We start from the raw sequence: 113369 nt of genomic DNA, 5'->3' as shown, positions 1-113369 counted from the left end.
CGATGGCAACTCTTCCGGTACTTCCCCTGACCGACGCCGTGCTGCTGCCCGGGATGGTCATCCCGGTGACCCTCGACCCCACCACCCAGGCCGCTATCGACGCGGCGCGTGCGACCGGCGACCGCAAGCTGCTGGCCGTGCCGCGCATCGACGGCGAATACGGCCCGGTAGGCGTGGTCGCCACCATCGAGAAGGTCGGCCGGCTGCCCGAGGGTGAGCCCGCCGCCGTCATCCGTGGCCTGTCCCGGGCCCGGATCGGCTCCGGCGTGCCCGGTCCCGGCGCCGCTCTCTGGGTCGAGGCGACCGAACTCGACGAACCCGCCCACGCCGGTCGGGCCCGGGAACTCGCCCGCGAGTACCGCGCCCTGGTGACCTCAGTGCTCCAACAGCGGGGCGCCTGGCAGGTCATCGACGCCGTGGAGCGGATGACCGACCTCTCCGAGCTGGCCGACTCGGCCGGTTACGCGCCCTGGCTGACGCTGGAGCAGAAGACCGAGCTGCTCGCCGCGCCGGACGTCACCGCCCGGCTGGAGCTGCTGGTCGGCTGGGTGAAGGACTACCTGGCCGAGCAGGAGGTCACCGAGCAGATCAACAGTGACGTCCGCGAGGGGCTGGAGAAGTCCCAGCGCGAGTTCCTGCTGCGCCAGCAACTCGCCGCGATCCGCAAGGAGCTGGGCGAGGACGAGCCGGACGGCTCCGCCGACTACCGGTCCCGCGTCGAGTCCGCCGAGCTGCCGGAGAAGGTGCGCGAGGCGGCCATGCGCGAGGTCGGCAAGCTGGAGCGGGCCAGCGACGCCTCCCCGGAGGCGGGCTGGATCCGTACCTGGCTGGACACCGTGCTCGAGATGCCGTGGGGCACGCGTACCGAGGACAACACCGACCTGGCCGCGGCTCGGGCGGTGCTCGACGCCGACCACGCCGGCCTGTCCGACGTCAAGGACCGCATCCTGGAGTACCTGGCGGTGCGCAACCGGCGAGCCGAGCGCAACCTCGGTGTGGTCGGCGGTCGCGGCTCCGGCGCGGTGCTCGCCCTCGCCGGTCCTCCCGGGGTGGGTAAGACCAGCCTCGGCGAATCCGTGGCGCGGGCGCTCGGGCGCAACTTCGTCCGGGTCTCCCTCGGCGGCGTCCGCGACGAGGCGGAGATCCGCGGGCACCGGCGCACCTACGTGGGGGCGCTGCCCGGTCGGATCGTCCGCGCGTTGCGCGAGGCCGGTTCGATGAACCCGGTCGTGCTCCTCGACGAGGTGGACAAGCTGGCCGCCGGCTACGCCGGTGACCCGGCCGCTGCCCTGCTGGAGGTGCTCGACCCGGCCCAGAACCACACCTTCCGGGATCACTACCTGGAAGTCGACCTCGACCTGTCCGACGTGCTCTTCCTGGCCACCGCCAACGTGGTGGAGTCCATCCCCGGCCCCCTGCTGGACCGGATGGAGCTGGTCACGCTCGACGGGTACACCGAGGACGAGAAGGTCGCCATCGCCCGCGACCACCTGCTGCCCCGGCAGCGGGAGCGGGCCGGGCTGACCGTCGACGAGGTCAGCGTCGCCGACGAGGCTCTCGCGCTGATCGCGGGGGAGTACACCCGGGAGGCCGGCGTCCGGCAGCTCGAGCGGGCCCTGGCCAAGATCCTGCGCAAGGTGGCGGTGACGCTGGCGACGGACCCGACCCCGGCACGCGTGGGCACCGACAACCTCACCGGTTACCTGGGTCGGCCGAAGTTCACACCGGAATCGGCCGAGCGTACCGCCGTGCCCGGCGTGGCCACCGGTCTGGCCGTCACGGGCGCCGGTGGGGACGTGCTCTTCATCGAGGCGACCAGCATGGAGGGCGAGCCGGGGCTGACCCTGACCGGCCAGCTCGGTGACGTGATGAAGGAGTCGGCGCAGATCGCGCTCTCCTACCTGCGCTCCAACGGGCGGCGGTTCGGCATCGACCCGAACGCTCTCGCGGGACGCCGGATCCACGTCCACTTCCCGGCGGGCGCGGTGCCCAAGGACGGTCCGAGCGCCGGCATCACCATGGTCACGGCCCTGGCGTCGCTGGTCACCGGTCGCCCGGTCCGCCCCGAGTTCGGGATGACCGGTGAGGTGACGCTCTCCGGTCGGGTGCTGCCGATCGGTGGGGTGAAGCAGAAGCTGCTCGCGGCGCACCGGGCCGGCCTCACCGAGGTGATCATCCCGGCGCGCAACGAGCCCGACCTGGACGACCTGCCGACCGAGGTGCGCGAGGCACTGACAGTGCACACCCTGGCCGACGTGGCCGACGTGCTCGCCCTGGCGTTGCGCCCGGCCGACGTGAAGACGCTGGACGGTCCGGCGCTCTTCGCGGTCTGACGCTCCGACCAATTGGGCCCCCGCCGTCTTCCGACGGCGGGGGCCCTTTCGGTACGCCGGGCAGGTCTACTGTCTCGTCTGCACCGTCAACCACCTCTCCGCCGCGAGGCGGCCCCCTGGAGGAACCCCCGTGAACGTGGTGCTCTGGATCATTCAGATCCTGCTCGCCGCCGTCTTCGCCGGCGTCGGGCTGGCCAAGCTGAGCCAGCCCAAGGACAAGCTGCGCGACGTGATGCGGTGGGTGGACCCGGTGCCGCCGTCACAGGTCAAGTCGCTCGGCGCGGTCGAGCTGCTGGCCGCCGCCGGGCTCGTACTGCCCGCTGCCACCGGCATCGCCACAGTGCTCACCCCACTCGCCGCCGTCGGGCTGGTCATCGTCATGATCGGCGGCATGCTGGTGCACCTGCGCGCCCGCAAACAGCAGGCCACCCAGGAGGGGCGTCGCACCGAGATCCAGGGCGCGGTCGCCTGCGCTGTGCTGCTCGTCCTCGCCGCCGTGGTGGCCTGGGGCCGTTTCGGCCCGTACGCCCTCTGATCCGTGCCGGCCGGCGCGCGACAATGCACAGTGGAGTCCGCCCGCCGCTCGAGGTGGCACTCAACGGGGGAGAGGCATGGAACCGATCGTGAGCGCACCTGATGCGGGACCGCCGGCAGTGCCACAACGGTCAGGTCCACCGGGCCGACGGTTGGGCCGGCGCTTGCTCTTCGCCGGCGGCGCGGGCGCCGCGGTGGCCACGACGGTGGCCACCCTCGCCGCTGCTGAACACGGCGGATCACCGCCCGTCACGACCGTGCGGGAGGCCCCGCTCAGCCTCCGGGACCCCAGGGTCGGCTGCCGGCTCGACGGCAGTGACGAGTCGGACAAGGTCACCACCGCGCTGAACCTGCTACCGGCCGGTGGTGGGGAGATCTTCCAACCGGTGGGCACCCTCGGTCTCGGGTCGGAGGTCCGCTTCCCGACGAGCGTGACCTGGACCGGCGAGAACATCGGCGCGGCGATCATCCAGCCGGCTCCGGGCTACACCGGTCGTCTGGTCTCGAGCGGCAAGTACAACCAAATCTCCAACGTGCACTTCTACGGCATGCGGACCTCCAACGTGCTGTTGACAGTCCGCGGCCCCCGGTCGACCTTCCACCACCTGCACTTCGGCAACTCGGGCAGCCACGCCATCGAGTTCCTCGGCACTGACGCCGACACCAGCGCCCACGCCAACAAGATCACCGATATCAACATCGAGGACTGCCTCGGCGTCGGCATCCTCGTGAACAAGGTCGCGTACGACAACGAGTTCCTCAACGTCTGGGTCGGTGAGTGCCAGACCGGGATGCGGCTGCTGGACAGCGCCTGCTTCTTCGACAACCTGCATGTCTGGGGTTGTCGGGGCAACGGCGTAGAGCTGCGCGAATCCGCCCATCGAAACATCTTCCAGAACGTCTACCTGGAGTCGAACGGCACCAGTGGCACCGGCAGCGGCGCGGACCTGCGGCGGGTCTGGGGGACCCAGTTCATCGGCGGCCGGCTGTGGCGCAACGCCACCAACGGCATCGAGGTCTCCTCATCCGCACGTACCCGGATCATGGGGCTCGACATCCACGACAACGGCGCCAACGGGATCCTGGGCCGTGACGCCGGCCTGTGCCAGGTGATCGGCAACCAGTTCTACGACGACGCGACACCCCGCCGCCAGGACCGACCGATCGTCACTGTCGGCACCAGCAACAACTGGATCGTCACCAACAACGTGATGCGGGCGTACGACCACCGGTCCGGTGGCGCGTCGCTGGCCGGCGCCAACAACGTGGTCGACGGAAACATCGACTAGCACCGGTGGGGCGGCGACTGCTCACGGTTCTCCCGCCGCCTCGCCGGACCTGTCGTCGGCGACCGTCGTGCTCCGGCGGTCGCCGACGTCGTGCTCAGCGCTCGTCACCGCCGCGGTCGCGGCGCACTGTGGCCTTGCGGCCCTTGATCGTGCTGGAGCGCAACCCGGAGATGACCTCGTCGGCCACCCCCTGCGGCACCTCCACCAGTGAGAACCGGTCGGCGATCTCGATCGAGCCGATGTCCCGGCCGCGGATGCCGGTCTCCCCGGTGATCGCGCCGACCAGATCCTGCGGGCGTACCCCGGCGCGTCGACCCAGGCCGACGAAGACCTGGACGGTGTTGCCGCCGCCGGAGCGTGGCCGGCCCCCGCCCCGCCGGTCGCCGCCCCGGCCGCCGGCCTCCGGTCGACCCTCGCGCGGCCCACGGACCGGAACCTGCGGGATCTCCTCCTCGTCGTCGGAGCCCGGCGACGTCACCTCGTGGGCCAGCTTCACGGCAGCGAGGGCGACCTCCATCAGGTCGAACTCGTCGGTCAGCGTCTCCACGATCACCCGGAACGGGTCGAGGTCGTCCTCGAGGAGGCTCTCCCGCAGGGCCGCCTGGGTCAGTTCCAGCCGCCGGGTACGCATGTCGGCCACGGTGGGGATCTTGTCGATGGTGATCCGCTGGCCGGTCACCCGCTCGATGGTCTTGAGCATCCGGTGCTCACGCGGCTCGGCGAGGGTGATCGCCACGCCCTCGCGGCCAGCCCGACCGACCCGACCGATCCGGTGCACGTACGACTCCGGGGCGGACGGCACGTCGTAGTTGACCACGTGGGTCAGCTGCTCGACGTCCAGCCCACGGGCCGCCACATCGGTGGCCACCAGCAGGTCGGCGGTGCCCGCCCGCAGCCTGCCCATCACCCGGTCGCGCTGCTCCTGGCTCATGCCACCGTGCAGCGCCTCGGAGCGGTAGCCCCGACCGTTCATCGTCTCGGTCAACCGGTCGACCTCTTCCCGGCTGCGGCAGAACACGATCGCCGCGGTCGGGGACTCCACGTCCAACACCCGACCCAGCGCGGCCGGCTTGTGCGCCCGGGTCACGATGTACGCGCTCTGCCGCACCCGGGGCGCCTCACCCGCTACCTGCTGCTCCCGGCCGATCTCGATCCGCACCGGTTCGCGCAAGTGCTGGCGGGCCATCCCGTCGATGCGCGACGGCATGGTGGCCGAGAAGAGCACCGTCTGACGCTGCGCCGGAGCGTGCTCCAGGATCGCCTCGATGTCCTCGGCGAAGCCCATGTCGAGCATCTCGTCGGCCTCGTCCAGCACCACCGTGGCGAGCCCACCCAGGCGCAGGGTGCCCCGGGCGATGTGATCGAGAGCCCGGCCCGGGGTGGCCACCACCACGTCGACGCCGCTGTCCAATGCCCGCAACTGCCGCCCGATCGGCTGCCCACCGTAGATCGGCAGGACCCGGGCGCCCAGGTCCTTGCCGTAGCGGTGGAACGCCTCGGAGACCTGTACCGCAAGTTCCCGGGTCGGCACCAGCACCAGCGCCACCGGGTCGCCGCCCTGGCGGTGTGCCGCCATGAGGTTCAGCAGCGGCAGCGCGAACGCGGCCGTCTTGCCGGTGCCGGTCGCCGCCTGACCCAGCAGGTCCCGACCCTCCAGCAGCGGTGGGATAGCCTCCCGTTGGATGGGGGTCGGCTCCTCGTACCCGAGGGCGGCGAGGGCGCCCAGCAGCTCGGCGCGTAGCCCGAGCTCGGTGAAGGCGCTCACCTCGTCGGTGCCGTCGGGGGTGGCGTCGATCGGTGCGTCGTGCTGTGCAGGTGCGGAACTCATGTGCCAAGCCTTTCATCACGCCGTCCGGGCCGTTGCGGCGACCGCCACAAGAGCTGTCTTCGGGCTCGTGCTGCGGCTGTTCCACGATCCCGGCGGCGGCTTGGGTCAGGCGTCGGTGGTCAGGATGGCCAGCACCATCACCGCGGCGAGGGCCACGTCGAGCACCACGCAGAACTCGGCGTAGCCGCGCGGCACCACCCGGCGGTTGCGGTGGTGCACCACGTCCCAACCGGCGTGCGCCAACCACCCGAACGCCACCAGCCAGTCGGCGGTCCGCCCGCCGGCCAGCACCGCGACCAGCGTCAGGGTGACCCAGACGGCCAGACCGGCGAGTTGGGTGGCGAGCACGCCCCGCCCGCCCAGCGTGCGGCGAACCATGCCGATCAGCAGGTAGCCGCCGGGCAACACCAGCATCGTCCACGGGCTGAGCACACCGGGGTCGACCCACATGTCAACGGTCAGCAGCAGCGCCAACCCGGTCGGCCAGTGGCGAGCGAGCGCCACCACGACCCGGTGTCGGCGTACCGGCGCCGACGCCTCGTGTCGGTGTCGGACCGCCACCAGCACCATCGCGGGCATCATCAGCAGATGACCGCCGAGCAGCAGCGCGTCGGCGTCGATAAGGCCGGCCCAGAACGGCACGAGCAGCAGCAGGAACGGGACGTACATCGCGGCGGCCATCTCGCCGACCGCGTGCCAGCGGTGCGCCCGGTAGCGCATCCCCACCGTCATCCCGACGGTCATGTTCGTGGCCATCACCAGTGCGGCGACCTCAGGCCGGGCCAGTGCGTCGCCGACGCCCAGAGCGGCGCCGGCCAGCTCCCACAACGGTGCCAGCAGCAGCATCCCGGCGACCATCGCCACTGCCATCTCACCCAGATGCCACAGCAGCCGGCGCCTGCTGCTGGCCGGTGCCGCGGCGGTCGGTGCCGGCGTGGGGGCCGAGGGGGTCGGCTCGTCGGTGGGCAGGGGCGCGGGCGACGGTACGGCGGTGAGGCTGTCCGCGTACATCCGGGTGTTTTCCATGCCTCGACCCTGCCGGTGCCCCCGGTGTGGCCGGCAGACCCGTTCGTCACGGGAAAACCGTGCGGGCCGCACGGCACGACCGTGACAGTTCGCACGGGTGGACAGTGCGCCGGGCGGTCCTAGGATCGGTGCGTGGCGAGCGAGGCGGTGACTCCCCGGGCGGACCGCCGGCTGCGCCGCGCCCGGCGGGCGACGCTGGTGTCACTGGCCACCGGCGTCTGGGCGAGCGTCCTGCTACCGGCGGTCGGCCTGACCCGCGAGCCCGACCCCGGCCGGGTGACTGTCGGCGCGGTCGGCATCCTCGCCTTCGTGATCGCCCAGACCGTCGTCCTGTACGCGGCCGTGACGCCGTGGCTCGACCCGCGCTGGCGGCGTCGGGCCGAGCTGAGCCTGGTCGGGGTGGCCGTGCCGACCGTTCCGCTGGTAGGCCCGGTGGCGGCCGGCAGCTGGCCGACGTGGGCCTGGCTCGGTGCGGCGCTGATCGGCATGACGCCGCTGCTGGTGCGGTGGCGCGCCGCGCTGGCGGTCGCGGTCGGCGTCCTGGCGGTGTCGGTGACGGTGGCCTTGTGGACCGGCGGTTCCGTTCCGCGCCACCTCGCCGTGACCGGTGGGATCGGCGCGGCGGTGGCCGCCGTCAACGGGCTCCAGGTCTGGTTCTGGGACCTGCTCGTGGAGGCCCGGCAGGGCCAGGCCGCCCAGGCCCGGCTGGCCGCCGCCGAGGAGCGGCTGCGCTTCGCCCGCGACGTTCACGACGTCCTGGGGCACCGCCTCACGGTGATCGCGTTGAAGGCCGAACTCGCCGCCCGGCTCGCCCCGGCGGACCCGGAACGGGCCGCGCGGGAGGCCGCCGAGGTGCAACGGTTGGCCGCCTCCGCGCTGAGCGAGGTACGGGAGACCGTGCACGGCTATCGGGCCGTCGATCTCGACGAACAGCTCACCGCGGTGGTGGGGGTGCTGCGCTCCTGCGGGGTGCGGTGCACGGTTCTGCCACTGCCGGTGGACCTGCCGCAGCCCGCCGCCATCGAGCTGGCGGCGGTGCTGCGCGAGGCGAGCACCAACGTGCTGCGGCACAGTCGGGCCGACTGGTGCCGGATCCGCATCGAACGGGAGGATGACGTGGCCAGGATGACGGTGGCCAACGACGGCGCCGACGACCGCGGCCCGGACGCGCACAGCCACGGCCTGCGCGGGCTGGCCGACCGGCTCGCCGCTGCCGGGGGCGAGTTGCGGGTACGCCGGGAGGACGCGATCTTCACCCTCGAAGCCACAGTGCCGGCGACGTCGTGATCCGCGTCCTGCTCGCCGACGACGAGGACCTGATCCGGGTCGCCGTCGCCGCGCTGCTCGCCCTGGAACCGGACATCGAGGTGGTGGCACACGCCGCTGACGGGTCCACAGCCGTCACCGCGGCGTTGGCGCACCGCCCGGACGTGGCAGTGGTGGACCTGGAGATGCCCGGCCTGGACGGCATCGCGGTAGCCGCCGAGCTGACCCGGGTCCGACCCGACTGCGCGGTGGTCGTGCTGACCGGGCACGGCCGCCCCGGGCACCTGCGCCAGGCGTTGACCGCCGGCGCCCGAGGGTTTCTGCCCAAGGGCTCGCCGGGTGGGGCGCTCGCCGACGTGATCCGCCGGGTGCACGCCGGAGGGCGTTACGTCGACCCGTCGCTGGCCGCCGACGCGTTGACCCTGCCCCCGTGCCCGCTGACCCCTCGGGAACTGGAGACGCTGCGGCTGGTGGAGGTCGGTGCCCCGGTCGCGGTGATCGCCCGTCGGGTGCACCTGTCCACCGGCACCGTGCGCAACCACCTCTCCGCCGCCGTGCAGAAGCTCGGCGCCGCCGACCGGGCCGAGGCCGTCCGTACCGCCCGGGACAACGGCTGGCTCTGACTTCGGTTGGCGTCCGCCGAGCAGGAGGGTCGCCGGCTAGCGTAGGCGCGTGCGTACGGTGGAACTGGTCTGCTCGCCCGGCCTGGAGGTCGCGGTCCGGGCGGTCTGGGGCCGGCTGGCCGCCGCCGGGTTGCCCAGCCTGGCCCGCAACATCCACCCGACCAACCGGCCGCACCTCACCCTCGCCGCAGTGGACGAGTTCCCGCCGGGGGTCGAGCACCGTCTGGCCGAGCTGTTCGACGCCGCGCTGCCGGTGCCGGTGACGCTCGACCGGGTCGTCGTCCTCGACGGCAGCGCCCCACTGGTCTGGCTCGTCCGACCCACTCCGGCGCTGACCGCGCTGCACGCCGCCGTCTGGGACGTTCTCGCCGAGGCCGACGGACACCGCCCGTGGCATGCGCCCGACACGTGGGTGCCGCACCTGAGCCTGGCCCTGCGGTTCCGCAACGCGGACCTGCGGTTGGCTCGTGCCGTCGCCGGTGGGCAGCGCCCGACGGGCGACTTCGACGCCGCTCGCAGCTACGACGGCACGGACCGCTCGGTGACCCCGCTGACCGGCCGCGGCTGAGGTCGTCTCGCGTCGTCCGGAGCCTCAGTTGCTGCCCCCACCGCCGCCTCCACCGTCGCCCCCGCCACTGAATTCGCCACCACCGCCGCCACCCGCACCGCCGGCGTGGCCGTGACGGCCGTCGAGGAAGGGCAGGTCGCCGCGAATGCCGGGTGGTTTGGGCCGCTTGCCCGGCCCCGCGAGGTGTTGCAGGCAGACCCGGCCGGAAACCGGGAAGCATTCGCCGCGACCTCCGCAGTCGGCCAGGTAGCGGTTGCCATCCTGGATGTCCAGTTCCTGGTCCACCCGGAAGAGCAGCGGAAGGCCGGTCGGGCCACAACCCTCGTCCCGGCGGCCGTAGCTCAGCGTCGCGAGCAGGAGAGGTCCACGATTGGCGGTGGTCGTGTCGCCGCTTGTCGCAGCCCTCGGCTGGGGGTGCGGAGGGCGCCCGAACGCGGCGTCGCAGAAGGTCGCGTAGTCCCGCGCGTGGAGGGTCAGCTCCTGCCACAGATCGTCCACGACCACCGACGGCAGCGACAGCTTCGCGTCGGGCTGGCGGGCGATGATCCGGAACCACTGCCGGGTCGCGGTTTCGACGAGAACGATGTCGTCGTCGCTGAGATGGGGATACCGGTTCCTGAGATGTTGACGTCCGCTGGCAGGAAACCGCAGGTCGGACACGGCACGGAGTCGGCGAGGGGTGCGGTCGCTTCTGAACTTCGTCCAGATCATCCGGTTACTTCTATCCGCCCGTGGTGCAGGCGCTAGGGCCCCGACTTGCCGAAGTGGCGCCGCGGCTCCTTCAGAGTAGGGCAGTGGGCAAGGAGGCCGGCCTGCCGTTTTCCTAGACTGGGGCGATGAGCGTTGGCACCGACGGTCGGGGGATGGCCGAGTTGGCCGCTCTGCTGGCCGACGGCACCCGGGCCAGCATCTGTGTCGCGCTGCTCGACGGGCGGGCGTGGACCGCCGGTGAGCTGGCCCGGCGCGCCGGTGTCGCCCCGTCGACGGCCAGCGACCACCTCACCCGACTCGTCCGCGGTGGCCTGCTCGTCGAGGAACGGCAGGGCCGCCACCGTTACCTGCGACTGGCCGGGCCGTCGGTGGCCCAACTGATCGAGGACCTGGCCGGGCACGCCCCGGCCACGCCCACACCGACCGGGTCGCTGCGCGCGGCGACCGCCACCGCCTCCCTGGCGTACGCCCGGACCTGCTACGACCACCTGGCCGGGCGGCTGGGGGTGCTGATGTACGACGCGCTGCTGGCCGAGCGCCGACTCGACCGGTCCAGCGGGTTGGCGCTCACGCCCGACGGGTGGGCCTGGGTGGCCGGGTTGGGCGTACCCGTCGACATGCTGCGCGCCGCGCGCCGCCCGGTGGTCCGCGACTGCCTGGACTGGACCGAACGCCGCCCGCACCTGGCCGGGGCGCTCGGCGCGGCGCTCTGCCGCCGCCTCACCGACCTTGGCTGGATCAGCCAGGGCGGCGGCCGCGCCGTCCGTCTCACTACCGCCGGCCGCCCCGGCCTGGCCGCGGCCCTGGCCATCCCCGAACACACCCTCGACGCGCCGGTGGGTTCGCCACCCACGAGCGGCCGCGCCTGACCGGCGAGCGGCGGGTGACCGCACCGGGATCGTTCGGTGTGGGGCGAACGGTTCGCGCTCTACGGTCGGGCGGTGACTGACGACTGGCCGCATATCGCGCCCGCTCCGGGAACACCGGCGTGTGGGCCACCCTCGTTCCAACCGGAGAGCGGCTGGTGGATGACCCGGCACGCCGACGTACGCGCGGCGCTGACCGACAGGGCGTTCCAGGTGCCAGCCGTCGACACCGGTCCGCCCGGCACCCTCGCCTGGCTGCGCGCCACTGTCAGCCGGTTCAGTCCACCGCGACGGCACGCCGACCGTCGAGCGGTAGCGGTGAGCGCACTGGCCCCGCTCGATCCGGACGACCTGCGACTGGATGCGGCGCGGCTGACAGTGGCCGTCCTCGACCGCGCCGACGACCGCGTCGACGTGATGCGGGAACTGGCCCGGCCGGTGCCGCTGCGGACGTTGGCCGATCGCCTCGGTTTCGCTGATCCGGCAGCCGCCGGGACGGCGGTCGTTGTCGTCGCGGCGGCGTACCACCCGGGGGTGGACCCGGCCTTGACCGCGCGGGCCGACCGGGCGGTGACGGCCCTGCTGGCCCTCGCGCCGCAGGGTCCGCCGGAGGTACTGGCGAACCTGATCGGTCTGCTGGTCCAGGCGTGCGACGCGACAGCCGGCCTGATCGGCGCCGCCGCCCATCACCTGCTGAACCCGGCGGTTCCGCGAGCGGCGGGCACGGTACCGACCGCCGACCTGCTGGCCGAGGTGCTGCGCCTCGATCCACCGGTTCGGGCCACCCGACGGGTCACCGTCGACGGGGTACGGGTGGGCGGGCAGGATCTGCCGGCGGGCAGTCCGGTGCTGCTGCGCTTCGACGCGGCCAACCGTGACCCGCAGGCGTTCACCGAGCCCGCGACGTTCCGGCCCGGTCGGCCCGGTGCCGGGCTGTTGACCTTCGGGACGGGGGAGCGGGGTTGCCCCGGCGACCGGCACGCCCTGGCGCTGGCCAGCGGGGTGCTCGACGTGCTGCGGGAGAGGTGCCGGCGCAGCCCGACCCTGGTGCGCCACGAACCGCACCCGACCCTGCGGGTGCCGACAACTCTGGAGGTGAGCGTCCGATGATCGAACGTTGTGCCGCGTTCCACGCCCTGCACCACGCCGGCCACCCCCTGCTGTTGCCCAACGCCTGGGACCACGCCTCGGCGGCGGCGCTCGCCACGCGTGGACATCCGGCCGTCGGCACCACCAGCCTCGGGGTTGCCGCGACCGCCGGCCTTCCCGACGGCACCGCGGCCACCGCGGGGGAGACCCTCGCCCTGGCCCGCCGGCTGGCTCGGCTGCCGGTGCTGCTCAGCGTGGACGTGGAGGCCGGGTTCAGCGACGACCCGGTCGAGGTCGCCGAGTACGTGGCGGAGTTGGCCGGGCTCGGCGTGGTCGGGATCAACCTGGAGGACGGGCGTGCCGATGGCAGCCTCGCCGACACCGAGGTCGCCGCTGCGAAGATCGTGGCAGTGAAGGCGGCGGTGCCGGAGCTGTTCGTCAACGCCCGCACCGACACCTGGTGGCTCGGGGTGGACGACCCGTTGCCGCGGACCCTCGCCCGTGCTCGTGCCTACCGGATGGCCGGTGCCGACGGGATCTTCGTGCCCGGGACTGTCGACCTGGAAACCCTGCGCGTCCTCACCGAGCGGATCGACGCTCCGGTGAACGCGCTGTACCAGCCCGGCGGCCCAGGGTTGGCTGAGTTGGGCGGCGCCGGGGTGGCCCGGGTCAGCACCGGCTCGCTGCTGTTCCGGGCCGCGCTGGGCGCCGCGCTCGCCGCCGCCGACGCCGTCCGCGACGGCGGGCCCACCACACCGGTGGGACTTCCGTCGTACGCCGAGGTGCAGGCTCTGGTGCCGACGGATGGCGACTGACGGTGGCTGCCGGCGGGCGGCGGTGGGTGGTGTGTTGGTTGGTGCCTTTGGAGCTGAATCGTTTGTGACATCACGGGCCTGACCGGGGCATCACGGCCCGCTCGCGAAGCCGGCGGCGTTGATTCGTTGACGACATCAGCTCCAGAGCGCCAAACCCAAGGATCACCTGGGGTACGTCGTCCACGCTCCGTTAGGGGGGAGATAGGAGGAATGTTCGGTCCGTTCCGGTCCCGATGATTACGGTGTGTTTCAGGGCGATCCACCCAGTGCCGTGACCGGAGAGAGGGACCCGTCATGCGAGTGCCCAGCCGTAGCCCGGGACAGCAGCCCGGCTCGCCTCCGTCGCCCACCGCTCCGGCCCGCCGTCGACCCTCCGGTGCGACCCCGCGCCGCGTTCCCGCTCCTGCCCCCGACCTGCCCGCTTACCGGGCCGCCGTCGCCGAACTGCTGATCGAGGTCGGCGCCCTGGCCGACGCGGCGAGCACCCGGGCCCGGCAGGTGCTCATCGACGAACGGCTGCGGGAGCCGGCACTCGCCGCGGTCCTCGACGCCACGCCCCAGGGGCTGATCGGCGCGCGCGAGACGTTGCTGCTGGAGATGGCCCGCTACCAACCGAACGACCGCACCTCGGCTACCGACCTCAGCGCGCTGGTCCGGATCTACCTGCTCTCCCGCATCGACGTGCTGTGGTGGCAGGACGCGCCGACCTTCGTCACCGACGACCAGGTCAACGGCAGCCCCGAGTTGGTCGACCTGGAGTGGTTGCGCCGCCGCGACCTACTGCGCTTCCGCTACCAGGAGCAGCCCACCACGATGATGGGCCGGGCCGCCCGCGGGCTGCGTCGCCGGCTGCGACCCGACGCCACCCCGCGCACCGCCGGCCTGCTGTTCCGGCGCGCCCGGCGCGAGGTGGTGGCGCTGCTCAACGACATCGGACGGCAGTTCAGCGCCGTCGCGCCGCCGGCCACCCCGCCGCTCTGGGTGACCAGCCTGGTCCGCAGCGCCGAGCACCAGTACCGGCTGCGCCGCCTGGGCTACGCGGCGATGCTGCCCAGCGGGCACTGCCTCGGCTACTCGGCCGACGTCGAGCTGGCCTGGTTCGAGCGTTTCGGCGCGCGCGACGCCCTGGCGGAGCTGCTGCTGAGCCGGCAGGAGGCCGGTGAGCTGAACGTGATCGACGAGGGTCAGGCTTGGCACCTGTGCCTCGCGCCCACCGCCCGGCGTCGTCTCCGCCGGGCGTACGAGGCTGAGATGGGGGTCTGAGCCGGTGTGCGGCATCGCGTTGAGCATCGGCCCGGAGGCCGACCCGGCCACCTTCCGGCGGATGCTCGCCGTCCTGGCCCCGCGCGGTGAGGTCACCGAGACCCGGTCCGAGAGTGGGCTGCTCGCCGGCACCCGGCGGCTGCGGGTCGTCGACCGGGACCGGGCGGTGCAGCCCTGGACGTCGACCGACGAGCGTTGGCTGCTCTGCTTCAACGGCGAGATCTTCAACTACCGGGAGTTGCGGGCGCAGCTGACCCGCCTGGGGCAGGCCTTCCGCACCGAGAGCGACACCGAGGTGCTGCTCGCCGCGTTCCAGCAGTGGGGCGAGGCGGCGGTGACCCGGCTCCGCGGTGAGTACGCCTTCGCTGTCGTCGAACGGACCACCGGCCGGGCGTACCTGGCCCGCGACCCGCTCGGGGTCAAGCCGCTGTACTGGTCCCGTCGACCCGGCTGCCTGCACCTCGCCTCCGAGGTCAAGGCGCTCGTCGGGCACGGCGCCCCGATCGCCGAGGTGCCGCCGGGGCACCACGGCTGGGCGGAGGCGGACGGGCACGTGCGACTGAGCCCGTACGTCGACCTGCTCACCATCGGCGACGGCCTGCCGGTCATCGACGACCCGGACGAGGCCGCGCTGCTGGTCCGCGCCGCGCTCAGCGACGCGATCCGGATGCGGGTGGAGACCGACCTGACCGTCGGGGTGGTGCTCTCCGGTGGGCTGGACAGCTCGTTGACCCTGCGGCAGGTGCGCGACATCCACCCGGACTGCGTCGCGGTGACCGTCGGCGTCGCCGACAGCCCCGACGTGGCGTACGCCCGGCGGCTCGCCGCCGACCTCGACGTGCCGCACGTGGTGGTCGAGCTGAAGCCGCGTGACATCCGGCTCGCCGACGTCCGCGAGGCCATCCGCATCTCCGAACTGACCGAGTACGGCGACATCATCAACGCGGTCGTCTCGGTGCCGATCTTCCGGCGGCTCCGCGACCTCGGCATCAAGGTGGTGCTGACCGGTGACGGCTCCGACGAACTGTTCGGCGGGTACCCGATGTACCGCCAGGTCGCCCCGGCGGCGGCCCGCCGATTATTTCTGCACCGGATCCGCAACCTGTGCCGCACCGAGTTGCAGCGCGTCGACCGCGCCGCCATGGCATACGGCGTGGAGGCCCGGGTGCCGTTCCTCGACCTCAGCGTGGTGGAGCTGGCGATGCGGTTGCCGGTGGACCTGAAGCTGCGCCACGGGCAGGAGAAGTGGATCGTCAGGCGGGCGTTCGCCGACGTGCTGCCCGACTACATCCTCCGCCGTCCGAAGAACCCGATGTCGTACTCGTCGGGGTTGCACGAGCGGGTCCGGCTGTACAAGCCGCTCTTCGCCCGGTTGCACCGCTCCTTCGGCTACGACCTGCAGGAGCCGGTCCGTCGGGACTTCGACACCGTACTGAGCCGCTGCGGGAACGATCTGGACCGGGCCATCGCCGACGGGCTGACCCGACCCGACTACACGGTCCTGGAGCACGCCCGCGACCTGGTCGGCGCGGCCAAGTGGAACGCCGCTCCGATGGTCCGCCGGCTGGTCGGCCCGCGCCCCGCACGCCACTGACGGCCGTCCCGCACGCCACGCTTGACTCTGACACGGTGTCAGGGACGAGTGTGAGGGGACCATGTTCACCATCGGAGACTTCGCCAGACTCGGCCGGGTGTCGGTGCGGATGCTGCGCCACTACGACAGCATCGGCCTGCTGCCCCCCGCCAGCGTCGACCCGCACACCGGCTACCGCTTCTACCGCGCCGACCAGCTGCGCCGGCTCAACCGGGTGATCGCCCTCAAGGAGTTGGGCCTCACCCTCGAACAGGTGCGAGCGATCGTCGACGACGCGGTCGACGTGGCCGAGCTGCGCGGCATGCTGCGGCTGCGCCGGAGCCAGCTGGCGGAACAGTTGGCCGCCGACACGGCCCGGCTCACGGCTGTCGAGGCGCGGCTCCGAATGATCGAGTCGGAGGGTCGGATGACCACCCAGGACGTCGTCCTCAAGGAGATCGCGCCGGTTCGCGTCGCGGAGCTGACCGCCGTCGCGCCCAGCTACCAGGGCGAGGACATCGGCCCGGTGATCCAGCCGCTCTACCCGGAGTTGTTCCGTCGACTGGACGCCGCCGGAATCACGCCGACGGGTCCGGGCATCGCCTGGTACGAGCCCGCCGACTCGGGCGGCGACGCTGTCGTCGTACACGCCGGTGTGCTCGTCGACGCCGAGCCGTCCGCGGCGTCCGACGTCACGGTGCGCGACCTGCCGGAGCTGCGCAACGCGGCGACGATCATCCATCACGGTGCGATGGACGACGTCGAGCCGAGCATGCAGGCGCTCGCCCGGTGGATCGAGGAGAACGGCTACCGCACCGACGGCTTCGCCCGGGAGGTCTACCTCGACTACTGCCCGGACACCCCGGAGAAGGGCGTGACCGAACTTCAGGTCGCCGTGTACCGCGACTGAGCCCTCAGCTCACCAGCAGCAGCGCGCCGACCGCGGCGAGCGTCGCGGTGAGCGCGAGCAGGGTGCTGGTCAGCACGAACCGGGCCACCGGCACCGCCACCCCGGCCGCTCGGCAGCGCTCGAACCACAACAGGGTGGCCAGTGAGGCCCAGGGGGCGGCCAGCGGGCCGACGTTGGTGCCGATCAGCAGGGCCAGTAGGCGGGTGTGGTCACCGGTCGGCAGCACCGACTCGCCGGCCAGGTAGGCGGGCAGGTTGTTCACCGCGTTGGCGAGCAGCGCTCCGGTGCCACCGGCGCGCAGGGCGCCCAGCGCGCCACCGTCGGTGCCGACCAGGGTGCCGACCAGGTCGTCCAGCCCGTGCCGGCCGAGGGTCTGCACCACCAGGAACAGGCCGGTGACGAAGAACAGCAGGCGTACCGGGACCAGCCCCGGGCGCAGCGTGGCGGGGGAGCGGACCAGGAACCCGAGCAGCACCAGGGCGAGCCCGACGGTGGAGGCGATCTCGATCTCCACGCCGGCGAGGATGCCGGCGACGAAGATCAGGCAACCGGCGAGCGCCGTACGGTGCAGCACCGGGTCGGCCGGCACGTGCCGGGTCGGCGGGACGAAACGCCCGCCGGCGGGCCGCTCCCGGCGCCACCACCCGAACCAGAGCAGGGCCATGGTGACCGTCACGGCGGCGAGCTGCGGCAATGCCATCCGAGCCGCGTACGCCAGGGGCGCCAGCCCGACCCGGTCGGCGGCGAGCAGGTTGGTCAGGTTGGACACCGGCAGCAGCAGGCTCGCGGTGTTCGCCAGCCAGACCGTGGTGACGGCGAGCGGGGCGGCGGGGATCCGCAGGTTCCGGGCCAGCGCGAGCAGCACGGGGGTGAGCAGCACGGCGGTGGTGTCGAGGTTGAGCACGAGAGTGGTCAGCGTGGCGAGAGCACCGCAGAGCAGGAACAGCAGGGCCCACCTGCCCCGGGACGCGATAGCCAGTCGGCTGGCCAGCACGTCGAAGACACCGGCCACGGCGGTCAGCTCGGCGAGCACGATCACGGTGCCGAGGAACAACAGCAGCGGCAGGATCCGGTGCAGGGTGGCGGTGGTCTCCGCGCGGGGGAGCAGCCCGCTCAGTGCGCAGGCCGCCCCGACCACGGCGAGGACGGCCGCCACCAGGTCCAGCGGGTGGGGCCGCCGACGCGTGGTCGGTTCGGGCGGGGCGGCAACTGTCACGTCTGTTCACGTTGGCACAGCGTTTGGCCAGCCGGTTCGCAACCCCCGTCCTGGTGACGGGCCCCACCGTGCCCGCCCCCGACGAGTCTGGCGTGCAACGGTGCCGGGCCCGGCCTCCGACGATCGGAGACCGGGCCCGGTGTGGTGCGTGGCGCCTACCAGCCCAGGTAGCTGGGCTGGGTCTGCACGTTGAGCTCCTGGTAGCGGGTCAGCTTGGCCGACCAGGTACGCCAGTCGTTCAGCTCCAGGACGTCCAGGCCCTTCACCATGTCGTTGGAGTAGATGTGGCCGTTGTAGTAGTACGCGGACCAGGTGCCGCCGCCGACGAACGTGTCGGCCGAGAGCGGGCCGCGCTCCCAGAAGGCGATCTCCTTCGGGTTGGCCGAGTCGGTGAAGTCGAACACCGAGATGCCGCCCTGGTACCACGCCTGGACCATGATGTCCTTGCCGAGCACCGGGATGAGCGAGCCGTTGTGGGCCACGCAGTTCTCGGTGTCGGCGTTCGCCCGGGGGATCTTGTAGTAGCTGCGGAAGGTCATCGTCCGGGCGTTGCCGCGGCCGGCGATGTCGTAGATGGCGTCCGCGCCGCGGTTCGGGCCGACGGTCTCGTTGCAGGTCGCCGCCCCGCCGCCACCCAGCTCGTCGGTGAAGATCACCTTGGTGCCGGAGTTGTTGAAGGTGGCCGAGTGCCAGAACGCGAAGTTGACCTCGTCCCGAACCCGGTTGATGACCCGGGGAGCCTCGCGGTTCTTGATGTCGAGCAGGATGCCGTCACCCATGCAGGCGCCGGCGGCCAGGTCCTTCGACGGGTAGGCGGTGATGTCGTGGCAACCGGTGGTGGCCGAGCCGGTCTGGCTGCCGGGGAAGCCGCCGTCCGGGAAGAGGTTCGGCGTCGCGACCACTGCCGCGTCGGTCGGCTTCTTCACCGGCACCTTGATGATGGAGATGGAGTCGTGCGGCGGCTGGCAGTCCGGGAATTCGGCCCGCGGGCTGTACGACGACACGTACAGGTAGATGGCCTTGCGGTCCTTGCCCGGCACCAGGGTGTGGGTGTGGGAGCCGCAGGCCGTCTCGACGGACTTGATGTAGCGCGGGTTGGCCTTGTCCTTGATGTCGAAGACCTTGATGCCCTCCCACGAGCCCTTCACGTCCGCTCCCTGCGTGGTGCTGTTGCAGGAGTCGTCGCTGCGCGACGAGTCGGTGGAGAGGAACAGCAGGTCACCGTGGACGGAGATGTCGTTCTGCGACCCCGGGCAGAGCACCCGGGCCTTGACCGTCGGCGCGCTGGGCCGCGAGATGTCGTAGATGACGAAGCCGTTGTAGTTGCCGGCGAACGCGTACTTGCCCTGGAAGGCGATGTCGCTGTTTGTCGCGTCCAGCGGGGCGACCTTCGGCACGTTGGCGATCTGGCGCAGGTTGGGGCTGCTCACGATCTCGTCGACGCCGGGGATCGTGTTGGTGAGCGCGGGGGCCGGGGCCGCCTGCGACACGGTCTGGGCGTTGCTGGCCGGAGCGACGAGGGCGCTGGCGACGAGGAGGCCGGTCGTGGCGAGAGCCACGACACGCAGTTGTCGTAACCGTGGCTTGTGGAATCTGATCATCGGCGGGGGCCCTTCGCAAGGGGGAGACGATGGTTGACACGTTACCGTTCGACGAAGAACGTCGATGTGAGCTGGATCACATGAAAGCGGGTTCTTCAATGGATAGCATCGCGGTGACCTCGACTGCAGGGAGTGGCCCATGACCAACCGGCGCGCACGCATCCTGGCGGTCGTCACACTGGCTCTCGTGTTGCCGCTCGTGGTGTTCATGGTGATCCGCCTCGACGGCGACACCGGTACGAGCGCACCGCGGCCGGTCTCCGCGCCCGCCACCTCCGCCGCGTCGCCGCCGGCCAGCCCCGTCCCCACCGATCTGACCGTCATCGCGCCCGGCCGTCCGGGCGAGACGGCGGCTACCCGCCCGGCGCACGAGGTCCGCGACGCCGGTCCCGCCCCGCACAACTCGCTGGACGTCTGGTTCGTCCGGATGATGATCCCGCACCACGCGCAGGCCCTGGCGATGGCGGAGCTCGCCCCCGACCGGGCCGCCGACCCCGACGTCCGGGCTATCGCCGAGCGCATCCGGGCCAGCCAGGGGCCGGAGATGGGCATGATGCGCGGCTGGCTGCAGACCCGTGGCCTCCCGGCGGAGGTGCAGGGCCACGACCACGGCACCATGCGCGGCATGCAGTCGCCAGAGGCGATGCGGCAGCTCGCCGCGGCCCGTGGCGCGGACTTCGACAGGCTCTTCGTCCGGATGATGTCCGAGCACCACCAGGGCGCCATCGAGATGGCCACCAACCTGCTCACTGTCGGCTCCGACCTGACGCTCAACGAGTTCGCCAACGCCGTCGCCACCGAGCAGACCGTCGAGATCGACCGCATGCGCGAGGTCCTCGGCGGCTGAGCCCGGGCGCGGGGCACGAGGGCCGAGCGTCGCGGCACGTACGCTGGGTGACCGTGAGACGCACAGTGTTCGGTCGCCCGCTGCGCGGCGTCGCCTTCGACGTGGCCGTCGCCGCAATGGTGGTGCTCGTCTCCCTGGCCGCGGCGGTGAGCCAGCCGGGCGGTTGGGCGGCCACTGCTGTCGGCCTGGGGATGGCGGTGGCGTTGCTGTTCCGCCGCACCCATCCGAGCGCGGTGACGGTGGCGGTCGCGGCGCTCGCCCTGGTCCAGGTGATCGCCCGCTGGGGTCCGCTCATCTACGACGTGGCCGTCCTGATCGCGCTCTACAGCGTGGTGAAGTACGGCCGGCGGCTTCGCGACGGCGTACTGGCCGGAGCGGTCGCGGCCGTCGGCGTGCTGCTGGCCGCCGCGCAGACGCCCAACGTCATCCAGTGGTGGGTGACAGCGCTCTGGTATGCGCTGGTCACCGGGGCGGTGTGGCTGGTCGCGCTGAACGTGCGGACCCGCCGGCTCTACGTGCTCAGCCTCGAGGAGCGGGCCACCACCCTGGAACGCGAGCGGGAGGCCGAGTCCCGGGCGGCAGTTGCCGAGGAGCGCACCCGGATCGCCCGTGAGCTGCACGACGTGGTGGCCCACAGCATGGCCGTGATGATCGTCCAGGCGGACGGGGCCCGGTTCATGCTCGACCGGGACCCCGCCCAGGCGCGCACCGCCGTGAAGGTGGTCGCCGACACCGGCCGGCAGGCGCTGGAGGAGATGCGCCGCCTGGTCGGCGTTCTGCGCGACGCCGGTCCTGCCGGCGCCGACGGTGCCGACGGGCTGGCTGTGGCGGCCGATCCCGAGCACCGGCGCCTCGCGCTGGCCGAGCTGCCCGACCTGCTGGCCCGGTTCGACGACGCCGGTCTGCACGTGCGCAGCACCGTCACCGGTGCGCCACCGGCGCTGCCGCCGGGCCTGGAGCTGACGGTCTACCGGGTGGTGCAGGAGGCGCTGACCAACGCGCTCAAGCACGCGGGCGTCGGCGCCGGTGTGGAGGTCGTCCTGTCGTACACCGCCGAGGCCGTGGCGGTCCGGGTGGTCGACGACGGTCGCGGCCGCCCGCTGGTCAGCCCGGCGCCGTCCGGCGGTCACGGCCTGCTCGGCATGCGGGAGCGGGTGACCGTGTACGACGGCAGCCTCACCGCCGGTCCCCGACTGACCGGGGGCTGGCAGGTCGAGGTTCGGCTGCCGCTACCGTCTGAGCCGGCAACGGAGGTGATCGCGGCATGACGGTCCGGGTAGTGATCGTGGACGACCAGGCGCTGGTCCGCGCCGGGTTCCGGATGGTGCTGGAATCCCAGCCCGACCTGGAGGTCGTGGGGGAGGCGATCGACGGCGCGGACGCCCTGCGGGTGCTCGCCCGCACCGAGGCCGACGTGGTCGTGATGGACATCCGGATGCCCACCATGGACGGGGTGGAGGCGACCCGTCGACTCTGCGCCGAGCGGCCCGAGGGTGGCCCTCGGGTGCTGGTGCTGACCACCTTCGACACCGAGGCGGACGCGTTCGCGGCGCTGCAGGCCGGGGCGAGTGGCTTCCTGCTCAAGAACGTCCCGCCGGAGGAGCTGCTGGCTGCGATCCGGGTGGTGGCCCAGGGCGACTCGGTGGTGGCTCCGTCGATCACCCGGCGCCTGCTGGACCGGTTCGCCGGGCAGCTCGGCGCGGCCCCGAGCGCGGACCCTCGACTCGCGCAGCTCACCGAACGGGAACGGGAGGTGCTGCTGCTGGTCGCGCAGGGGCTGTCCAACGCGGAGATCGCCGCCCGGGTGCACGTGGCCGAGGCGACGGTGAAGACCCACGTCGGGCGGATCCTGGCGAAGCTCCAGCTGCGCGACCGGGTCCAGGCGGTGGTCCTGGCGTACGAGAGCGGGCTGGTCACGCCCGGCGGATGACACCGCGTACGACCTGGGTCGTAGCGACCGGCGGGCGCACCGCGACCCGGGGCGCACGCAGGTCGAGCGCGCAGGTGGAGATCGACAGACCGGTGCCGGCCATAGCGTCGGAGGGGTCCGATCCGCCACCTGCACCGGGAGCCCCGCATGATCCGCCTGACCCTGCGTTCGCTGCGCGCCGAGGCGCTGCGCATGCTGCTCTCGGCGCTCGCCGTCGTGCTCGGCGTCGCGTTCGTCGCCGGCACGATGATCTTCGTCGACGGGATGCGGACCGGGGCGTACGAGCGGGCCGGCACCTTCGACCGCCACACCGACCTGGGGGTCTACTCGGCCGGCCGGGAGGTGTTGCCCCCGGCACTGGTCGACCGGGTGCGGGCGGTCGACGGGGTGGCCGCCGCCGCCGGTGAGCTGACCAACACCGCCGGCATCGTCGGCGCCGACGGTCGGCCGGTGCTCGGCTTCACCATGCTCGTCGCCATCCCCACCGAGGACGCGCTGCGCTCGTACGACGTGGTGGCCGGCCGGTTGCCCGACCGGGCCGGGGAGGTGGTGCTCGACGCGCCGACGGCGGCCGAGCAGGGCTTCGGGCTCGGCACGGCGGTCCGGATCGGCGCCACCGGTGGGGCGGCCCGCCCGTACACCCTGGTGGGCACCGTCGACGTGGCCGGCACCGCCCGCGACGTCGGCGGTCCGTTCGTCGGCCTGGTCGGTCCGGACGCCCTGGCCCTCACCGGCGAGCGGGGCTACGGCCGGATCATGGTGGCGGCCCGACCGGGCGCCGACGTCGCGGCGCTGACCGAGAAGGTACGCGCCGTGTCCGGCGCCGAAGCCACTGTGAAGAGTCGCCAGCAGATCCTCGACGAGGCGGTGGAGGACGCGGTGCGCAACGTGGACCAGTTCCGCATGCTGCTGCTGATCTTCGTAGGGGTCGCGATCGTGGTGGCCGGCTTCGTGATCGCCAACACTTTCGCGATCGTGCTGGCCCAGCGCACCCGACGGACCGCGCTGCTGCGCCTGATCGGCGCCACCCGGGGACAGGTCTTCCGGTCCACAGTCCTGGAGTCGGCGGTGCTGGGGCTGGTCGCCTCCGCGCTCGGCGTGCTGCTCGGGGTGGCCCTCGCCGGCGGGTTGCGGCTGCTGCTGTCCCAACTGGACGTGCCGGTCACCGGAGGGCTGACAGTGACCGGTTCGACGGTGTTCACCGGACTCCTGCTCGGCACCGGGCTCACCGTGTGCGCCGCCCTGCTGCCCGCCTGGCGGGGGACGCGGATCGCCCCGGTGGCCGCGCTCACCGACGCCGCGGTGCAGCCCAGCCGGAGTGCTGGTCGGGTTCGGCTGAGCATCGGCGCGGTGGTCCTCGCGGTCGGGGTGGCAGCGCTGGCCGGCGCCGCTGGCGCCGGTCAGCTGCTCCTGGTGGCGCTCGGTGGGGTGCTCACCTTCTTCGGGATCGTGCTGTTCGGGCCGGTGCTCGTCCCCGCGCTGGCCCGGGTGTTCGGATGGCCGGTCCGTCGAGTGCTCGGCACCATCGGTGAACTGGCTGTCAACAACACGGTGCGCAATCCACGGCGGGTCGCCGCGACGGCCACCGCGCTGGTGATCGGTATCGGACTGGTCTCGGCGTTCATGGTCGGCGCGCGCAGCACCAAGGACGGTATCGAACGCAGCGTGGACGCCCAGATCGGGACGGACTTCGTGGTCAGCGGAATCGGTCAGGACCTGCCGGCCGCGCTCGTCGGTGAACTCGCCTCCCGTCCCGAACTGGGTGTGGTGCACGAGCAGCGCAGCACTGTCGTCGACGACGTCGAGATCCGCGCGGCGCACCCGGCGCTGATCGGCCGGACGCTGAGCGGGGTGCTGGCCGGCGACGCCGAGCGGGTCGGGCCGGGGCAGGTGCTGGTGCACAACGAGTTGGCGCGGGCCCGCGGCTGGCAGGTCGGCTCCCCGGTGACCGTCAGGGGGAAAGCGTTCCGGGTGGCCGCCGTGGTCACCGACGACACGCCCGGCGATGAGGTGCCCGCGGGTCACGTCATCGACCTGTCCGACCAGGACTTCGCCGCGCTCTTCCCCACCCAGCGCGGCTACCTGGCCGAGATCGACCCCGCCTCCGGGGTGAGCCCCGAGCGGGCCCGCGACGCGATCACCGCGGTGCTGGGCCGCTACCCGACGGTGAACCTGATGGACCAGGGCGCCTACAAGAAGATGCTCACCGGCACCGTGGACATGCTTCTCGCCTTCGTCACCGCGCTGCTCGGTCTGGCCGTGGTGATCGCCCTGGTCGGCGTGGCGAACACCCTGAGCCTGTCGGTGGTCGAACGGACCAGGGAGAACGCCGTCCTGCGGGCGGTCGGGCTCACCAGAGGGCGGATGCGGGCCGTGCTCGCCGTCGAGGCGGTGTTGATGGCGTTGGTCGGCGCGGTTCTCGGGGTCGGACTCGGCACCGCAGTCAGCGCGTCCACGATGGCCCTGCTGGACCGCCTCGGCGGGGACTTCCACGTGGTGCTGCCGCTCGGTCAGCTCGGGCTGATCCTCGGTGTCGCGGTGCTCGCCGCCCTGCTCGCCTCGGTGCTGCCGGCGCGCCGGGCGCTGTCCCGCCCGGTCGTCGAGGCGCTCGCCGACCAGTGAACCGGTCGCGGTCCGGACCGGCCGGGTCCAACCCTCGGCCACCGGACGGACATCCGCCGGCCGGTCCCGCCATCTTCCCCGGCGGCGGGACCGGCCAGCGGTGCCGGGTCTACAGGCGCTCGACCATCGGGCCGACGCACCGGTTGCGGGTGTCGAAGATGTAGCGGGCGTGCCTGACCACGAGGTCGTAGTCGAAGGTGTCATGGTCGGTGACCACCACCACCGCGTCGGCCGCCCGCACCTCGCGCTCGCTGAGCCCGACCACTGTGATCCCGGCGGGAATCTGGTGCGCCTCGGCGTACGGCTCGACGGCGTGAACCTCGGCGCCGAGGGCCTGCAACCGACGGGCCACGTCCACGGCGGGGGAGTCACGCATGTCGCCGGTGTTCTTCTTGTAGGCCAGACCGAGCAGCAACAGTCGGGCGCCGCTGACAGCCCGGCCGTCCCGGTTCAGCCCTCCCATGATCCGCTGCGCGACGTGTTCGGGCATCTCGTGGTTGACGTCATTGGCCAGCTCGATGAACCGGAACTGTCGCCCGAGGCGGCGCTTGACCTGCCAGGACAGGTAGCACGGGTCGATCGGCAGGCAGTGCCCGCCGACGCCGGGGCCGGGCCGGAACGGCATGAAGCCGAACGGTTTGGTCGAGGCGGCGTCGATCGCCTGCCAGACGTCGATGTCGAGGTGGTGCGAGAGCATGGTAAGCTCGTTGATCAGTGCGATGTTGACCTGGCGGAAGGTGTTCTCGATCAGCTTGGTCAGCTCGGCGACGCGCGTCGAGTCCACCGCTACGGTGCGTTCCACGAGGCGCTGGTAGAACTCGTCAACGCGGGCCAGCGCCGCCGGGTCCACACCGGAGACCACCTTCGGGGTGTTCTCCAGTCGCCAGGTCGGGTTGCCCGGGTCGATCCGCTCAGGGCTGTAGCCGAGGTGAAAGTCACCGGGGCTGGTCAGGCCGCTGGCCGACTCCAACAGCGGGCGCAGCAGCTCTTCGGTGGTGCCCGGGTAGGTGGTCGATTCCAGGATCACCGTGCAGCCCGGGCGTACGTACGGGCCGATACCGATGCCGGCCTGCTCGACGTAGCTCAGGTCCGGCGTCCCGTCACGCAGCGGGGTCGGCACCGTGATGACGCAGATGTCGAACCCGTCAGCGTCGGTGTACTCCGTGCTGGGGTGGTAACGGCCGCTGCCCAACGCGCGGCCCAGCCGGTCGGCCGGAATGTCCTCGACGAACGACTCGCCGGAGGCGAGCCGCTTCACCCGGTCGGCATCGACGTCGAGACCGACCACGTCGAGGCCCGCCTCGACGGCCCGCATGGCCAGCGGCAGTCCGACGTACCCCTGACCGATCACGACCAGCTTTTCAGCGCTCACCCAGGCTCCCGCGGCAGATGGTGTAAATAGCCTGCTGAGAGCCTAGAGGCGTCTTCGGCGTCGTAAGTCCGTTTTGGGGATATCGGTGCTGGTGGGACTGACCGGGGTCGGCGACAGCGGTCGGCTCAACCGCCCGCCGGCACCTCCGGATCGAGCGGCGGGCTGGAGGTGGCGGGTGGATCAGGAGGCGCGCTGGTCGGCGGCGGCGCGGCCGTCGTGGGCGCCGCGCTGGTCGGCGGTGCCGTGGTGACGCCCGCCGTCGGCGTCGGCGAGTTGGCGGTATCACTCGGCTGCACACTCGGTGTGGCGGAGACCGAGGCCGACGGGGAGTTGCCAGGGACGCGCGGCCGGTCCGGCCGGCCCGGCTCGACGCTGGTGATCTGCTCGTTCGCCGCGGGCAGGTCGACGGGACCGCTCGGCGCCACCGTCGGCGAGGTGGCCGGCAGATTGACCGCCGGGTTCTCACCGACGTGACGCGTCGCGGCCAGCGCCGCGCCGAGCCCGACCAACGCGACCAGCATGGCCGCCGCCGCGCCGACGAGCGGACCCCGCCGTCGCTGGCGCCCACGCGCCACCGCCGCGCCGGCCGGCACGTCCGTGCGGGTGCCCGGTCCGGCGTCGCGCAGCGCGACCGGCCCGACCATCGCCGTCGGCGGCTCGCCGCCGGTGACCGCCGTCCGAGCGGCCTCGGCCATCGCCGCTCCGCTGGTGAACCGCTCCAGCGGATCCTTGGCCAGGGCCCGCGACACCAGGGCGCGGACCGCCTCCGGTATGTCGTGCGACAGCTCCGGCGGCTCATCGTCCAGGTGCCGCACGGCGACCTGGAGCGGATTGTCGCCGGTGAACGGCGGACTGCCGGTCAGGCAGCAGTAGGTGACCGCGCCCAGGGCGTAGATGTCGGTGGCACCGCTGACCGGCCGGCCGGCGGCCTGCTCGGGGGCCATGTAGAGGGCGGTGCCCGGCACCGCGTTGGTGCTGGTGATGCTGGTGATGTCGGTGGAGCGGGCCACGCCGAAGTCCACCAGGACGACAGTGCCGTCCTCCTGCACCAGCAGGTTGCTGGGCTTGACGTCGCGGTGCACGATGCCGCCGCGATGCGCCGCGTTGAGCGCTGCGGCCGCCTGGGCCACGATCGACATCGTCTCGGCCACGTCGAGCCGCCCGGCCGCCTCGATCCGCTTGGACAACGGCTCGCCGTCGACGAACTCCATGACGAGGTAGTCCGCCCGCCCGCCGTCGGGGAGGTCGTCCGCACCGCAGTCGAAGACCTGCACGATGCCGGGGTGCCGCAGCGCCGCCATGATCCGGGCCTCGGCGCGGAACCGGGCGATGAAATCGGGATCGGAGACCAGCGCCGGCAGGAGAACCTTGACCGCGACCTGCCGGCCGAGGATCAGGTCGGAGGCACGCCAAACGTCGCCCATGCCGCCCGTGGCGACACGTTCGTCCAAGCGGTAGCGACCGCTGAGCACGACCTCCGATGACAACACCGCATTACCGTACCCAGAGTGGCGCGGGGCGGCGCGCCGTGGCAGGGCCGCCGGGCGGCTGGTTCAGACTGGCTGATCCGGCCTGACCTGTGTGGACGCTCGCCCTTCGTGACGCTGTGGATGTGTGCTGTCACAAAAAGCGACTATTTCCGTCGCTCGGGTCGTCCATGGTGGCAAGAAACCGCCTCCAGGCCTGGTTGGCGTCTGTTGCGTACTGGCCGTTACGACGACGCGCCGTCGAGCCGGGTTGATAATTGTCACTCTTCCGTGACACGACGCCGACTTGTCGCGTCGTGAGCCCCCTCTTAGCGTTAGCCCGGCTCGGGCCCTCCCGGCTACCTCGGCGCGTAGCGCGCCGATCGACCACCCTGGCGTTGGCCCCGGACACGCCGCCCCGACAATCGTTGTCGCGGGCAGAATCAGAGCGGTGGAGGGCGGTGCGGTGCTGGTGCTGATCGGGCGGACGACTCGTGCCGCGTGGTGTGCGCCAGCCCGGCTGGTCGGGCCGACACGCCTCGGACGATGCGTGGGCCGCGCATGACCGCCGACCTGTCGGAGGTGGTGACCGCCGCGCAGGCTGGGGACGAGGAGGCGTTCCGCTTCCTCTACCGCAGCCTCCAGCCCGGGCTACTGCGGTACCTGACCGCGCTCGTCGGGGCCGACGCCGAGGACGTCGCCTCCGAGACGTGGCTCCAGATCTCCCGTGACCTGCCCGGCTTCACCGGGGGCGAGTTCCGGGCCTGGGCGGTCACCATCGCCCGCAACCGCGCGATGGACCACCTGCGCCGGATGCGCCGCCGCCCCTCGCTCCCGGTCCCGGTGCAGGCGCTCGTCGAGCTCGCCAGCGACGCGGACACCGCCGAGCGGGCCAGCGAGACGATCGGTACCGAGACCGCCCTCGCGCTGATCTCCACCCTTCCGCCCCGCGAGGCCGAAGCAGTCCTGCTGCGGGCCGTGATCGGGCTGGACGCGGGCTCCGCCGGCCGGGTGCTGGGCCGACGGGCCGGCGCCGTGCGGACCGCCGCTCACCGTGGCCTACGCCGGCTCGCGGTCCTGCTGGAGCGGCAGAGCCCGGCCGAGTCCTCGTTCGGGACCGAGGGGGTGTCACCGCCGCGTGCGGGGAACGGCCCCGCAGTGCGGGCATCGCACGTCGAACCGGCGGACGGCTGACGTGAGGGGACTCCCGATGAACCCGTTCCGGCGGGCCGATCAGGCCGACACCGAGCGGCTGCTCGACGCGGCCCCTGCCCGGGTGGACGCCACGCTGGATCAGGCCCCCTCCGCCACGCCCACAGACGTGGACGCGCACTCACCTGAGGCGCGCCTGGGCGCCCGGAGCGAACCCCCGGCCGAGCCGGTGGCCGCGTTGCTCGCCGCGGCGGCCGGCCCCGTCCGTCCGGGCGAGTTGGCCGGGGAGGACGCCGCGGTGGCCGCGTTCCGGGCCGCCCGGGCCAACCCGTCGCCGGCCGTGCCGCAGCGGCCACGCCGTCGCCGGATGACCACCGGCGCGGTGGCCTGGATCGGCGCGGTGGCAGCTACCGCCACCGCGGGAGCCGCCTTCGCCGCGGTCACCCGGGATCGAGGGCCAGACCCGGTCGCACCCGCACCGTCGCGCCCGTCACCCTCGCCGCACCAGGGCGCATCCCGGTCGGCCGAGCCCGGCCGGTCGGTAGGCGCCGGCGTCCCGTCGTCTCCGGGTGCGCCGCCGTCCGTCACCGCCACGCCGCCGGCAAGTCCCACTGCCGTCGGCCAGGTGCACGGACTGTGCCGCGCGTGGCGGGCGAAGAAGCCCGAGCAGCGGGAGAAGGCGCTCCGCACGCCGGCCTTCCAGAAGCTGGTGACCGCCGCCGGCGGCCCGGCCGAGGTCGAGGCGTACTGCCAGCGGCTGGTTCCCGAGACGAAGCCGTCCGAGCCGGCGAAGGTCACGCCCTCCGAGTCGGCGAAGGGCAAGCCGTCCCCATCGGGGAAGGCCCCGCCGTCACCGCCGCGACCGGGCCACCCCGCCGACGGCTAACCGGTCGGTGGTGGGAGCGGTTTGGTTCCGCCCTGCTTCGGAAATTCGTCTGTTAGACAGAGGTTGGTGGCACCGTGCACGCCCCCGACGGTGTCGGTGGGTGGGTTTACGGTGGCACAGTGTGCCGGACCCGGCACACGGAGAGGGGGCCCGACCCTTGGTGACGTCATCCGACCTGGACCGCAGCGCCATCCTGCGCGAGTCCGCAGCCGCAGTCCGACACCTCGCCCGGATCTGCTTCAAGACCGGCCCACCCACTCACACCGGCGTCGAACTGGAATGGACCGTGCACGACGCCGCCGATCCCGCCCACCCCGTCGACGCGGCGCGGCTGCGGGCGGCGCTGGGGCGGCACAGCCCCGCCACGCTGGATGCCACCAGCCCAGCCGAGCCGCTGCGACATGGCGGCATGGTCACCCTGGAGCCGGGTGGCCAGTTGGAGATCTCCACCCCGCCCCGCCCCTCGGTCGCCGCGTTGATCCGCGCCACCGAAGCCGACATTGCCCAGGTCACCGACCTGCTGGCCGCCGCCGGGCTGATCCTCGGCAGCAGCGGCATCGACCCCCACCGACGGCCCCGCCCGGTGGTGGAAACCCCCCGTTACCGCGCGATGCGCGGAGCCTTCGACCGCCACGGCCCGGCCGGCCGCACGATGATGTACAGCACCGCCGGCCTGCAGATCTGCCTCGACGCCGGTGAGCCGGACCAGGTCGCCGACCGCTGGGCCGCGGCCCACGCGGTCGGGCCCCCACTGCTCGCGGCGTTCGCCTCCGCCGCTCGACACGCCGGGAGGCGCACCGGTTGGGCGTCCGCCCGAATGGCCGCCTGGCTGGCCATCGACCCGGCTCGGACCCGTCCGGTCTGGTCGCCCTCCCGGGCCGGGGACGATCCGACCGACACCTGGATCAGCTACGTGCTCGCCGCGCCGCTGCTCTGTCTGCGCCGGCGCGGCGCCGACTGGGCCGCGCCGCCCGGGGTGACCTTCGCCGACTGGCTCGACGGCGCGCTGCCACAACCGCCCACCACCGATGACCTCGACTACCACGTCAGCACCCTCTTTCCGCCGGTGCGGCCGCGCGGCTACCTGGAGCTGCGCTACCTGGACGCCCAACCCGGTCGCCGCTGGCGGCTGCCACTGGCGGTGCTGACCGCCCTGTTCGGTGACCCGGGCACCGTGCGCGAGGCGTACACGATCGCCACGCCGGTCGCGCACCGCTGGTCGGCCGCCGCTCGGCACGGCCTGGCCGACCCGGCGCTGGCCGCCGCCGCGGCGGCCCTGCTCGACCTGGCCTTGAGCACCATGCCCCGACTGGACTTGCCGGCCAGCACTCACGACGAGATCCGGCGAGGGATACGCCAGCGGCTGGCCGCCGCAGAGAGGAGAGACCAGTGAGCGCGAGGAGTGAGCCGGGGTTGCGAGCCTCGCAGTCGCGAACGGAGGACGGCCCAGTGAGCGCGAGGAGTGAGCCGGGGTTGCGAGCCTCGCAGTCGCGAACCGAGGACGGCCCAGTGAGCGCGAGGAGTGAGCCGGGGTTGCGAGCCTCGCAGTCGCGAACCGAGGACGGCCCAGTGAGCGCGAGGAGTGAGCCGGTTCGGCGAGCCTCGCGGGCGGGCCGGGTCGACGGCGAGCGGTTGCGCGACCACATCGCTGTGGAGTTGGCGCGGGCGCGCGCCCGTACCGCGTTGCTGACCGAGGTGGTCGACGACGTCGACCTGACGCGCCAGCACTCACCGCTGATGTCGCCGCTGGTCTGGGACCTTGCCCATGTCGGTAACCAGGAGGAGCTCTGGTTGGTGCGGGACGTCGGGGGCCGGGAACCGGTCCGGTGTGACATCGACGAGTTGTACGACGCGTTCAAGCAGCCGCGCCGGGACCGCCCCGCGTTGCCTCTGTTGCCGCCCGCGGAGGCGCGCGCCTACCTGGCCACCGTTCGGGACAAGGTGCACGACCTGCTCGACGCGGTGACTTTCACCGAGCGACCGCTGGTCGCCGACGGGTTCGCCTTCGGCATGATCGTGCAGCACGAGCAGCAGCACGACGAGACCATGCTCGCCACCCACCAGCTGCGCTCGGGGCCGGCGGTGCTGCACGCCCCGGCGCCGCCCGAGCCGTCGGTCCGGGTCGGCGCGGAGGTGCTGGTGCCGGCCGGCGAGTTCACCATGGGCACCGACACCGATCCGTGGGCGTTGGACAACGAACGTCCGGCGCACCGGGTCGACCTCCCGGCGTACGTCATCGATGCCGCCCCGGTGACCAACGGCCAGTACGCGGCCTTCATCGCCGACGGCGGCTACACCGAGCAGCGCTGGTGGAGCCCGGTCGGCTGGGAGCACCGGGTTCGGGAGCAGCTCAGCGCCCCGATGCATTGGCGTTCCGACGGCGACGACTGGTCGTATCGGCGCTTCGGTCAGTGGACGCGGGTCCGCGCCGACGAGCCTGTGGTGCACGTGTGCTGGTACGAGGCGCAGGCGTACGCGGCGTGGGCCGGCAAGCGGCTGCCGACCGAGGCGGAGTGGGAGAAGGCGGCCCGGTGGGATCCGACGACCGGGCGGTCGCGCCGTTACCCCTGGGGGGACGACGACCCGACCGAGGCGCATGCCAACCTCGACCAGCGCCATCTGCGTCCGGCGCCGGTGGGCGCGTATCCGGCCGGCGCGTCGCCGTTGGGTGTGCACCAGCTCATCGGCGACGTCTGGGAGTGGACCTCGACCGCGTTCGACGGGCATCCGGGGTTCGCCGCGTTCCCCTATCGCGAATACTCGGAGGTCTTCTTCGGCGGCGACTACCGGGTGCTGCGCGGTGGCTCGTTCGGCACCGACCGCTCCGCCTGCCGGGGCACCTTCCGTAACTGGGACTATCCGATCCGCCGGCAGATCTTCAGTGGTTTCCGCTGCGCCAGGGACGCGCGACCGGACGAGTCGTACCGGTGAGTCGCCGCACGACCGGCGGCCCGGCGGCGGGCCGGGGGCGCTGATGTGTCGCCACCTGGCCTACCTGGGGCCGCCGGTCACCCTGGCCGAGCTGTTGTTCGATCCTCCGCACTCGCTGGTGCGGCAGTCCTGGGCGCCCCGTGACATGCGTGGCGGCGGCACGATCAACGCTGACGGGTTCGGTGTCGGCTGGTACCCGGGTGAGGGTGAGCCGGTGCGGTACCGGCGGGCGCAGCCGATCTGGAGCGACCCGACCATCGCCCAACTGGCGGCGGTGACCCGCAGCGCGGCGGTGGTGGCGGCGGTGCGCTCGGCCACTGTCGGAATGGCGGTGCTCGACGGCGCGGCGGCGCCCTTCGCCGAGGGGCGGTGGCTGTTCAGCCACAACGGTGTGGTCCGCGGCTGGCCGGACGCCGTGGTGCCCCTCGCCGCCGGTCTGCCGGTGCGTGACCTGCTCACTCTGGACGCCACCACCGACTCGGCGCTGCTCTGGGCGCTGGTGCGGCATCGGTTGCGCGCCGGTGCCGATGCGGTCGAGGCGGTCGGGCGGACGGTGACGGACGTCGTCGCCGCAGCCCCCGGGTCGCGGCTCAACCTGCTGCTCACCGACGGGCACCACGTGGTGGCGAGCGTGGCGGGGCACGCGTTGTCGGTCCGCCAGACGCCGGGTTCGGTGCTGCTCGCCTCCGAGCCACACGACGACGATCCCGGGTGGCGGTCGGTGCCGGAGGGGCACCTCGTCGTCGCCACCGCGGGTGAGGTGCTGGTACGTCCACTGCCGACCCCGGTGAGCCGCGCCGGGCAGGCACGCAATGGTTGATCGAACAGAGGAGCGAACCGATGACCGCAGAACCCCTGGAGATCTACCTCGAACAGGGTGACCTGGAGCGTGGCCTGCGCGACGACGTCCGGGCCGGGTTGAGCGCCGGGCAGAAGTGGCTGCCGCCGAAGTGGTTCTACGACGCTCGGGGCAGCGAACTCTTCGAGGAGATCACCCGACTGCCCGAGTACTACCCGACCCGGGCCGAGCGGGAGGTGCTGGCCGCGCACGCTCCCGACATCGCGACGTTGACCGGGGCCAAGACGCTCATCGAGTTGGGTTCCGGCTCGTCGGAGAAGACCCGGCTGCTGCTGGACGCCTTCACCCGCCGCGGTGGGCTGGGCACGTTCGTCCCTCTCGACGTGTCGGTCAGTGCGCTGCGTGGTTCCACCGCCCAGATCGCGGCCGACTATCCCCGCCTGCGGGTGCGGGGCATCGTGGGGGACTTCACCCGACAACTGGACCGGCTGCCCACCGGCGGTCGGCGGTTGGTGGTGTTCCTCGGCGGCACCATCGGCAACCTGTTGCCCGCCGAGCGGGCCGAGTTCCTGACGGCGATGCGCGCCGCGCTGGAGGTCGGCGACTGGTTGTTGCTCGGCACGGACCTGGTGAAGGACCCGTCGGTGATCGTGCCGGCGTACGACGACGCCGCCGGGGTCACTGCCGAGTTCAACCGCAACGTGCTGCACGTGATCAATCGGGAGTTGGGCGCCGATTTCGACCCGGCCGCGTTCGAGCATGTCGCCGTGTGGGATCCGGACCACGAGTGGATCGAGATGCGGTTGCGGGCGACCCGGCCGATGAGCGTGCGGGTGCTGGGGCTGACAGTCGATTTCGCGGCGGGGGAGGAGCTGCGTACCGAGGTCTCGGCGAAGTTCCACCGGGAGGGGATCGCCGCGGAGCTGGCTGCGGCCAGCTTCGCCACCGCGGAGTTCTGGACCGACCCGGACGCGCTGTTCGGCGTCACGCTGGCGCGGGCGCGGTGAGCCTGTTCACCCGGCTCGGCCGGGCCGGACGGTGATCCGATAGGCTGATCACGCGAAGGGGAGTAGCCCCCAATGTCGTGGTCGACATACTGGTGTGTTCCGCACCCGGCCACGCGGCCCCGGTTCTTCTCGGGGCGGGCGAGACCTTCGACTCAGGCTGTTGCAGCCGGGTCGAGGGCGCCCCTGTACCTCCTCCCGGCGTGAACGGGAAGGACGTCATGGAGGGATTTTTCGCCGCGCTGGTCGTCAGCTTCGGCGTCATCTTCGTCGCCGAGCTGGGGGACAAGTCCCAGCTGATGGCGCTGACCTTCGCCACGCGGTTCAAACCGATTCCGGTGCTGATCGGCATCACTGTCGCCACCGCGGTGGTGCATCTGGCGTCGGTCGCCATCGGCGCGGGCCTCGGGGCGGTGCTGCCGACCGAGTGGATCTCCCTGGTCGCCGGCGTGGCGTTCCTCGGGTTCGGTGCGTGGACGTTACGCGGGGACAAGCTCACCGAGGAGGAGAAGCGCAAGGCGGAGAAGACCAACAGGACCGTGCTGGTGGCGGTGTCGGTGGCGTTCTTCCTCGCCGAGTTGGGTGACAAGACGATGCTCGCCACGATCACGCTCGCCACCAAGTACGGCTGGTTCGGCACCTGGCTCGGCTCCACCCTCGGCATGGTGGCCGCGGACGCGCTGGCCATCCTGGTCGGCCGGATGCTCGGCCGGCGGCTGCCGGAGAAGACCATCAAGTACGGTGCCGCGATCCTCTTCGCCATCTCCGGTCTCTGGCTGATCCTGGAAGCGGTGAACGAGCTGACCTGAGCGCCGACTAGCTGCTCGGAGGGCGGGTAACGGCCCGGGGTGGAGCCGGCCGAGTTGTTGCGCCAGGGCGACCAGGTGCTGGTTGCCGTGGTCGAGGTGGCCGGCGCGCTGGTGATCTTCGTTGGCGCGGTGTGGGCGGCGGTGCGGTTCGTGGTCGAAGGGCTGCGACACCGCAGCGCCGCCCGCTTCACGCCGATCCGGCTCTCGCTCGGCCGCTTTCTGACCCTCGGCCTGGAATTCCAGCTGGCGGCCGACGTGCTGCGCACGGCGGTGTCCCCGTCCTTCACGCAGATCGGCCAACTGGCCGCCATCGCGACGATCCGAACGGCGTTGAACTACTTCCTGGGCCGCGAGATCCGCCAGGAGCAGCGTCAGGTGGCCGAGGGGGAGCGCCAATCGTGACCGGCATCCTGGTCACGGTGGTCACCGCCCTGGCGCTGGTCGCCGGGGTGCTCACCACACTCACCACCGGGGCGCTGCGCAGCGGGGTCCGGGTACTGCTGGATCTGCTCAGCGCGGCCGGCCTGCTCCGGCTCGCCGGCGAACCGGGTTGGAACGGCCTGGCCGGCGCGGTGGCGATCATCGCCCTGCGTCAGCTGCTCGGGGCGGCGCTCAGCCACCCACCCCCATGGTCCGGCCGACAATCCCCGGCGCGCTGCGCCGAGGACGATCACCACCTACCGTTGGCCTCGACAGGTGAAACGGGAAAAGCGGGAGGATGACCACATGAGCCGGCACGACGAACCGAACGAGTACGGCTACGCCGGCGGTGCCACCGCCCCGGAGCCGCCGCCTGGCGGGAAGCCCGACGAGCAGGATCGCGTCGAGGCGGTGGCGGTGCCGGGCGACGACCTCACCGCGCCGACGGCCGAGGCGCTGGTCGAGGAGACCGAGGACCTGCCGCCCGCCGACCGTCGCCACTGAGCGCAAACCCGCGCCAGTGGTGCGGTGGCGCGGCACGACGGCGAACCCGCGCTCGCCGCGCCGCGCCACCCCTCGACGCTTCGCGTCAACCCCGGCGCGTCGGCGCGTTCAGCGGGCGTCGGGGTGCTGGTAGACGTCGGGTACGCCATCCCCGTCAGCGTCCAGCCGCTCCTTCTCCGCCACCCTCCGGTACGCCGCGTTGCGGCGGCTGAGCACCGCGGCGGCCAACCCGGCGGAGATCACCGAGCCGAGCAGCACGGCCGCCTTGACCCGGTCGTCGATTGTGCTACCCGCCCCGAACGCCAGGTCGCCGATGAGCAGCGAGACGGTGAAGCCGACGCCGGCCAGCAGGGCGATCCCGAGCAGGTCGGCCCAGGTGATGTCCTCGTCCAGTTCGGCGCGGGTGAACCGGGCCAGCAGGTACGTCGAGCCGAAGATGCCGATGCTCTTGCCGAACACCAGGGCGGCGACGATGGCGATCACGATCGGGTCGCTCAGCAGGGCGCCCAGGTCGGCGCCGCGCAGGGTGACCCCGGCGGCGAAGAGGGCGAAGATGGGCACCGCGAAGCCGGCCGACACCGGCCGCCAGCGGTGTTCCAGGCGGGCGGCGAGCCCACCCTCGCCCGCCTCCGCGCTCGCGGTGGCCGGCTGGCCAGCCGGCCGACGGGCGAGCACCGGGACCGTGAAGCCGAGCAGGACACCGGCGACAGTGGCGTGCACGCCCGAGGCGTGCATCAGTGTCCAGGCGGCGATCGCGAGCGGGATCAGCGCCCACCACCAGGTGCGTCCCCGCTGCACCAGCACCGCGAAGAGCGCGATCGGCGCGAACGCGGCGAGTAGCGGCACGGGGTGGAAATCGGCGGTGTAGAAGATCGCGATGATGGTGATCGCGAACAGGTCGTCGACCACCGCGAGGGTGAGCAGGAATGCGCGGAGGCCCTGGGGCAGATGTGAGCTGACCACAGCGAGCACGGCGAGCGCGAATGCGATGTCGGTGGCGGTCGGAATGGCCCACCCGCGCAGGCCCTCCCCGCCCCCGCTCAGCACCACCGCCACGTAGATCAGCGCCGGCAGCAGCATCCCGCCGAGCGCGGCAGCTATCGGCAGCGCGGCTCGGCGCGGGTCGCGGAGGTCACCGGCGACGAACTCCCGTTTGAGCTCCAGGCCCACCACGAAGAAGAAGATGGCCAGCAGGCCGTCCGCCGCCCAGGTGGCCAGATTCAGGTCGAGGTGCCAGGGCGCGCCGGGCCAGGGCACCACCTCACCGAGGCGGGCGTACGAGTCGGACCACGGGGAGTTTGCCCAGACCAGCGCGATCACGGCACCTGACAGCAGCAGCGCGCCACCGACGGTCTCGGTGCGCAGCACGTCGGCCAGGTGCCGGGCCTGTGGCCAGGACGATCGGGAGAACAGCCGGGTCTTCGGCGGACGCGGGCCGGACGGCGGGGTGGGGATGGTCAACTTCGGGCTCACCTACAGGAGTCGGGACGGCAGGAATCCACTCGCCGACCAGACTTCCCGGCACACCGCTGTCGACCCTATCCGGCGGCGCGGTCGGCGGCGACCGCTGGGCCGATCGGACGCTGTCCGATCGGTCTTCGACTTTTCCCCGTTGTCGCCGCTGCCGATTGGACGTTTGTCGGGTTGGTCATGCGGGCGCACATCTCGCCGCCGGAATATAGGTAACTCCGGACATAAGCCGTATGAACGGCTTTAATGGTTTCACGAGTTTAGAGACGACCTTGGGGGTTTTCGTGAAGTTCTTTGCCGTAACCGGACCGGCACGGGGGCGCTCCTGATGGACCTGCTCCGCCAATTGCGCCACGTGCGTCGGCACTGGTGGGTCGCGCTGGTCACGGTCATGGTGGCTCTCGGCGTCTCGGCGTTCCTGACCGTACGGGCCCAACCCCGGTACGTCGCCTCGGTGACCTTCTTCGTCACCACCCCCAACACCGGCGTCACCGACGCCTACCAGGGCGGGCTCTTCCTCCAGCAGCGTGTCAAGTCGTACGCCGACCTGCTCAGCAGCGACCGGCTGGCGCAGAGCGTGGTGGCCGAGACCCCGGTTGGCCTCACCGCGGACGAGGTGCAGCGCCGGGTGAGCACCTCCACCGAGACCGGCACCGTTCTGCTGCGGGCATCGGTCACCGACACCGACCAGACTCGCGCGTTGCGCGTGACGGAGAGCCTCGCCAACAAGTTCGTCGAACTCGTACAGAAGGTGGAGACGACGCCGGAGGGCAAGGCGCCCATCAAGATCGAGGTGGTCAGTGGCCCGCGGGTCAGCGCCAACCCCGTCTCGCCGCAGCCGGTCCGCAACCTCACCCTCGGTGGGCTGGTCGGTCTGCTCCTCGGCATCGGCCTGGCGATCCTGCGCGGCGTCGCCGACGTCCGACTGCGCGACGCCGCCGGCCTGCAACGCGCCACCGGCAGCCCGCTGCTCGGTGAGATTCCGTTCGAGGCCAACGCGCGCAGCGCTCCGCTCATCGTGGGCGACGCCGCGACCTCGGCGCGCGCCGAGGCGGTGCGCAAGCTGCGGACCAACCTGCGCTTCGTGGACGTCCATGAGCCGGCCCGGGTCATCGCGGTGACCAGCGCCCTGCAGGGCGAGGGCAAGACCACGCTCTCCTGCAACCTGGCCATCGCGTTGGCCGAGGCGGGCTGGCGGGTGCTTCTTGTCGACGCCGATCTGCGCCGCCCGAAGGTCGACGACTACCTGGGCCTGGACGCCGGCGTCGGCCTCACCGACGTGCTGGTCGGCGACGTGAAGGTGGGCGACGTCGTACAGCGCTGGGGCGACAAGTCGCTGCTGGTGCTGCCCAGCGGGTCGGCCCCGCCGAACCCGAGTGAGCTGCTCGGCTCCAAGGCCATGTCGGACCTGCTGCTGGCGCTGCGCGAGTCGGCGGACATCGTGATCATCGACACCGCCCCGCTGCTCGCGGTGACCGACGGGGTGGTGGTGGCAGTGCAGGCTGACGGCGCGCTGCTGGTGACCCAGCAGGGCCGTACCTCGCGGACCCAGGTCGCCGCGGCGGCCCGGTCACTGCACTCGGTCTCGGTCCGGCTGCTCGGCTGCGTGCTGAACATGGCCAAGGTGGCCAAGGCCGAGGCGTACCAGTACGAGGCCTACCGGGTGGTGGCCTCGACGGCCGAGACGTCGGTGCCGGCCGACCGGGCCGCGTCCGGCCGGCACAGCGCGACCGCCGACGGGGTCAACGGCGTCCCCGACCACACCCAGGAACTCACCCGGCTGCCCCGATGAGCGCGGCGAGGGGTCGCAGCGAGCGTTCGATCTCCTCGGCGCAGCGTCGGAAGTCGGCCGCGGTACCGCCGATCGGGTCCCGAAGGTCGTCTTCGTCAGGGGCGGCGGGTTGCAGCCGTCCCCGTGCCTGGGCGGCGGCGGCGATCGCCGCCCGCAGCGGGTCGTCGGCCGAGTCGGCGGGCGGCTCGGCCGCCGCGGCCAGCCGGCCGAACTGGCGCAGCGTGAACGTCCGGTGCAGCGCTCCCGGTGCCAACGCGGTGCAGACCGAGCGTTGGCGTCGGGTAGCGGTGAGCACGAGCGTCGCGTCGACCAGATACTCGGGGCGCAATCCCCGGGTCCGGAACGCCGCCGGGTCCGTGCCGCTCTCGGTCACGACCTCCAGCGCGTACGGGTGCATGGCCAACCCGTCGATCGCGTCGGTGCCGGCGCTGACCACCTCGACGGGTCGGTCGGCCAGCAGCCGGCGGGCCAGGTACTCGGCCATCGGTGACCGGCACAGGTTGGCGTGGCAGACGAACAACACGCGATCAGCCATCGGTGCCCCTCTCATCGGTACGGACACCGAAGCGCGCACCGCGGGGGCGGTGCGTCGACGCCGGTGGCCGCGCGGGGAGGGGTTGTCGGCATCGTACGCGCGCCGTACGCCGGCCGGTCGTGGTGCCGCGCCGATCGTCGGCGATCCCTGTGGGACGGGGGCGCACCGGTGAAGATCGGCATCCTGTCGTACCACTTTCCGCCCGAGCCGGCGTTCATCCCGGGGAGTCTCGCCGAGGAGCTGGCCGCGCGTGGGCACGAGGTACGGGTTCTCACCGGCTTTCCGGACTACCCCGGCGGCCACGTCTATCCCGGCTGGCGACAGCGGTGGCACCACGAGACGCACAGCCAACGGCTGAGTGTGCGACGGGTGCCCCGGTACCCCGGGGGTGCCGCGTCCGTCGGCGGCCGAATGGCCAGCTACCTCTCCTTCGCCGGCAGCGCGGGGCTGGTCGCCCGCCGGTTCCTGGGCGACGTGGACGCGCTCTACGTCTTTCAACTGCCGGCGACGACGTTCGCCGCCGCCGGGGTGCTCCGGTTGCTCGGGCGGGTGCCGGCGGTCCTGCACGTGCAGGACGTCTGGACCAGCGACGGCGCGGACGAGGGGGGCGAGGGGCGCTGGGCGGCGCGGATGGGCAGCACGATGACCCGGATCTACCGGACCGCGGCGCGAATCGCGGTCGCGGCGCCGTCGATGCGGGACCTGGTGGTCGCCGCCGGCGCCGACCCGACCCGGGTCCGGCTGGTGCTGAACTGGACCGACGAGCGGATCTTCTACCCGGCGACGCCAGGCGCGGCGGCCCGCCAGCTGGTCCGTCGCGACGGTCGGTGCGTGGTGATGCACGCCGGGACCATCGGGGCGCGACAGGGGCTGGAGACCGCGGTCCGTGCGGCCGCGGCACTGGACCGGACGATGGATCTCGTCCTGGTCGGTTCGGGCGCGGCGGAGCGGCGGGTGCGGGGGCTCGCCGCCGAGCTGGGCGCGGAGAACGTCCGTTTCCTGGAGCGGCGGTCGCCGGTCGACATGCCCGAGCTGTACGCCGCCGCCGACTATCAGCTGGTCATGTCGCGCGACCTTCCGGAGCTGCGCGGCACGGTACCCGGCAAACTCCAGGCCGCGCTGTCCTGCGCCGCGCCGGTGATCGCCTCCGCCGGTGGGGACACGGCCGAGTTGGTCGAACGGGTTCGGGCTGGTTTGTCCTGCCCGCCCGAGGACTGGGCGGCGTTGGCCGACAGGTTCTGGTTGGCAGCCACTATTCCGCCGCCGAGCCGCACCGAGATGGGTCGCCGGGGGCGGGCCGCGTACCTGCGCGAGATGTCGCTGCCCGCGGGCGTGGACCAGATCGAACGGCTGCTGCACGAGGCGGCCGGGCGGGTCGCAGAGCCGGCCACGTAACTGCGAAGGAAACTCGCTTAAAGGACCAGAAATGCAATAACGGTACGAACTTCCCTCAGGCGTGTTAAGAACGTCAGGGAATCGACCTTCTGTCCGGTTCCGCGAATGGGAGTTAGGTGTGACGGTGAGCGAACGTCCGATCCGGCGGCGGAGCCGTTCCCGGCGTCGTCGGAGGGCCCGACTGCGACGGGCGCTCCTTGGCGCCCTGGTGGTCGGCTCGCTGCTACTGGCGACCGCCGGGTGGATCGGCTTCCGCGGCTGGCAGGCGCGCACTCACCTGCTCAACGCCGCTGGCCTGGCCCGAGAGTTGAGCGCCCAGATCGTCGGTGGGGACACCGACCGTGCCCTGCGGACGCTCGCCGCCCTCCAGGAGCAGGCCGGCGCGGCCCGTTCGGCAACGGCCGACCCCAGTTGGCAGCTCGGACGGCGTACGCCGATCGCCGGCGACGACCTCGACGCCGTCGCGCAGATCGCCGTCGCCATCGACGACCTGGCCCGGCACGCGTTCCCGACCCTGCTCCGGACGGACCTGGCCAGCCTGGTGCCGACCGGCGGCGGGGTGGACCTCGCCCGGCTCGCCGCCGTCTCCACGGAGCTGACCGGGGTGCACGAGTCCGTGCAACGGACCCGCCAGAACCTGGCGGCGGTGCCAGCCGACAGCCTGGTCAGCCAGATCCGGCAGGCGCTGAGCGACCTGCGCGACGAGATCGACCGGCTGGCCAGCCTCACCACGGCTGCCGACCAGGGCGCCCGCCTCCTCCCGCCGCTGCTCGGCGCGAACGGCCCTCGCCGCTACCTGCTCGTCTCGCAGAACCTCGCCGAGCTGCGCGCCACCGGCGGCATGTTCGGCGCGTACGCGATGATCGAGGCGGAGAACGGCAAGGTCAAGATGGGCAAGCAGGGCAGCACGTCCTCGCTCGGTCAGTTCACCCCGGCGCTGAAGGTGCCCGCCGAGACCCGGGCCCTCTGGACGGACCTGCCCGGCATCTACCCCGCCGACGTCAATCTGTCCCCGCACTTCCCGACCGCCGCCACGCTGTACCGCGAAATGTTCCGGCGCAAGACCGGCGCCACTGTCGACGGCGTGCTCGCCGTCGATCCGGTGGTGCTGTCCTACCTGCTCAAGGCGACCGGTCCGGTGCTGGTGCCCGGCGGTGTCCCGCTCGCCAGCGAGAAGGTAGTGCAGACCCTGCTCAACGACAGCTACCAGCGCCTCGACGTCAAACAGCAGGACGAGTTCTTCGCGGCGTCGGCGTCGGCGGTGTTTGACGCCTTCTTCAAGAAGAATGTCAACCCGCGGGTGTTGTTGTCCGCATTTGACCGTGCTATCACTGAACGCCGGATATTGTTCTGGAGTGCCCGACCTGAGGAACAGCGGACATTCGGCGAGAGCCGGATGGCCGGGACGCTTCCGGAACAGGACACCGTGCCGACCGTCGGCGTGTTCCTCAACGACGGCAGCGGCGCGAAGCTCGGCTACTACCTGCGGCCGACGGCGAACCTGATGGTCGGCGAATGCCGGTCGGACGGTCGCCGTGAGCTTCGGCTACGGGTGACCCTGCGCTCAACGGCGCCGAAGTCCGGACTTAGCAAATCCGTGCTCGGCCTCGGCCTGGCCGGCGATCCGTACACCGCCCGCACGTTGGTGTCGATCTTCAGCCCGGCTGGTGGAGCGGTGCTGGAGGCCCGATTGGACGGGGCCGAGACGGCGCTTGGCAGCGGCACGGAACGCCGCCGCCAGGTGGCCACGGCCAGCGTCGACGTCGGGCCCGGCGCCGAGAGGGCGCTGGAGGTCACCGTGCTGACGGCCAAGACCGGCGTCGGACAGGCCGAGCTGTGGCTGACCCCCACCGCCAGCCCCTGGACCACCCAAGTTCATTCCGCACCAAGCTGTGATCAGTAGGAGGGAACCAATCATGCGGCTATCCCGCATCATCATGGCGCTCACGGTCGGCCTGGCCGTGGTGGCCGTGCCGACGGCAGCGGGGGCGGCACAGCCGCAGCCGCAGCCCACCGCGACCACCGATCCGCCGCAACCACCGCCGTACCCGCCGACCGCCGCGTCGCTGACCGTCAACCGCCCGACGATCTACCTCGGCGAGACGGTGGTGCTGACCGGCACCAACTTCGGCCCGAACGAGACCGTCGACATCAACGTGACCGTCACTCCGCAGGCCGCTCCGGCCGGCGGTGCGGCTCCGGCTCGCCGCAGCGACGGCAGCACCGTGGCCATGGCTCCGGTTGCCTACCAGGCGAGCGCGCCCCTGCACTTCACGGCGTACACCAACGGCCAGGGCCGCTTCACCAAGAGCTACAAGCCGTCGGTGACGGGTCTGCTGACCTTCACCGCCACGGGCCGGGAGTCCGGCCGTACCGCCACCACCGAGCTGCGGGTGCTGCACAAGAAGCAGCCGCTGCCCGTCACGGGTGACAGCCTCGGCACGCCCATGAAGCTCGGTGGCGGCCTGGTCGGCGCCGGAGCCGTGATGCTGCTGCTGACCCTGGCCTGGCGTCGCCGCCAGCGCTTCGGTGGCGCGGCGCACTAATCCACACCACCGGGCTGCGCCCGGACAGCACTCAAGCTGGCGCCCGTCGGAACACTCCGACGGGCGCCAGCCTGTTCAGAGAGAGGGCGGCCCGCCAACGCCGTTCATCGGGCCATGATCGGTACGGCCATGCCCGCCGATGTCGACGTCGACACACCTGGGTACGGCCGACGCGTCGAGACTCAGCCCGGCCCGCGCCTCTTCACCGGCGACAGTCTCTTCCCGGGTGGGGTGGGTGACACCGGCGGACGGCCTTCAAGGCGGTCACGGTGAGGGCCCCAGCCCAGGGCATGGTGTCCGTCTTTCGGCCTTTGCGTGCTCGGCCCGGTCGTGGTCGGCTCGGGTTTGCGGCCGTCGGGGTGTGCTGGGTGTCCGGGATGGCCCGACTTCAGTGAACCCGAGCGGGTCACGTAGGTGAGGGTCGGTTCGGCGCTGTCGGCCCGGTGGGTGTGTGTGGTTTGTCCGTTCGTGGGTGGTGACTGGGCGCACCCTCAGGCCGGAATCATGGCCGGGCCGGGGTCGTTACATACCCTGACGATCGCAGTACCACCGACCTGCAGCCCGACCCCTGAGGGCAAGTCGGAATGACCCCGGCCCTCCGGTCGTTACAACCCCCACGAACGACCGTCGGGCACCGCCTCGACGAGGGTGCCGGCAGGTGGGCCACCCCGGAATGACCGCGGCCCTCGGGTCGTTACAGAGGGTCCCGGCGCCACGAGCCCCCCGCGCTCGGCAGGTCGCCGACCCGACGCCCCAGCGTCACCCCCAAGACTTTTTTGTTTGTTGCAGCGCCGGACGAGGTGCTCACACCCGTCACCGCCGTTCCCCCGATCGGTGTGTGTGGGTGTTCTACCCCCGAAGGAGCTACCCCCATGAACACGGTCTTCCGTAAGAGCATGTTGTCTGTTGCTGGTCTCGCGTTCGCCGGTGGTGTGTTCGCCGGCCCGATCGCCGCCCACGCCAACCCGGTGGATGCCAAGCCGGTCGCGGTGGCTGTGCAGTCGGCGGCGCCGAAGCCGCAGGGCGACCAGTCGCGTATCAGCCTGAATGACGAGCAGACCGCGAACGTGAAGGCGATCATCGCCGCTACGAAGAAGGCTGGTCTCCCGGAGCGGGCCGCGGTCATCTCGATCGCGACGAGCCTGCAGGAGTCGAAGCTGGAGAACCTGGGTCACCTGGGTGACCTGAACGACCACGACTCGCTGGGCCTGTTCCAGCAGCGCCCGTCCAGTGGTTGGGGTACGCCGGAGCAGATCACCGACCCTGAGTACTCCACCACCGCGTTCCTCAAGGGCCTGAAGCAGGTCGACGGATGGCAGGACATGGCCTTGACCGACGCCGCCCAGACCGTACAGGTCTCGGCCTACCCGGACGCCTACGCCCAGTGGGAGCAGCAGGCCACCGACCTCGTCGCCCAGCACTGGAACAGCTGACCCACACCACAACACAAGCACCCAGCACCACCGCACCGCACGACAACACCACAGCACGACACCGACCGCTGGCCGGCACCCGCAACCCCGGGTGCCGGCCAGCGGCGTACCCCGATCAGGTTTTGTGGTTGTGGCTCCGCCAGATGTCGATCAGCGCGGTGATCAGCGCGAGCGCGATGATGCCGGTGGCGAGCATGAGGGACTGTTCGAAGGCGTTGGTCCAGTCCCCGCGGCTGTCGGCCAGCGTGGAGAAGAACAGCGAGCCGACGGCGGCGATGCCGGCGGCGGCGCCGATCCGCTGGCCGGTCTGGAGCATGCCGGCGCCGCTGCCCGCCTGCCCGACCGGCACCTCGGAGAGGGTGATCGTCTGGTTGGGGGCGATCACCAGCCCGCTGCCGATGCCGGCGACGAGCAGCGGGCCGGCGGTGACCCAGGGTGCCGGGGCGTCCGGGAAGAGGTGCAGTGCGATCACCGTGGCGGCCAGTCCGACCACCACGGTGAGCAGTCCGATGGCGACCAGTGGTCGGCCGAAGCGGTTGACGATGCGGCCGCCGAGCACGGCGGCGGCGGCGGAGCCCAGGGCGAAGGGGGTGATGGCCAGGCCGGCGACGAGGGCGCTGTAGCCGAGGCCCATCTGTAGGAACAGGGTGAAGATGAAGAAGATCGCGGTGAAGCCGCCGAAGTAGACGAGCGCCAGGATCGACCCCAGGGTGTACGACTGGAAGCTGAACAGCCGGAGGTCGAACAGGGGTTGGTGGTGGCGTGCGTACCGTCGCTCCCAGAGCCCGAAGGCGACCAACACCGCCAGGCCGACCGGGATGAGCGCCCACTTCCAGGGGGTCTGCCACTGCTGCTCCTGTACCAGTGGCAGCAGGACCAGGACCACTCCGACGCCGAGCAGCAGGACGCCGACGGGGTCGAGTCGATGCCAGCCGGCTTGGCCGCTGGGGCGGCCGGGCAGCAGCCGCCAGCCGAGGATCACCGCGAGGACACCGACGGGCACGTTGACGAAGAACACCCAGCGCCAGCCGTGTTCCTCGCCGCCGATGGCGATGAGCAGTCCGCCGAGCAGCGGCCCGACGGCGGTGGAGATGCCGATGGTGGCGCCGAGCAGCCCGAACGGGCGGGCGCGTTCGGGCCCGCGGAACAGTTGCTGGATCAGCCCGATGACCTGCGGGTTGACGATGCCGGCGGCGGCGCCCTGCAGAAGTCGGGCGAGGACCAGCCAGGTCGGGGAGGTGGCGAGCCCGGCGAGCGCGCTGGTGATGGTGAACAGCGCGATGCCGAAGACGAACGCGTTGCGCCGGCCGCGGGCGTCGCCGAAGCGGCCGGCGGGCACCAGCGCCAGTCCGAAGGTGAGCGCGTACCCGGAGAGGATCCACTGCAGGTCGCTCGACGACGCGTGCAGTGCCCGGTCGATGGAGGGCACGGCCACGTTGACGATGCTCACGTCGAGCAGCGTCATGAAGGCGGCGACGAGTCCGACGCCGACCGCCTGCCAGCGTCGTCGGTTCTCGGCCGCTGTCACCGGCTGCGGCGTCTGCGCCGCGCTCACCGCGCCCCCCGTCGACCCTCGGTCATGCATGGTTGACCGCTACCCGGGTCGTCGGGGGGCGAACCGTGCCGGCTGGTTCCGTCGGTCACGCCATCTGGCGGGCGCAGAACCGGGGACCGAAGTCGAGGCCGGCCATCGGTGAGTCCTCGCGATGCAGCAGGCCCTTCTCGGTGAGCAGGTGCAGGGGGCTGCCCACCTGCTCCGCGGTCAGCCCGGATTCCTCGGCGATCAGGTCCGGGTAGGGCACCTGCCCGCGTGCCTCGAGGGTGGTGACCGCCTGGTACACCCGTTGCTCGGCCTCCGACAGTTGCACCTGCTGCATGGTTCCTCCTTGTGCTCGTCCGCCACTGCGGTGGCGGTTGCCGTGCGCCGGTTACCCCCTCGGTGCCCGAAGATGCACACCCGATCGGGCGGTCGCGACGGCGGGCGGGTCCGGCGGTCGGGCGAGGAAGGTGCCCTAGGCTGCTTCCGTGATCGTTTGGGATCTCGTCGTTGTCGGCGCTGGCCCCGCGGGGCTGTCCGCGGCGCACGCCGCTGCCCGTGCTGGCGTCTCCACCCTTGTCGTCGAGCGAGCCGTGCACCCGCGGTACAAGACCTGCGGTGGTGGACTGATCGGCACTTCGCTGGCGGCCGTTCAGGATCGGATCGAGGTGCCCGCGCACGACCGGGTGGACCGGGTGACGTTCACCCGCGACGGCCGTCGGGAGTTCACCCGCCGCAACGGCAGTCCGGTGGTGACGATGGTGCGCCGTGAGGAGTTCGACGACCGGCTGCGCGAGGCGGCGGTCGCCGCCGGCGCGCAACTGCGGGAGCGGGTCGCGGTCCGCGCGATCGAGCAGGACCCCGAGGGGGTACGCCTGCGGCTGGCCGACGGTACGACGATCGCGGCTCGTGCCGTGATCGGGGCGGACGGCTCGTCGGGGGTGACCGGGCGGCACGTCGGAGTGCGGTACCGGCAGGTGGATCTGGGTCTGGAGTTGGAGATTCCGGTGCCGCCCGCCGAGCAGGAGCGGTGGCGGGGCCGGCTGTTGTTGGACTGGGGCGACATGCCGGGCTCGTACGCCTGGGTCTTTCCCAAGGGCGACCGGCTGACCGTCGGCGTGATCGCCGCGCGGGGTGCGGGGGAGGGGACCCGCGACTACCTGCGGAGGTTCGTCGACCGGTTGGGTCTGACCGGGTTGCCGGCGGAGCACGACTCCGGTCACCTGACCCGTTGCCGCGCGGAGGATTCACCGTTGCGCAACGGCCGGGTGCTGGTCGTGGGGGACGCGGCGGGGTTGCTGGAGCCGTGGAGCCGGGAGGGCATCAGCTTCGCGTTGCGCTCCGGCGAGTTGGCCGGCGCTGCGGCCGCGGGTGGTGACCTGGCCGGGTACGAGCGGGCGGTGGCCGAGCGTCTGCTGCCGGAGATGCGGGCGGGGTTCCGGCTGCTCGACGTGTTCACCCGTCGCCCGGACGTGTTCCACGCCCTGTTGGCGACCCCGCCGGGCTGGCGGATGTTCGTGCAGTTCTGCCAGGGGCGGGCGAGCTTCGACGAGATGCTGGGCCGCCGCCCGATCCGGGCGGCGCTCGCGGTGCTCGACCGGTTGTCCCATCCGTCGCGCCAGGCCACCACCGCTCACCCAGGATCCTAGGATGCCTTAGAGGGTGTGCGTCCGGCTACTGGTGTCGACCGGCGCGATCGCCGGACAATCACAACGGGAGCAGGGGAGGTGCTGATGACCGAGCAGCCGTTCACCGACGACGAGTACGAGTTTCTGCGTCACGCGCGGTTCGGGGAGTTGCCGCCCGCCGTCCGGCCCGACGAGCGGGTGGCCCTGACCGAGACCGATCCCGGGCGCGACCGGCCGGAGGAGTCCGAGGACCCGATCCGCTGGAACGTGCAGGGCTGAGAAACGCGAAACGGGCCGCGGGTGTCGCCACCCACGGCCCGTTCGTGAAGCGCTGCGGTCAGAAGACCGGCACGCCCTCGCGTACGAGACGCCAGTTGGGCTGGAAGAAGTCGGCCGGGTCGATCGTCCCCTTGGCCTGCGCCCAGTCGATGAGCAGCTGACGGATCTCCTGCTGCGCGTTGTAGACCTGGGTCTTCACGATGCCGGGGAAGTTGCCGCCGCCGCTGCGCCGGTAGTTGTTCACCGCCACCACGAACTGCGCGTTGTCCGCCACCGGAGTGTCGGTGCCGGCCAGCACCAGGCGGGTGATCCGCTGCCCGACCGGCTTGGAGATGTCGATGTCGTAGTCCAGGCCGGAGAAGACGTCGTAGTTGTAGTCCGGCACCGCCGGGTCGCTGATCTGCTCCGGGTCGACCGGGGCGCCCGGCGCGAACGTACGGAAGTACTTCGCCGAGTACTCCAGGTAGGCGCGCACCTCGGCGCCGCTGAGCACTACCGCCTCGAGGGTGTTGTCGTACACGTACAGGCCGGCCACGTCGCGAATCTTCACGTCGCCGGCCGGGAAGACGGCGGTCCGGCTGAACGGCGCCGCGATCGACAGCACCGGCAGGTCCGCGTACGCCGTGCCGGCCAGCGCCGCGCCGACCACCTCGGTCTGCACGTGGTTGATGAAGTCCAGGATCGGCGTGTCCTCGTAGCGCGACGCCGCCGCCGACAGTTCCACAGTGGACTGCGCGACCACCTGGTTGACGTACGCGATGGTCTTCTGGTGCTGGGCCCGCACGGCGGCGAGCACCTTCGGGTCCTCGACCACAGTGTTGGTGTTCAGCATGGTGGCGGCCTTCTTGGTGATCGCCCACCGTCCGCGCTCACGGGTGAGGGTGAAGTCCATCCGGGTGAGCCGCTGGCCCCACTTCGACGGCTCGGAGAGCAGCACCTGCGTGCCGGTGCGCTCGTTGGTCACGAACCGCTCGACCACCTCGTTGTGCGCGTGACCGAAGAGGATCGCGTCGATCCCCGGCACCTGCTGGGCGATCAGCGTCACCGGGTTCTCGTTTGGCAGCTCGGGGCCGTAGCTGGAGGTGCCGCTGTCGCCGCCGTGCGCCGAGATCAGGACGAGGTCCGCGCCGCGGGCCCGCATGATCGGCACCCACTTCGCGGCGGTCGCGATCATGTCGTCGAAGCGTAGCTTGCCCTCGACGTTGCCCTTGTCCCAAATGGCCACACCGGGATTGGTCAACCCCAGGATGCCGACCCGCAGCGTCGGCGCGGCGAAACCGAGGGAGACCTTCTTGATGACGTACGGCAGGAAGGCCGGCTTGCCGGTCCTCGCGTTGACGGCGTTCGCGGCGAGCGCCGGGAAGCCGAGCTGACGGATCCACAGGTCCAGCAACGGCAGACCGTAGTTGAACTCGTGGTTGCCCAGCGTCACCGCGTCGTAGTCGATGACGTTCATGGCCCGTGCCATCGGGTGCTTCTCCCCGGTGGCGGTTATCGGCTCCTGCTTGGCGTAGTACGTGGCCAGCGGCGTGCCCTGGATCGTGTCGCCGGCGTCGAGCACCAGCGTCGCCTTGCCGCGCCGCTCCCGACGAATCTGATTGATCAGGGTCGCCAGCTTCGCCACGCCGATGTCGTTCTGCTTGCTGTCGTCGTACTCGGCGTCGCGGTAGTAGTCCCAGTTGTAGACGTTGCCGTGCGTGTCCGACGTGCCCAGGAGGGTGAGGTCCCAGGTGCGCGGCCGGGCCGCGCCGGCCGCCTGCGCGGGCGCGGCGGCGATCAGCGGGGTGGTCGCCGCGGCCGCGGCGGCAACGAGCACCTGGCGGCGCGACGGGCCGGAGGGAGAGGTCATGACGTGCCTTTCCATGGGGTGGACGCGCCTCGTGAGCGCCTTGCGCACCATAACCAGCACCCGGCACTCCCGCCACGGCAGCCCCGATCGATGCAGCGGTTTCCGCAGGCCGACGCAGGGTAGGGCCGTCAGGGACGGCATTCGCGGGAAAGCCCCGCTTCCCGCGCGCAGCGAGGAGAGTTTCAGTGAGCGAGGACCAGCACACCCAGCAGGACCCGACCAGCCAGTACGGCCAGCAGTCCGGTCAACCCGCACAGCAGCAGTCAGCGCCCGGCTCGACGAGGGAGATGACCCCCAAGCCCGACCACGGGGAGGAGTCGTACCGGGGCAGCGGCAAGCTCGACGGCAAGCGGGCGCTGATCACCGGCGGTGACTCGGGGATCGGCCGGGCGGTCGCGATCGCCTTCGCCCGGGAGGGCGCGGACGTGCTCATCTCCTACCTCGGTGAGGAGGAGGACGCCGACGCCCGGGAGACCATCCGGCTGGTCGAGTCCGCCGGCCGGCGGGGCGTCGCGGTACGCGGTGACATCACCGACGAGGCGCACTGCCAGGAACTGGTCGACCGGGCGGTGCGCGACCTGGGCGGCCTCGACATCCTGGTGAACAACGCGGCGTACCAGATGTCGCAGGACAAGGGGATCCTCGGCATCAGCAGCGAGCAGTTCGACCGGGTGTTCAAGACCAACCTGTACGCGATGTTCTGGCTCTGCAAGGCCGCCATTCCGCACCTGGCCGAAGGGTCGGCGATCATCAACACGTCGTCGATCCAGGCGTTCGACCCGTCGCCGCAGCTGCTGGACTACGCCACCACCAAGGCGGGGATCGCCAACTTCACCAAGGCCCTCGCCGCCGACCTGGCCGAGCAGGGAATCCGCGTCAACGCTGTCGCACCGGGGCCGGTGTGGACGCCGCTGATCCCGTCGACCATGCCGGAGGAGAAGGTGAAGCAGTTCGGCACCGACACCCCGGAGGGGCGTCCCGGGCAGCCGGCTGAGCTTGCGCCCGCGTACGTCTTCTTCGCCTCGCAGGAGTCCAGCTACGTGACGGGCGAGATCCTGGGGGTCACGGGCGGTCGACCGACCAAGTGACAGGCCGGCGGGTGGGCGTCCGCTCGGGATGCCCACCCGGTCAGCGTGGCCAGGCGGCGAAGCGTTGCCGGATCTCGGCGACGTCGGCGCCGCCCAGGCCGTAGCGGCCGAAACGCTGGTCGGAGAGTCGGTCCAGGTAGCGGCCGGCGGCGCGGACGTCGTCCGGGTCCAGCGCCGGGTCGACCTGCCGTGCCAGCACCAACAGCTCGGTCACGTCGTAGTGGTCGAGAGCTGCGGCCACGTCGATGAAGTCGCGAACCTCCCGACGGTTGACCAACGCCGCGATCTTGTTCGCCACCAGGTCACGAACGTCCATCACCGGACCCAGGTCCATCACCACCGGGCTCTGCTGGCGGTCCAACCGGGCGAGGCTGAGCCGGATCTGCCGTCCGTCGCGGCTCACCACGAAATCCTTCATGTCCTGCTCGTACCCGTCGAACAGTTCGGCCAGCTCGCTGTCCGGGTCGGCGTCGCTGACGATGAACCCGGCCCGCTCCAGGGCCACCCGCACCCCGGCGGACGCGGCCGCCGCGGCACCCTCCACGTCCGCGAAGAGGTCCACGTCCTCCGTCGGTCGGGCGACCAGCCCGTGCGCCGCCCAGGCCACCCCACCACCCAGCACGAACCGGTACGGCCCGGCGGCGGCAAGCGCCACCCGGGCCACCTCCCGGTAGAACTCGTGCAGATGAGGTTCGATCACGCCGCGCGCAGGCCGCGGTGCCGGCTCTCCCACGCCTGGCGTACGCCCCGAGGCAGGTTGAGCAGTCGCCACACCCGACGCAGTGTCCGCCCGTTGATCAGAGCGCGCAGATCCTCGGCCCGAGTGGTCTCGCGAAGCACGTTCTCGTACATCCAGAGCAGCTGGTCCGGGTCGCCGAGGTCGAAGGTGCGCTCGGCGTTCCACATCAGCCGTACCGGCAGCTCCACCACACCTCGGGTGGGGCCGGCAAGCTCGGCGAGCGTCCGCGCCACCACAGCGGGGCGACCCGGGCGGGCCAGAAAGGCCACGCCGGTCGCGGTGGGGGAGACGGCCTGCATGGTGTCAGGGTAACGCCCACCAGAGCCGGTGTCGCTCAGGTCGATCCCAACCCGCTGCGCCAGGCGCGCCGACATGGCCCTGCTCAGCCGCGAAGTCTGTCCGGTTTGTGTGTGCTTCGCGTGCTCGGCCCGGTCGTGATCGACTTGTGTTTGCGGCCGTCGGGGTGTGCTGGGTGTCCGGGATGGCCCGACTTGAGTGAACCTGAGTGGATCCCGTAGGTGAGGGTCGGTTCGGCGCTGTCGGCCCGGTGGTTGTGGGTGGTTTGTCCGTTCGTGGGTGGTGACTGGGCGCACCCTCAGGCCGGAATGATGGCCGGGCCGGGGTCGTTACATACCCTGACGATCGCAGTACCACCGGCCCGCGGCCCGACCCTGAGGGCTGGTCGCGCAGGTTGGAATGCCAGCCTCCACCCGGTCGTTGCAGTCCCCACGAACGACCGTCGGGCGCCGCCTCGATGAGGGTGCCGGTAGGTGGGCCGACCCCGGAATGACCGCGGCCCCCGGGTCGTTGCACAGGGTCCCGGCGCCACGAGCCCCCCGGCTCGGCAGGTCGCCGACCCGACGCCCCACAGGGTGTCACCCCCCAAGACTTTTTCCCCGTTTGATGCAGCGCCGGACGAGGTGCTCACACCCGTCACTGCCGTTCCCCCTTTTTGGCGGTGTGGGTGTTCTACCCCCGAAGGAGCTACCCCCATGAACACGATCTTCCGTAAGAGCATGCTGTCTGTTGCTGGTCTCGCGTTCGCCGGCGGTGTCTTCGCCGGCCCGATCGCCGCCCACGCCAACCCGGTGGATGCCAAGCCGGTCGCGGTGGCCGTGCAGTCGGCGGCGCAGAAGCCGCAGGGCGACCAGTCGCGCATCAGCCTCAACGACGAGCAGACCGCGAACGTGAAGGCGATCATCGCCGCCACGAAGAAGGCCGGTCTGCCGGAGCGGGCCGCGGTCATCTCGATCGCGACGAGCCTGCAGGAGTCGAAGCTGGAGAACCTGGGTCACCTGGGCGACCTGAACGACCACGACTCGCTGGGCCTGTTCCAGCAGCGCCCGAGCTCGGGTTGGGGTACGCCGGAGCAGATCACCGACCCCGCCTACTCCACGACCGCGTTCCTCAAGGGCCTGAAGCAGGTCGACGGGTGGCAGGACATGGCCCTGACCGACGCCGCGCAGACCGTACAGGTGTCGGCGTACCCGGACGCCTACGCCCAGTGGGAGCAGCAGGCCACCGACCTCGTCGCCCAGCACTGGAACAGCTGACCAGCACCACAACGCCACACCACAAGCACCCAGCACAAGCACCCAGCACCGCACCACGGCATGGCACGGCACGGCAGGACACCGACCGCTGGCCGGCACCCGCAAACCCGGGTGCCGGCCAGCGGCACTTCCGTCTCCGTGTGCGGCAGACACATAGTCGCTGGTCGCGGATCGCCGCGCCGCCGGGTGCCGCCGGAAGCGGATGCCGCGCTGCCAGAAGCGGATGGCGCGGTCCGGTCGGGGGCCACCAGCAGATCTTGGACAGTTTCCGTTCTGCCGTAACGGAAACTGTCCAAGATCTCGTGGGTTCTACCCGAAGGGTGGCGCGTTGGCGGGTGTTGTGGTCGTGAGGCGACCGCTGTCCAGCGATGGGACCCGGCGGCGGGGCGGCCCGACAGCGATGGGCCCGGCAGCGATGGGACCCGGCGGCGGAGCGACCCGGCGGGGCAGTGTTACCGCCACGCGGTGGGACGGCCGGGCGAGGATCGGATGGGTGGAGCCGGGGAACAACGCGGGGTGCGGGCTGGTTGTGGAGGGTGTCGGTGTGACTCAGTGTCCCCGGGCCTCACCTAATATCGCCTTCGCGGAATACCGTTCGGCTGGAGCCGCGTCGTGCCACTCGCCGAGAGGCGACCTGCACACCGACACCAGCGCCGCCCCCGGCCCACCGGCCGGGGGCGCGCTGTCGTGCGTCCTCGGTTCGCGAACCTGTCTCAGTTGACCTATCTTCAGAGGGTCGCTCGTGCGGGAGGGGGTGTCGGCGTTGGGGTTACGGACCTTCATCGAGGGCTGGCCGGTCTATCGCCAGCTCACCGGCACCGACCCGCTGGGCCGGGGTGCGGCGGCGAAGTCCGACGGGTCCCGCGCGCTCACCGCCCGCACCGATACCGCCGACAGCGTGGCTCGTTCGGTCTGCCCGTACTGCGCTGTGGGGTGTGGTCAGCGGGTGTTCGTGAAGGACGGGCAGGTCAGTCAGATCGAGGGTGATCCGGACAGCCCGATCTCGCGGGGTCGGCTCTGTCCGAAGGGTTCGGCGAGCAAGAGCCTGGTGACCAGCCCGCTGCGGCAGACCACGGTCCGCTACCGCCGGCCATACTCGACCCAGTGGGAGGATCTGGAGCTCGACACCGCGCTCGACATGATCGCCGACCGGATCCTCGCCGCCCGCGAGCAGACCTGGGAGGACGTCGACACGCAGGGCCGGCCGCTCAACCGGACGCTGGGTATCTCCAGTCTGGGTGGGGCGACGCTGGACAACGAGGAGAACTACCTCATCAAGAAGTTGTTCACCGCGATGGGGGCGCTCCAGATCGAGAACCAGGCCCGTATTTGACACTCCGCCACCGTCCCCGGTCTGGGGGCCAGCTTCGGTCGTGGCGGTGCGACGGATTTCCAGCAGGACATCGCCAACGCTGACGTGATCGTCATCCAGGGTTCGAACATGGCTGAGGCGCACCCGGTGGGTTTCCAGTGGGTGATGGAAGCCAAGCGCAAGGGTGCGAAGGTCTTCCACGTCGATCCACGGTTCACCAGGACGAGTGCGGTCGCGGATGAGTACCTGTCGATCCGGGCGGGCACCGACATCGCGCTGCTCGGCGGGGTGGTGCGCTACATCCTGGACAACGAGTTGGACTTCCGGGAGTACGTGCTCGCTTACACCAACGCGGCGACGATCGTCAGCGAAGAGTTCAGCGACACCGAGGACGGCGACGGCTTCTTCTCCGGCTTCGACCCGGAGACCGGCACCTACGTGCAGGACAGCTGGCAGTACGAGGGGCACGAGGGTTCGTCGGGCAGTGGGCACACCGCCCAGGAGCGGGACAGCGCCGCGGGGTTGACGCACGAGTCGCACGGCGCGCCGGTGGGCGGGCAGACCCGGCGCGACGAGACGTTGCAGCATCCGCGCTGCGTCTATCAGATCCTCAAGCGACACTTCGCCCGTTACACCCCGGAGATGGTGGAGCGGGTCTGTGGTATTTCGCAGGCCCAGTTCCTGGAGTTGGCGCGGGCGTGGACGGCGAACTCCGGCCGGGACCGCACCGGCATGCTGATCTACTCTGTCGGCTGGACGCAGCACAGTGTGGGTGTGCAGTACATCCGCACCGGCGCGATCATCCAGCTCCTGCTGGGCAACATGGGTCGCCCGGGTGGCGGGGTCATGGCGCTTCGTGGCCACGCCAGCATTCAGGGCTCGACCGACATTCCGACGTTGTTCAACCTGCTACCCGGTTATCTGCCGATGCCGCACCACGCCGAACACCCGAGCTTCGACGAGTGGGTGGACAGCATTCGCCATCCGGGGCAGAAGGGGTTCTGGGGTAACGCGCGGTCCTTCGCCGCCAGCCTGCTCAAGGCGTACTGGGGTGACGCGGCGACACCGGAGAACGACTTCTGCTACGGCTACCTTCCTCGGCTGACCGGTGATCACGGCACCTACCAGCAGGTGCTCAACATGATCGACGGGAAGATCAAGGGATACTTCCTGCTCGGGCAGAACCCGGCGGTCGGCTCCGCGCACGGTCGTGCGCAGCGGCTCGGGATGGCCAACCTCGACTGGTTGGTGGTCCGGGACCTCTTCATGATCGAGAGCGCGACGTTCTGGCAGAACGGCCCGGAGGTCGCCACCGGGGAGATCGTGCCGGAGGAGTGCCGCACTGAGGTGTTCTTCCTGCCCGCCGCGTCGCATGTGGAGAAGGAGGGCACGTTCACCCAGACGCAGCGGTTGTTGCAGTGGCGGGAGAAGGCCGTCGAGCCGCCGGGCGACGCCCGCTCCGAGCTGTGGTTCTTCTATCACCTGGGCCGCAAACTGCGGGAGAAGCTGGCCGACTCGCCGCTGCCGCGCGACCGCGCGTTGCTCGACCTCACCTGGGACTACCCCACGCACGGTCCGTACGCGGAGCCGAGCGCCGAGGCGGTGCTGCGCGAGATCAACGGGTACGACGTGGCGACCGGCAGCCCGCTGTCCGGTTTCGCCGAGGCCCGCGCTGACGGCTCCACAGCGATCGGTTGTTGGATCTACAGCGGGGTGTACGCCGACGGGGTGAACCAGGCGGCTCGGCGCAAGTCCCGGCACGAGCAGGACTGGGTGGCCGCCGAGTGGGGTTGGGCGTGGCCGGCGAACCGGCGCATCCTCTACAACCGTGCGTCCGCCGACCCGGACGGCAACCCGTGGTCCGAGCGCAAGCGGTACGTGTGGTGGGACGCGGAGAAGTCCGAGTGGACCGGTTACGACGTGCCGGACTTCGAGAAGACCAAGCCACCGTCGTACCGGCCGCCGGCCGGCGCGTCCGGGCCGGAGGGCATCGCGGGCGACGACCCGTTCGTCATGCAGGGCGACGGCAAGGGCTGGCTGTACGCGCCCAGCGGTGTCCTGGACGGGCCGCTGCCGACGCACTACGAGCCGGTGGAGTCGCCGGTGCGTAACCCGCTCTACGGTCAGCAGGCCAACCCGACCCGCAAGATGTACGCGCACCCGGTGAACTCGGTGAACCCGAGCCCGCCGCAGGAGCACGGCCAGGTGTTCCCGTACGTGTTCACTGTCAGCCGGCTCACCGAGCACCACACCGCCGGTGCGATGAGTCGGACGGTGTCACCGCTGGCCGAGCTGCAACCGGAGATGTTCGTCGAGGTGTCCCCGGCCCTGGCCGGCGAGGTCGGGCTGACGCATCTGGGCTGGGCGCATCTGGTCAGCGGCCGTGCGGTGATCGAGGCGAAGGTGCTGGTGACCGACCGGCTCACCCCGCTGCGGGTGGACGGTCGGATCATCCACCAGGTGTGGTTGCCGTACCACTTCGGTTTCGAGGGTCTGGTCACCGGCGACTCGGCCAACGACCTGTTCGGCATCAGCCTGGACCCGAACGTGCTGATCCAGGAGAGCAAGGTCGGCACCTGCGACGTGCGGCCGGGCCGTCGTCCCACCGGCCCGGCGTTGCTCGACCTGGTGGCCGACTACCAGCGGCGCGCCGGGATCGTCCCCGGCCAGCACGCGCCGGCAGTGACCACCGACGACGAGGGGAAGGAGCACGGTGCTTCCTGACCCGAACAGCCTGTACGGCCCGCTGGACCCGGCGCCCGAGGCAGGTTATGAGAACGCGCCGCCCCGGATGGGGTTCTTCACCGACACCAGCGTCTGCATCGGCTGCAAGGCCTGTGAGGTCGCCTGCAAGGAGTGGAACGGCGTCCCGGAGAGCGGCCTGGACCTGCTCGGCATGTCGTACGACAACACCGGCGCGTTGACCGCGAACTCGTGGCGACACGTCGCGTTCATCGAGCAGCCCCGCCCGGCCGGGCATGGCGCCGCACCGGCGGACGTCCTCGGCGCGCCGGTCGCCGCCGGCCCTGCCCAGCCGGTCGGCGGGGGGCCGCAGTTCCTGGGTATGCCGGGGGTCCAGCCTCCGGGCCGGGGCACTGGCGTCGAGGAGCGCACGGATTTCCGCTGGTTGATGATGTCGGACGTCTGCAAGCACTGCACGCATGCGGCCTGCCTGGACGTGTGTCCGACGGGTTCGTTGTTCCGCACCGAGTTCGGCACGGTGGTGGTGCAGGAGGACATCTGCAACGGGTGTGGGTACTGCATCTCGGCGTGTCCGTACGGGGTGATCGATCAGCGCAAGGACGACGGTCGGGCGTGGAAGTGCACGCTGTGCTACGACCGGTTGGGCGCGGGGATGACTCCGGCGTGCGCGCAGGCGTGTCCGACCGAGTCGATCCAGTACGGGCCCCTGGAGGAGCTGCGTGAACACGCCGCCGTGCGGGTGGCGACGCTGCACGACCGGGGGGTCCCCGAGGCCCGCCTGTACGGGCACGACCCGAACGACGGCGTGGGCGGTGACGGGGCGTTCTTCCTGCTCCTGGACGAACCCGAGGTGTACGGGCTGCCGCCCGACCCGGTCGTGACCACGCGTGACCTGCCGAAGATGTGGAAGCGCGCCGGCCTCGCCGCTCTCGCCATGGCGGCGGCGACCGTCGCCGCGTTCGTCGGAGGTTCCTCATGACCCCACCCGGCCCCGTGGGCGACCGGTTCCGTCGTTTCCGGGAGCGCCTCGCCGCCGAGGGCGGCGACCGCCCACGGGTGAGCGACGACCGCCCCCGCACCGCGAGCGGCGCGGCGGCCACGAGCGGTGGCGACCATCCGGACGACACGGGCACCGCCGCCAGCAGCAGCCGGGGCGACCTGACGCCGCGGCGAAGCACCGAAGCCGGGGGCCGGCAGGGCCGGCAGGGCCGGCGGGGCAGGCGGCGCGGCGGCGGTGAGGAACTGCGGGTGCCGGAGGCCGAGTTCACGTCCTACTACGGTCGGCCCGTTCTGAAGGGGCCGGTCTGGAAGTGGGACATCGCCGCGTACCTGTTCACCGGCGGGTTGGCAGCCGGCTCGTCGCTGCTGGCAGCGGGCGGGCAGCTCACCGGCCGGCCCGCGTTGCGGCGCGCCGGTCGGGTCACCGCGTTGGCCGCCGTCAGCGCCAGCGCCGTCTTCCTGGTGAAGGACCTGGGCCGGCCGGCGCGGTTCCACCACATGCTGCGGGTGGCCAAGCCGACCTCGCCGATGTCGATGGGTACCTGGATTCTCACCGCGTACGGGCCGGCGGCGGGCCTCGCCGCGATCGCCGAGGCGGCCGGTGTGCTGCCCCGGCACGGTCTGCTCGGGCTGGCCGGCCGGGCGTTGCCGCCGATCGGGCACGCCGCTGGGCTGCTCGCCGCCGGCACCGCGCCGGCGCTGGCCACGTACACCGGGGTGTTGCTGGCCGACACGGCGGTGCCGTCCTGGCATGAGGCGTACCCCGAGCTGCCGGTGATCTTCGCGGGCAGCGCGTTGGCCAGCGGCGCCGGCGTGGGTCTGCTCGCCGCGCCGCCGGCCCAGGCCGGGCCGGCCCGCCGGATGGCGGTGGCCGGCGCGGCCCTGGAGCTGTACGGCGCGCATCGGGTGGAGACCCGCCTCGGCCTGCTCAGCGAGCCCTACCGGTTGGGCCGGCCGGGTCGGTTGCTGCGTGCGGGGCGGCTGCTGACTGTCGGCGGGGTGACGGGTGCTCTGCTGGGCCGGCGCAGTCGGGTGGTCGGGGCGCTCTCGGGGACCGCGCTGCTGGCCGCGTCGGTGCTGACCCGGTTCGGCATCTTCTACGGTGGCGTCGCCTCGGCCCGCGACCCCCAGTACACGGTGGTGCCGCAGCGCGAACGGGTCGAGGCACGGCGAAACGGCATGGATCTTCCAGCTGACCGGGCGGTCCCGCCCGCGGTGTGATCGAATGTCCGGTGGAGGCGTTCAGGCGGCTGGTGCCCCTCCCGGTCTTCAAAACCGGAGTGGTCCGGGACCCGGGCCAGGCGGGTTCGATTCCCGTCCGTCTCCGCCACACCGCTCGCAGGAGATGACGTGATGGGCGACGGCCCGGTGGACCCGCGACGTCGGGTGCCCCGTACGGACACGCTGCTCGCCGACCCGGTGCTGGCCGCCGCCACCGTGACCCTCGGCCGGGAGCGGGTCAAGGCGATCGTCTCCCACGCGCAGGGCCGCGCCCGCCGCGGTGAGCTCAACCCCGACGAGGTACGCGACGCGGCGGTCGCCGCGTTGCCCCCGCCCGGCCCCCGGGTGGTGCTCAACGCCACCGGTGTCGTGCTGCACACCAACCTGGGTCGGGCGCCGTTGTCGTCCGCCGCTGTCGCCGCGGTGGTGGCCGCCGCCGGACACACCGACGTCGAGTTGGACCTGGCCACCGGCCGGCGGGCCCGCCGGGGCCGGGGCGCGCTCGACGCGCTGGCCGCCGCGGTGCCCGACGCGGGCGCCGTGCACGTGGTGAACAACGGCGCGGCCGCGTTGGTGCTGGCCGCCACCGCGTTGGCCGCCGGCCGGGAGATCGTGGTCAGCCGCGGCGAACTGGTCGAGATCGGCGACGGTTTCCGCCTGCCCGACCTGCTGGAGAGCACCGGCGCGCGGCTGCGCGAGGTGGGCACCACCAACCGCACCACCCTCGCCGACTACGCCGCCGCGCTCGGCCCGCAGACCGGCTTCGTGCTCAAGGTGCACCCGTCGAACTTCCGGGTCACCGGCTTCACCTCCGCCGTCGGGGTACGGCAACTGGCCACACTCGGGGTGCCGGTGGTCGCGGACATCGGCTCCGGGCTGCTCGCCGCCGACCCGCTGTTGCCCGACGAACCGGACGCGGCCAGCACCCTGCGCGCGGGCGCCGCGCTGGTCACCGCCAGCGGCGACAAGTTGCTCGGTGGGCCGCAGGCGGGGCTGCTGCTGGGTGACGTCGAGGTGATCGAGCGGTTGCGTCGCCACCCACTGGCGCGGGCGCTGCGGGTGGACAAGCTCACCCTGGCCGCGCTGGCCGCCACAGTGCACCAACCGGCCACCCCGACCCAGGTGGCGCTGCACGCCGACCCGGGTGCCCTGCGGGAACGGGTCGAGCGGCTGCGGGACCGGCTCGGCGCGGACGGCCGCAAGGCGGAGGTGGTGCCGGCCGTCGCGGTGGTCGGCGGGGGCGGCGCCCCGGGGGTGGAGTTGGACTCGTGGGCGTTGAGCCTGCCCGAGCGGTACGCGGCACCCCTGCGCACCGGAGACCCGCCGGTCCTCGGTCGGGTGGTGCGCGGCCGGCTCCTGCTCGACCTGCGCTGTGTGCCCGCCGACGCGGACGAGGCCGTCCGTGAGGCCGTGCTGCGCGTACCCGGGGAGGACTGAGCGTGTTCGTCGTCGCGACCGCCGGGCACGTCGACCACGGCAAGTCGACACTGGTCCGGGCGTTGACCGGGATGGAACCCGACCGGTGGGCCGAGGAACGGCGCCGGGGGATGACAATCGACCTGGGTTTCGCCTGGACGACGCTGCCGTCCGGCGGCACCGTCGCCTTCGTCGACGTACCCGGGCACGAGCGGTTCGTGCCGAACATGCTCGCCGGGGTCGGCCCGGTTCCGGCGGCGCTGATCGTGGTGGCCGCCGACGAGGGCTGGATGCCGCAGTCCGCCGAGCACCTGGCCGCGCTCGACGCGCTCGGCGTCGCGTACGGACTGCTCGCGGTGACCCGCGCGGACCTTGCCGACCCGGGGCCGGCGACGGCCCGCGCCCGCGCCGAGATCGCCGAGACCAGCCTCGGCGCGGTGCCGGCGGTGGCGGTCAGTGGCCTGACCGGCGCCGGCCTGCCGCAGCTGCGGGCGGCCCTGGACCAGCTCGCCGCCCAACTGCCCGCGCCGGTGGTGGACGACCCGGTTCGGCTGTGGGTGGACCGTAGCTTCACAGTGCGGGGCAGCGGCACCGTCGTCACCGGCACCCTCGGCGCCGGCCGCCTGCGGGTGGGCGACGAACTGGAGCTGGCCGGCGCCGACGAACCCGTCCGGGTCCGTGGCCTGCACTCGCTGGGCGAGGCCCGACCGGAGGCGGCGGCGGTCGCCCGGGTGGCGGTCAACCTGCGCGGTACGCCCCGCGACCGGCTCGGCCGGGGCGACGCGTTGCTCACCCCGGGCCGGTTTCACCACACCGACCTGGTCGACGTCCGGCTCGCCGGCGACCCGGCCGCCGACCTGCCGGCCACCCTCACCCTGCACGTCGGGTCGGCGGCGGTGCCGGTACGGGTACGTCCACTCGGCCCGGACACCGTCCGGCTGCGGCTGGCCCGCCCACTGCCGTTGCTGGTGGGTGACCGGGCGCTGCTGCGGGACCCGGGCCGCCACCACGTCAGCGGCGGGGTACGGGTGCTGGACGTGGCACCTCCACCGCTGGGCCGACGGGGTGCGGCCGCCGCCCGCGCCCAGGTCCTCGCCGAGTTGGACGGTCGACCCGACCTGGCGGGGGAGCTGCGCCGTCGCCGGCTGATCCGGGCCGGCGCGTTGATCCGCATGGGTGTGCCGGTGCAAGACCTGCCGGTGCACGCCGAGCCGATGCGAGACGGGCCGGTATACGCCGAGCCGGTGGCCGGTGACTGGTTGGCCGACCCCGCACACTGGCGGCGGCTCGGTGAGCAGTTGACCGAGGAGGTCGCCCGGCACGCGCGGGAACACCCGTTGGAGGCCGGGATGCCAGTGGACGCGCTGCGTCAACGCCTCGCCCTGCCCGACCGGGTGCTGGTCGAGGCGCTGGTCCGGCCGCCGTTGCGGATTCACGCCGGTCGGGTCGGGGCGGCGAGCGCCAACGCGCTGCCTGAACCGGTGGCCCTGGCCGTGCAACGGGTCCGCGCCGAGTACGGCGACCGGCCGTTCCGCGCCCCCGAAGCGGACCGCCTCGTCGACCTCGGCTTGGGCCCCCGGGAGATCGGCGCCGCGGTGCGGGCCGGTGCCCTGCTGCGGCTGGCCGACAACGTGGTGCTGCTGCCCGACGTGCTCGACGACGCGGTCCGCGTGTTGGCCGGGTTGCCGCAGCCGTTCACGCTGTCCGCGGCCCGGCAGGCGTTGGACACCACCCGCAGGGTGGCGGTGCCCCTGCTGGAGTTGCTGGACCGGCGGGGCGCGACCCGTCGGCTGCCCGACGACGCCCGCATCGTCGTCACCTGAGCGCGTACGCCTTCCGGGGCTGACAGGGTTGCGCTGAGGTGCGACCGTGGCGGAATGCTCGAGGTGTCCCCGTCCCCGTCGCGGCGTCTCGGTGGTGGGTGGCGTGCGGTCGTCCCGGTGGTGCTGCGCTGGGCGCTGCCGGTGCTGTGGGTGCTGTGGGCACCTCTGGCGTGGTGGGTCGAGCCCCGCGAGTCGACCGAGGCCCAGCTCGACCGGGATCTGGCGACTGGCCAGGTGGTGGCATTCCAGCGGGCGTCCGGCTGGGCGGACGACGGCGCGCACTGGGGGAGCCGGTCCCGACCGCAGTATGCGACGAACGGCGGAATGCTCGTCTGGACCGTGCCGAACGGCCAGAGCCGGTACACCTTCGGCGCACCGCCTGCCGGGGATTCGTACCTCGCCGATCCAGACCCGTCGGTGGGCGCCGCGCCGAGCTGGCGGGACGCCCAGCTCGCCACGATCTCCGCCGCGGGCAGCGTGGACGGGGGCCCCGGGCAGCGGATCGGGAACGCTGCGGCTCTGCTCGCCGGTGTGCTGACCGTGCTGTGGCTGGGCCGGTTGATCGGTGGCGCGCCGCCGCTGGCGGGCACCCGGTGGTTCTGGTTCTGGGTGGGTCTGCTGCCGTTCGGGGTGGGTGTGCTGGCCTGGACGTACCGGGAGCTGTGGCGACCGCCGCCGGTGCCGGTGCCCGGCCGGGGCTCGGGGTGGCGTGGCGTCGGCTGGCTGATCCTCGCCGCGGTCGGCATCAGCCTTCTGGTGTCCGTCGCCCGCATCGTGTTCGGGACGACTGTGGTGCCGGGCTGAGCCGGTGCCGGGCCAACCGGCCCCGAGGTCGACGTCGGTCACCTACGGTGACGCCATGGACCCTTCAGCGGTCTGGCGGGACCGGCAGCACCGGTGGCGGATCGAGGCGTACCGCGCGCCGGACCTGCGCTTCGCCATCTACGCCACCAACGGCCCCACCGAGTCGGTGCCGCTGTGGCTGTTCGGGATGTCGGCGCTGGCCCGGTGGCTGATGACCCACGCCATCTCGCTGGACGACCTGGAGGTCGACTGAGCGGGGGCGCGGTCGCAAACCGGGCCCGCGCCGCGCCCCGCTGCGGTTGAGTGACCTCAGGCGGCGGACGGGGGTACGCGATGGGCGGTCAGCTCGGGCAGTTGGCGTTGGTGGCCGTGCTGGTGCTGGTCAACGCCGCGCTCTCCGGCAGCGAGATGGCACTGGTGACCCTGCGGGAGGGGCAGTTGAGGCGGCTGGGTCGGCGCAGCCGCGCCGGCGACCGGTTGGTGCAGCTCTCCCGGGACCCGAACCGTTACCTGGCCACCATTCAGCTCGGCATCACCCTGGCGGGGTTCCTGGCCTCGGCGGCGGCCGCGGTGTCGTTGGCCTCTCCGCTGGTCGGGCCGTTGGGTTTCCTCGGCGGGGCGGCGCGTCCCGCCGCGGTGCTGCTGGTGACAGTGCTCCTGACGTTCGTCACGCTGGTGCTCGGGGAGTTGGCCCCGAAACGGCTGGCCATGCAGCGGGCCGAGCGTTGGGCGCTGCTGAGCGCCGGCCCGCTGGATCTGCTGGCTCGGGTGTCCCGGCCGGCGGTGTGGCTGCTCAGTCGGGCCACCGACACTGTCGTGCGACTCGCAGGTGGTGACCCGCGGGCCAACCGGGAGGAGATGACCGAGGAGGAGCTGCGGGAGATGCTGGCCAGCCAGCGCGGCCTGTCGGCCCAGCAGCGGGAGATCCTGACCGGCGCCTTCGACATCGCCGGCCGGACGCTGCGGGAGATCCTGGTGGCCCGGCGGGAGGTGACGACGCTGCCGGCCGCTCTGGCCGCCGATGAGGGGGTCCGACAGCTCGCCGCTGCCGGGCGGTCCCGCGCTCCCGTCACCGGGCCCGGCGGCCTGGACGAGGTGCTCGGGGTGGTGCACATCCGCGACCTGGTGCGGGCCGGCACCGCCCCGGTGGGTGAGCGGGTCCGGGCGCCGCTGCTGCTGCCGGTGACCCTGCCGGTCGCCGACGCGATGCGTCAGCTGCGCCAGGAGCATCAGCAACTGGCCCTGGTGGTTGACGAGCACGGGGGCATCGACGGCATGGTCACCATGGAGGATCTGCTGGCCGAGGTGGTCGGCGAGTTGTACGACGAGACCGACCGGGACGTGCGCGGGGTCGTCCGGGAACCGGACGGGTCGCTGCTGGTGCCCGGTGACTTCCCGCTGCACGACCTGCCCGACCTGGGGGTACGGCTGAGCTTTCCGTTGTCCCGGGACTACACGACGGTGGCTGGTCTGGTGCTGGCCCGACTGCGGCACCTGCCCGATGCCCCTGGTGAGACGGTGCGCCTGCCCGGGCTGACCCTGCAGGTGGTGGAGGTCGCCGACCGGGCGGTGCGCCGGGTGCGGCTCTGCGGGTTCGTCACCGAGCGCTGAGCGGTCACCCCAGAAGGCTGACTGCTGAGCGGTCACCCAGAAGGTTGACAAAAGACCTAAATCGACGAAGCGGGGAACGCGGTACGCCTACGGTGCCAGACGTGAAGGACCGAGGGTTGCGTACGTTCGTCACGGTGCTGGCCGGCCTCGCGGTGATCTACTTCGGCAGCGCCGGCCGAAGCCCCGAGGAGGGCCGTGGCATCTCCGGCGGGGTGGTGGTCTTGGCGTTGCTCGCCGCTCTGCTGGTGTGGCACCTGACCCGTCCGGGGGACAAGACGGTCAAGTGAGCGCCTCAGCGGGCGGCGACGCGGGTGACCTCACCGGCGGACTCCTCGCCCAGCGCCACCCGTACCAGCGCTGACGCGAGCCGGCCGAAGTCCGGTTCGTCGACGAGACCGGCAAGCCGATCCGGGGACCCCGGCAGACCCAGCCGCTTCGCCCCGGCCAAGGTCCGACGGTCGGCGTACGGGCGCACGTCCGACCAGACCGTCTGTGCCTCGCGCAGGTAGATGTCCGCGCCGGTGGGGCCGATGCCGGGAAACTCGGTGAGCCGTCGCCGCAGCCCGGCCGGGTCGCCCTGCGCCTCCCGGTGCAGGCGTCGCAGGTCACCGTGCCAGCGGTCCAGGCACAGTCGGGCGCCGGTGCCGAGCATGGTGGCGGTCCGCTCGTCGTAGCGGCGGTAGTGGCCCCGGCCCAGCGCGTCGACGCGCTCCTGCCAACTGGCCGCCTCCATGGCCTGTGGGGTGCGGTAGCCGGCGGCGAACAGCTCTCGCGCGGCGTCCACCGCTATGCACGCGCGGATCCGGGTGCTCAGCAGCGTGGTCAGCACCAGCAGCTGATACAGCGGTCCCGGCCGGTCGGCGAGCCGGATGCCGGCTTCCTCCGCGTACGTGCGGCCACGCCGGTCGAGCAGCACCCGCACCACACGTCGGTCATTGCCCACCCCGTCGGGTTACCCACTTGAGGACCCGCTAGCCGTCGTGCCGCTGACCGTGGCCGGAATGCCGTCGGGGCGGGCGGGTATGCCGAGGCGTGGAGGCGGTCGAATCCGCCCCCCGTACCCGGAAGGGAGACACCCGTGGTCAATCCGCAGCAGGAAGAGTTCCGCCGCAACGCCAAGGGCGCCACCAGCCAGGACAGCAAGGGGCCCACGCCGACTGGACACCCGCTCAACAGTGGGTCCTCGCGCGGGGACGCCGGTCGACCGGTGCCCAAGGGGCAGGTGTCGCCGTACGGCCCGGCCGGAGAGCCGGTGGCCGAGGACGACAGCGACACCCGCTGACCGTTGGGTTAGCGACCGCGGACTGGCGGCCGCCGCAACCTGTTCCAGGTGGCGGCGGCCGCCAGTCCGTACGCGAGGTGCGGGATGATGTCGGAGATCCAGTCGGAGCGCCTCCACGTACGCGGGTCGCTGATCCCGAGCGCTGTGATCGACCCGTCGGTCATGGTCATCACGCCCGCGCCGAGCAGGCCGGTGGCCACCGGCAACGGCTGACGTCGACCACCGGCGTAGAGCGCGAACCCGACTCCCGCGGCGACGCCCAGGCCGTAACCGATCAGCGGCCCGAGGCCAGAGCGGCGGTTGGCCGCCCGGCCGTCGGACCCAAGGCTGACGTGCGCGATCCCGGCCAGCCGGTCGACGGTCTCCTGGGGGACGTCGCTCTCCGGACGTCCCCGTAGCGCCATGTCGAGAAAGCTGACCACGTTCAACGCGGTACTGCCGACGGCGCCAGCGATGGCGCCGTCGGCCACGTCGACAGTCCTCACTTCGGGTCGCCCGGTTCGCGCTCGCTCTTCGGGCCGTACGTCCGCTCACCGCGCACCACGCCCCGTTGACCGCGATCCTCCTGGAGGATCCGGTTCGCGACCTGGTTGGCCTTGCCGTCGGGTACTCGGCGCCCGGAGTCGTCGATCGCGTTGCGCAACCGCGCGCGCTGCTTGTCGTACGCGTTACTGCCCGGCCGTGGTCCTGGCATCTGTGCCTCCTTCGTCGGTCTGGGCACCTGGTGCTGCCCACCGTCCGCTGGGCGTACCGCGGCCGTCTACCCGTCTGGCGGCGGACCAACCCCGGCACGCTACTGGGGAGCGCGGACGACGACCACCGGGCACTGCGCGTGGTGCAGCATCGACTGGCTCACCGACCCCAGCAGCAACCCGGTCACCTCGCCGCGCCCGCGCCCACCAACGACCGCCAGTTGGGCGGAGCGGGACGCCTCGGCGAGCACAGTGCCGGGTCGGCCATGCACCACCTGGCAGGTCAACCGCAGACCCCGGTGGTCGTCGGTGAGCCCGGTCAGCCACCCGCCGAGCATCCGCTCCTGTTCGCCGCGCAGCGTCGCCTCGTCGTACACCAGGGGTTGCATGTCGCCCGGGCCGCTGCTGCCGGGGTGTCGGTAGGCGTGCACCGCCACCAGCGGCACGCCGAGCGACACGGCGGTCTCGGCGGCGAAGTCCGCCGCCCGCCGGGAGGCGTCCGAGCCGTCCACCGCGACCAGGACCGGCTCGTCGGGTCGTCGCGTTCCGCGCGCGACCAGCACCGGGCAGTCGGCGTACGCGGCGACCTGCACCGCGACCGAGCCGACCAGCAGCGCGGAGAACCCACCCAGCCCGCGATCGCCGAGCACTATGAGCGCGGCCGTGGGGGACTCGCCCACCAGCACCGCGGCTGCCTCACCGTCGATGATCTCGCCGGAGATCGACAACCCGGGCACCGTCGCCTCGGCCTCGCCCACCGCGGCCTCGACGAGTTCCTCGGCCCGGTGGCGCAGCCCACCGCCGGGCGGCGCGTCCGGGGCGGGGGAGACCGGTACGTGCAGCAGCGGCCAGATGAAACCGTGCACGACCCGCAGCGGTCGGTGCCGGCGCGCCGCCTCGGCGGCGGCGAGGCGCACGGCGCGCAGCGCCGACTCCGAACCGTCGACGCCGACCACCACCGCCGCGTTGTTCGCCGAGTTCACCGCCCACCTCCGCTCGCGGCCAGTATCGCGGTCCCGGACGCCCTCGCGCCGCGATACCGCTGAGCGCGTCCCGGTCGGTACGCTGGCGACGACCGGGGAGGGAGCGCCGCCGATGGGTGAACCAGACCAGCCGAGCACCGCTCGCATGATCGACTTTTGGCTCGGCGGGCACCATCACTTCCCCGTGGACGTGGCCGCCGCGAACGCGTTCGAGCAGGCGTACGGGCCGTGCGCGCCGGTGTTCCGTGAGCTGCGGGCGTTCCTGGGCCGGGCGGTGCGGGCGATGGCCGCCCACGGCGTGGACGGGTTCCTGGTGTTCGGCGCCGGGGTGCCGACGATGGGCAACGTGCACGAGGTCGCCACCGACGCGACTGTGCTCTACACCGACGTCGACCCGGTCACCATCCGACTGGGACAGGGCATCCTCGCCGGCAGCGACCGGGCCGGCTACGGCTTCGGCGACGCGACCGACATCGGCACCATCGACCCGGCGCAGCTGCACCGTTTCGTGCCGGGCTGGGGTCGGCGGCCGGTCGGGGTGGTCTTCCTGGGGTTGGCCGCGTTCCTCGACGACGCCACACTGATCCACACCCTCGACGAGCTGTACACCGCCGCGGCGCCGGGCAGCCTGCTCGCTGTGGACTTCGACACCGAGGAACTCGCCGGCCACCCGCAGGCGCTGGCCATGATGGGTCCGCAGTTCCGGATGCGTCCACCGGCGGCGTTCGCGCCCCTGCTGGGTCGGTGGGCGCCGACGGCGGACGGGATCGTCCCGGTCGCCGAGTGGCGGCCGGACGGCCCGCCGGCACGGGTGCCCGACGCGTTCCATGGTGTGCTCGCGACCCGCGCGGCTGACTGACCGCGCCGATCACCCGTCCGGGGGCGTCCGTATGATGCTTGCCCTATAGCAAGCTTCTGGGGAGGACGACGAATGGTAGACGCGCCGGACGTGGTGTCGCGCGCGTTGCGCGAGGCTCCGCCGGACCAGTTGGCGGAGGCGGCGGACCGGGCGATCCGGTCCGCGATGGGCGCGCTGCGCACCGACGTCTTCGTCGCCGACTACCGGATCAGCGGCCTCTGGCCGGTGCTGGACCCGGACCTGCCGGCGGGCGGCTTCCTGGCCTGCCACACCATGGCGCAGCGTTGCTTCAGCAGCCAGCAACCGGTCCGCGACGGTGAAGGCCCCTGCCGGCTCTACCTGCCCTTGACGGTGTGGGGGGAACGGCTGGGTGTGCTGCTGATCGAGCTTCCGACCGCACCGAACGCGACGGTCACCGGTCGGGCGACGGACATCGCCGGCACCCTGGCCGTGGCGATGCGCGCGGCGGACCGGGAGACCGACCGTTACCGGCGGGCCCGCCGTCGGGAGCGACTGACGATGGCCGCCGAGATGCAGTGGGACCTGCTGCCCGGTCGTGGTGTGTCCCACCACGCGTTCGATCTGGCCGGCCAGCTCGAACCGGCGTACACCGTCGGCGGCGACCACTTCGACTGGTCGTTGGACGGCGAGCGTCTCACCGTGACGGTGCTCAACGGCGAGGGCAGTGGGCTGGCGGCGTCCCTGTTGACCGCCGTCACCGTCAACGCGATGCGCAACGCGCGTCGCTCCGGTGGCGGCCTGGTGGAGCAGGCCGAGCTGGCCTCGGACACGGTCTTCTACCAACACCGGGGCGCCCGGTACGTGGCCACCCTGCTGCTGGAGGTGGACACCAGCCTCGGCATGGTGCGGGCGGTCGACGCGGGCTCTCCCCATCTGTTGCGGATGCGCGGGTCCACTGTCGAGCCGGTGAAGCTGGATCAGCAGCTGCCGCTGGGCATGTTCGCCGAGACCCGCTACGAGCTTCAGGAGGTGCAACTCGCCCCGGGTGACCGGCTCTTCGTGGTCAGTGACGGGGTGTGGGCCGCCGAGCCGCCGGGTCAGGAGCCGTACGGGCAGCGGATGATGGCTCGGTCCATGCGCGCCACGCGCCTGCAGCCGCCGGCCGAGGCGGTTGGTACGGTGATGCGCGAACTGCACGCCTATCACGCGGATTCCGATCTGCACGACGACGCCGTCGTGGTCTGTCTGGACTGGCACGGTCCGCGCGAACGGGGCACGGGGTGAGGTTTGCCGCCGCGTTGCCGGGCGGGCACCAGCGCGACGACGGCAGGGGACATCAGGTGGAGCGACCTGCGGATCTCGCCGCGGCGATCGACGCGGCCGCCGGGACGCTGATCGCCGTGCTGGAGTCGGCCGCGTCGCGGCATCAGGTGCCGCCCACCCAGCTGAGGGTGCTCACGCTGATCTGCGGTCGTCCGGAGACGAACGTCAACGGGTTGGCGGAGCTACTGGACGTGGGGCCCTCGTCGGCGAGCCGCCTGTGTGACCGGTTGGAGGCGACCGGGCTGTTGCGTCGGGTGGCCGATCCGCGTGACCGGCGTGAGGTGCGGTTGGTGCCGACCGCCGCGGCGCTGACCCTGTTGGGGGAGTTGGCCGAGCGGCGGCAGCGCGCGGTGCAGGCGGTGTTGGACCGAATGCCGGCGCGGAAGCAGCACGAGCTGTTGTTGGCGCTGGCCGGGTTCGCTCGGGCGGCGACCTCGGCGCCCGAGCAGCACATCGATCCCGCCGTCCAGACGGCCTGATCGCCGCCCCCTCTTCCACCAGTATCCTAGGACGCCTTACGCGTGGTGATCCACGCCACAGTGCGGCACAGCCGCGCCGACAGCCCGCAGCGGCGCCCGGCCACGGAGAGGGAGCCCGATATAGTGGCAGCGCACCTACCCGGCCCGCGATCATCGAGATCGCGGGCCGCATCAGGGGAGGGGGCCCCGCCCGGGGCCGCAGGGGAGAGCCGGCGCTGGTCGGCCCGACAGCGCGTACGACCCTCAGCCGCGCCCGCCGCCGGCCGGGGGCCCGCGTGCCGTGGAGGAGGATCGGTGTCGCGTCGGCAGGCTCGGGCAGAGCAACCGCGGGACACCGGTGACGAGACTCCCGGCAACCAGGTGCTCACCCTGCCCAACCTGATCAGCTTCGGCCGGCTGCTGGGCGTGCCGCTCTTCCTCTACCTGTTCCTGGTGGCGCGGGCCGACGTGGCGGCGGTCGTGGTGCTGGCCATCGGCGGCACCACCGACTGGGTCGATGGCTGGATCGCCCGCCGCCTGCACCAGGTCAGCCGCCTGGGCGAGCTGCTCGACCCGCTCGCCGACCGGCTCTACATCCTCGCCACCCTGGTCGCCTTCACCGCGCGGGAGGTGGTGCCGTGGCAGTTCACCGCGGCGCTGCTGGCCCGTGAGGTCCTCCTGCTGGCCTCGCTGGCGGTGCTGCGTCGCTACGGGTACGGGCCGCCGCCGGTGCACTACGTGGGCAAGACCGCCACGTTCCTGCTGCTCGCGGCGTTCCCGGTGCTGTTGTTGGCGAGCGCGGCGAGCGACGTGGCGACGGCGGCGAGCGCCATCGGTTGGGCGTTGGCCTGGTGGGGGCTGGTCCTGTACTGGGTGGCCGGCGGGATGTACGTCGTGCAGGCGGCTCGGCTGGTGCGCGCGGCGCGGGGCCCGGGAGCGGCGGCGTGAGCGCGCCTCGGCTGGGAAAGCCCGGCCAGGACCGGGTGTACGCGCCGGATTTCCTCACCGAACTGTTTCGCAACCCGCTGGATCCGGGGTACGCGGACGCGGCTGCCGCCCGTCGACGCTCGGTGGAGTCGGCTCCGGCGCGCGGGTGGCGGGCCTTGCCGGCCCGGTCGGTGAGCCTGGTCGTGGTGGTGATGCTCGGTTTCCTGTTCGCTGTCGCGTACCGGCAGACGATGGCGGACGAGCCGGGGCGGAGCCAGGCCCGTTCGGGTCTGGTGGCGCAGATCAAGGAGCGGGAGAGCCAGACCGATCGGTTGTCCACGCAGGCGGACCAGCTGCGCGAGGAGGTCAGTCGGCAGCGGGACGCGGCGTTGAGCGGGTCGGCCGCCGCCCGGTTGCGCAACCTGGAGGCGAGCACCGGGCTGGGTCGGGTGCGCGGTGATGGTGTGGTGGTGCGGTTGGCGGATGCGCCGGACAAGGCGGATGCGGTCACCGGTGCCGGCGCTGGGCCGCCGCGGGTGCTCTACAGCGACCTGCAGGGTGTGGCGAACGCGTTGTGGAGTGCTGGCGCGGAGGCGATCGCCATCAACGGGCAGCGGTTGACGTCGACGTCGACGATCCGGTCGGCGGGTGAGGCGATGCTGGTGGATTTCCGGCCGGTGACCGGGCCGTACGAGGTGTCGGCGATCGGGCCGGGTTCGATGCGGCGCAAGTTCGAGGACAGCCGCAACGCGGCGCTGATGCGGAAGGTCGCGCAGGGGACGGGGTTGTCGTTCGGTGTGCGAGAGGCGGATGACCTCACCCTGCCGGCGGCGCCGGAGCCGCAGCTACGCTACGCCAAGCCGTCGGTCAGTCCGAGCCCTTCCGCGTCGGGTGTCCGTTCCGGCAGTCCCGGGTCGTCCGGTCCGGGGACGACTGTGAGCCCCTCCGGAGGTGGCCGATGATCGCGGTGTTGGCGTTGCTCGCCGGTGTGGTGCTGGGCGTGTGGCTTGATCCCACGGTGCCGGCGGCGTTGCAGCCGTACCTGCCGATCGCGGTGGTGGCCGCGTTGGACGCGGTGTTCGGTGGGGTGCGGGCGCGGTTGGACCGCATCTTCGACGACAAGCAGTTCGTGGTGTCGTTCATTTCCAACGTGCTGGTGGCTGGTCTGATCGTGTATCTGGGTGACCAGTTGGGGGTGGGTGGGCAGTTGTCCACGGGTGTGGTCGTTGTGTTGGGTGTGCGTATCTTCGGCAACGTGGCGGCGATCCGTCGGCACCTGTTCCGGGCGTAGGTTGGGTTGCGATGAGTGACGAGCAGACCGACACGGGGACCGGGTGGCCGCAGCCGGCGGGTCCGGTGCGGCCGGGTGGGCCGGCGGGTGAGCCGGATCCGCGGCCGGATGCGCCGGATCCGGATGAGTTGAGTCCGTTGGCGCCGCAGGGGCCGGCGCAGCCGTCGGATGACGAGCCGGTGGCGGTGCCGGGTGTGGAGCCGGTCGACGATGGTGCGACGGTGGACCTGAACGCGGTGTCGCGGTCGGGGGAGCGGCCGGTCGCGGGTTCTGACGGGTTGGCGGAGCCGGTGCAGGAGTCGGCGGCGCCGGTGGTGGCTGGTCGGTCCCGGTGGAGTGCGGCCGGGGTGATGATCGCCGCGCTGTTGGCGTTGCTGGGGTTCACGTTGGTCGTGCAGTTGAAGACGACGTCGACGGATCCGACGCTGGGGGCGACCCGGCAGGAGGACCTGGTCCGGATCCTGTCGGATCTGGATGCGCGGGAGAACCGCCTGCAGCAGGACATCCGGGCTCTGGAGGACAGTCAGCGGCAGTTGCGTTCGGGTGAGCAGGGTCGTCAGGCGGCGTTGGACGAGGCGACGCGGCGGGCGGACGAGTTGGGCATCCTGGCGGGGACGTTGCCGGCGGTGGGTCCCGGGTTGACTGTGCAGTTCGAGGCGGGTGTGGAGGCGATCTCGGCGAACCGGGTGTTGGACGCGGTGCAGGAGCTGCGTGGTGCGGGCGCCGAGGCGATGCAGATTTCCGGTGGGGATCGGGCGACGGTGCGGATCATCGCGTCGACGTACTTCCTCGATGACAACGGGTCGTTGATGGTGGAGGGGCGTCGGTTGTCGGGGCCGTACACGATCACGGTGATCGGTGATCCGGCGACGATGCGTACGGCGTTGAACATTCCTGGTGGGGTGGTGGCGTCGGTCCGGGGTGCCGGCGGTAACGTGACGTTTGGGGAGCGTGAGGTTGCCGAGGTTTCGGCGCTGCACGTGCCGATCAAGTTGGAACACGCCCGTCCGGTCTCCTGACCGGCGCGGCCGCGCCGGACCCGGGTGGTCCGGGGCACCGATGGATGAAGGACGCGTCTGGTGATTCCCGAGGATCTGCGATACACCGCTGAGCATGAGTGGGTGGCGGGTGACGGCACGGCTTCGGTCCGGGTCGGCATCACCCACTTCGCGCAGGACGCGCTCGGTGACATCGTGTACGTGCAGTTGCCCGAGGCGGGTGCGGTGGTCGCGGCCGGTGACTCGTTGGGTGAGATCGAGTCGACCAAGAGTGTGTCGGAGATCTACGCGCCGGTGGCCGGTACGGTGGCGGCGCGCAACGACGCGTTGGCTGACACTCCTGAGCTGATCAATACTGATCCGTACGGTGAGGGTTGGTTGGTGGAGATCACGCCGAATGATCCGACTGCGACTGATGGGTTGCTGACGGCGGCCGCGTATCAGAAGATCACCGAAGGCTGAGTGTGCTTGATCCGGTGCGTGGGATGTCTGCGCGCGTCCGGTTGCCCTGCATTTCGGCGCTGGCTAGGCTCGCCCAGTCGACCGAGAACCCAATAGTTGAGCGTTGCGGAATTGCCTTCCCGGGCACGGGGAGCCAGCCGCCGGGTGTTCAAGTGCCCGGCGGCCAGACCCGCCATTACCCGACGCCGACCGAACAGATCCGTGAGGTGGTCCCATGACGCGGCCAGACGACGAGTTCCCCCCACTCGACGTCACTTCGACGCTCAATCTCGGTTCGCTCGACGAAGTGCTGGAGGGGCCGGATACCGATGTGGTGCCGAGCCGGATGTCCGGTTCGTTGCCGCCGGGTATGGCGCTGCTGGTGGTTCGTCGAGGTCCGAATGCGGGCGCCCGGTTCTTGTTGGACCACGATGTGACGACCAGTGGCCGGCACCCGGACAGTGACATCTTCCTGGATGACGTGACGGTGTCGCGTCGGCATGCGGAGTTCCACCGTGATGGTGGGACGTTCACGGTGCGGGACGTGGGCAGCCTGAATGGCACGTACGTCAATCGTGAGCGGGTTGAGGCGGCCACGTTGAGCAATGGTGACGAGGTCCAGATCGGTAAGTTCCGGGTGGTGTTCATCGCCGGTCCGCGCCCGGAGGAGGAGGCCGGCCGGGGGTGAACGAGCCTGCGGCCTCCATGTCACCCGGGGCGGCTCGGTCTGAGCCGCTGATGAGCATCGGTGAGGTGCTTGGGCAGTTGCGGGTGGATTTTCCGGATACCACGATTTCGAAGCTGCGGTTTCTTGAGGCCGAGGGTTTGGTCGAGCCGCAGCGGACGGCGGCGGGTTACCGGAAGTACAGCTGGGACGATGTGGCGCGGTTGCGGTTCGTGTTGACCGCGCAGCGGGACAAGTACCTGCCGTTGCGGGTGATCCGGGAGCAGTTGGCCCAGTGGGATTCGTCCGGTGAGCAGCCGGGGCGGTCGCGGCCGGCGTTGGTGGCGGTTGGTCCCGATGGTGCGGTGCCGGGTCGTGAGTTGGCGGAGCCGGCCGAGTCGTCGCAGGTGCGGCTCGGCCGGGCGGATCTGGTGGCGCGCAGTGGGGTTGACGAGTCGACGTTGGTGGAGTTGGAGCGGCTCGGTGTGCTGGTGTCGGATCCGCCGGGTTGGTATGACGCGGATGCTCTGATCATCGCGTCGGCGGTGGCGGGGTTGGCGGCGTACGGGTTGGAGCCGCGGCACCTGCGGGGTTACCGGACGGCGGCGGACCGGGAGGTCGGTTTGTTCGCGCAGTTGGTGGCCCCGTTGGCGCGGCAGAGTGATCCGGCGGCGCGGGCGCGGGCGGCGGAGACGGCGCGGGAGTTGGTGGCGTTGTCGGAGCAGTTGCACGCGGCGTTGGTGCGGGTGGGGCTGCGGTCGACGTTGGGTCGGTGAGGGTGCCCGGTGGGTGGTGGCTGAGCGGAAAGATCTCTTCCGGGAAGCGTGCCGTAGGCTTGCCGGGGTAACCCCTTTTCGGCGCGGGCGTGGTGCTGTAGCGCATGGGACGGCCGTGTTGCGGTCCGTGTACCGTGCAGGGAAGGGCGCGGTGCGGCGTAGGTGACAACGACACGGAGGCGGCGGTGCGCGAGCTGAGCGTGGTCGGAGTTCGGGTGGAGCTGCCCAGCAACCAGCCGATCGTCCTGCTCAGGGAGGTCGAGGGGGACCGGTATCTGCCGATCTGGATCGGCGCGGTCGAGGCGACGGCTATCGCTTATGAGCAGCAGGGGGTCAAGCCGGCCCGGCCGTTGACGCATGATCTTCTGCGGGATGTGTTGGCGGCGTTGAAGGCGCCCTTGCAGGCGGTGGAGATCACCGAGCTGAAGGAGAACGTCTTCTACGCGGATCTGTTGATCGGTGATGGGGTGCGGGTGTCGGCGCGGCCGAGCGATTCGATCGCGTTGGCGTTGCGGGTTGGTGCGCCGATTCGTTGTGCGGAGCAGGTCCTCAGCGAGGCGGGGATCGTTATCCCTGATGAGCAGGAGGACGAGGTGGAGAAGTTCCGCGAGTTCCTGGAGCAGGTGCGTCCGGAGGATTTCGCGGGCTGAGGTGTGCCTGGGCTCGGTTGGTGATCTTTCTCGGTGGCTGCGCGGCGTGTCGCGTCGGTTCCTCCGTGGTAACCCCTGACGGTGGCGATAGGGTTTCCATGTCGAGGGGTGCGCGTCCCGGAAACGATGCGTCGCCACACTGACGGGGAGGTTGTCCGGATGCACGAGCCGCGGGATTCCGATCCGGGTGCAGAGTTCGACGAGTCGGGTGCCTCGTCGCCAGGTGTGGCGGCTGAGGGTGACGGTTCGGTTGGCTACCGGGGTGTGACGGCCTGCCACGCGGTGGGCATCAGTTACCGGCAGTTGGATTACTGGGCGCGGACGACGCTTGTGGTGCCGAGCGTTCGTGACGCTTCGGGTTCGGGGACGCAGCGGTTGTATTCGTTCCGGGACTTGGTGGTGTTGAAGGTCGTGAAGCGGTTGTTGGATGCGGGGGTGTCCCTGCAGAACATCCGTAAGGCGATCGAGGCGTTGCGGTCGCGTGGTGTGGAGGATCTGGCGGGGATCACCTTGATCTCGGATGGGACGACGGTGTACGAGTGCCGGTCTCCGGAGGAGGTGGTCGACCTGTTGCAGGGTGGCCAGGGGGTCTTCGGGATCGCGATCGGTGGGGCTTTCAAGGAGATCCAGGGGTCGTTGTCGCATCTGCCGGCGGAGCCGGCGACGAGTGGCCCGGTGGAGCCGTCGGTGGTGTCGGGCCCGGATCCGGTGGGTGACGAGTTGGCGGCGCGGCGAGCGCGTCGGCGCGCCGGCTGACGGTTCGGTCTTTCGGTTTTTTTCCGGTTGTTTTCTCGCGACCGTCGGTGACGGTGGCGGGGGTCTGTCGGCCGTGTCGGTCCATTGTGGATACCGTGGGTGTCGTGTCGGTGGCCCATTGTGGAGATACCCATCGGTAGTGGTGACGCACCGTGTCGGCGTGTTGTCGGGAATCCGATAAGGGGGCGCTGACCGGGGGCGGTTGACACGCTATGGTCCCTCACGGTTCTGGACCCTTCACCCCCCGGAAGGAACGACCGTGACGGTTACGGAAGAGACTGCTCCCGCCTCGCACTACGACCGCATTGGCGGTGCCAGTTCGGTCAAGGCGGCGGTTGAGCTGTTCTATGACAAGGTGCTCGCGGACCCGGAGTTGGCGGGCTATTTCGTCGGCGTGGACATGGCGGGTCAGCGGCGGCATCTGGCGTTGATGTTGACGGTGGTGCTGGGTGGCCCGAACGAGTACACGGGTCGTGGGTTGGCCGAGGCGCACCAGCCGTTGAACATCACTGTGGGGCACTTCGCGAAGGTGGGCGAGCACCTGACGGTGACGCTGACCGAGCTGGGGGTGCCGGCGGACATCATCGCCGAGGTGCAGACAGTGTTGGGGCAGGTGCAGGACCAGGTGGTGGCTGCCGGGAACAGGTCGGGCGTCTGAGCGTGGACGCGGCTCGCCTCAAGCAGAGCTGGTCGGTGGTCGCCGGTCACGGCGACCAGGTGCCGCTCTACTTCTACTCGACGTTGTTCCTCGCCCATCCCGAGACGCGGCAGATGTTCCCCACGAACATGGCTGGTCAGCGGGACCGCCTCGTGACCGCGTTGGGTCACATCGTGTCCAACGTGGACCAGGTGGATCGGTTGGTGGGTTTCCTGCAGGATCTCGGCGCGGATCACCGCAAGTTCGCGGTCCGCGCGGAGCACTATCCGGCGGTCGGTGAGGCGCTGGTGGCGACGTTGCAGCATTTCCTCGCCGAGCAGTGGACCGACGAGTTGGCTGCGGACTGGACGGCCGCGTACGGGTTGGTCGCCCAGGTGATGATGGAGGCCGCGCAGGCCGCTGAGTCGGTCAATCCGCCGTGGTGGGTGGCGGAGATCGTGGCGCATGAGCGGCGGGCGTTCGACGTGGCGGTGGTGACGGTGCGTCCGCAGTATCTGTTGCCGTTCACGCCGGGTCAGTCGATCGGGGTGTCGCACCCGTCGGTGCGGTCGTGGCGGTACTACTCGCCGGCGAACGCGCCGCGGGCGGACGGCACGTTGGAGTTGCATGTGCGGGCCGCGCCGGGTGGCGCGGTGTCGTCGCGGCTGGTGTACGGGTCGGCGGTGGGGGATCGGATCCACCTGGCGGCGCCGGTGGGGGACCGGTTGGGGTTGTGGTCGGCGGGCTCCAGTGACCTGTTGCTGTTGGTGTCGGGTACCGGCTGGGCGCCGGTGAAGGCGTTGGTGGAGCAGGTGGCCGCGGAGGGTTCTCGTCGGCGGGTGGACCTGTACGTGGGGGCCCGGTCCCGTAGCGAGTTCTACGACAGCGATGCGATTGACAAGTTGGCGTCGTCGTGTCCGTGGTTGACGGTGACGTACGTGGTCGGTGCCGACGTGCACCGGCCGGGGGAGTTCGTGCAGGCGGTGGACCGGGCGTTGGCCGACGGTGACTGGCGGTCCCGGCACGTGTTCGTGTGTGGGTCGGACGAGATGGTGTCGCACGCGGTGCGGACGTTGGTGCAGGCGGGTTACCACGAGGGTCAGGTGCACCACGAGGGCCTGGGCGCGCAGTGGTACGGCCCGGCGTGGCGGACGGCGGTGCAGCAGTCGGCTGCGGGTGACACCTCGGGAGGTGGGCACAGGTGAGTGCGACGCCGATCAGTCGGTATGACGGGATGCAGGTTTCCGGCGGTGTGCAGGTGCGGATGACCGCCGATCGGGTTCGGCGGTGGGAGTTCGGTGCGGCGTCGTTCGCCCGGCGTGGTTACGACAACGCTGACGTGGACCGGTTCCGGGTGCAGGTCGCTGACGAGTTGGACCTGTTGGCGACGCAGATCGCGACGTTACGGGCGGAGAACGAGCGGCTGACCGACCGGGTGGAGTTGCACCGGCACGGGGTGATTCCGAGTACGGGGGCGGCGGCGAAGGTCCCGGCGGCGCGGGAGGTGAATCTGCTGTCGGCGGCGCAGCGGGAGGCCGAGCAGATCATCGCGCAGGCCCATGACTATGCGCGTCGGGTCGCCGAGTACGCCCGGGTGCAGTACGAGAGTTACCTGCACGCGGCGGAGGCGGAGGCGAAACAGGAGGCGGAGCGGGCGGTGGCGGAGTACCGCAGCGCGGCGGGGTCGAGCTTCGACGACACGGTGGCGACCCGGGAGGCGTTGCGGATCTTCGGCGAGATGATGGTGTCGCACATGCAGGCGGCGGCGCGGCATCTCGACGACGGCAGTGAGCAGTTGGCGCGCACGATGGATCGGATCGCGGCGGAGACGCCGGGGGCGCCGTTCGTGGGTGGCGTGGTGGGTCAGTCGGCGTTGCCTCGGCATCAGCAGCGCTGAGTCGCCGGGTGGGGTGCGCTGACGTGGACGCCACCCGGCGCGTTGGCGGCGGTGGCATAGTCGAAGGGGTCAGGCGGGGCTGACCCGTGGCCCGCCCCTGGGAGAGGCGCCGTCGTGTCGGTATCACCGTCCCCATCCGGCGGGTCAGCGGATCCGCTGGCCGCGTTGGAGGCGTCGGCGTGGGCGCTGGCGGCCGCGGTCGGCACCATGAGTGACGCCCTGTCGGCTCCGCTGTCCGAGGTCCTCGCGGCGTCGCCGCACCGCAGCGCGGTGCTGGAGGCCGCCGGTCTGTTGTCCTGGGACGGCGGGACGCCGGTCGCGCACCCGTCGCTGGTGCCTGCCGACGGGCCGACGGGGCGCAGCGCGGTGCAGGCGCGGTTGAGTTCGCTGCGGCAGGCGGTCGCCGCGGCGGCGCAGGAGCCCTCCGGTGGGGGTGGGGTCGGCTGGGCGCAGGTGGACGACGAGGTGTTGTTGCATCAGGGTCGGGCGTCGGCGGCGACCGGTCGGGCGTTGGCGACCCGGGTGGTGCCCGAGTTGGCGGGGCTGGCGGAGCGCTTGGACGCGGCGGACGCCCGGGTGCTGGACGTGGGCACCGGAGTGGCGGGGTTGGCTGTCGCCCTGGCCCGCGCGTTGCCCCGGGTGTCGGTGGTGGGTATCGACGTCCTGCAACGCGCGTTGGACCTCGCGGTCGGGGAGTTGGCCGAGGCCCGCGATGTCGCGGATCGGATCACGCTGCGCCTTCAGGACGTCGCGGAGGTCGCCGAGCCGGGCGGGTACGACCTGGTCTGGGTGCCGGCGCCGTTTCTTCCCCAGCAGACGTTGGCGCTCGCGCTGCCCCGGTTGGTGCAGGCGCTGCGACCTGGTGGTTGGCTGGTGGCTGGCACCAATCCGCCGGCGGGGGATCCGTTGCGGGCGGCCGTCGACCGGTGGAACGCCGTGCGCAACGGCGGCAACGCCTTCGACGCCGACCGGATGGCGGAGGTGCTGGCGGGGGCCGGGTTGGGTGACGTTCGGCGTTTTCCGACAGTCCCCGGCGGGCCGGTGTTGGTGGCCGCGCACCGCCCGGGCGGTTGAGGGCGACCGGCGGTGCGGCGGGTGGTCAGCTGAGCCGTTGTTCGAGGTGGAAGGTGACCTCGGTGCCGGCGGCGCTCTTACCGATGGTCTTGCACAGGGCGGCGCGGATGGGCAGCCAGTGAGGGCCGGCGCCGGAGGGCATGAGGGTGGCGTTGAACGGGTGCCCGTCGATGGTGCCGGTGACCTTGACGGCGCGTCGGGTGCCGAGCAGGTCCGCGGAGTCGGGCACTGTCACGTAGGTGGCGAACGCGCCGTCTTTCTCGATGGGTGCGGTGAAGCGGTAGTCCAGTGGTTGCGGGTCCATGGGTTCTCTCCTCGGCGCGGCGGGTCGGTCAGCGGGCGGCGGCGCGGATGGCCTCGGCGATCGGGGTGGGCCCGTCGACGAGCTCCAGTGTCGCGCCGGTGCTGCGCGGCTCGTCGAGCAGCGCGGCGAGGACGTGGGCGACGTCGGTGCGGCTGATCGCGCCACTGCCGGCGTGGGGGGTGAGGGTGACCCGCCCGATGGGTGGGTCGTCGGTGAGCCGGCCGGGTCGCAGCACCGTCCAGGCCAGGTCGCGGCCGCGCAGGTCGTCCTCGGCGGCGCGTTTGGCGCGCAGGTACGCCGCCCACACGTCGTCGGTGCCGGGGGCGGGTGGTGTGTCCACGCCCATGGAGGAGACGAGCAGGTAGCGGTGGACGCCGGCGCGGGTGGCGGCGTCGGCGAGCAGCGCGGCGGCGGCCCGGTCGACGCTGTCCTTGCGGGCGGCGCCGCTGCCGGGGCCGGCGCCCGCGGCGAAGACCACCGCGTCGGCGCCGTGCAGGTGTTCGGCCACCTGTTCTGGCGGGGTGTGTTCCAGGTCGCAGACGACGGGGGTGGCGCCGGCGGCGCGCAGCGTCGCGGTCTGCTCGGGGTTGCGGATGAGGCCGGCGGCGCGCAGCGTCGCGGTCTGCTCGGGGTTGCGGATGAGGCCGACGGCGGTGTCGCCGCGCCCGACGAGGTGGCGTTGCAACAGTAGGGCGATCTTGCCGTGGCCTCCGGCGATGACGACGCGCATGCGCCCAACCTACCGGCGCCGTGGGTGCGGGCGGCGTCACCGGCTTGACCTTGACCTTCGGGTAACCCTGAGCCTGGTGGGTGCCGGTCGCCGTGACCGGCGCGAGGAGGATGTCGACGTGGGGCTGATGACCATCGGGGCGTTCGCCCGGGCGGCGAGGCTGACGCCGAAGGCGTTGCGCCTGTACGACCAGGTGGGGCTGCTGGTGCCGGCCGCTGTCGATCCGGAGTCCGGTTACCGGCTCTACGACCCGGTTCAGCTGCCGGTGGCGCGGCTGGTCGCCCAGTTGCGTCGGCTCGGTATGCCGCTGGCGACGATCCGGGTCGTGTGCGGCCTGGAGCCGGCGGCGGCGGCTGAGGCGGTCACCGCGTACTGGCGGCAGGTCAGCGCCGACACCGCGGCCCGCGCCCGGCTCGCCACCCTCCTCGTGGACCACCTGTCTGAAGGGGGCGCCACCATGTCTGACCCGAATCCCACAGTTGTCGTCCGCTGCGCCGCCGGTGGGGACACCGGCCTGGTGCGCGACAGCAACGAGGACACCGCGTACGCCGACGAGCGGTTGCTCGCCGTGGCCGACGGTATGCGGGGGCCCGGCGGCGCGGCCGCCAGCGCCGCCGCCGTTGACGCCCTGAAGCCGTTGACGTTGGCCGACGTGCCGGCGACCGACCTGCTGACGATGTTGGCGGGCGCGGTGAGCGACGCCGACCGCGCCGTGCACGCGTTGGCCACCGACACCGACCAGCCGGTCACCACGTTGACCGCGCTGCTGCTCAGCGGGTCCCGGCTGGCGTTGGTGCACGTCGGTGACACCCGGGCCTACCTGCTGCGCGGCGGTGAGCTGTCGCTGCTCACGCAGGACCACACGTGGGTGCAGGCCCAGGTCGATCAGGGCCGGCTCGACCGGGACCAGGCCGCGACGCATCCGCAGCGCGCGGTGCTGGTGCGTGCCCTCGGTGGCGGCCGGCAGGTCGAGGCGGACCTGGCGCTGCGGAGGGCGTTGCCGGGTGACCGGTACCTGTTGTGCTCCGACGGGCTGTCCGCGGTCGTCGGCCGGGCCGAGTTGGGGTCGGCGTTGGCCGTGACGGCCGATCCCGGGGACACGGTGCGGGCGCTGATCGATCTGGCGCGGGCCGAGGGCGCGCCGGACAACATCGCCTGCGTCGTCGCCGACGTCGTCGCGGTATAGCGGTCGGCGGGGCCCCGCGCCGGGTGGGGCCGCCACCCGGGGCGGGGCTCGGCGTTGGCGAGCCGGTTGAGGCAGCATGGAGAGGTGATGGAGAGCTTCGACGCGTTGGCCTCACTGGTAGCCGGTGGTGGGGTGGTGGTGCTCAGCGGCGCCGGCCTGTCCACCGAGTCGGGTATTCCGGACTACCGGGGGCCCAGCGGGGTGGCGCGGCGGCACACGCCGATGACCTTCCAGGCGTTCACCCGTGATCCCGTGGCCCGGCGGCGCTACTGGGCGCGCAGTCACCTGGGCTGGCGGTTGATCGCGGGCGCGGCGCCCAACGCCGGGCACCGTGCGGTGGCCGGGCTGCAACACGCCGGGCTGGTCGACACGGTGATCACCCAGAACGTCGACGGTCTGCACGGTGCGGCCGGTAGCCCGTCGGTGATCGAGCTGCACGGCCGCCTCGATGAGGTGACCTGTCTGGACTGCGGCAACCTGACCTCCCGGGAGGAGCTTCACCGGCGGCTGCGCGAGGCCAACCCGGAGTTCGTGGCCCGCGTCGCCGCGATCAACCCGGACGGTGATGTTGATCTCCCTGATGAGCAGGTGGCGGCGTTCCGGCCGGTGGACTGCGGGATCTGCGGCACCGGGATGCTGAAACCGGACGTGGTGTTCTTCGGTGAGACGGTGCCGGCGCAGCGGGTGGCGCGGTGTTTCGCGGCCGTGGAGCAGGCCCGCTCGTTGCTGGTGCTCGGGTCGTCGTTGACGGTGATGTCGGGGCGCCGGTTCGTGATTCGGGCCGCGAAACGGGGCATCCCGGTCGCGATCGTCAACCAGGGGTCGACCCGGGGTGACGGCCACGCCACAGTGTGCGTCGACGCGCCGCTGGGCGCGGTGCTGCCGCAGCTCGCCGCGCGGGTCGCCACTGGAGCCCCACTCAAGGTGTGACGGTGGGGCCCTGAGGGCCCGGGGGTAGGACATCCGCCGGAAACACCGACGCTGGTAGCGTTGAGCGCGCCGGTAACACCCACGTGGGAGAGACCGCCCGACAGCACTCAGGGCGGCGCCGAAGGGGCAAATCCTCCCCGGAACCTCTCAGGCAAAAGGACCTCGTGGGCAGGCACTGTGGAGCGCCCTGTGGGTGCGACAGAGGGGGAGGCCGACACGTCGACCTCGCCCCGGGAGTGCCCCCTATGACCGTAGAGCAGTTCGCCACCCGTCACATCGGTCCCGGCCCCGACGATGAGCGTCGGATGCTGGAGGTCGTCGGGCACGACTCGATCGACGAGCTGATGGACGCCGCGATCCCCGAGGTGATCCGCTGGCACGGCACCCTCGACCTGCCCGACCCGGCCACCGAGGCCGAGACGATCGCCGAGCTGCGGGCCCTCGCGGCGCGCAACACCGTCGCCGTCTCCATGATCGGGTTGGGGTACCACGGCACGCACACCCCGGCCGTGATCCGCCGCAACGTGCTGGAGGACCCGGCCTGGTACACGGCGTACACGCCGTACCAGCCGGAGATCAGCCAGGGCCGCCTCGAGGCGCTGCTGAACTTCCAGACCATGGTCACCGACCTGACCGGGTTGGCCACCGCGAACGCCTCCATGCTCGACGAGGGCACCGCGGCGGCGGAGGCGATGACCCTGGCGCGGCGGGCCTCCAAGAGCAAGAGCCGGGTGTACGTCGTCGACGCCGACGCGTTGCCGCAGACCATCGCCGTGATCACCAGCCGGGCCGAGCCGCTCGGCATCGACGTGCGGGTCCTCGACGTGCAGCGCGACGAGGTGCCGGCGGAGTTCTTCGGCCTGCACCTGCAGTACCCGGGGGCGTCCGGGGCGGTGCGCGACCACGCCGGCCTCGTGGAGACGGCGCACGCCGTCGGCGCCCTCGTGACCGTCGCGGCGGACCTGCTGGCATTGACGCTGCTGCGCGCACCGGGGCAGATCGGCGCGGACATCGCCGCCGGCACCACCCAGCGTTTCGGCGTACCGATGGGCTTCGGTGGGCCGCACGCCGGTTACCTGGCGGTGCGCTCGGGCCTGGAGCGGATGCTGCCCGGACGCCTGGTCGGGGTGTCGCGCGACGCGGACGGCAACCCGGCCTACCGGTTGGCGTTGCAGACCCGTGAGCAGCACATCCGGCGGGAGAAGGCGACCAGCAACATCTGCACCGCGCAGGTGCTGCTCGCGGTGATGGCCGGCATGTACGCCGTGTACCACGGCCCCGACGGGCTGCGGGACATCGCGACGCGTACCCATGCGATGGCGGCCCGGCTCGCGGCCGGGTTGCGCGCCGGTGGGGTGGACGTCGCGGACGTCGCGTTCTTCGACACCGTCACCGCGACCGTGCCGGGCGGTGCGGCGCGGGTCGTCGCGGCCGCCGCGCAGCGGGGTGTCAACCTGCGGCTGGTCGACGCCGACCGGGTGGGGGTGTCCTGCGACGAGACCACTACCGACGCGCACCTGGCGCAGGTGTGGGAGGCGTTCGGGGTGCCCGCGTTCGACGGCGACGCGGACGCGGCCCTGCCTGTCGACCTGCGGCGCGACAGCGACTTCCTCACCCACCCGGTGTTCCGCAGCCACCACTCGGAGACGGCGATGCTGCGCTACCTGCGCCGGTTGTCGGACTTCGACTACGCCCTGGACCGGGGCATGATCCCGCTCGGGTCATGCACGATGAAGCTGAACGCGACGACCGAGATGGAGCCGGTCAGCTGGGCGGAGTTCGCGAACATCCACCCGTTCGCGCCGGACGCGCAGACCGCCGGGTACCGGGAGATGATCGGTCAGCTGGAGTCGTGGCTGGCCGAGGTGACCGGCTACGACGCGGTGAGCGTGCAGCCCAACGCCGGTTCGCAGGGTGAGCTGGCCGGGTTGCTGGCGATCCGCTCGTACCACGCGTCGCGGGGTGAGACGCACCGCGACGTGTGCCTGATCCCGTCGTCGGCGCACGGCACGAACGCGGCGTCGGCGGTGATGGCCGGCATGCGGGTCGTCGTGGTGGCCTGCGACGACGACGGCAACGTCGACCTCGTCGACCTGGACGCGAAGATCGAGAAGCACCGCGACGCGCTCGCCGCGATCATGGTGACGTACCCGTCCACGCACGGCGTGTACGAGACGGGCATCGCGTCGCTGTGCGCGAAGGTCCACGACGCCGGCGGTCAGGTGTACGTCGACGGGGCGAACCTCAACGCCCTGGTCGGGTTCGCCAAGCCCGGCAAGTTCGGCGCGGACGTGTCGCACCTGAACCTGCACAAGACGTTCTGCATCCCGCACGGCGGCGGTGGCCCCGGGGTGGGCCCGGTGGCGGTCCGCGCGCACCTGGCGCCGTTCCTGCCCGGTGACCCGCTGGGCGCCCACGTCGACGCCACGCCGGCGATCTCGGCGGCGAAGTACGGGTCGGCGGGGATCCTGCCGATCCCGTGGGCGTACCTGCGGATGATGGGCGCCGAGGGCCTGACCCGGGCCACCGGTGTGGCGGTCCTCGCGGCGAACTACGTGGCGGCGCGGCTGCGGGGGCACTTCCCGGTGCTGTACGCCGGCAACAAGGGCCTGGTGGCCCACGAGTGCATCCTCGACCTGCGGCCGTTGACGAAGGCGACCGGGGTGAGCGTCGACGACGTGGCGAAGCGGCTGATCGACTACGGCTTCCACGCGCCCACGATGTCGTTCCCGGTGGCGGGGACGCTGATGGTGGAGCCGACCGAGAGCGAGGACCTGGCCGAGCTGGACCGGTTCTGCGACGCGATGATCGCGATCCGCGCGGAGATCGAGCAGGTGGGTTCCGGGGCGTGGCCGCTCGGGGACAACCCCCTGGGCAACGCGCCGCACACCGCGGCGATGGTCAGCGGTGACGAGTGGTCGCACGCGTACCCGCGGTCGGTGGGCGCGTACCCGGCCGGGGTGGACCGGGCCGGCAAGTACTGGCCGCCGGTGCGGCGCATCGACGGCGCGTACGGCGACCGGAACCTGGTCTGCTCGTGCCCGTCGCCGGAGGCGTTCGAGGACTGACGACGGCGCGCCGGGGCGGGCGGTACGGCCTGCCCCGGCAGCCGCTGCGACCTGGGCGGGGACGTCCCTTACCGGGGGACTAGCCTGGGTCGACGGCGGCTAAACGGTGACGCTGAGTGGTCGGTCAGGCCACGAGGGCGTGGCGGGCGGGGCCGCGGTGCGGTGCGATGCTGCTGCCGTCGGGAAGCAGCTCGCCGGTGTCCTCGAAGACGATCACACCGTTGCAGAGCAGGCTCCAGCCCTGCTCACGGAAGCAGGCGAGGACCCGCGCGGCTTCCCGGTCGGTAGCTTCAGCGGAGGGGCAGGTCGGTTGGTGCTGGCACATCGGGTTCTCCGGACTGTGGGGGCACTGTGTCATGGTTCACATGACCAGTGACGCACAGTACCAAGCGAAAGTGTCCAGCATCGAGCAGGTGCCCGCCTGGTGCACGGGAAATCCACTGAACGGATGAGGAAGGTTGGACCGTACGGCGTGGAAACGCTCCCACACGTGGATGCCGCAGACAGCGGCCCGGCTATGGATGCCGCGGACAGCGGCCCGGCTACGTGGGCCGCGGACCGCGGCCCGGTGGCTTCGGCCGCCTATCGCGGCCCGGCGGCATCGATCGATGTACCCGCCGCGCCGGCCGCCTGCCGGGGCGCGCTGACCGAACGCGCCCGCCTGCACTGGTCCCGCGGAGACGGCGGCGACCCCGCGGCCCTCGCCGAGGAGTTCCTCGCCGCCCACGGCCTGCCCCTGCACGACCTGACCCGACCCGCCACCGGCCAGCACGGCACCGGGGTCTGCGGCGCGGCGCTGTACCTGTCCGCCGCCGCCGGGGCGCTGCTGGCCGGCGCACCCACCGGGGCGCCGGAGCCCGCGCCGACCCTGCCCGACCTCGCCGTCGTCGTCTACCAGCACGGCCCCACCCGGGTCACCCGGCCCGGCGCAGGGCCGCCGTGGTGGCTCGGCGAGTGGGCCGAGAGCTGGACCCCCGATCAGCACGCCGCCGCCGTCGACGCGGTCCGCGCCGCCATCGGCCGCGGCGACGTCTACCAGAGCAACATCGTCGGCCACGCCGCCGCCCCCTACACCGGCGACCCGCTGCCGGCCCTGCGCCGCCTCGGCGCGCTCCCCGGCGCCCGCTACGGCGGCGTCCTCACCGGCGACGGCTGGGCCATCGGCTGCGCCTCCCCGGAAACCCTCGTCGAGGTCACCGACGGGCAGGTGATCACCCGACCGATCAAGGGCACCCGCCCGGCCACCGCCACCGGCCGCGCCGAACTGCTCACCAGCGCGAAGGAACGCGCCGAACACATCATGATCGTCGACCTGGAACGCAACGACCTCGCCCGCATCGCCCGCACCGGCACCGTCACCGTCGACGAGTTGTTCGCCGTGCGCCGCTGGTGCGACCTGTGGCAAGCCGAGTCGACAGTCCGCGCCGCCGCCGCCGACGGCCTCGGCCTCGCCGACCTGCTGCGCGCCACCTGCCCCGGCGGCTCCGTCACCGGCGCCCCGAAACTCGCCGCCCTGACCCAGATCAGCGCCCTCGAACCGGTCGGGCGGGGCGCCAGCATGGGTGCGCTGGGCTGGGTCGCCCCGGGCCACGTCGACCTGGGCCTGACCATCCGCACCGCCGCCGCCGACGGCCAGCGGTTGCACACCTGGGCCGGCGGCGGCATCACCTGGGACAGCGACGCACGCGCCGAGGTCGCCGAGGCCGCCGCGAAGACCACCCCGGTCCGCGCCACCCTGGCCGGGCGCTGACCGCGGCACCGCACGGCGATACGCTGAACCCCATGACCATGCGGCCCATCCGGATCATCGGCGACCCAGTCCTGCGCACCGGATGCGAACCGGTCACCACCTTCGACGCCGAGCTGCGGGCCCTCGTCACCGACCTGATGGACACCCTGCTCGGCGCCCCCGGCCGCGCCGGCGTCGCCGCACCGCAGATCGGCGTCAGCGCCCAGGTGTTCGTCTACGACGCCGACGGGCACCGCGGCCACCTCATCAACCCCACCCTGGAGCTGTCCGACGAGCTGCAGGACGACGAGGAGGGCTGCCTGTCCATTCCCGGGCTGTACTTCCCGACCGTGCGGGCCCTGCACGCCACCGCCCACGGCGTCGACCAGCACGGCGAGCCGCTGACCATCGCCGGCAGCGGATTCCTGGCCCGCGCCCTGCAACACGAGACCGACCACCTCAACGGGCGGCTCTACGTCGACACCCTGCGCGGCGACACCCGCCGCCGGGCCCTGCGCGAGATCCGCGCCGGGCGCTTCGACTCACCCAGCCGCCGCGGCTAGCTCACCCACTGGTCGTGGCCCAGCTTCGCGACCAGGGCCACCACCACGACCAGCAACACCACCCGCACGAACCCGGAACCGCGGCGCAACGCCATCCGCGCCCCCAGCACCGCGCCGGCGATGTTGCACACCGCCATGCCCGCGCCCAGCAACCACCACACGTGCCCGGTCACCCCGAACACCACCAACGCGCCCAGGTTCGTCCCCGCGTTGACGACCTTCGCCATCGCCGAGCCGTGCACGAAATCCGCGCCCACCAGGGCGGTGAACGCCAACACCAGGAACGTGCCGGTGCCCGGACCGATCAACCCGTCGTACAGGGCGATCCCCACCCCGGCCACCGCGATCACCATCGCCACCCGCAGCGGGGTGCGCTTCGCCGGCACCGCCACCACCCCCATCCGGGGACGCAGCAGCACGAACACCGCCACCGACACCAGCACCACCAGCACGACCGGTCGGTACGCCGACGCCGGGACCGCCCCGGCCAGCGCCGCGCCCACACCCGCGCTGAGCACCGCGAACCCCGCCGCCGGGCCCGCCACCCGCCAGTCGACTGTCGTCCTGCGGGCGTACGTCGCCGCCGCCGTGGCCGTACCGAAGATCGCGGCCAACTTGTTCGTGCCCAACGCGGTGGCCACCGGCAACCCCGGGGCGGCCACCAACAACGCCGGCAGCAGCAACAACCCGCCACCACCGACCACGGCATCGACCCACCCGGCCATCGCGGCGGCGGCCAGCAGGGTACTCAGCGTCACGGCGTCCACGGGCAGCAAGTCTGCCCACCCGACGCGCCCCGGCGGCACCCGAGTGGCCAGCCTCACCCGGTCACCGACCCCGCGTACGCCGCAACCACACCCCCAACGCTCCGACCGCCACGAACACCAGCATCGAACACAGCAAGACCTTCACCACCGGGCAACCATGCCACGGGCACGTAAGGTGCAGGAGTGCGCCTGGCCACCTTCAACCTGCTGCACGGACGGTCCCTCACCGACGGGCTCGTCGACTCCGACCGACTCGCCGCCGCCATCGGCGCCCTCGACGCCGACGTGCTCGCCCTTCAGGAGGTCGACCGCGACCAACGCCGCAGCGGCCACCTCGACCTCACCGCCATCGCCGCCCGCGCCCTCGGCGCACCGCATCACCGCTTCGCCGCCGCCGTCGTCGGCACCCCCGGCGAACAGTTCCGCCCCCTGCGCCACGACGACGACGGCCACGGCGAACCCTGCTACGGCATCGGGCTGATCAGCCGACACCCCGTACGCAGCTGGCAGGTCACCCGACTCAAGCCGGCGCCGGTGCGCTCACCGGTCTACGTGCCCGGCCCCCGCGGCGGCCTGATCCTGCTGCACGACGAACCCCGCGTGGTCCTCGCCGCCGTCCTGGACACCCCGCACGGCCCCCTCACCGTCGCCGCGACCCACCTGTCCTTCGTGCCCGGCTGGAACGCCCGCCAACTACGTCAGACCGTCCGTGCCCTGCGCGCGCTACCCGGGCCCCGCGTCCTGCTCGGCGACCTCAACCTGCCCGCCGGCGCGGCCCGGCTCATCTCCGGCTGGCACCCCCTGGGCCGCCGCCCCACCTACCCGTCCGGGCAGCCCCGCGTCCAACTCGACCACATCCTCGCCGACCGGCACGCCCTCGACCAGCTCCCACCCGTACGCGCTGTCACCGCACCGGCTTCCACCATCTCCGACCACCGCCCCCTGCTGGTCGACCTCGGCTGAACATCATCGCCCAACCGGCCGCATCGCGGCTCACGAATGTCTAGGGTGGGCTCGCCGACACCACGCTGTCGCGCCATCGCCACCCCCGACACCACAGGGAGCTGACCATGAGCGACACGCCGGACACGATCGTCCTCATCCACGGGTTCTGGGTCACCCCCCGCAGCTGGGAACACTGGGTCACCCACTACCAGGACAAGGGCTTGCGGGTGCTCACTCCCACGTACCCCGGGCTGGAAGGCGAGGTCGAGGCGATCAACGCCGACCCCAGCCCGCTGGAGACGCTGACCGCACCACAGATCATCGCGCACCTCTCCGCAGTGCTCGACGCGCTGCCCAAACCACCCATCCTCATGGGCCACTCCGCCGGCGGGGCGTTCACCCAGGTGCTGCTCGACCGCGGCTACGGCACCAGCGCCGTCGTGCTCAACTCGGCACCCACCGAAGGCGTCCGGAACATCCCCTTCTCGCAGCTGCGCTCCACCTTCCCGGTGCTGCGCAACCCCGCCAACCGGCACCGGGCCGTCGGGTTCACCTTCGAACAGTGGAACTACGCGTTCACCAACACCTTCGACGAGCAGACCGCCCGCGCCCTGTATGAGCGCTACGCCATCCCCGCCGCCGGCGGCATCCTCTGGGACAGCGTCCTGGCCAACCTGCTGCCCGGCCCCCAGGACATCGCCGTCAACTACCACAACGACCAGCGCGCGCCGCTGCTGTTCATCTCCGGCTCGGAAGACCACATCATGCCGCCCAGCGTGCAACGCGCCAACGCCGCTCACTACAAGGGCGACACCCTCACCGAGGTCGAGCTCTTCGAGGGGTACGCGCACCTGCTGCCCGCCCAGCAGGGCTGGCAGCGCATCGCCGACGTCGCCCTCGACTGGGCCCTGCGCCACGCCCGCTGACCGCGACGCCTCACCGCGCCGACCGTTCGGCCTGCCGCTGCCCCGGCTTCCTGAACCGGGGCATCCCCGCGCCCCGGACACCGCGCCTTCCTGAAAGCCGAGTCGATCAAGGTCGGCGGGGGAGCGGACCGCCAAGTCGCAAGATTCCCTCAAGATCATTGCATCGACGGACTTCGACAACCATGCTGGTCGACACGCGCCACGATCAACTCGTCGGAGGCCACATGAGACGCCAGCGACCCACCCTCATCGCCGTGTCCACCCTCATCGCCGTCACCCTCACCACCGCAGCCACCCCCGCCAACGCCCACAACGCCGCACCACCCGACCAGGTCACCGCCCTCACCGCCCACCAGGCCGACGGATACACCACCCTCGCCTGGCAACCCGTCGACGGCGCCACCGACTACCAGATCGAACGCACCCCCGTCGACGCCGACAACACCCCCACCGGCACACCCACCATCGTCGGCATCTGGCGACCCAACCGCCAGATCAACCAACAGGCACCCACCTTCGCCGACGCCGGCTACAACCCCGGCGACACCTTCCAATGGCGCGTACGCGCCCGCACCGGCACCACCGAACAGCCCTACTCCGAACCAGTCACCGCCACCACCACCGCACCCTGGGGCAACCCCACCACCCCCGGCGAGCACCTACGCACCGGCTGGGAGACCACCCACGCCGCGCAGTACACCAGCGACACCGACGAGTACGCCTACACCGCCGCCATCGACGCCCTCAGCGACCGCGTACGCGTCGTCGAACTCGGCCGCACCGTCCAGAACCGACCCATCAACATGCTCGTCATCGGCCACCCCACCCCGGCGGCCACCCCGCAAGCCGTCGCCGCCACCGCACCCGTGGCCATCAACTGCAACGTGCACGGCAACGAACCCGGCGACCGCGAAGCCTGCCTCATCATGGCCCGCCAACTCGCCTTCAGCACCGACCCCCGCATCACCGACCTGCTCAGCCACACCACCGTCCTGATCGTCCCCACCATCAACGGAGACGGCCGCGCCAACAACACCCGCGGCAACTCCACCGGCCAGGACCTCAACCGCGACTACTCCCTGATCCGCCAACCCGAGACCACCGCGTACATCACAATGGTCCGCGACTACCGACCCGTCGCCGGCTACGACGGCCACGAGTTCGGCAACTCCCGCGCCGGCGACCTGCCGATGCTGCCCCCACGGCACCAGAACGTCGCCCAACCCATCTTCGACCAGTCCCAGGACATGATCGAAGGCCACATGTACGCCAAAGGCGCCGAAGCCGGCTGGTGGGCCTGCCCCTACGGCTGCGAAGGCGGCGGCAACGTCGGCCTCAGCGAAGAAACCATCCTGCGCAACACCCTCGGACTCAAGAACGTCACCAACTCCCTGCTGGAACTGCGCAGCTCCGGCGGCCAGACCCGCCCCGACGAGGGCAACACCGCCAACAACCGACGCCGCAAGACCTACTCCGCCCTGTGGACGTTCCACCAGTTCCTCGACTACCACCGCGCCGACCGCGCCGACATCCTCAAGGCCCGCAGCGAAGCCATCGAATCCCAAGCCGCCAACACCGGCCGACTCGTCTTCCGCGGCTCCCGCCCCATCCCCGCCCACCCGGCACCGCACCCCGGCGACAGCCCACCACCACTCGACGCGCCCCCCGCCGACCTGATCCTCGACACCCCGCCCTGCGCCTACAAACTCACCGACGCGCAGTACAACGGCGCCCGCACCGACGGACCCGGTGGCATCGGCACCACAGTCGCCCAGCGCATCGCCGCCCACGGCTGGAAGGTCATCACCATCGGCGACGAACACTACGTCCCCCTCAACCAACCCGAACGCGGCCTCATCCCCCTGCTCCTCGACGGCAAGGGCGTGGAGAAGCTGACCGACGGCGAACGCGTCTATCCCACCCTCACCGGCCGCCGCAACGGACCCCTGACCGTCACCGGCTTCACCTGCGCCGACGACGCCACCATCAACGGCCCGGTCACCGTCCGGGCCGGCGCGGCACTCGTCACGACAGCAACGACAATCAGCGGCCCACTCACCGCCACCAGCGCCGCCGGCATCCTGCTCGCCGACAGCACCATCAACGGCCCGGTCCGCATCGCCACCACCGACACGATCTCCATCATCGACGCCACCATCGCCGGCCCCGCCGACCTGTCCGGCAACACCACCGGCACCGACGCACCCGTACTGGCCGGCACCACCATCCGCGGTCCACTCAACTGCACCGCGAACAGCGCCACCCCGACCAACCTCGGCATCGCCAACACCGTGCACGGCCCCCGCACCAGCCAGTGCGCGGCACTGTGACCGACAACTAGCGAGCCATCACGCCGGCGGCGCGGGCCCCACACCCGCGCCGCCCGGCACCTCACCAGCAACCCCCGCACCCGTGGAGGCCGCCGTGTCGCACCCCGCCACCCCACAGCGACAACCCCGACGACCCCACGGCGCTCGGCGCGTCCGACGGACGCTCGGCCTGCTCGTGCCGACCCTGCTGCTCGCCGCCTGCACCGGCAGCCCCGCAGCTCCCCACACGGATGCCGCGCCCGCGAGCACCGCACCCCAGCCCACCGGGCCACTCTGCGCCGCCCTGCCCACCGGCACCGACCCCGGCAACCCGAGCTTCCTCGCCGGGCAACCCGTCGACCAGGCGCTGCGCTGGATCCCCACCCTCACCACGTTCGAAGCGGCAGTGCGCACCAGCGGCGTCCTCACCGACCTGCCTGCCGGCGACGGCGTCACCCTCCTGGCCCCCTCCGACGACGCCTTCGCCGCCACGTTCTCCGAGGACAACTGGGACGACCTCATGACCCACCACACCGACCAGCTCCGCACCCTGCTGAAAGCCCACCTCATCACCGGAGCCCACCCGATCACCGACCTCACCACCGCCGGCACCGCCACCACCCTCGACGGCGTCACCGTCACCGTCACCCGCACCGGGCCCACCGCCCGCCTCGGCGACCGCGCCGACACGGTCTGCGCCGACTACCAGGCCACCAACGCCCGCATCCACATCATCAACGCGGTCCTCGGCCCCCTGCCCGTCACCGCCGACGGCACCGGCCACCGCGCACACTGACCACCCTCACTCCGGCGGCACCAGACCCGCCAGTGCGCGGTTGGTCCGGTTGGCGCGGACCGCGTCACGCTGCTGCCCGGCCGTCACCTCGATGTACGTCTGCGACGACGCCAACGATGCGTGCCCCAACAACCGCATGATCTCCGCCGCGCTCGCACCGTCCTCCGCCAACCGGGTCGCGAAGGTGTGCCGCAGCGCGTGCAGCCGCGCACCACGCGGCACCCGGTCGCCGATGCCGGCCCGCCGGTAACACGACTCGACGAGATACTGCAGGCCACCACGGCGCAACGGCTCACCACGCCGATCCACCAGAAACGGCGAGTCGGGGCGTACCGACCGCGAACCGAAGCGCCGCGCCCGACTGTCCAGGTAGTCCCGCAGCACCCGGTCCAGATCCGCCTCGATCGGCACCACCCGAGGCCGCCCACCCTTGCCCGCCACCTCGACCCGCCGCTCACCGGGCCGACCGCCGAGCGAGTCGACGCGCAACGCCAGCAGCTCCGACAGGCGCAGCCCGGCGCAGAGCGCCACCGCCAACACCGCCAGGTCGCGCTCCGGCCACGGGTCGCGTTGACGACCGTCCTCGCGCGCGGCGGACGCGAGCAGCACCTCGGGGGTGTCCGCGCCGCGCAGCGGCTTCGGCTGGGGGAGTAGCGCCCGAGGCCGCCCGACCGCCGGCATCGGGTTGCCCGCCACGAACCCGTCAGCGACCAGGAACGTGAAGAAACTGTTCCAGGTGGACCAGGCCCGATGCACCGACGCGGGCGCCCGGGGACCGGCGAACCGGGCGAAGGCCGCGCGCATCACCCGGGGGGAGAGGTCGGTGATCGACAGGGCGTCCAGGGGTAGGGGAGGGGCGGCACCTTCCGCGACCAGAGCCGCGACCGTGCGCAGATCCCTGCGGTACGCGGCCAGGGTGTGCGGGGAGGGCTTGCGGGTGGCCCGCGCGATCAGGAACTCCTCGATCAGCATTACGAGCGATTCGTCCTGTTTGTCATGCATAAGGGATATTATGCAGCATTTTCGCGTATCCGGGAAGCGGTGAGCCAGGGGGAGAGGGGGACCTCATCCCGAACCGCCACGAGTACGGCTGGAGCTGACCGAGAAGCACGTAACGTGCGCGGCATGACGTCGCTCGCCGCCACGTGTCCCACCTGCGGTCGACCCGGCACACCCATCGTGTACCGGGACCTCGACGGTCCGACGGATCTGGTCTGCTCCGAGGGGCACCAGTGGCGGGCCGCTGGCCGAGTCGGGTGGGCTCCATACGCGTCACCCGCCGCCGTCGACAGCGGGACGCGGGACACAACGATCCCGACGGAGCCCAGGGACGTCAGCAAGGACGGGCGCAACTGGCGGATCGGCACGGCCAGCGACGTCGCCTGGCTCGCCGGGCGCACCACGCAGGGTCTGTCGGTCACCACGGCGATCCCGCCGGTGTTCGAGGCGTACGGCACGTTCCACCGGCCAGAGGATGTCGAGTTCCACGCCCACGAACGTGCGGTGATCGACGAACTGGTGTCGTGCACGTCGGATCAGCCCTGGTGGCTCGGCTTTCTCGACACCGGCGCCCACGACGTCGTCTTTCCGCACGCCGCGAGGGTGTCCCTCTACGACGACTGGTCCTACGTGTTGGTCCAGGCCGGACCGGAACAGGCTCTCGCCTGGCGTGTCGGTCACATGCGCGGCAGCGACGGCGCGCTGCCCGACCTGTTCTTCCCGGCGGATCGCTCCTGGCTCGTCTCGGCCCTGTGGGACGACACCTGGGCCGACGTCGGCGCCAGCCTTGCCGTGCTGACGATCCTGCGACGCAACCCGCTGGTCAACGCGCGCCTCGTCGGGCCGGACGAGGACGCGTGTCCGCCCGGCCTGATGCGCGACTGACCCCTGTCGCCAGGCCGAGAGGGGACCCTCGGAACGCGCTACTTTACATAATAGGCATTATCGAATCGCGCCTCGGTGGGGTCGAAGCAGCCGAGCAGACTGATGTCAGTTCTCATTCGTCCTGCGCCACTCTCACCAGCTTGCTTCTGCACCACGGCAGCTGGGGCAAGGTCCTAGCATTGGCGGCGTGATCGAGGACTTCGCGGATCGACTCCTGTGCGACACGGCTGGCCTCGACCCCTGCACAGCGGTCGTCGACGCTGGCGAGCAGGATGTCGACGGGCTTACCGACTACGGCCCGGAGGGCCACCAGGCCCGCGCCGACCTCGCAGCCCGCGCCCTGCGCGAGCTCGAAAGCTTGGGCGATGCTCTTCCGGCTGCGGGCCCGTTGCACGCCCACCTCGCCGAGCGGCTGCGTACGCGTCTCGCCTTTCACGACGCTGGAGAGGACCTGCGCGAACTGCACGCCGCGGCCACCGGTCCGCTCCAGCTCATCCGCCAGGCCGTCGAGGCCGCGGTTCCCGTCCGCGGTGCCGAGGGCGCGGCCTTCGAGGAGGGTTGGGCTCGTGTCGGCGCACGTATGGCCGCGATCCCCGCCGCCCTGGACGGGTACGCCCGCAGCCTCCTACTCGCCGCGGAGCGCGGCAATGTGCCGGCACGGCGTCAGGTGGAGCTCGTCACGCAGCGCTGCCGCAACTGGATCGACGACGATGTCGCCCTGGTGGATCGCTACGGCGAGGGGCGTCAGCGGGCGTCGTTGCAGGCTGCAGCGACGGGCTCGCGAGAGGCGTACCAGAAACTGGTTGGGATGCTGACCGCGGACCTGGCACCGCGGGCCGTTGAGCAGGAAGCGTTCGGTCAGCAGCGGTACGCACTCTGGGTGCGTACCTTCCTCGCGGCCCAGCCTGATCTGCGCGAGCTGTACGACTGGGGCTGGGACGAGTTCAGAGCGACAGAGGCTGAATTGATCGCGGAGGCGAAGGCCCTGGGCGGGAGCGTGCCAGAGGCGCTTGCCCGGCTCAACAGCCCCGACGCACCGGGTGCCCTGCACAGCAGGGAGGCGTTCGCTGCGTGGCTGCAGGAGCTGTTGGAGGCCGCCACCGAGCGACTGGATGGTGTGTACTTCGACATCCCCGCCCCGCTTCGGCACATCGAGTCGCGGTTGACAACGTCGTCCGGCATTGCCTACACCGGGCCGTCGCGGGACCTGACCCGGCCGGGTCGGGTCTGGTGGTCCGTCCCCGAGGACGCAGCGAGTTTTCCCACCTGGTACGCCTACAGCACCGCCTATCACGAGGGAGTTCCTGGTCATCACCTCCACCTTGGCTCCGAGGTCTGCCGGGGTGGCCTGGGACAGCGACTCAACCTGCTCGGCGGCCTCTCCGGCAGCCAGGAGGGCTGGGCGCTGTACGCCGAGCGGTTCATGGATGAGCTTGGGCTCTACGAGCAGCCGGGTGCTCGAATGGGGTACCTGTACATGCGGCTGCTGCGTGCCGCGCGGGTCGTGCTCGACATCGGCCTGCACCTGCGACTGCCGATGCCCTGTGACGACGGAGCCGCGTGGACGGCGGACGCGGCGCTAAAGCTGTTGCGGGACCGCTGTCATCAGGGGCCGTACGCATCCGCCGAGCTCGCGCGTTACCTGGGCCGGCCAGGGCAGGCGTTGGCTTACAAGGTGGGTGAGCGCGTGTGGCTGGCCGGCCGGTCGTCCTTTCCCGGTGACCGGCGCGCATTCCATAGTCAGGCGCTGGAGTTGGGTTCGCTGGGCTTGGATCAGTTGACTGCCGCTCTTCAAGGTGAGCGTGCACCACTCACGCGTCGTGGTGAAACACGTCAGTGACCGCGCTGGTAGCGGCAGAGCGTTGGTGTCTGACCAGTCTGAACCAGCGCTGGACCCGCTCCCCCAGCTTGGGCAGTCAGGTCCGCGTACGGCGTGGCCAGTCCTGGGTGAGTGATCGCAGCAGGGTGGGTTGTTCGTGCGGCAGGTGGTGCCCTGCCGCGTCGATCACGGTGTAGGTGCGAGGTTGGGCCGGGACGCCGGACATGAAACTGGTCTGCGTCATGGCCGTCCGGTGTCTACAGTGGTGCGCTCTGGCCGCCGCGCGTTCACCGCGAACCGCGGGGTCGCACATCACCACGGGGGAACACCTTGACGAGTAAGCCTTTCCGTATTGTGGTTGGCCTGGTCGCGACCGTCGGCCTCGCTGTGGGCTGCCAGCCTGCCGAGAAGGAGAGCACGGGGGCCGGCGCGCCGTCGCCGACCGGGGCGCCCAGCCCGACCGTCGACGTGGCGGCGAACAGCAAGCAGGTCTGCGACGCGAGTCTCGATTTTGTCAAGAAGCACTACGTCGCGATGGCCGACGACGCGATCGCCGCGATCGACAAGCCGGTCAGTGCCAAGGAGGCGGGCGCGAAGGTTCGCGGCCACTACACCGCGCTGTTGCAGGACCTCAAGACGGCGGCGCCGACTGCTGCCGACGTGCAGGTGCGGACCGCGTTGGAGACCCTGGCCGCGGGCGTGGAGAAGCACCTGGCCGGTGCGAAGGCCACCGAGATCGAGGCGCCGGATCTCGACCCGCCGCTGAAGGCGTTGGACGCCGCCTGCGGTCGCTGAGGCTCGTGGGCGCCGGCCGACCCGGCCGGCGCCCACGATCAGCGTGCGACGGGGGTGCGGGTCAGATCCAGGGCACCTGCGGGGACGGGTAGAAGTCGACCTGTTGCAGTCGCCAGCGGGGTGCCTGCTCCCCCAGCCGGGTTCGGAACGATTCCCAGTCGTGGCTGGCGGTGGTGGACCAGCCGAGTTCGGCGATCGCGGGTAGGCGGGGGAAGGCCATGTATTCGATGTCGTCCAGGGTGCGTAGCGTCTCGGACCACAGTGGGGCCTCGACGCCGAGGATGGCGTTCTCGCCGACGCCGGTGACGCGGGTGGCGGGGTCCCAGCCGTAGGCGTCGGACACCTCGATCAGGCCGGCCCAGCGGAGGCCGAGGCGGGTGTTGGCGTCGTACTTCATGTCGAGGTAGGCCTTGTTCGCCGGCGACATGATGACCTTGTTGCCGCGGGCGGCGGCCGCGGCGAGGCTGGCGTTTGTGGTGCCGGTGCCCCAGAACTGGGCGACGGCGTCGGTGGGCAGGTCGGCCTGGGTGATCTCGTTCCATCCGGAGGCGCGCTTGCCGTACTTCGCGACCAGGGGCAGGACCCGGTCCATGAAGGTGCGGTAGTCATCGTCGGTGGTGGCGTGGGCTTCGTCGCCGCCGACGTGCAGGAATGGTCCGGGGGTGATGGCGGCGAGTTCGCGGATGACGTCCTCGACGAAGCGGTAGGTGAGTTCGTCGTTGATGCACAGCGAGCTGTAGCCGACCGCGATGTCGGTGCGCGGGGCCGGTGCGACGCCGTCGCAGTTGAGTTCGGGGTACGTCGACTGGGCGGCGTTGGTGTGCCCGGGCATGTCGATCTCGGGGATGATCGTGATGTGTCGTGCGGCGGCGTAGGCGACGACGGCCTTGTAGTCGGCCTTGGTGAGGTATCCGGGGCCGACGCCGTCGACGCCGGTTCCGGGTCCGCCGCCGACGGTGGTGAGGCGGGGCCAGGAGTCGATCTGGATGCGCCAGCCCTGGTCGTCGGTGAGGTGCAGGTGCAGGTAGTTGATTTTGTACTGGCTGAGCAGGTCCACGTAGGCGGTGATGTCGTCGACGGTGTGGAAGTGGCGTGCGAGGTCGAGCATCGCGCCGCGGTAGGCGAAGCGTGGGTAGTCGACGATTCGTCCGCCGGGGACTGTCCAGGTGGTCCTCTGCCGGTCGGGTGCCTCGATGTCGGCGGGGAGCAGTTGGCGCAGGGTCTGGGTGCCGGCGAACAGCCCTTCGGGGGTGTTGGCGCGGATCGTGACGCTGGGGCGGGTGACGTCGAGTTGGTAGCCCTGTTGGCCGATGCGGTCGTCGGCGCCGCCGATGAGCAGGGCGATCTCGGGTAGCGGGGTGGAGCGTGCGGGCAGGACGGGCAGGGGGTGGCCGGTGGCGGGGCGCAGTGTGGTGGCGAGTTGGTGACCAATGTGCCGGGCGGCGGCTGAGCCTGGGGTGGTGCGGATGACGGTCAGGGGGGTGATCCGGAAGGTGTTGTGCGCGTCGGGGTGGATTTCGACGGGTGCGGGGATGACGTCGCTGAGGTGTCGGGTTGGTGCGGTGGGTGTCGCGGCGGTGGCGGGCGCTGTGGGCAGGATGACTGGTAGCGCGAGGGCGGCTAGGGCCAGCAGCCGTGTGGTGGTGTGTCGGCGACGCACGGTACCTCCAGGCCTCGTGGTGATCGACCTTCGTCGATTAGAGTCGCAGGCTACCGGCGTTTCGCCTGTACTGTAAACCTTCCTTAACATAAGGGCTTGTCGAGACAGTGTTGTCGCCGACCTCACGTACGCCGCACGCTGGGGAATTCCTGGAGTGGGTCGTGCCGTTGTCCGTTCGGAAGATCAGGCTCGGATGATCGAATGGGAAGTGCCATGCACGTGCGCTCAGACGCGGTAGTGCTGTTCGGCGTCACGGGAGACCTCGTCTCGAAGAAGCTGTTTCCGGCGCTGTACGAGTTGACCCGGCGCGACCGCCTCGACGTTCCGGTGATCGGCGTGGCGCGCTCCCCCTGGGATGATCAGCAGTTGGTCACCATGGCCCGCAAGTCGGTTGCCGAGGCCAATGACGAGATCGACGACGAGACCTTCGATCGGCTGGCGGACAACCTTTCGATGATCTCCGGCAACTACGCGGACCCGACGACCTACCAGCGGCTGGCTGAGCGGCTGCGCGACGCCGAGCGGCCGTTGTTCTACCTGGCGATACCTCCGGCGGTGTTCGGCTCCGTCGTCGAGGGCCTGGCGGCCGTGGGTCTGGCCGACCGGGGTCGGGTGATCGTGGAGAAGCCGTTCGGGCGTGACCTGGAGTCCTCCCGCGAGTTGGATCGCACCCTCGGCGCGGCCTTCGCGCCGGAGCGGGTGTTCCGCATCGACCACTACCTCGGCAAGGAAGCCGTCGAGAGCCTCTACGCCTTCCGGTTCGCCAACCGGCTGTTCGAGCCGCTGTGGAACAGCGAGCACATCGACAACATCCAGGTGACCCTCGCCGAGGGGTTCGGCACCCAGGGCCGGGCCGGGTTCTACGACACGGTGGGCGCGACCCGGGACGTGTTGCAGAACCACATCCTTCAGGTCGTGGCGCTCATCGCGATGGAGGCGCCGGCCAGCGAGGACACCGCGGCGTTCCGGGAGGCGGAGGCCGCGGTGCTGCGGCAGGTCGCGCCGCTGTCGCCGGAGTCCACCGTCCGGGGGCAGTACGCCGGCTACCGCGACGAGCCGGGCGTGGCGGCGGGCTCGAACACGGAGACGTTCGTGGCCACCCGGTTGACTGTCGACTCCCCCCGCTGGGCGGGCGTGCCGTTCTACCTGCGCACCGGCAAGTCCCTGCCGGGGACGGCGACGGAGGTCGTGGTCGAGTTCAAGCAGCCGCAGCGCTCGTTGATCCCCGCCGAGCGGGGCACGGCGAGGGCCGCGAACCTGCTGCGTTTCCGCCTGGGGCGCGGTGACGGCATCACCATGTCGATCCAGGCGAAGAGCCCGGGTGCCGAGGTGGCGAGCCGTCCGGTGGATCTGTCCGTCGACTTCGGCGCGGCTCTCGGTCGCCGGCAGGAGGCGTACGAGCGGCTGCTCGACGACGCGATGGACGGTGAGCACCTGCGCTTCGCGCGTGCCGAGACGATCGAGCAGGAGTGGCGCATCGTCGAGCCGATCCTGGATCTGCCGACGGCGGTGCAGTCGTACGAGAAGAGCAGTTGGGGTCCGGCGGACGCCGAGGCGTTGGCTGGCGGCTGGCACCTGCCGGACCTGCGGTAGCGGCGGGCCAGGGCCGGGCCGGTCACGCCCGCACCGCTGGTGAGCGGTGCGGGTGGGATCACCCGGTGGTGCGGGTCGCCGGGCGGATGCCGCGGATGCCGGCGACGGCGAACTCGATGCCCAGGTTGTAGTAGCCGTCCCGGTCGCCGCAGAGGGTGAGTGCGTCGGCGGCGGCGAGGATGTGCGGAAAGCGCTGCGGTGCCAACGCCTGCAGCGCGGCCCGCTTGGCGCGGATGGCGTCGTCGCGGGTGTCCGGGTCGGTGCTTCCCATTCCGCCAGGTTCGGTGGCGACGAGGGTCACCAGGGAGCAGAGGGCCTGGCTGCCGATCTCGGTGGCCTGCTCCGGGGGGTAGCCCGCCCCGTGGAGCAGGGCGAGGATGCGCTCCACCAGGATCAGACCCGGCTCGGACAGCAGGATGCGGGTGGGGACGAGCCCGGCGACGGTGGGGTGTGGGCGTAGCGCGGCGAGGCAGGCGGCCAGGATGGCGCGGACCTGCTCGTCCCAGGGCGCGGTGGTCGGCTCGGGCAGGCGGATGTTGGCGAGCAGGCGTGCGGCGAGCGCGTCGAGCAGGTCGCCCTTGTCCCGGAAGTGCCGGTAGAGCGCCATCGGGGTGACGCCGTGCTCCTGGGCCAGCCGACGGATGGTGATCGCGGACAGGCCCTCGGCGTCGGCGATGCGCAGTGCGCTCGCGACGATCGCGGTGGGGTCGAGACGCTGCGGGGTGTCCTTGCTCATACTGACCACCAGCCCAGTGTACTACGTACACAAGGCGGTATACGTTGTAGATGTACGGCGTATACCGCGTCGTGCGACGCCCTCTCTCCGATGAGGTAGGCATGCGACGTAGTCCCTGGGCAACGCTGGCGGTGCTATCGGTAGCGCAGTTCATCGTCATCCTCGACGTGACGATCGTGAACGTGGCGCTGCCCAACATCCAGGCCGATCTGAGCTTCACCGCTGACGACCTGCAATGGGTGATCAGCGCGTACACCCTGCTCTTCGGTGGTTTCCTGCTGCTGGGCGGTCGCGCCGCGGACCTGCTCGGCGCCCGCCGGATCTTCATCGTCGGTCTGGCGCTGTTCGGGGCCATGTCCCTGCTCGCCGGACTCGCTACCTCGCCCGGCCTGCTGATCGCCGCGCGCGCCGTGCAGGGCCTGGGCGGCGCGTTGCTCTCCCCCGCGGCGCTGGCCATCCTCACCGTCACGTTCGCGCACGGACGGGAACGCAACATCGCCATGGGCATCTGGGGCGCCCTCGCCGGGCTCGGCGGCACCCTGGGCGTGGTGGCCGGCGGCCTGCTCGTCGACGCGCTGAATTGGCGGTGGGTCTTCTTCGTCAACGTACCGATCGTCATCGCCCTCGTCGCGATCGTGCCGACCTTCGTGGCGGCCGTACGGCACTCCCAGCCCGGCCCCCGAACCTTCGACGCGCTCGGCGCGGTCCTCGGCACCACCGGTCTGCTCGCCGTCGTGTTCGGCGTGGTCCGGGCCGAGTCCGCCGGCTGGGGCTCGGCGCAGGTGCTCGCCACCCTCATCGGCGGGGTCGCGCTGCTGGCGGTCTTCGTCGGCGTCGAGGCGCGCTCGGCCGCGCCGCTGGTACCGCTGCGGCTGTTCCGCTCCCGGGCGCTGAGTGTCTCCAGTGGGGCGTTGGCGCTCAACGGCGCCGCGTTCCTGTCGATGTTCTTCCTCACCGCGATCTACCTGCAGCAGGTACGCGGCGCCTCGCCGCTGACCGCCGGCCTGCAGTTCCTGCCGATGGGCGCGACGGCCATCGCCGGCGCCGCCCTCGCCACCCAACTGGTACACCGACTCGGCACCCGCACCCTGCAGATCATCGGCGCGCTGCTCAGCGTGATCGGCCTGCTGCTGCTCAGCGGGGCGAGCGCCACCGGCTCCTACGCCGGCGAGCTGCTGCCCGGCCTGCTGCTGTTCGGTCTGGGTATCACCACGCTGGGCGTACCCGCCCAGATCTCCGCGATCTCCGACGTCGAGCACCATGAGGCCGGCGCCGCGTCCGGTGTGGTCACCGCCGTGTACCAGGTCGGCGGCGCGCTGGGGTTGGCCATCGTCACGACGCTGTCGGTCACCCACGTCACCGACGCGCTCAGCCGCGGCGCCGGTCAGCAGCAGGCGCTGGTCGACGGGTTTCACCGTGGCCTGTTGATCGCCGCCGTCTTCGCGATCGTCAACCTGGCCATCTCGCTCGCCACCCCACAACTGCGCCCCGACGCCGAGCGGGTCGCCGAGGCGGCGGTCGCGGCCTGAGCCGGTGCGCCGCTGGAGGCCGGCCGCGCGCCGGCCTCCAACGGGCGCCCGTCGCGCGGACGCTGACTGACCGCTCAGCTCAGCGGAACGACCGTCCGGCGACGGTGAGGTTTGCCGCTTACGAGTGCTGTGGGCACGTTGGGGGCGACGTTTCTCGTCCTCATCGGAGAGGAAGCAGCGCATGCTTTCCGCACTCGATCGTCGGCACACCGTCGCGCCGCCCGGCTACAGCCGGTGGCTCATCCCCCCGGCGGCGTTGGCCATCCACCTCTGCATCGGTCAGGTCTACGCGACCAGCGTCTACAAGAACTCCCTGATCGCCCACTTCGACACCAGCCAGACGGCGATCGGGGTGATCTTCAGCATCGCGATCGTGATGCTCGGGTTGTCCGCCGCGGTCGCCGGGACCTGGGTGGAGGCGAACGGGCCGCGTAAGGCCATGTTCGTCTCGGCCTGTTTCTGGGCGGCGGGTTTCCTGGTGGGCTCGTTGGGCATCGCCACGAAGCAGCTGTGGCTGCTGTACCTGGGCTACGGGCTGCTCGGCGGCATCGGGCTGGGCATCGGCTACATCTCCCCCGTCTCCACCCTGATCAAGTGGTTCCCGGACCGGCCGGGGCTGGCCACCGGGTTGGCGATCATGGGGTTCGGTGGTGGCGCGATGGTCGCCTCTCCCCTGTCGCGGCAACTGCTGTCGTTCTACGACGCCGGCTACGACCCGGCCAACGCGGGGTCGACCGCGTCGGGCAGCGCCCTGGTGTGGCTGTTCGTGACCCTCGGCCTGGGCTACTTCGTCATCATGATGTTCGGGGTGGCGAACGTGCGGGTGCCGGCGCAGGATTGGCGGCCGGCCGGCTTCGACCCGGCCAGTGTGGCGGCGAAGCCGCTGGTCACCACGGCGAACGTGTCGGCGGCGAACGCGGTGAAGACCCGCTCGTTCTGGCTGCTGTGGGTCGTGCTGTTCTGCAACGTGACCGCCGGCATCGGCATCCTGGAACAGGCCAGCCCGATGATCCAGGACTTCTTCCGCGACAACGGCACCTCGGCGGTGACCGTCGCGGCGGCCGGCGGGTTCGTGGGTCTGCTGTCGCTGTTCAACATGGCCGGGCGGTTCGTGTGGTCGTCCACCTCGGACATCATCGGCCGCAAACCGATCTACCTGGTGTACCTGGGTGTCGGCATGGTGCTCTACGCGCTGCTGGCGCTCGTCGGGCAGACCTCCACGGCCCTGTTCGTGCTGTTGGCGTGCGTGATCCTGTCGTTCTACGGCGGTGGCTTCGCGACAGTGCCGGCGTACCTGCGGGACCTGTTCGGCACCTTCCAGGTCGGTGCGATCCACGGTCGGCTGCTGACCGCGTGGTCGGCGGCGGGGATCGCCGGCCCGCTGATCGTCAACGGGTTCCTCGACGCGCAGGGCGAGCCGGGCTCGCTGACGGCCGCGGCGTACCGCCCGGCGCTGTTCACGATGGTGGCTGTGCTGGCCGTGGGCTTCGTGGCGAACCTGCTGGTGCGGCCGGTCCCGCAGCGCTACCACGAACCGTCGACGGAGCAGAGGGCGCAACAGGGCGCCGATGAGGACGCGGATCGGGACGTGGACGAGGACACGACGACGCAGAGGAGTGGTACGCGATGAGTGAGGACAGCCGACCCGGGCAGCAGACTCGGTTGTGGATCTCCTGGTTGGTGGTGGCGGCGCTGCTCGGCTACGGGGTCGCCCAGACCGTGGTGACCGCGGCGAAGCTGTTCACCCACTGAGCCGGATCCGGCGGTCTCCGACGGCGTGGACGCCCGGCGGGTTTCCGACCGGGTGGACACGTGGTCAGAGGCCGCCGGAGACGCGCAGCACGGTCCCGGTGGCGTACGAGGCGTCCGGGCCGAGCAGCCAGGCGATGGCGGCGGCGATCTCGTCGGGTTCGCCGGCGCGGCCCAGCGGGATCCGACCGACGGCGGAGTCGGCGCGGTCGGGCACCCCGGAGTCGGCGTGGATGTCGGTGCGCACGATGCCGGGGGCCACGGCGTTGACCCGGATGCCCTTCGGGGCGAGTTCCTTGGCCAGGCCGACGGTCAGGGTGTCGGTGGCGGCCTTCACGGCGGCGTAGTGCACGTACTCCCCCGGGCTGCCGAGGGTCGCGGCCGCCGACGAGACGTTGACGATCGCCCCGCCGTCGGTGAGCCGGCGGGCGGCCTGCTGGGCGCAGAGGATGTAGCCGACGAGGTTGACGTCGACGACCCGGCGCAGGTCCTCGACACGCAGCTCGGTGAACGGCCCGATCAGGCTGGTGACGCCGGCGTTGTTGACCAGGCCGGTGAGCGGGCCGAGCTGCGCGGCCGCGTCGAACAGGGTGTGCACCTGTTCGGGGTCGGTGGTGTCGGCGCGTACCGCGATGGCCTGTGCGCCGGCGGCCCGCAGGTCGGCCAGGACGGCGGTGGCGGCGGCCTCGTCGCGGCGGTAGCACAGGGCGACGTGGTGACCGGCGGCGGCGAGCCGGCGGGCGGTGGCCGCGCCGATGCCCCGGCCGCCGCCGGTGACGAGGGTGACGGGTGCCACTGTGCCTCCCGGGGGGTCTGACCGCTGCGCGATGGTCGTGCCGACGCTACCGTGACCGGCGCGGGTCGGTCGTCGAGAGGAGGGTCACATGCAGCGGGCGTTGGTGCTCGGCGGTGGCGGGGTGACCGGGGTGGCCTGGGAGTTGGGGCTGCTGGCCGGGTTGGTCGAGCGGGGCGTGCCGGTCACCGAGGCGGATCTGGTGGTGGGCACGTCGGCGGGTTCGATGGTCGGCGCGCAGGTGTGCTCCGGGTTGCCCGTTGAGCGTTTCTACAGCGAGCAGTTGGCGCCGCCGTCGAGTGAGCTGGCGGCACGGTTGGGCTTCGCGACGCTGGCGCGGCTGATCTGGGCCGGTGGGCGGACCCGTGACGCGGTGCGTTCGCGGGCGCGGATCGGGGCGATGGCGGTGGCGGCGCGTACCCAGTCGGAGGCGTCGCGACGGGCGGTGATCGAGGCCCGTCTGCCGGACCGGGAGTGGCCGCGGCGGCGGCTGCTGGTCACGGCGGTGGACGCGTCGTCCGGTGAGTTCGTGGTGTTCGACAGCGACAGCGGGGTGTCCCTGGTGGACGCGGTGGGCGCGAGTTGCGCGGTGCCCGGGGTGTGGCCGCCGGTGACGATCGGCGCACGCCGCTTCGTCGACGGTGGAATGCGTTCGAGCGTGAACGCGGACCTGGCGGCGGACGCGCGCAGGGTGCTGGTGCTCGCGCCGACGTCGGCGGCGTTCGGGCCGATGCCACGACTGTCGGCGCAGGTGGACGCGTTGCGGTCGGCCGGGTCGCGGGTGGTGGTGCTGACGCCGGACGCGGCGGCGCGCACGGCGATCGGCCGCAACGTGCTGGACCCGGCTCGGCGCGCGGGCGCGGCGCGGGCCGGGCGGGCCCAGGCCGACGTGGTGGCCGACGAGGTGGCGGCGATCTGGGCGTGATCGCTTACGCTCACCGCGCTGTCGATCAGACGATGGAGGTGCGCGGTGGCGGGTGTGGGTGTCGGCGACGTGGTGCAGGATTTCGAGCTGCTGGATGAGACGGGCACGCCGCGGCGGCTGTCGGAGTTCGTGGCGGCTGGGCCGGTGGTGCTGTTCTTCTACCCGGCGGCGATGACCCGGGGGTGCACGGCGGAGAGTTGCCACTTCCGTGACCTCGCGGCGGAGTTCACGGCGTTGGGGGCGACGCGGGTGGGCATCAGCCGCGACCCGGTGGCGAAGCAGGCCGAGTTCTCGAAGCTGCACGGCTTCGACTATCCGCTGCTGTCGGACGCTGACGGCGCGGTGGCGCAGCAGTTCGGCGTCAAGCGGCGGGTGCCGCTGGGGCCGTTGAGCATGAAGCGGATGACGTTCGTCATCGGCACGGACCAGCGGGTCATCGAGGTGATCCACAGCGAGGTCAGCATGAACGAGCACGCCGACCGGGCGCTGCGGGCGCTGGGCGGCTGAGCGGGCGTGAGCCCCGTGCGGCGGGTGTCGCAGTCGGCTGGTATCAAGACAGCAATCAAACAGGTGTACGGAAGAGGGTTGTGATGGATGCCGGCCAGGGTTTGTCCACTAGCGAGGTGCAGAGCATCCGGGAGTCGTTGGCGGCCGGGCGTAAACCGCGGGTGGTGTTCACCGCGGCGGCGGGGCAGATCGCCGGTCAGGTCGGTCAGGTGATCGAGCTGACCGACCCGGAGGTGTCCGACGAGTTCGTGGTGGTGCGCTTCGGTCGCGACGAGTTGCCGTTCTCCCCCGCCGACCTGGCCGTGGCGCCCAAGGGTGTCACTCGTCGGGTGGTGGAGCCGAAGCCGGAGGCCGAGCCCGAGCCGCCGGCGGTGGCCGCACCGGAGTTCGTGTTGGACACGCCGCGGGTGCCCGCGCAGCGACAGGAGGAGCCGAAGGTGGAGCAGACGGAGAAGCCGCCGGCGCGGCGGGCGGTCAAGGCCGTCAAGCCGAAGGGCCCCGCGGGCCTCACCGTGACCTTGGCGTACGCCGACGGTGAGTGGACCGTCGCCGCGCAGCAGGGCAGCAAGGCACTGGCGAAGCCGTACGTGGTGAAGCCGGCGGAGGCGTTGAAGATGGTGGCCCTGGTCGACGTGCCGGGGGTGCAGGAGGCGGTGGAGCAGATCCTGGGCACCGAGCGGGCCGAGGCGGAGCAGCAGGCCGAGAAGCTGCGCGCCGAGTTGGCCGAGATCGAGGCCCGGCTGGCGGAGCTGCGCGAGGCCCGCTGAGGCGGGTCAGTGCCGGCTGTGGTGGTGCAGCAGTCGGGTGAGCAGTCGCGTCAGTTGCTCGCGTTCGGTGGCCGACAGCGGGGCCAGCAGGTCGGCTTGGACGCGTTCGAGGGTCACGCCCATCCGGCGGGCCTCGTCGGCGCCGGCGTCGGTGGCGCTGATGACGTTGCGGCGGCGATCGGCCGGGTCGGGGGCACGCACCACGAGCCCTCGGCCGGCCAGGTCGTTGATGGCGGCCACTACGTCGCTGCGGTCGATGCCGCAGCGACGGCCGAGGTCGGCCTGGCTCGCGGGCCCATCCTGGGCCAGGGTGGCCAGCAGGCGGTAGTGGTAGCCGCGGAGGTCGTGCGCGGCGAAGCCCTCGCTGAGCAGGCGGGCGGCGTGTCCGGCGGTCTGGTTGAGCAGCCAGCTCGGGGTGGTGCTGAGCCCGGCGGGTGACTGCGGGGCCGCGTTGTCCATGGGGCGCAGCCTAGCAGTAATCGTTGGTGCGACCCACGATCGGGTGTTACGTTGGCGGGACCAACGTTGGTTCAGCCAACGTATCGAAGGAGGCGTCATGTCCACCATCCCCGCCCTCAACGGCCAGGTCATCGGCCACGCCCACTACGCCACCCGGGCCCTGCTCGAACGGGCCATCAGCCCCCTCGGCGTCACGTTCAACCAGGTGGTCGCGCTGCACGTCCTCGCCCAGGGCCCGGTCGAACGCGCACACCTCACGCACCGGGTCACCAACACGCTCAAGATCGACGAGTCGGCCGTGCGCCAGGTGGTCGACCAACTCGTCGACGCCGACCTCGCGCGGGCCGACGGCGCGGCCGGAGGCGACGAACCGCGGCTGACGCTCACCGACACCGGTCGCGCCACGCAGCGCGGCGTCGTCGCCGCCGTCGCCGACCTCAGCGCCCGGCTGTACGCGGAGATCCCCGCCGACGAGGCCAGGACGGCAGCGCGGGTGCTCACCATCGTCACCCAGCGCGCGAACGCCGAGCTGGCGGTGATCCCGGCCTGACCGCGCCGAGGCCGTGTTGGCGGTGACCGGACGCCGCAACCGGGCGACCGGCACCCAGGACGGTGAGCCCTGGGGCCGGCCGCCCGGAGCACCTAGCGCGCCGGGCGCTGCCCGAGCTCCGACACCACGGCCCGTTGCAGCACCGCGGTCGTGCCCAGCACCGTTCCGGCCGGCCCGTCGTCGGTGTCCGCCACGAGATAGCTGCGCTCACCGAGGTAGTCGAAGGTCTGCTCATCGAAGATCCACTCGTCGCGGCGGCTCCGCTCGGTGTGCGCGACCGCTATCCCCCGCCGCCCGGCCGCGTCGGCGACCCCGCGCACCACCTCGACCCCGGGGATCTTCGCCGCGGCCCGGTAGAGCGCGGCGCTCGTGACCGGCGGCACCAACGACTCGCGCAGGATGTCGCCGATCGCGGTGAACGCCGCGCCGTCACGGCTGTTGCCCCGGCCCCGCTGCTGGCGTTCCCGGTACAGCTTCGCCAGCAGGGCGTCCGGGTCCTCGGGCAGGTCGACCAGCGCCGCGTTCGGCGTCACGTCCGTGAGCGTCTCGCGCTGCGGGATCACACCGATGATCGGCGCGTGGAAGAACGGCTGCCGCAGCAGGCCGTCACCCCGCTCGTGCCGCGGGATCCAGATCTCCCGCTCGTGCACCGGTCGAAGCCGCGCCGGGCCGTCACCGAGCTCGGCGAACGCGCCCCGGCTCCTGATGTAGACGTACCCGCCCTCGCCGGAGGGTGGCCCCGGCTTGTCGGTGGCCACCGCGGCCATCCGGTTCAGCAGCAGTGACGCCCCGAGGCGTTCCCCCTGCTCGACCGGGACGATCAGTGGCGCGCTGTCGGGCGACCACGGCTGAGCGATCATCCCGGCCGCGACGGCGACGGTCAGGACGCCCGCCACGGGCGCGAGCACCCTTATCCGTCGGTGCCGCTTCGACGGCCGCCGGATCTCGGTCAACAGATGATGCCGCAGTGCCTGTCGGCGCATCGCCGGCAGGGCCGGCGCGGGCGGGGCGGTGGGCTCTGTCATCGGTACTCTCCCTGCTCGACGGGGGTCATCCGGGTGCCGGCCAGCTCCTGCTGCGCCAGTGCTCGCAGCCGGGTCCGGGCCCGTGACAGCCGGGAGCGCACGGTCCCGACGGGTACGCCCAGCGCCTCGGCCGCCGCCGCGTAGTCCAGTTGCGACCACACGCAGAGCAGGAACACCTCCCGGTCGGCGCAGCGCAATGCCCGCAGTCCCGCCATCGCGGCGGCCACCTGGTCGGCGTCGTACATCCGGTCGACCACCGCGTCGGCGAAGTCCGGGACGGTGTCGCGTACCGGCAGCCGCCGCAACGCCTCCCGGTGCCGGCGCGCTGCCCGTCGGCGATTGCGCAGGACGTTGGTCGCGATCCCGAGCAGCCACGGCCGCAGGCTGTCCCCGTCCGGGCGCAGGGATTCGCGGATCCGCCACGCTTCGAGGAAGGTCAGCGACACCACGTCCTCGGCGTGCGCCGGATCGCTTCCGCTCCACAGCGCATGTCGATGAACCGCGTCGGCGTGCTCATCGAAGAGCTCGCCCAACGCATCGGTGTCTCCGGCCCGGATCCGGGCCCGCATCTCGGCTGTCACACCTGTATCTGTCCGCTGCCGACGTCGGGTTCCCACGTCGGAGGCGGAAACCGTCGGCAGCCGGTCAGAAGTAATCGAGCAACTGCGCG

General features: G+C 71.7%; 112 protein-coding genes, 1 tRNA gene and 1 riboswitch (1 of these 114 cut by a window edge). Of the genes, 82 read left to right on the top strand and 31 right to left on the bottom strand.

Annotated features, from left to right (window positions below; genetic code table 11):
• Nucleotides 1–2: 2 nt before the first annotated feature.
• The 3 genes from lon (at nucleotide 3) to OG992_RS05375 (ending at nucleotide 4156) form a co-directional block, all read left to right on the top strand.
• Complete coding sequence (gene lon, locus OG992_RS05385) at nucleotides 3–2333, top strand: endopeptidase La (RefSeq protein WP_238672220.1); 2331 nt, start codon at nucleotides 3–5, stop codon at nucleotides 2331–2333.
• 130 nt (nucleotides 2334–2463) lie between these two features.
• A complete protein-coding gene (locus OG992_RS05380) occupies nucleotides 2464–2868 on the top strand; it encodes a DoxX family protein (RefSeq protein ID WP_238685728.1) in 405 nt (134 codons plus the stop codon).
• An 88-nt stretch (nucleotides 2869–2956) separates the two neighbouring features.
• On the top strand, nucleotides 2957–4156 hold the full coding sequence (locus tag OG992_RS05375) for a right-handed parallel beta-helix repeat-containing protein (RefSeq protein WP_266302565.1): 1200 nt from the start codon (nucleotides 2957–2959) through the stop codon (nucleotides 4154–4156).
• Between the two features lie 94 nt (nucleotides 4157–4250).
• On the opposite strand, the gene OG992_RS05370 is transcribed toward OG992_RS05375, so the two are convergent.
• Both OG992_RS05370 and OG992_RS05365 read right to left on the bottom strand, forming a co-directional pair.
• The gene (locus OG992_RS05370) at nucleotides 4251–5984 is read right to left on the bottom strand and encodes a DEAD/DEAH box helicase (RefSeq protein ID WP_238685726.1); all 1734 of its coding nucleotides are present in this window, start codon (nucleotides 5982–5984) and stop codon (nucleotides 4251–4253) included.
• Nucleotides 5985–6089: 105 nt separating this feature from the next.
• On the bottom strand, nucleotides 6090–7010 hold the full coding sequence (locus OG992_RS05365) for a hypothetical protein (RefSeq protein WP_266302564.1): 921 nt from the start codon (nucleotides 7008–7010) through the stop codon (nucleotides 6090–6092).
• A gap of 132 nt (nucleotides 7011–7142) precedes the next feature.
• Between OG992_RS05365 and OG992_RS05360 the strand changes: the two genes are divergently transcribed.
• The 3 genes from OG992_RS05360 to OG992_RS05350 are packed head-to-tail and all read left to right on the top strand — an operon-like array spanning nucleotide 7143 to nucleotide 9467.
• On the top strand, nucleotides 7143–8297 hold the full coding sequence (locus OG992_RS05360; RefSeq protein WP_266302563.1) for a sensor histidine kinase: 1155 nt from the start codon (nucleotides 7143–7145) through the stop codon (nucleotides 8295–8297).
• Nucleotides 8294–8899, top strand: coding sequence for a DNA-binding response regulator (locus OG992_RS05355; protein ID WP_238685723.1), 606 nt, complete (start codon nucleotides 8294–8296; stop codon nucleotides 8897–8899). The genes OG992_RS05360 and OG992_RS05355 overlap by 4 nt, the downstream gene beginning before the upstream one ends.
• 49 nt (nucleotides 8900–8948) lie before the next feature.
• Complete coding sequence (locus tag OG992_RS05350; protein WP_266302562.1) at nucleotides 8949–9467, top strand: 2'-5' RNA ligase family protein; 519 nt, start codon at nucleotides 8949–8951, stop codon at nucleotides 9465–9467.
• Nucleotides 9468–9491: 24 nt separating this feature from the next.
• Here the strand turns inward: OG992_RS05350 and OG992_RS05345 are convergent, their stop codons facing one another.
• A complete protein-coding gene (locus OG992_RS05345; RefSeq protein WP_266302561.1) occupies nucleotides 9492–10178 on the bottom strand; it encodes a hypothetical protein in 687 nt (228 codons plus the stop codon).
• 125 nt (nucleotides 10179–10303) lie between these two features.
• Here OG992_RS05345 and OG992_RS05340 point away from each other — a divergent pair, with 125 nt between their 5' ends.
• The 6 genes from OG992_RS05340 to OG992_RS05315 all read left to right on the top strand — a co-directional run bounded on the left by OG992_RS05340 (nucleotide 10304) and on the right by OG992_RS05315 (nucleotide 16694).
• Nucleotides 10304–11047, top strand: a complete 744-nt coding sequence (locus tag OG992_RS05340; protein ID WP_266302560.1) for a helix-turn-helix transcriptional regulator — start codon at nucleotides 10304–10306, stop codon at nucleotides 11045–11047.
• A 72-nt stretch (nucleotides 11048–11119) separates the two neighbouring features.
• Nucleotides 11120–12154 carry a cytochrome P450 gene (locus tag OG992_RS05335; RefSeq protein WP_266302559.1) on the top strand — a complete coding sequence of 345 codons (1035 nt, stop codon included), beginning with the start codon at nucleotides 11120–11122 and terminating at the stop codon, nucleotides 12152–12154.
• Nucleotides 12151–12948 (top strand): isocitrate lyase/phosphoenolpyruvate mutase family protein, encoded by a 798-nt coding sequence (locus tag OG992_RS05330; protein ID WP_266302558.1) that lies wholly within the window; start codon nucleotides 12151–12153, stop codon nucleotides 12946–12948. The genes OG992_RS05335 and OG992_RS05330 overlap by 4 nt, the downstream gene beginning before the upstream one ends.
• Nucleotides 12949–13242: 294 nt before the next feature.
• On the top strand, nucleotides 13243–14211 hold the full coding sequence (locus tag OG992_RS05325) for a DUF5715 family protein (RefSeq protein WP_238685717.1): 969 nt from the start codon (nucleotides 13243–13245) through the stop codon (nucleotides 14209–14211).
• Nucleotides 14212–14215: 4 nt separating this feature from the next.
• Nucleotides 14216–15805 carry an asparagine synthetase B gene (locus OG992_RS05320; protein ID WP_238685716.1) on the top strand — a complete coding sequence of 530 codons (1590 nt, stop codon included), beginning with the start codon at nucleotides 14216–14218 and terminating at the stop codon, nucleotides 15803–15805.
• Between the two features lie 61 nt (nucleotides 15806–15866).
• Nucleotides 15867–16694, top strand: coding sequence for a MerR family transcriptional regulator (locus OG992_RS05315; RefSeq protein ID WP_238685715.1), 828 nt, complete (start codon nucleotides 15867–15869; stop codon nucleotides 16692–16694).
• 4 nt (nucleotides 16695–16698) lie between these two features.
• Here OG992_RS05315 and OG992_RS05310 read toward each other — a convergent pair whose 3' ends face one another.
• A complete protein-coding gene (locus tag OG992_RS05310; protein WP_266302557.1) occupies nucleotides 16699–17910 on the bottom strand; it encodes an SLC13 family permease in 1212 nt (403 codons plus the stop codon).
• Between the two features lie 155 nt (nucleotides 17911–18065).
• Nucleotides 18066–19511: an LVIVD repeat-containing protein gene (locus OG992_RS05305; protein WP_238685713.1), complete on the bottom strand. Its 1446-nt coding sequence runs from the start codon at nucleotides 19509–19511 to the stop codon at nucleotides 18066–18068.
• 139 nt (nucleotides 19512–19650) lie between these two features.
• On the opposite strand from OG992_RS05305, the gene OG992_RS05300 reads away from it, so the two are divergent.
• The 4 genes from OG992_RS05300 (at nucleotide 19651) to OG992_RS05285 (ending at nucleotide 24910) form a co-directional block, all read left to right on the top strand.
• Nucleotides 19651–20358: a DUF305 domain-containing protein gene (locus OG992_RS05300; RefSeq protein ID WP_266302556.1), complete on the top strand. Its 708-nt coding sequence runs from the start codon at nucleotides 19651–19653 to the stop codon at nucleotides 20356–20358.
• Nucleotides 20359–20405: 47 nt separating this feature from the next.
• Nucleotides 20406–21626, top strand: a complete 1221-nt coding sequence (locus OG992_RS05295) for a sensor histidine kinase (RefSeq protein ID WP_266302555.1) — start codon at nucleotides 20406–20408, stop codon at nucleotides 21624–21626.
• The gene (locus OG992_RS05290; protein WP_112587120.1) at nucleotides 21623–22288 is read left to right on the top strand and encodes a response regulator transcription factor; all 666 of its coding nucleotides are present in this window, start codon (nucleotides 21623–21625) and stop codon (nucleotides 22286–22288) included. The genes OG992_RS05295 and OG992_RS05290 overlap by 4 nt, the downstream gene beginning before the upstream one ends.
• 147 nt (nucleotides 22289–22435) lie before the next feature.
• Complete coding sequence (locus OG992_RS05285) at nucleotides 22436–24910, top strand: ABC transporter permease (protein ID WP_238685710.1); 2475 nt, start codon at nucleotides 22436–22438, stop codon at nucleotides 24908–24910.
• 109 nt (nucleotides 24911–25019) lie between these two features.
• On the opposite strand, the gene OG992_RS05280 is transcribed toward OG992_RS05285, so the two are convergent.
• Nucleotides 25020–26282: a nucleotide sugar dehydrogenase gene (locus OG992_RS05280; RefSeq protein WP_238685709.1), complete on the bottom strand. Its 1263-nt coding sequence runs from the start codon at nucleotides 26280–26282 to the stop codon at nucleotides 25020–25022.
• 125 nt (nucleotides 26283–26407) lie between these two features.
• Complete coding sequence (locus OG992_RS05275) at nucleotides 26408–27772, bottom strand: serine/threonine-protein kinase (RefSeq protein WP_238685708.1); 1365 nt, start codon at nucleotides 27770–27772, stop codon at nucleotides 26408–26410.
• A 537-nt stretch (nucleotides 27773–28309) separates the two neighbouring features.
• Here OG992_RS05275 and OG992_RS05270 point away from each other — a divergent pair.
• From OG992_RS05270 to OG992_RS05225, 10 genes are all read left to right on the top strand, one after another.
• Complete coding sequence (locus OG992_RS05270) at nucleotides 28310–28942, top strand: RNA polymerase sigma factor (protein WP_238685707.1); 633 nt, start codon at nucleotides 28310–28312, stop codon at nucleotides 28940–28942.
• Nucleotides 28943–28958: 16 nt separating this feature from the next.
• On the top strand, nucleotides 28959–29786 hold the full coding sequence (locus OG992_RS05265; protein ID WP_238685706.1) for a hypothetical protein: 828 nt from the start codon (nucleotides 28959–28961) through the stop codon (nucleotides 29784–29786).
• 157 nt (nucleotides 29787–29943) lie between these two features.
• Nucleotides 29944–31179, top strand: a complete 1236-nt coding sequence (gene egtA, locus OG992_RS05260) for an ergothioneine biosynthesis glutamate--cysteine ligase EgtA (RefSeq protein ID WP_238685705.1) — start codon at nucleotides 29944–29946, stop codon at nucleotides 31177–31179.
• Between the two features lie 176 nt (nucleotides 31180–31355).
• Nucleotides 31356–32717: an ergothioneine biosynthesis protein EgtB gene (gene egtB, locus OG992_RS05255; protein WP_266302554.1), complete on the top strand. Its 1362-nt coding sequence runs from the start codon at nucleotides 31356–31358 to the stop codon at nucleotides 32715–32717.
• A 43-nt stretch (nucleotides 32718–32760) separates the two neighbouring features.
• Entirely contained in the window at nucleotides 32761–33537 is a 777-nt protein-coding gene (gene egtC, locus OG992_RS05250) for an ergothioneine biosynthesis protein EgtC (protein ID WP_238685704.1), read from the top strand.
• 20 nt (nucleotides 33538–33557) lie between these two features.
• The gene (gene egtD / locus OG992_RS05245) at nucleotides 33558–34523 is read left to right on the top strand and encodes an L-histidine N(alpha)-methyltransferase (protein ID WP_266302553.1); all 966 of its coding nucleotides are present in this window, start codon (nucleotides 33558–33560) and stop codon (nucleotides 34521–34523) included.
• 218 nt (nucleotides 34524–34741) lie between these two features.
• Nucleotides 34742–35329: a TMEM165/GDT1 family protein gene (locus tag OG992_RS05240; RefSeq protein WP_266302552.1), complete on the top strand. Its 588-nt coding sequence runs from the start codon at nucleotides 34742–34744 to the stop codon at nucleotides 35327–35329.
• A gap of 39 nt (nucleotides 35330–35368) precedes the next feature.
• Entirely contained in the window at nucleotides 35369–35731 is a 363-nt protein-coding gene (locus OG992_RS05235) for a DUF1622 domain-containing protein (RefSeq protein WP_238685702.1), read from the top strand.
• Nucleotides 35728–36051, top strand: coding sequence for a hypothetical protein (locus tag OG992_RS05230; protein WP_266302551.1), 324 nt, complete (start codon nucleotides 35728–35730; stop codon nucleotides 36049–36051). Before OG992_RS05235 ends, OG992_RS05230 begins: the two co-directional genes overlap by 4 nt.
• A 4-nt stretch (nucleotides 36052–36055) precedes the next feature.
• Nucleotides 36056–36253 carry a hypothetical protein gene (locus OG992_RS05225; RefSeq protein ID WP_238685700.1) on the top strand — a complete coding sequence of 66 codons (198 nt, stop codon included), beginning with the start codon at nucleotides 36056–36058 and terminating at the stop codon, nucleotides 36251–36253.
• Between the two features lie 108 nt (nucleotides 36254–36361).
• Here OG992_RS05225 and nhaA read toward each other — a convergent pair whose 3' ends face one another.
• On the bottom strand, nucleotides 36362–37726 hold the full coding sequence (nhaA, locus tag OG992_RS05220; protein WP_266302550.1) for a Na+/H+ antiporter NhaA: 1365 nt from the start codon (nucleotides 37724–37726) through the stop codon (nucleotides 36362–36364).
• Between the two features lie 325 nt (nucleotides 37727–38051).
• On the opposite strand from nhaA, the gene OG992_RS05215 reads away from it, so the two are divergent.
• Nucleotides 38052–39515: a polysaccharide biosynthesis tyrosine autokinase gene (locus OG992_RS05215; protein ID WP_266302549.1), complete on the top strand. Its 1464-nt coding sequence runs from the start codon at nucleotides 38052–38054 to the stop codon at nucleotides 39513–39515.
• Here OG992_RS05215 and OG992_RS05210 read toward each other — a convergent pair.
• Nucleotides 39496–40050: a low molecular weight phosphatase family protein gene (locus OG992_RS05210; RefSeq protein ID WP_238685697.1), complete on the bottom strand. Its 555-nt coding sequence runs from the start codon at nucleotides 40048–40050 to the stop codon at nucleotides 39496–39498. The genes OG992_RS05215 and OG992_RS05210 overlap by 20 nt on opposite strands.
• Nucleotides 40051–40218: 168 nt before the next feature.
• Between OG992_RS05210 and OG992_RS05205 the strand changes: the two genes are divergently transcribed.
• From OG992_RS05205 to OG992_RS05190, 4 genes are all read left to right on the top strand, one after another.
• Nucleotides 40219–41445 (top strand): glycosyltransferase family 4 protein, encoded by a 1227-nt coding sequence (locus OG992_RS05205; RefSeq protein ID WP_266302548.1) that lies wholly within the window; start codon nucleotides 40219–40221, stop codon nucleotides 41443–41445.
• Between the two features lie 124 nt (nucleotides 41446–41569).
• Entirely contained in the window at nucleotides 41570–43348 is a 1779-nt protein-coding gene (locus tag OG992_RS05200; RefSeq protein WP_266302547.1) for a DUF4012 domain-containing protein, read from the top strand.
• A gap of 13 nt (nucleotides 43349–43361) precedes the next feature.
• Nucleotides 43362–43991 (top strand): hypothetical protein, encoded by a 630-nt coding sequence (locus tag OG992_RS05195; protein WP_238685694.1) that lies wholly within the window; start codon nucleotides 43362–43364, stop codon nucleotides 43989–43991.
• Nucleotides 43992–44863: 872 nt separating this feature from the next.
• Nucleotides 44864–45424 carry a hypothetical protein gene (locus OG992_RS05190; RefSeq protein ID WP_266302546.1) on the top strand — a complete coding sequence of 187 codons (561 nt, stop codon included), beginning with the start codon at nucleotides 44864–44866 and terminating at the stop codon, nucleotides 45422–45424.
• Nucleotides 45425–45539: 115 nt separating this feature from the next.
• Here the strand turns inward: OG992_RS05190 and OG992_RS05185 are convergent, their stop codons facing one another.
• Together OG992_RS05185 and OG992_RS05180 are read right to left on the bottom strand one after the other, a co-directional pair.
• Entirely contained in the window at nucleotides 45540–46979 is a 1440-nt protein-coding gene (locus OG992_RS05185) for an MFS transporter (RefSeq protein WP_266302545.1), read from the bottom strand.
• An 85-nt stretch (nucleotides 46980–47064) separates the two neighbouring features.
• On the bottom strand, nucleotides 47065–47301 hold the full coding sequence (locus OG992_RS05180) for a hypothetical protein (protein ID WP_091397890.1): 237 nt from the start codon (nucleotides 47299–47301) through the stop codon (nucleotides 47065–47067).
• A 148-nt stretch (nucleotides 47302–47449) separates the two neighbouring features.
• On the opposite strand from OG992_RS05180, the gene OG992_RS05175 reads away from it, so the two are divergent.
• Complete coding sequence (locus OG992_RS05175; RefSeq protein ID WP_266302544.1) at nucleotides 47450–48610, top strand: geranylgeranyl reductase family protein; 1161 nt, start codon at nucleotides 47450–47452, stop codon at nucleotides 48608–48610.
• 84 nt (nucleotides 48611–48694) lie between these two features.
• Entirely contained in the window at nucleotides 48695–48868 is a 174-nt protein-coding gene (locus OG992_RS05170) for a hypothetical protein (RefSeq protein WP_238685690.1), read from the top strand.
• A gap of 58 nt (nucleotides 48869–48926) precedes the next feature.
• On the opposite strand, the gene OG992_RS05165 is transcribed toward OG992_RS05170, so the two are convergent.
• Complete coding sequence (locus tag OG992_RS05165; RefSeq protein WP_266302543.1) at nucleotides 48927–50717, bottom strand: bifunctional UDP-sugar hydrolase/5'-nucleotidase; 1791 nt, start codon at nucleotides 50715–50717, stop codon at nucleotides 48927–48929.
• Between the two features lie 185 nt (nucleotides 50718–50902).
• On the opposite strand from OG992_RS05165, the gene OG992_RS05160 reads away from it, so the two are divergent.
• Nucleotides 50903–51805, top strand: coding sequence for an SDR family oxidoreductase (locus tag OG992_RS05160; RefSeq protein WP_266302542.1), 903 nt, complete (start codon nucleotides 50903–50905; stop codon nucleotides 51803–51805).
• Between the two features lie 40 nt (nucleotides 51806–51845).
• Here OG992_RS05160 and OG992_RS05155 read toward each other — a convergent pair whose 3' ends face one another.
• Nucleotides 51846–52505 carry a nucleotidyl transferase AbiEii/AbiGii toxin family protein gene (locus tag OG992_RS05155; protein ID WP_266302541.1) on the bottom strand — a complete coding sequence of 220 codons (660 nt, stop codon included), beginning with the start codon at nucleotides 52503–52505 and terminating at the stop codon, nucleotides 51846–51848.
• Complete coding sequence (locus tag OG992_RS05150; RefSeq protein WP_124770765.1) at nucleotides 52502–52843, bottom strand: hypothetical protein; 342 nt, start codon at nucleotides 52841–52843, stop codon at nucleotides 52502–52504. Before OG992_RS05150 ends, OG992_RS05155 begins: the two co-directional genes overlap by 4 nt.
• A 693-nt stretch (nucleotides 52844–53536) precedes the next feature.
• On the opposite strand from OG992_RS05150, the gene OG992_RS05145 reads away from it, so the two are divergent.
• The 11 genes from OG992_RS05145 (at nucleotide 53537) to OG992_RS05095 (ending at nucleotide 66273) form a co-directional block, all read left to right on the top strand.
• A complete protein-coding gene (locus OG992_RS05145; protein WP_266302540.1) occupies nucleotides 53537–54097 on the top strand; it encodes a hypothetical protein in 561 nt (186 codons plus the stop codon).
• Nucleotides 54098–54860: 763 nt separating this feature from the next.
• Nucleotides 54861–58133, top strand: coding sequence for a formate dehydrogenase (gene fdh / locus OG992_RS05140; RefSeq protein WP_266305155.1), 3273 nt, complete (start codon nucleotides 54861–54863; stop codon nucleotides 58131–58133).
• Nucleotides 58123–59091 carry a 4Fe-4S dicluster domain-containing protein gene (locus OG992_RS05135; RefSeq protein WP_266302539.1) on the top strand — a complete coding sequence of 323 codons (969 nt, stop codon included), beginning with the start codon at nucleotides 58123–58125 and terminating at the stop codon, nucleotides 59089–59091. The genes fdh and OG992_RS05135 overlap by 11 nt, the downstream gene beginning before the upstream one ends.
• A complete protein-coding gene (gene nrfD / locus OG992_RS05130; RefSeq protein WP_266302538.1) occupies nucleotides 59088–60332 on the top strand; it encodes an NrfD/PsrC family molybdoenzyme membrane anchor subunit in 1245 nt (414 codons plus the stop codon). Before OG992_RS05135 ends, nrfD begins: the two co-directional genes overlap by 4 nt.
• Nucleotides 60333–60345: 13 nt before the next feature.
• Nucleotides 60346–60441, top strand: a tRNA-Sec gene (locus OG992_RS05125).
• 23 nt (nucleotides 60442–60464) lie between these two features.
• On the top strand, nucleotides 60465–61769 hold the full coding sequence (selA, locus tag OG992_RS05120; protein ID WP_266302537.1) for an L-seryl-tRNA(Sec) selenium transferase: 1305 nt from the start codon (nucleotides 60465–60467) through the stop codon (nucleotides 61767–61769).
• 2 nt (nucleotides 61770–61771) lie between these two features.
• A complete protein-coding gene (selB, locus tag OG992_RS05115; RefSeq protein ID WP_266302536.1) occupies nucleotides 61772–63571 on the top strand; it encodes a selenocysteine-specific translation elongation factor in 1800 nt (599 codons plus the stop codon).
• A gap of 54 nt (nucleotides 63572–63625) precedes the next feature.
• Complete coding sequence (locus OG992_RS05110) at nucleotides 63626–64375, top strand: hypothetical protein (RefSeq protein WP_266302535.1); 750 nt, start codon at nucleotides 63626–63628, stop codon at nucleotides 64373–64375.
• Between the two features lie 55 nt (nucleotides 64376–64430).
• Nucleotides 64431–64628: a hypothetical protein gene (locus tag OG992_RS05105; protein ID WP_030327722.1), complete on the top strand. Its 198-nt coding sequence runs from the start codon at nucleotides 64431–64433 to the stop codon at nucleotides 64626–64628.
• Nucleotides 64629–64708: 80 nt separating this feature from the next.
• Nucleotides 64709–65986: a hemolysin family protein gene (locus tag OG992_RS05100; RefSeq protein ID WP_266302534.1), complete on the top strand. Its 1278-nt coding sequence runs from the start codon at nucleotides 64709–64711 to the stop codon at nucleotides 65984–65986.
• Between the two features lie 101 nt (nucleotides 65987–66087).
• The gene (locus OG992_RS05095; protein WP_036410487.1) at nucleotides 66088–66273 is read left to right on the top strand and encodes a hypothetical protein; all 186 of its coding nucleotides are present in this window, start codon (nucleotides 66088–66090) and stop codon (nucleotides 66271–66273) included.
• A gap of 5 nt (nucleotides 66274–66278) precedes the next feature.
• On the opposite strand, the gene OG992_RS05090 is transcribed toward OG992_RS05095, so the two are convergent.
• Nucleotides 66279–66929: a hypothetical protein gene (locus OG992_RS05090; protein WP_266302533.1), complete on the bottom strand. Its 651-nt coding sequence runs from the start codon at nucleotides 66927–66929 to the stop codon at nucleotides 66279–66281.
• A 135-nt stretch (nucleotides 66930–67064) separates the two neighbouring features.
• Here OG992_RS05090 and OG992_RS05085 point away from each other — a divergent pair, with 135 nt between their 5' ends.
• A complete protein-coding gene (locus tag OG992_RS05085; RefSeq protein WP_238685679.1) occupies nucleotides 67065–67268 on the top strand; it encodes a hypothetical protein in 204 nt (67 codons plus the stop codon).
• Between the two features lie 8 nt (nucleotides 67269–67276).
• On the opposite strand, the gene OG992_RS05080 is transcribed toward OG992_RS05085, so the two are convergent.
• The 3 genes from OG992_RS05080 to OG992_RS05070 all read right to left on the bottom strand — a co-directional run bounded on the left by OG992_RS05080 (nucleotide 67277) and on the right by OG992_RS05070 (nucleotide 68943).
• Nucleotides 67277–67753 carry a hypothetical protein gene (locus tag OG992_RS05080; protein ID WP_238685678.1) on the bottom strand — a complete coding sequence of 159 codons (477 nt, stop codon included), beginning with the start codon at nucleotides 67751–67753 and terminating at the stop codon, nucleotides 67277–67279.
• Nucleotides 67750–67962, bottom strand: a complete 213-nt coding sequence (locus OG992_RS05075; RefSeq protein WP_088948250.1) for a phosphatidylethanolamine-binding protein — start codon at nucleotides 67960–67962, stop codon at nucleotides 67750–67752. Before OG992_RS05075 ends, OG992_RS05080 begins: the two co-directional genes overlap by 4 nt.
• Before the next feature lie 99 nt (nucleotides 67963–68061).
• A complete protein-coding gene (locus OG992_RS05070) occupies nucleotides 68062–68943 on the bottom strand; it encodes a universal stress protein (protein ID WP_266302532.1) in 882 nt (293 codons plus the stop codon).
• 112 nt (nucleotides 68944–69055) lie between these two features.
• Between OG992_RS05070 and OG992_RS05065 the strand changes: the two genes are divergently transcribed.
• From OG992_RS05065 to OG992_RS04990, 16 genes are all read left to right on the top strand, one after another.
• A complete protein-coding gene (locus tag OG992_RS05065) occupies nucleotides 69056–69802 on the top strand; it encodes an SAM-dependent methyltransferase (RefSeq protein WP_266302531.1) in 747 nt (248 codons plus the stop codon).
• 72 nt (nucleotides 69803–69874) lie between these two features.
• Nucleotides 69875–71047 (top strand): PP2C family protein-serine/threonine phosphatase, encoded by a 1173-nt coding sequence (locus OG992_RS05060; RefSeq protein ID WP_266302530.1) that lies wholly within the window; start codon nucleotides 69875–69877, stop codon nucleotides 71045–71047.
• A 56-nt stretch (nucleotides 71048–71103) separates the two neighbouring features.
• On the top strand, nucleotides 71104–71565 hold the full coding sequence (locus OG992_RS05055; RefSeq protein ID WP_238685674.1) for a MarR family winged helix-turn-helix transcriptional regulator: 462 nt from the start codon (nucleotides 71104–71106) through the stop codon (nucleotides 71563–71565).
• 294 nt (nucleotides 71566–71859) lie between these two features.
• The gene (locus OG992_RS05050; RefSeq protein WP_238685673.1) at nucleotides 71860–72492 is read left to right on the top strand and encodes a CDP-alcohol phosphatidyltransferase family protein; all 633 of its coding nucleotides are present in this window, start codon (nucleotides 71860–71862) and stop codon (nucleotides 72490–72492) included.
• Nucleotides 72489–73433 carry a DUF881 domain-containing protein gene (locus OG992_RS05045; RefSeq protein WP_266302529.1) on the top strand — a complete coding sequence of 315 codons (945 nt, stop codon included), beginning with the start codon at nucleotides 72489–72491 and terminating at the stop codon, nucleotides 73431–73433. The genes OG992_RS05050 and OG992_RS05045 overlap by 4 nt, the downstream gene beginning before the upstream one ends.
• The gene (locus tag OG992_RS05040; RefSeq protein WP_030327710.1) at nucleotides 73430–73762 is read left to right on the top strand and encodes a small basic family protein; all 333 of its coding nucleotides are present in this window, start codon (nucleotides 73430–73432) and stop codon (nucleotides 73760–73762) included. Before OG992_RS05045 ends, OG992_RS05040 begins: the two co-directional genes overlap by 4 nt.
• Before the next feature lie 11 nt (nucleotides 73763–73773).
• A complete protein-coding gene (locus OG992_RS05035; RefSeq protein ID WP_266302528.1) occupies nucleotides 73774–74781 on the top strand; it encodes a DUF881 domain-containing protein in 1008 nt (335 codons plus the stop codon).
• 60 nt (nucleotides 74782–74841) lie between these two features.
• Nucleotides 74842–75222, top strand: a complete 381-nt coding sequence (gcvH, locus tag OG992_RS05030) for a glycine cleavage system protein GcvH (RefSeq protein ID WP_091397961.1) — start codon at nucleotides 74842–74844, stop codon at nucleotides 75220–75222.
• A gap of 214 nt (nucleotides 75223–75436) precedes the next feature.
• A complete protein-coding gene (locus OG992_RS05025) occupies nucleotides 75437–75889 on the top strand; it encodes an FHA domain-containing protein (protein WP_007071101.1) in 453 nt (150 codons plus the stop codon).
• A gap of 50 nt (nucleotides 75890–75939) precedes the next feature.
• Nucleotides 75940–76641: a MerR family transcriptional regulator gene (locus tag OG992_RS05020; protein WP_203121165.1), complete on the top strand. Its 702-nt coding sequence runs from the start codon at nucleotides 75940–75942 to the stop codon at nucleotides 76639–76641.
• A 185-nt stretch (nucleotides 76642–76826) separates the two neighbouring features.
• A complete protein-coding gene (locus OG992_RS05015; RefSeq protein WP_030327706.1) occupies nucleotides 76827–77291 on the top strand; it encodes a bifunctional nuclease family protein in 465 nt (154 codons plus the stop codon).
• A 159-nt stretch (nucleotides 77292–77450) separates the two neighbouring features.
• The gene (locus tag OG992_RS05010) at nucleotides 77451–78047 is read left to right on the top strand and encodes a MerR family transcriptional regulator (protein WP_238685670.1); all 597 of its coding nucleotides are present in this window, start codon (nucleotides 77451–77453) and stop codon (nucleotides 78045–78047) included.
• Nucleotides 78048–78306: 259 nt separating this feature from the next.
• Nucleotides 78307–78705 carry a group 1 truncated hemoglobin gene (locus OG992_RS05005; RefSeq protein ID WP_266302527.1) on the top strand — a complete coding sequence of 133 codons (399 nt, stop codon included), beginning with the start codon at nucleotides 78307–78309 and terminating at the stop codon, nucleotides 78703–78705.
• Nucleotides 78706–78707: 2 nt separating this feature from the next.
• Complete coding sequence (locus OG992_RS05000; RefSeq protein WP_266302526.1) at nucleotides 78708–79889, top strand: globin domain-containing protein; 1182 nt, start codon at nucleotides 78708–78710, stop codon at nucleotides 79887–79889.
• On the top strand, nucleotides 79886–80581 hold the full coding sequence (locus tag OG992_RS04995; protein ID WP_266302525.1) for a DivIVA domain-containing protein: 696 nt from the start codon (nucleotides 79886–79888) through the stop codon (nucleotides 80579–80581). The genes OG992_RS05000 and OG992_RS04995 overlap by 4 nt, the downstream gene beginning before the upstream one ends.
• A 114-nt stretch (nucleotides 80582–80695) precedes the next feature.
• Nucleotides 80696–81655 carry a cyclopropane-fatty-acyl-phospholipid synthase family protein gene (locus tag OG992_RS04990; RefSeq protein WP_238685667.1) on the top strand — a complete coding sequence of 320 codons (960 nt, stop codon included), beginning with the start codon at nucleotides 80696–80698 and terminating at the stop codon, nucleotides 81653–81655.
• Between the two features lie 25 nt (nucleotides 81656–81680).
• Here the strand turns inward: OG992_RS04990 and OG992_RS04985 are convergent, their stop codons facing one another.
• The gene (locus tag OG992_RS04985; RefSeq protein WP_112587027.1) at nucleotides 81681–81959 is read right to left on the bottom strand and encodes a DUF1905 domain-containing protein; all 279 of its coding nucleotides are present in this window, start codon (nucleotides 81957–81959) and stop codon (nucleotides 81681–81683) included.
• 28 nt (nucleotides 81960–81987) lie between these two features.
• Nucleotides 81988–82689: an NAD(P)-binding oxidoreductase gene (locus tag OG992_RS04980; RefSeq protein ID WP_266302524.1), complete on the bottom strand. Its 702-nt coding sequence runs from the start codon at nucleotides 82687–82689 to the stop codon at nucleotides 81988–81990.
• Between the two features lie 118 nt (nucleotides 82690–82807).
• Here OG992_RS04980 and OG992_RS04975 point away from each other — a divergent pair, with 118 nt between their 5' ends.
• From OG992_RS04975 to gcvP, 3 genes are all read left to right on the top strand, one after another.
• Nucleotides 82808–83875, top strand: coding sequence for a MerR family transcriptional regulator (locus OG992_RS04975; protein ID WP_266305154.1), 1068 nt, complete (start codon nucleotides 82808–82810; stop codon nucleotides 83873–83875).
• A gap of 87 nt (nucleotides 83876–83962) precedes the next feature.
• Complete coding sequence (locus tag OG992_RS04970; RefSeq protein WP_266302523.1) at nucleotides 83963–84805, top strand: NAD-dependent protein deacetylase; 843 nt, start codon at nucleotides 83963–83965, stop codon at nucleotides 84803–84805.
• 74 nt (nucleotides 84806–84879) lie between these two features.
• Nucleotides 84880–84978: riboswitch (glycine riboswitch) on the top strand.
• A gap of 72 nt (nucleotides 84979–85050) precedes the next feature.
• On the top strand, nucleotides 85051–87873 hold the full coding sequence (gene gcvP / locus OG992_RS04965) for an aminomethyl-transferring glycine dehydrogenase (RefSeq protein WP_266302522.1): 2823 nt from the start codon (nucleotides 85051–85053) through the stop codon (nucleotides 87871–87873).
• Between the two features lie 124 nt (nucleotides 87874–87997).
• Here the strand turns inward: gcvP and OG992_RS04960 are convergent, their stop codons facing one another.
• Nucleotides 87998–88198: a DUF5999 family protein gene (locus OG992_RS04960; RefSeq protein WP_007460326.1), complete on the bottom strand. Its 201-nt coding sequence runs from the start codon at nucleotides 88196–88198 to the stop codon at nucleotides 87998–88000.
• Nucleotides 88199–88477: 279 nt separating this feature from the next.
• On the opposite strand from OG992_RS04960, the gene OG992_RS04955 reads away from it, so the two are divergent.
• Together OG992_RS04955 and def are read left to right on the top strand one after the other, a co-directional pair.
• The gene (locus tag OG992_RS04955; protein WP_266305153.1) at nucleotides 88478–89623 is read left to right on the top strand and encodes a chorismate-binding protein; all 1146 of its coding nucleotides are present in this window, start codon (nucleotides 88478–88480) and stop codon (nucleotides 89621–89623) included.
• Between the two features lie 32 nt (nucleotides 89624–89655).
• On the top strand, nucleotides 89656–90165 hold the full coding sequence (gene def / locus OG992_RS04950) for a peptide deformylase (RefSeq protein ID WP_238685662.1): 510 nt from the start codon (nucleotides 89656–89658) through the stop codon (nucleotides 90163–90165).
• On the opposite strand, the gene OG992_RS04945 is transcribed toward def, so the two are convergent.
• Nucleotides 90162–90932 carry a TSUP family transporter gene (locus tag OG992_RS04945; protein ID WP_266302521.1) on the bottom strand — a complete coding sequence of 257 codons (771 nt, stop codon included), beginning with the start codon at nucleotides 90930–90932 and terminating at the stop codon, nucleotides 90162–90164. The two genes, def and OG992_RS04945, sit on opposite strands and share 4 nt — an antisense overlap.
• A gap of 183 nt (nucleotides 90933–91115) precedes the next feature.
• Here OG992_RS04945 and OG992_RS04940 point away from each other — a divergent pair, with 183 nt between their 5' ends.
• The 4 genes from OG992_RS04940 to OG992_RS04925 all read left to right on the top strand — a co-directional run bounded on the left by OG992_RS04940 (nucleotide 91116) and on the right by OG992_RS04925 (nucleotide 95908).
• A complete protein-coding gene (locus OG992_RS04940) occupies nucleotides 91116–91895 on the top strand; it encodes an endonuclease/exonuclease/phosphatase family protein (RefSeq protein WP_238685661.1) in 780 nt (259 codons plus the stop codon).
• Nucleotides 91896–92002: 107 nt separating this feature from the next.
• Nucleotides 92003–92803 carry an alpha/beta hydrolase gene (locus OG992_RS04935; protein ID WP_266302520.1) on the top strand — a complete coding sequence of 267 codons (801 nt, stop codon included), beginning with the start codon at nucleotides 92003–92005 and terminating at the stop codon, nucleotides 92801–92803.
• A 224-nt stretch (nucleotides 92804–93027) separates the two neighbouring features.
• Entirely contained in the window at nucleotides 93028–95133 is a 2106-nt protein-coding gene (locus tag OG992_RS04930) for a M14 family zinc carboxypeptidase (RefSeq protein WP_266302519.1), read from the top strand.
• A gap of 94 nt (nucleotides 95134–95227) precedes the next feature.
• Nucleotides 95228–95908: a fasciclin domain-containing protein gene (locus tag OG992_RS04925; protein ID WP_266302518.1), complete on the top strand. Its 681-nt coding sequence runs from the start codon at nucleotides 95228–95230 to the stop codon at nucleotides 95906–95908.
• A 6-nt stretch (nucleotides 95909–95914) separates the two neighbouring features.
• Here OG992_RS04925 and OG992_RS04920 read toward each other — a convergent pair whose 3' ends face one another.
• The gene (locus OG992_RS04920) at nucleotides 95915–96910 is read right to left on the bottom strand and encodes a tyrosine-type recombinase/integrase (protein WP_266302517.1); all 996 of its coding nucleotides are present in this window, start codon (nucleotides 96908–96910) and stop codon (nucleotides 95915–95917) included.
• Between the two features lie 123 nt (nucleotides 96911–97033).
• Here OG992_RS04920 and OG992_RS04915 point away from each other — a divergent pair, with 123 nt between their 5' ends.
• On the top strand, nucleotides 97034–97792 hold the full coding sequence (locus tag OG992_RS04915; RefSeq protein ID WP_266302516.1) for a hypothetical protein: 759 nt from the start codon (nucleotides 97034–97036) through the stop codon (nucleotides 97790–97792).
• A gap of 187 nt (nucleotides 97793–97979) precedes the next feature.
• A complete protein-coding gene (locus OG992_RS04910) occupies nucleotides 97980–99632 on the top strand; it encodes a DUF885 domain-containing protein (protein WP_266302515.1) in 1653 nt (550 codons plus the stop codon).
• 76 nt (nucleotides 99633–99708) lie between these two features.
• Here the strand turns inward: OG992_RS04910 and OG992_RS04905 are convergent, their stop codons facing one another.
• Complete coding sequence (locus tag OG992_RS04905) at nucleotides 99709–99855, bottom strand: hypothetical protein (protein ID WP_266302514.1); 147 nt, start codon at nucleotides 99853–99855, stop codon at nucleotides 99709–99711.
• Between the two features lie 110 nt (nucleotides 99856–99965).
• Here OG992_RS04905 and OG992_RS04900 point away from each other — a divergent pair, with 110 nt between their 5' ends.
• Nucleotides 99966–100406 carry a hypothetical protein gene (locus OG992_RS04900; protein ID WP_266302513.1) on the top strand — a complete coding sequence of 147 codons (441 nt, stop codon included), beginning with the start codon at nucleotides 99966–99968 and terminating at the stop codon, nucleotides 100404–100406.
• Between the two features lie 61 nt (nucleotides 100407–100467).
• On the opposite strand, the gene OG992_RS04895 is transcribed toward OG992_RS04900, so the two are convergent.
• On the bottom strand, nucleotides 100468–102066 hold the full coding sequence (locus OG992_RS04895) for a beta-N-acetylhexosaminidase (RefSeq protein ID WP_266302512.1): 1599 nt from the start codon (nucleotides 102064–102066) through the stop codon (nucleotides 100468–100470).
• 213 nt (nucleotides 102067–102279) lie between these two features.
• Between OG992_RS04895 and zwf the strand changes: the two genes are divergently transcribed.
• On the top strand, nucleotides 102280–103659 hold the full coding sequence (gene zwf, locus OG992_RS04890; RefSeq protein WP_266302511.1) for a glucose-6-phosphate dehydrogenase: 1380 nt from the start codon (nucleotides 102280–102282) through the stop codon (nucleotides 103657–103659).
• 58 nt (nucleotides 103660–103717) lie between these two features.
• On the opposite strand, the gene OG992_RS04885 is transcribed toward zwf, so the two are convergent.
• Nucleotides 103718–104395, bottom strand: a complete 678-nt coding sequence (locus OG992_RS04885; RefSeq protein WP_266305152.1) for a TetR/AcrR family transcriptional regulator — start codon at nucleotides 104393–104395, stop codon at nucleotides 103718–103720.
• 101 nt (nucleotides 104396–104496) lie between these two features.
• Here OG992_RS04885 and OG992_RS04880 point away from each other — a divergent pair, with 101 nt between their 5' ends.
• From OG992_RS04880 to OG992_RS04870, 3 genes are all read left to right on the top strand, one after another.
• Entirely contained in the window at nucleotides 104497–105924 is a 1428-nt protein-coding gene (locus OG992_RS04880; protein WP_266302510.1) for a DHA2 family efflux MFS transporter permease subunit, read from the top strand.
• A gap of 181 nt (nucleotides 105925–106105) precedes the next feature.
• Nucleotides 106106–107554, top strand: a complete 1449-nt coding sequence (locus OG992_RS04875) for an OFA family MFS transporter (protein WP_266302509.1) — start codon at nucleotides 106106–106108, stop codon at nucleotides 107552–107554.
• Nucleotides 107551–107676 carry a hypothetical protein gene (locus OG992_RS04870; RefSeq protein WP_266302508.1) on the top strand — a complete coding sequence of 42 codons (126 nt, stop codon included), beginning with the start codon at nucleotides 107551–107553 and terminating at the stop codon, nucleotides 107674–107676. The genes OG992_RS04875 and OG992_RS04870 overlap by 4 nt, the downstream gene beginning before the upstream one ends.
• 64 nt (nucleotides 107677–107740) lie before the next feature.
• Here OG992_RS04870 and OG992_RS04865 read toward each other — a convergent pair whose 3' ends face one another.
• Nucleotides 107741–108469 carry an SDR family oxidoreductase gene (locus OG992_RS04865; protein WP_266302507.1) on the bottom strand — a complete coding sequence of 243 codons (729 nt, stop codon included), beginning with the start codon at nucleotides 108467–108469 and terminating at the stop codon, nucleotides 107741–107743.
• A gap of 88 nt (nucleotides 108470–108557) precedes the next feature.
• On the opposite strand from OG992_RS04865, the gene OG992_RS04860 reads away from it, so the two are divergent.
• The 3 genes from OG992_RS04860 to OG992_RS04850 all read left to right on the top strand — a co-directional run bounded on the left by OG992_RS04860 (nucleotide 108558) and on the right by OG992_RS04850 (nucleotide 110665).
• A complete protein-coding gene (locus OG992_RS04860) occupies nucleotides 108558–109391 on the top strand; it encodes a patatin-like phospholipase family protein (RefSeq protein WP_266302506.1) in 834 nt (277 codons plus the stop codon).
• 45 nt (nucleotides 109392–109436) lie between these two features.
• Nucleotides 109437–109898 (top strand): peroxiredoxin, encoded by a 462-nt coding sequence (locus OG992_RS04855; protein ID WP_308193706.1) that lies wholly within the window; start codon nucleotides 109437–109439, stop codon nucleotides 109896–109898.
• 83 nt (nucleotides 109899–109981) lie between these two features.
• Complete coding sequence (locus OG992_RS04850) at nucleotides 109982–110665, top strand: hypothetical protein (protein ID WP_266302505.1); 684 nt, start codon at nucleotides 109982–109984, stop codon at nucleotides 110663–110665.
• A gap of 6 nt (nucleotides 110666–110671) precedes the next feature.
• Here OG992_RS04850 and OG992_RS04845 read toward each other — a convergent pair whose 3' ends face one another.
• Nucleotides 110672–111124: a MarR family winged helix-turn-helix transcriptional regulator gene (locus tag OG992_RS04845; protein ID WP_238685645.1), complete on the bottom strand. Its 453-nt coding sequence runs from the start codon at nucleotides 111122–111124 to the stop codon at nucleotides 110672–110674.
• A gap of 97 nt (nucleotides 111125–111221) precedes the next feature.
• On the opposite strand from OG992_RS04845, the gene OG992_RS04840 reads away from it, so the two are divergent.
• Nucleotides 111222–111674 carry a MarR family winged helix-turn-helix transcriptional regulator gene (locus tag OG992_RS04840; protein WP_238685644.1) on the top strand — a complete coding sequence of 151 codons (453 nt, stop codon included), beginning with the start codon at nucleotides 111222–111224 and terminating at the stop codon, nucleotides 111672–111674.
• A 92-nt stretch (nucleotides 111675–111766) separates the two neighbouring features.
• Here OG992_RS04840 and OG992_RS04835 read toward each other — a convergent pair whose 3' ends face one another.
• The 3 genes from OG992_RS04835 to OG992_RS04825 all read right to left on the bottom strand — a co-directional run.
• Nucleotides 111767–112699 (bottom strand): CU044_5270 family protein, encoded by a 933-nt coding sequence (locus OG992_RS04835; protein ID WP_266302504.1) that lies wholly within the window; start codon nucleotides 112697–112699, stop codon nucleotides 111767–111769.
• Entirely contained in the window at nucleotides 112696–113280 is a 585-nt protein-coding gene (locus OG992_RS04830; RefSeq protein WP_266302503.1) for an RNA polymerase sigma factor, read from the bottom strand. The genes OG992_RS04835 and OG992_RS04830 overlap by 4 nt, the downstream gene beginning before the upstream one ends.
• Before the next feature lie 64 nt (nucleotides 113281–113344).
• Nucleotides 113345–113369: the final stretch of an enhanced intracellular survival protein Eis gene (locus OG992_RS04825; RefSeq protein ID WP_266302502.1), read on the bottom strand. The gene runs 1169 nt beyond the window's last position; the window shows 25 of its 1194 coding nt (coding positions 1170–1194); the start codon falls outside the window, past its right edge; it ends in the stop codon at nucleotides 113345–113347.

The organism is Micromonospora sp. NBC_00362 (assembly GCF_026342155.1).
GTDB classification, from domain to species: domain Bacteria; phylum Actinomycetota; class Actinomycetes; order Mycobacteriales; family Micromonosporaceae; genus Micromonospora; species Micromonospora hortensis.
Note: the sequence above shows the minus strand (reverse complement) of the source record. Positions and strands in the feature narration are given on the sequence as shown.

What these genes read in the sequence shown, in the direction of transcription:
- lon (WP_238672220.1), top strand. Translation starts at nt 3, where the DNA reads ATGGCAACTCTTCCGGTACTTCCCCTGACCGACGCCGTGCTGCTGCCC.
- OG992_RS05370 (WP_238685726.1), bottom strand. Translation starts at nt 5,984, where the DNA reads ATGAGTTCCGCACCTGCACAGCACGACGCACCGATCGACGCCACCCCC.
- OG992_RS05365 (WP_266302564.1), bottom strand. Translation starts at nt 7,010, where the DNA reads ATGGAAAACACCCGGATGTACGCGGACAGCCTCACCGCCGTACCGTCG.
- OG992_RS05345 (WP_266302561.1), bottom strand. Translation starts at nt 10,178, where the DNA reads ATGATCTGGACGAAGTTCAGAAGCGACCGCACCCCTCGCCGACTCCGT.
- OG992_RS05340 (WP_266302560.1), top strand. Translation starts at nt 10,304, where the DNA reads ATGAGCGTTGGCACCGACGGTCGGGGGATGGCCGAGTTGGCCGCTCTG.
- OG992_RS05330 (WP_266302558.1), top strand. Translation starts at nt 12,151, where the DNA reads ATGATCGAACGTTGTGCCGCGTTCCACGCCCTGCACCACGCCGGCCAC.
- OG992_RS05325 (WP_238685717.1), top strand. Translation starts at nt 13,243, where the DNA reads ATGCGAGTGCCCAGCCGTAGCCCGGGACAGCAGCCCGGCTCGCCTCCG.
- OG992_RS05315 (WP_238685715.1), top strand. Translation starts at nt 15,867, where the DNA reads ATGTTCACCATCGGAGACTTCGCCAGACTCGGCCGGGTGTCGGTGCGG.
- OG992_RS05305 (WP_238685713.1), bottom strand. Translation starts at nt 19,511, where the DNA reads ATGATCAGATTCCACAAGCCACGGTTACGACAACTGCGTGTCGTGGCT.
- OG992_RS05300 (WP_266302556.1), top strand. Translation starts at nt 19,651, where the DNA reads ATGACCAACCGGCGCGCACGCATCCTGGCGGTCGTCACACTGGCTCTC.
- OG992_RS05290 (WP_112587120.1), top strand. Translation starts at nt 21,623, where the DNA reads ATGACGGTCCGGGTAGTGATCGTGGACGACCAGGCGCTGGTCCGCGCC.
- OG992_RS05285 (WP_238685710.1), top strand. Translation starts at nt 22,436, where the DNA reads ATGATCCGCCTGACCCTGCGTTCGCTGCGCGCCGAGGCGCTGCGCATG.
- OG992_RS05270 (WP_238685707.1), top strand. Translation starts at nt 28,310, where the DNA reads ATGACCGCCGACCTGTCGGAGGTGGTGACCGCCGCGCAGGCTGGGGAC.
- OG992_RS05265 (WP_238685706.1), top strand. Translation starts at nt 28,959, where the DNA reads ATGAACCCGTTCCGGCGGGCCGATCAGGCCGACACCGAGCGGCTGCTC.
- egtC (WP_238685704.1), top strand. Translation starts at nt 32,761, where the DNA reads ATGTGTCGCCACCTGGCCTACCTGGGGCCGCCGGTCACCCTGGCCGAG.
- egtD (WP_266302553.1), top strand. Translation starts at nt 33,558, where the DNA reads ATGACCGCAGAACCCCTGGAGATCTACCTCGAACAGGGTGACCTGGAG.
- OG992_RS05240 (WP_266302552.1), top strand. Translation starts at nt 34,742, where the DNA reads ATGGAGGGATTTTTCGCCGCGCTGGTCGTCAGCTTCGGCGTCATCTTC.
- OG992_RS05225 (WP_238685700.1), top strand. Translation starts at nt 36,056, where the DNA reads ATGAGCCGGCACGACGAACCGAACGAGTACGGCTACGCCGGCGGTGCC.
- OG992_RS05215 (WP_266302549.1), top strand. Translation starts at nt 38,052, where the DNA reads ATGGACCTGCTCCGCCAATTGCGCCACGTGCGTCGGCACTGGTGGGTC.
- OG992_RS05210 (WP_238685697.1), bottom strand. Translation starts at nt 40,050, where the DNA reads ATGGCTGATCGCGTGTTGTTCGTCTGCCACGCCAACCTGTGCCGGTCA.
- OG992_RS05195 (WP_238685694.1), top strand. Translation starts at nt 43,362, where the DNA reads ATGCGGCTATCCCGCATCATCATGGCGCTCACGGTCGGCCTGGCCGTG.
- OG992_RS05190 (WP_266302546.1), top strand. Translation starts at nt 44,864, where the DNA reads ATGAACACGGTCTTCCGTAAGAGCATGTTGTCTGTTGCTGGTCTCGCG.
- OG992_RS05180 (WP_091397890.1), bottom strand. Translation starts at nt 47,301, where the DNA reads ATGCAGCAGGTGCAACTGTCGGAGGCCGAGCAACGGGTGTACCAGGCG.
- OG992_RS05170 (WP_238685690.1), top strand. Translation starts at nt 48,695, where the DNA reads ATGACCGAGCAGCCGTTCACCGACGACGAGTACGAGTTTCTGCGTCAC.
- OG992_RS05165 (WP_266302543.1), bottom strand. Translation starts at nt 50,717, where the DNA reads ATGACCTCTCCCTCCGGCCCGTCGCGCCGCCAGGTGCTCGTTGCCGCC.
- OG992_RS05150 (WP_124770765.1), bottom strand. Translation starts at nt 52,843, where the DNA reads ATGCAGGCCGTCTCCCCCACCGCGACCGGCGTGGCCTTTCTGGCCCGC.
- OG992_RS05145 (WP_266302540.1), top strand. Translation starts at nt 53,537, where the DNA reads ATGAACACGATCTTCCGTAAGAGCATGCTGTCTGTTGCTGGTCTCGCG.
- nrfD (WP_266302538.1), top strand. Translation starts at nt 59,088, where the DNA reads ATGACCCCACCCGGCCCCGTGGGCGACCGGTTCCGTCGTTTCCGGGAG.
- selA (WP_266302537.1), top strand. Translation starts at nt 60,465, where the DNA reads ATGGGCGACGGCCCGGTGGACCCGCGACGTCGGGTGCCCCGTACGGAC.
- OG992_RS05110 (WP_266302535.1), top strand. Translation starts at nt 63,626, where the DNA reads ATGCTCGAGGTGTCCCCGTCCCCGTCGCGGCGTCTCGGTGGTGGGTGG.
- OG992_RS05105 (WP_030327722.1), top strand. Translation starts at nt 64,431, where the DNA reads ATGGACCCTTCAGCGGTCTGGCGGGACCGGCAGCACCGGTGGCGGATC.
- OG992_RS05100 (WP_266302534.1), top strand. Translation starts at nt 64,709, where the DNA reads ATGGGCGGTCAGCTCGGGCAGTTGGCGTTGGTGGCCGTGCTGGTGCTG.
- OG992_RS05075 (WP_088948250.1), bottom strand. Translation starts at nt 67,962, where the DNA reads ATGCCAGGACCACGGCCGGGCAGTAACGCGTACGACAAGCAGCGCGCG.
- OG992_RS05065 (WP_266302531.1), top strand. Translation starts at nt 69,056, where the DNA reads ATGGGTGAACCAGACCAGCCGAGCACCGCTCGCATGATCGACTTTTGG.
- OG992_RS05060 (WP_266302530.1), top strand. Translation starts at nt 69,875, where the DNA reads ATGGTAGACGCGCCGGACGTGGTGTCGCGCGCGTTGCGCGAGGCTCCG.
- OG992_RS05040 (WP_030327710.1), top strand. Translation starts at nt 73,430, where the DNA reads ATGATCGCGGTGTTGGCGTTGCTCGCCGGTGTGGTGCTGGGCGTGTGG.
- OG992_RS05035 (WP_266302528.1), top strand. Translation starts at nt 73,774, where the DNA reads ATGAGTGACGAGCAGACCGACACGGGGACCGGGTGGCCGCAGCCGGCG.
- OG992_RS05025 (WP_007071101.1), top strand. Translation starts at nt 75,437, where the DNA reads ATGACGCGGCCAGACGACGAGTTCCCCCCACTCGACGTCACTTCGACG.
- OG992_RS05020 (WP_203121165.1), top strand. Translation starts at nt 75,940, where the DNA reads ATGAGCATCGGTGAGGTGCTTGGGCAGTTGCGGGTGGATTTTCCGGAT.
- OG992_RS05010 (WP_238685670.1), top strand. Translation starts at nt 77,451, where the DNA reads ATGCACGAGCCGCGGGATTCCGATCCGGGTGCAGAGTTCGACGAGTCG.
- OG992_RS04985 (WP_112587027.1), bottom strand. Translation starts at nt 81,959, where the DNA reads ATGGACCCGCAACCACTGGACTACCGCTTCACCGCACCCATCGAGAAA.
- OG992_RS04980 (WP_266302524.1), bottom strand. Translation starts at nt 82,689, where the DNA reads ATGCGCGTCGTCATCGCCGGAGGCCACGGCAAGATCGCCCTACTGTTG.
- OG992_RS04970 (WP_266302523.1), top strand. Translation starts at nt 83,963, where the DNA reads ATGGAGAGCTTCGACGCGTTGGCCTCACTGGTAGCCGGTGGTGGGGTG.
- gcvP (WP_266302522.1), top strand. Translation starts at nt 85,051, where the DNA reads ATGACCGTAGAGCAGTTCGCCACCCGTCACATCGGTCCCGGCCCCGAC.
- OG992_RS04960 (WP_007460326.1), bottom strand. Translation starts at nt 88,198, where the DNA reads ATGTGCCAGCACCAACCGACCTGCCCCTCCGCTGAAGCTACCGACCGG.
- def (WP_238685662.1), top strand. Translation starts at nt 89,656, where the DNA reads ATGACCATGCGGCCCATCCGGATCATCGGCGACCCAGTCCTGCGCACC.
- OG992_RS04935 (WP_266302520.1), top strand. Translation starts at nt 92,003, where the DNA reads ATGAGCGACACGCCGGACACGATCGTCCTCATCCACGGGTTCTGGGTC.
- OG992_RS04930 (WP_266302519.1), top strand. Translation starts at nt 93,028, where the DNA reads ATGAGACGCCAGCGACCCACCCTCATCGCCGTGTCCACCCTCATCGCC.
- OG992_RS04920 (WP_266302517.1), bottom strand. Translation starts at nt 96,910, where the DNA reads ATGCATGACAAACAGGACGAATCGCTCGTAATGCTGATCGAGGAGTTC.
- OG992_RS04915 (WP_266302516.1), top strand. Translation starts at nt 97,034, where the DNA reads ATGACGTCGCTCGCCGCCACGTGTCCCACCTGCGGTCGACCCGGCACA.
- OG992_RS04905 (WP_266302514.1), bottom strand. Translation starts at nt 99,855, where the DNA reads ATGACGCAGACCAGTTTCATGTCCGGCGTCCCGGCCCAACCTCGCACC.
- zwf (WP_266302511.1), top strand. Translation starts at nt 102,280, where the DNA reads ATGCACGTGCGCTCAGACGCGGTAGTGCTGTTCGGCGTCACGGGAGAC.
- OG992_RS04885 (WP_266305152.1), bottom strand. Translation starts at nt 104,395, where the DNA reads ATGAGCAAGGACACCCCGCAGCGTCTCGACCCCACCGCGATCGTCGCG.
- OG992_RS04880 (WP_266302510.1), top strand. Translation starts at nt 104,497, where the DNA reads ATGCGACGTAGTCCCTGGGCAACGCTGGCGGTGCTATCGGTAGCGCAG.
- OG992_RS04875 (WP_266302509.1), top strand. Translation starts at nt 106,106, where the DNA reads ATGCTTTCCGCACTCGATCGTCGGCACACCGTCGCGCCGCCCGGCTAC.
- OG992_RS04870 (WP_266302508.1), top strand. Translation starts at nt 107,551, where the DNA reads ATGAGTGAGGACAGCCGACCCGGGCAGCAGACTCGGTTGTGGATCTCC.
- OG992_RS04860 (WP_266302506.1), top strand. Translation starts at nt 108,558, where the DNA reads ATGCAGCGGGCGTTGGTGCTCGGCGGTGGCGGGGTGACCGGGGTGGCC.
- OG992_RS04850 (WP_266302505.1), top strand. Translation starts at nt 109,982, where the DNA reads ATGGATGCCGGCCAGGGTTTGTCCACTAGCGAGGTGCAGAGCATCCGG.
- OG992_RS04845 (WP_238685645.1), bottom strand. Translation starts at nt 111,124, where the DNA reads ATGGACAACGCGGCCCCGCAGTCACCCGCCGGGCTCAGCACCACCCCG.
- OG992_RS04840 (WP_238685644.1), top strand. Translation starts at nt 111,222, where the DNA reads ATGTCCACCATCCCCGCCCTCAACGGCCAGGTCATCGGCCACGCCCAC.
- OG992_RS04835 (WP_266302504.1), bottom strand. Translation starts at nt 112,699, where the DNA reads ATGACAGAGCCCACCGCCCCGCCCGCGCCGGCCCTGCCGGCGATGCGC.